Consider the following 106,035-nt stretch of genomic DNA (forward strand, 5'->3'; position numbering starts at 1 on the left):
CGGTGGAGACCGGGCGCACCCGCGCCGGCGTCAGATCGCGTCCAGGGGCGCCCATCCCGTGACGGCGAACGAGCCGCCGGACCGCTCGACCGTGAAACCCCCGTGCCCGCCGAAGTGCGCGGGGAAGAGCAGCAGGCGCCTGTCGGCGGCCTCGGCGAAGAGCCGGTCCCGGGTGAGGTGCGCCGTGACGACGTCCTCGTCGAAGCAGCTCGACGTGTGCACGTCGCGTACTTGTGCGGGGCTGTGCAGGGTGTCGCCGACGAAGAGGACCTCCTCGCCACCGGACACGAGCCGCAGGACCGACGCGCCGGGGGTGTGCCCCGGGGCTGCCTCGAGGGTCAGCGCATCGTCGATGCGGTGGCTGCCCGTCCACGCCGTGACCTGTCCGGCGGCGAGCACGGGCGCGATGCTGTCGGCCCACACGGCGTGCGCCCCCGGGCCCATGATCGTGGCGTTGCCGTTCGCGGGGTCCCAGAAGGCCAGGTCCAGCGCCGGCATCAGGTACTCGGCGTTCGGGAAGGTCGGCACCCACGCGCCGTCGACCAGGCACGTGTTCCAGCCGACGTGGTCGGCGTGCAGGTGCGTGTTGACGACGACGTCGACGTCCTCGGGGGTGACCCCGACGGCGGCGAGGCGGTCCAGGAAGTCCGTCTGCAGGTGCGACCAGCCGGGCACGTCGGGCCGGTCCTTGTCGTTGCCGATCGCGGCGTCGACCAGGATCGTCCGGCTGCCGCTGCGCAGGACCCAGGTCTGCATGGCGACCCGTGCCGTGCTGGTCAGTGCGGTGTCGCCGTCGGGCTCCAGGAAGTGCGGGCGCAGGGTCTCGTCGGTCCACGCGGACGCGTCGGTGCCGGGGAAGAACTGGTCCGGGGTCATGCCGATGCTGCCGACGCTCTCGACGGCCCGCGTGACGGTCACGCTGCCGAAGGTCAGGGAGTGGGTGGTCGCGATGGTGGTGGTCATGGGACGAGCGTCGACGCCGCGCGGGCAGGCAGGGAGCCCCGGTCCTGCGTACCCCTGGCAGGGGTAGGCGTGACGGCGTCGTCGCGCGCGAGGATGGCCGGATGACGCCACCGGAGAGCGGACCGCTCGGCGAGTTCCTGCAGGCCAGCCGTGCCCGGATCTCGCCCGCGGAGGCGGGGGTGACCCTGTACGGCGACCGCCGACGCGTGCCCGGCCTCCGCCGCGAGGAGCTGGCGATGCTCGCCGGCGTCAGCTCGTCGTACTACACGCGCCTGGAGCAGGGGCAGTCGCGGCACGCGTCCCCGCAGGTCCTCGACGCGCTCGCGACCGCGCTGCGCCTGGACGACGCCGAACGGGCGCACCTGCACCGGCTGGCGGCCTCCGGTGGTCGCCGGCGCCCTGCACGCAAGCCGCCCGTCGAGCGGGCGGACCCCGCGCTGCTGGAGCTCCTCGCGGCGCTCGGCGACGTCCCCGCGCTCGTGCTGGGGCGCCGCAGCGACGTGCTGGCCTGGAACCCCGTCGGCCACGCGCTCCTCGCCTCGCACCTGCCCGCTGTCGGGAGCCGCCCGAACATGGCGACGCTGGTGTTCCTCGACCCGGAGACCCGCGACCTCTACGCCGACTGGCGCGCGAAGGCCGGCGCCGTCGTCGGGAACCTGCGGCTGGTCGCGGGAGCCCACCCCGACGACGCCGCGCTCGCCCTGCTGGTCGGGTCCCTCACGGTCGCGAGCCCCGAGTTCGCGTCGCTGTGGGCCGACCACCGGGTCCGGCCCTGCGCGACGGCGCAGTACGAGCTGCGGCACCCGCTGGTGGGGCGGCTCGTCGTGACCCAGCAGACGCTCCGGTCGGTGGAGCACCCGGACCAGACGCTGGTCACGCACACGACGCCCGCAGGGTCGACGTCGGCGGAGGGACTGACGCTGCTGACGCAGCTGGTGCTGGGAGCGGGTGACGAGAATCGAACTCGCGCTATCAGCTTGGGAAGCTGAAGTTCTGCCACTGAACTACACCCGCGTGGACCGACGGACCGGTCCGGAGAGAGAGCATACCCGGATGGCTCGGACGAGCGAAGTCAGGTCCGCACGGTCAGCGTGAACGCCCCGCAGCGCTCCTCGCCGGGCTCGAGGACGAACACGCCCGTGCCCGGCACTCCGGCGTCGTGGAGCGCGAAGCCGTCGTTGACGTTGGTCACGGGCTCGACCGCGAAGTAGGGCCGCTTGCGGGGCGCGTACAGGACGAGGTGGGCGTACACGGGGTCGACGTGGAGGTCGACGTTCACGCCGAGGTCCTGGTAGCTGATCCGCACCGGTGCGCCGGGCTCCCACGCGGTGAGCACGTCGTCGATGAAGGACGAGGTCAGCGGACGGGCCACGCGGAAGTCGGCGCGCTGCGGGACGGTGCCTGCCGGGCCCGACGGCAGGGCGTTGACCAGCGCGTAGCCCTTCTGCGCAGGGACCTCGAGCACCGGCTGGCCCGGGGTCGGGGGCGCCGACGTGCCGATCGGCGACAGCGTGCGCTGCAGGTACGGGTGGTGCCCGAAGCCGGCCGGGAAGGGTTCGAGGTCGACGTTGCGCACCGACGTGCCGACGGTGAGCTTGTGGCCGCTGAGCGCATAGGTGATCTGCGCGCGGAACCGCCAGGGGAAGTTCACGCCGACGAGCCCGGTGGTGTCGAGCTCGAGGACCACGCGGGTCTCGGTCTGGTCCGTGACCGTCCAGGCGGAGTGCCGCGCGGCGCCGTGGATGGCCGTGCCGTCCGCGCCGTTGCGCTGCAGCTGCCAGGTGCGGCCACGGAACGGCAGCACCCCGTCCCGGATCCGGTTGGACCACGGGACCATCGGGAAGCTGGAGCACTTCTCCGCCTCGCCCGTCGCCGTCGGCCGGGTCGGGCGCAGCAGGTCGCGCCAGACCCCGTCCGACGTGCGGATGCGACCCCCCGCGAGCGCCGCACCCGTCGCGGGCAGCACGTCGAGCTCCCACCGGTCGTTGCGGAGCGTGACGATGCGCGTGTCGACGTCGAGCGGCGTAAGCGCTTCGACTTCCTGGAGTGCGGTCATCAGAGCATCCCGTCAGTACCCCTGCGGGGTCAGACGGTGACCTCGACGCGGACGACCGAGCCCTCGGCGGCGTACGGGACGAGGTTGCCCTCGACCGGGGTGCCGTCGACGACCAGGCGCCCACGGGCGCCCTCGGTGCCGGAGTTGGTCACGTGGATCTCGTACGTGGCACCGCGGGCGACGCGCGTGACGGTGAACGACGGGACGTCCGGGCCGATCTGCGGGTCGACGACGAGGCCGTCGTAGTCGGGCCGCACACCGAGCAGGTACTGGGAGACCGCGACGAAGTTCCACGCGGCGGTCCCGGTGAGCCAGGAGTTCTTGGCCTCGCCCGCGCGCGACGCCTCCTTGCCCGCGATCATCTGCGCGTACACGTACGGCTCGAGCTTGTGCACGTCGGAGATGTCCTCGCGGTACGCCGGCGTGATCCGCTTGTAGTAGTCGAACGCCTTGGCGCCGCGGCCGACCACGGTCTCGCCGATGATCACCCACGGGTTGTTGTGGCAGAAGATGCCACCGTTCTCCTTGTACCCGGGCGGGTACGTCGAGACCTCGCCGAGCTCGATCTGGTACGTCGTGTACGCGGGGTACTGCAGCACCAGGCCGTGCGGGGTGCCCAGCATCTCGCCGACCGAGTCGAGCGCCTTGATGGCCGGGCTCTCGGCGGACGTGCCGTCGACACCGATGCCCGCCATGACCGCGAAGCCCTGCGGCTCGATCCAGATCTTGCCCTCGGGCTTGGCGTCCGTGCCGATCGGGTTGCCGTAGTAGTCGTACGCGCGCAGGAACCAGTCGCCGTCCCAGCCGTGGTCGAGCACCGCGGCGCGGACCTCGTCGACGACCTTGCGGGCCTGCGACGCGACCTCGGTCAGCCCGCGACGCGACGCCAGCTCGGCGAACTCGGCGCCGTAGAGGACGAACTGCGCGGCGATGAACACCGACTCCGCGACCCCGCCGGCCTGGTTCTCGGTGGTCTGGAACGACTCGCCGGGGGTGGTGGAGAAGCAGTTGAGGTTCAGGCAGTCGTTCCAGTCGGCGCGGCCGATGAGCGGCAGGCCGTGCGGGCCACGGTTGTCCACCGTGAACTGGAACGAGCGGACCAGGTGCTCGAACAGCGGGACCTCGGAGCCGGGCTCGTTGTCGAACGGCACCGGCTCGTCGAGGATCGCGACGTCGCCGGTCTCCTTGATGTACGCGGCCACGCCGGCGATGAGCCACAGCGGGTCGTCGTTGAAGCCGGAGCCGATGTCGTTGTTCCCCCGCTTCGTCAGCGGCTGGTACTGGTGGTACGCCGAGCCGTCCTCGAACTGCGTGGACGCGATGTCGATGATGCGCTCGCGGGCACGCTCGGGGATGAGGTGCACGAAGCCCAGCAGGTCCTGGTTGGAGTCGCGGAAGCCCATCCCGCGGCCGATGCCGGTCTCGAAGAACGACGCCGAGCGCGACATGTTGAACGTGACCATGCACTGGTACTGGTTCCAGATGTTGACCATCCGGTCGAGCTTCTCGTCGTCGGACTTCACCGAGTACGTCGACAGCAGGCCCGTCCAGTGCGCACGGAGCGTCTCGAACGCGGCGTCCGTCTGCTCCGTGGTCGCGAACCGGCCCAGCAGCGCGTGCGCGCGCTCCTTGTTGATCACCTGGTGGGCGTCGTCGGCCCACTTCTCCTCGTCGGGGTTCTCGACGTAGCCGAGCACGTAGGTCAGCGCGCGGGACTCGCCCGGTGCCAGCGTGAGGTTCACCGAGTGCGAGCCGATGGGGTACCACCCGGACGCCACCGAGCCCGCGGACTCACCGCTGCGGGGGACCGTCGCCTCGCCCAGGCCGTTGTAGGCGCCGACGAACGTGTCGCGGTCGGTGTCGAAGCCGTCGGCGCGCGTGTTCACGCCGTAGACGGCGTAGTGGTCGCGGCGCTCGCGGTACTCGGTCTTGTGGAACACGGCCGACCCGTAGGGGCCGTCCTGCTCGACCTCGACCTCGCCGATCGACAGGTTGCGCTGGTAGTTGGTCTGGTCGTCCTGCGCGTTCCACAGGCAGAACTCGACGAACGAGAAGAGCGTGATCGTCTTCTGCGCGTCCGAGGTGTTGGTGACCGTGACCTTCTGGATCTCGGCGGTCTCGCCGATGGGCACGAAGAACAGGGTCTCGACGGAGATCCCGCGGCGCTCACCCGTGATGCGCGTGTAGCCGAGGCCGTGCCGCGTCTCGAAGTGGTCCAGGTCCGCCTTGACCGGCAGCCACGACGGGGTCCACACGTCGCCGCCGTCGTTGACGTAGAAGTACCGGCCGCCGGCGTCCGCGGGGATGTTGTTGTACCGGTAACGCGTGAGGCGGCGCATCTTGGCGTCGCGGTAGAACGAGTAGCCGCCGGACTGGTGCGAGATGAGCGAGAAGAACTGCTCGGACCCCAGGTAGTTGATCCACGGATAGGGCGTGTGAGGCGTCTCGATGACGTACTCGCGTGCCTCGTCGTCAAACTGGCCGTACCGCATGGACTTGCCCCTCGAGTGCTCGGCAGTGGCGCCCGCGGCTCGTCGACACCCGCTGCAGTGCGGGACGCGTCGTCGCCGGCGCTGTTCGGTGTGCGATGTGCATGTGCGAGAGCGCTCCCACGCAACTCTCGGACGAGAGCATAGCCGCCCGCGTCCCATGGCGGAACGGACGAAGCGATTCCTGCCGCGGGACGGTTCGTGCCCGCCCGAAGGTGCAGGTCCGGCATCGCCGAAACTTTTCGCACGCCGGGCAGCCCCTACGGTGCTCACCATCTGACACGTGGGGAGCTCGACGATGAGACGCACCCGGCTCGGCCTGACCCTGGCGACGGCCCTCGCCGCCGTCCTCCTGCTCGCGGCCCCGGCCTCGGCGGGCGACGTCCAGCGCGAGGAGTTCACCCGGACGCTCGGCCCCGGGTGGGAGGTCCTCGGGTTCAGCGGCGACCCCGTCGCGACGACGCGCGGCGGCACGATCACCATCGGCGAGGAGACCCTCGTCATGCTGCGCGAGTACGCCGCACCGTCGGAGTGGACCGGCTCCGCCGGTCGGCTGACCGGCTGGGACGTCGACTTCCGCATGCGGCTCGGCGCCGACTCCACCCGGGCGTGCCTCGACGAGCAGACCGGCAGCCCGCCCGCGACGCTGCTCTGGGTGGGCGACACCATGGACCTCGTCCACATCGGGTTCGGCCCCGGCGAGCTGTGCCTGGTCTACCCGTACGAGGACCGCGAGGTCGTCCCGCTCGACACCCACCGGTGGCACCGGTACCACCTCGAAGCCCGCGGGCAGCACCTGCTGCTCACCGTGGACGGCCGCACCGTCCTCGACCGGACGCTCACCGGACGGGGCGCCGGCACGGTCGCGCTGGGCTTCGAGACCCACCAGGGCAGCTCGAGCTGGGACTACGTCCGCTACGACACGTCGCCCGGGCACCGGTGCACGATCCGCGGCACCGACGGTCCGGACGTCCTGCGGGGCACCGCGGGCGCCGACGTGATCTGCGCCGGCGCGGGTGACGACCGGGTCTCGGGACTCGGTGGCGACGACCTGCTCGTCGGCGGCGAGGGCGACGACACGCTGCTCGGGGGCAGCGGGCACGACCTGCTCCAGGGCGGCTGGGGCGCGGACGTGCTCGACGGCGGCGCGGACAGCGGCAGGTCCGAGGGCGGTCAGGGGAACGACCGGTTCGTCATGGGGGCGGCGCCCGACGGGGCGCACCAGCTCGTCGGCGGGCCCGGGCGCGACGTCGTGGACTACGGCGCGCGCACCGGGCCGGTCGCGGTGACGCTCGACGGGATCGGAGGCGACGGGGAGCCCGGCGAGGGCGACGCCGTGGGGGTGCCGGCGCCGTGGAGCAGCTCGCCCGACATCGAGGACGTGCTCGGCGGGCACGGCGACGACGTGCTGACCGGCGCCTGGTGGGCCGAGACGCTCGTGGGGGGACCGGGCGCCGACCTGCTGCGGGGCGGCGGGGGTCGCGACGACCTGCGCGGGACCGACGGTGTCCAGGGCAACGACCGCCTCGACGGCGGCGACGGCCAGGACGCGTGCAGCGCCGACCCGCTGGACGCCCTGACCTCGTGCAACGAGACGAGCACGTGGCCGCCGATGCCGACCCCGTCGCCGACCCCGTCAGGGGCGTCGCTACGGCTCCCGACGGTGGCGCCCGCGGTCCCCGGCGAGCGGTAGCCCGTCGCGTCAGCGGGTGGCGACGGGGCGCGCGCGGCGGGGGTCCAGACCCGTCGCGACGGTCAGGCCGACGACGAGGTGCAGGGCGACCAGGGTGCCGACGGCAGCCGGTGACGTCCCGCCGAGCGGGCCGAGCAGCGAGACCGCCAGCACGACCCCGCAGGTCAGCCACCAGGCGACCGGCGTGCGGCGGCGGAGCAGGGTGCGCACGCCCCAGGCGACCAGGGTCACCGCGAGGGTCGCGACGACCACCGACGCGGCTCCGACCGTCTGCGCGGGGGTGCCGGCCTCGAGGGCGACACCGGCGACCGGGACGGCGAGCACCCAGACCGCGAGCGCGAGGGCGGTGGCGGTGACGGCGACGAGCCAGACGGGGACGGGACGAGACATGAGCTTCTCCTGACGTTCGAGGTGGACGTCCCGACCCTGGTCGCGGTCGGGGGCCGCCGTCGTCGGCCGGAGGTTCGTCGCACCCCCTGCTTTGGTCGGTGGTGGCCTCGGGAGCGCGTTCCTACGCTCGCGGCATGAGCCGACCCCGTGACGTCCCGTCGCTGCCCGTCCTGCTCGGGCTGCTGGTCGGGATGGTCGTGCTCACCACGCTCGCCGCCTGGGCCGCGCGGGTGGACGGCGTGCCGCTGGGTGTCGACCTCGCACTCGGTGCCCTGGCCGTCTCGGTCCTCCCGTTCCTGCGCAGCCGTCCCCTGCTCGGGGGCCTGGTCCTCGGCGTGCTCGCCGCGCTCAGCCCGGCGGCGACACCCGCGGCGACCGCCGGGACCTACGTCGTGGCGCGTCGGGAGCAGCTGGGTGTCGCGATCCCCGTGGCGTGCGCGAGCGTGGTCGGGCACGCGCTCCAGGCGCTGTGGCGGTCGGTCGGGCTGCCGCTCGGGTGGTGGCTGCTGTGCGACGTCGCGGTGCACGCGGCCCTGCTGGGCTGGGGCGCGTACGGCCGGACCCGGGACGCCCTGGTCGCGCAGTGGCGGGAGCGGGCGCACGCCGCGGAACGGGACCAGGGGCGCAAGGTCGCGGAGGCGCGGTCGGCGGAGCGGACCCGGATCGCCCGCGAGATGCACGACACGCTCGCGCACCGGCTGACCCTGCTGGCCACCACGGCGGGCGCGCTGGAGTACCGGACGGACCTGACGCCGGAGCAGGTCGCGGCGGCGGCGGGCGTGGTGCGGACCAGCGCGGGCGAGGCGCTCGAGGAGCTGCGGACCGTGATCGGGGTGCTGCGTGAGCGTCCCGACGAGCTGCGCCCGCCACCGGGCCTCGCCGACCTCCCGGCGCTGGTCGAGCAGGAGCGCGCGGCCGGAGCCACCGTCCGGCTGGACGCGCCGGAGCGGGACCTGCCGACGGCTCTCTCGCTCGCGGTCTACCGGACCTGCCAGGAGGGACTGACCAACGCGCGACGGCACGCACCGGGGGCGCCCGTCGACGTGCGGGTACGGGTCGAGGACGGGCTGCGGGTGCAGGTGGTGAACGGGACCGGCGCGCAGGGGCTCGGGCCGGGGACGGGGACCGGGCTGGTCGGGCTGACGGAACGGGTCGAGCTGCTGGGCGGGACGCTGCGCGCGGGGCCCGACCCCTCCGGCGGCTTCACGCTCGACGCCTGGATACCGTGGCAGCCGTGAGCGTCCGGGTGGTCATCGTCGACGACGACGCCCTCGTGCGCTCCGGGCTGTCCCTCCTGCTGGACGGCGCGCACGGGATCCGCGTCGTCGCGCTGGTGTCCGACGGCTCCGGGGTTCCCGCCGCCCTCGACGCGCACCCCGCGGACGTCGTCCTGATGGACCTGCGCATGCCGGGCACCGACGGCATCGCGGCGACCCGTGCGGTCCGCGCACGACGCGACCCGCCGGCCGTGGTCGTGCTCACCACGTTCGACACGGCCGACGAGGTCGAGGCCGCCCTGCACGCCGGCGCGAGCGGGTACCTCCTGAAGGACACCGAGCCGCAGCGGATCGTCGAGGCCGTCCTGGCCGCGGCGGCGGGGGAGCCGGTGCTGTCGCCGCGCGTGGCTCGTCGGCTCATGGACGCGACGGCCCGCGCGGGCGGGTCCCGTGCTGCGGCGCGGGCGACGCTGGACCTGCTCACCGACCGGGAGCGGGACGTCGTCGCCGCGATCGGCCGCGGCGCCAGCAATGCCGACATCGGCCGGGACCTGTACCTGTCCCTGGCCACGGTGAAGGCCCACGTGTCCAGCATCCTGCTCAAGCTGGGCCTGGAGAACCGGACCCAGGTGGCGCTCCTCTTCCGGGACCTGCAGTGAACACCTGCCCTGGGCTGACCGACATCCGGACTACCGTGGCCCCGTGCTGCTCTCCGACCGTGACATCAGGGCCGAGCTCGAGTCGGGCCGCGTGGCCCTCGACCCCTACGAGCCCGCCATGCTCCAGCCGTCGAGCATCGACGTGCGGCTCGACCGGTACTTCCGGCTGTTCGACAACCACAAGTACCCGTTCATCGACCCGGCCGCGGACCAGCCCGACCTGACGCGGCTCGTCGAGGTCGCCCCAGGGGAGTCGTTCGTCCTGCACCCCGGCGAGTTCGTCCTCGGGTCCACGTACGAGGCCGTCACGCTGCCCGACGACATCGCCGCGCGGCTGGAGGGCAAGTCGTCGCTGGGGCGGCTCGGGCTGCTCACGCACTCGACGGCCGGCTTCATCGACCCCGGGTTCTCCGGGCACGTGACCCTGGAGCTGTCCAACGTCGCGACGCTGCCCATCCTGCTGTGGCCCGGCATGAAGATCGGCCAGATGTGCTTCTTCCGGCTGTCGTCGGCGTCCGAGCACCCCTACGGCTCCTCCGAGTACGGCTCGCGGTACCAGGGGCAGCGCGGGCCGACGGCGTCGCGCTCCTTCCAGAACTTCCACCGGACGGACGTCTGAGGCGATGGCGAAGCTCACCCGCCTCCCCGCCGACGACCCCGGTCTGCGTGACCGCCACATCCTCGCGCTCCCCGCGGACGTCGCGGCCGACGAGGTCGAGGTGCTCGCCGTCAGCCGGTTCGCCAACGCCCGCTGGGAGGAGGCGCCGCAGGACACGCTGCAGCCGCGCGGGATCATCGGGCCGATGACCGCCGCGCTCGGTATCCGCTCCGTCGGCTCCGCGACCATCCCGACCCGCACGCTCCGGCTCGCGCGCCTCTCGACGCTGAACGGGCCGTTCCGCATGGAGACGGTCGACGCCGTCAGCCTCGGGCTGCCGACGACGTCCACCCTCGCGTACGTGCTGGTCTGCCCACGGGAACGCGGCGAGAAGCCGTACCCGGGCGGTGACCGCGACGGGCTCAAGCGCGCGTTCCCCGACGGCATGCCGATCCGCGAGGAGGAGCGCGTCCTGCAGTGGATGGTCGCCGCCGCGCGCCGCCTCGGCGGCTCCGTGCGCACCGGCGAGAACGGCACGGTCCTCACCCCCGACGTCGACAGCGCCATCGACCTCACCGTCCTGTCCGACTCCTGGCTCGAACCGGCCGAGGCGCTCGCCGTGGTCCAGCAGGTGCTGCCCCGCGCCCGGCTCAGCGAGGCGACCAGCACGTGGACCGGTCCCGCGCCGGGCGTCGGCCGGGACGCCACCGGGCGGCCGGGCTGGGTGGCCGAGGCCGGCGGCCGGGGGCTGTCCGCCGCGCTGGAGCGCCACGGGGTCGCCGACGAGGCCGAGCGCCGCCGGCTGATGGACGAGGCGTCCGCGTTCGACGAGCTCATGCTCGCGGTGCCCCCGGTCCCCGAGGCGTACGGCGTGCTCGTCGACCTCGGGCACGACGGGATGCTGTCCGTCGAGGCGGGCGTCGAGACCACCCTGCCGCCCCTGATGCGCGACCTGCCGTGGACCCAGGGCGGCGTCGTCGCCTACCGCGTGCACTGGGAGCCGCCGTTCATCGAGGAGCTCGAGGCCGAGCGGCCGTCGTTCGAGCACCGCGTCGCCCGGTCCCGCGCCGCGCCGCTGGTGCAGGCCGTCGCGCGCGTGGTGCACGCCGCGATCGGAGGCGAGATCGCCGACGAGGCGGACTTTCTGGTGGACCCCGAGGACGTCTGATCGCACTAGGCCAGACAGGTGATCCCCCCGCGCGCGGTTGCCGCGGCGAACAGGCCTTCCTACGTTCGAGGGACGCGCAGGGCCTTGGGGGCTTGACGATGACGTCGCTGAAGCAGGAGACCGCCGGAGCGGGGACGTGGCTCCTCCGCGGCCTGCTCGCGCTCGCGGCCCTCGTGCTCGTCGTCCTCGTCCAAGCCGTTCTCGCGGCTCCGCCCGCGCGTGCCGATGACTCGCCGCCGCCCGCGGACGCGGTCACCGGACTGCTGACGCCCGTGGTGTCCAGCGCGGTCGCGCCGGTGGAGCCCGTGGTGTCCGGGGTGCTCGCGCCCGCGGAGCCGATCGTGTCCGGGGTGCTCGCGCCGGTGGTGTCCGCGGTGCTCGCGCCCGTGACGCCGGTGGTCTCCGGAGTCGTGGAGCCCGTCGTGCCGGTGGTCTCGGCGGTGGTGGCGCCCGTGACGCCGGTCGTGTCCGCGGCCGCTGCGCCCGTCGCGTCCGTCGTGTCGGCGGTGGCTGCACCCGTCGCGCCGGTCGTCGACACCGTGGTCGCGCCCGTCGCTCCCGTGGTCGAGGGGGTCGTCGCGCCCGTGGCTCCCGTGGTCGCGCCCGTCGTGGACCTGGCGTCCCCGGTGCTCGACAGTGCGGCCCCGGTCGTCTCGGCCGTCGCGCCGGTGGCCTCCGCGGTCGCGCCCGTCGTCGACGCGCTGGAGCCCGTCGTCGACGCGCTGGAGCCCGTCGTCGCGCCGCTCGGCGGCGTGCTCGCCCCGGTGACGGGCGCGCTGGGGCCGGTCGTCGGCGTGCTGCGGCGGGTCGTCGGGGTGCTCTCGCCGGTCGTCGGCGAGCCTGTCCCGGGAATCCTCCTGCCCGTCTCTCGCACGGTCGCCCCGGTCCGGGACGTCACGGACACGGTCGCGCCCCCGTCCACCAGCGGCCTCGAGCCTGACCTCGTCACTGCCGTCGTGCGCCGTGCTCCGCAGGCGAGCGTGCCCGCAGCCGACGACGCTCCCGCGGTCCCCTCGCCGACCCACCCCGCACCGACCGATCCGGCGCCGCGTGTTCCCGCCGTCCCGGTCCCCGCAGGGTCCGCCGCGAACGGTGGCCGCACGGTCGTGGATGCAGCCGTCGTCGGCGTCCCCGCCCACGCCACGGCCCCCGTCGGTCGCTGCCTGCTCGGCGGGGTCCTCGTGACGTCCTGCGCCCCGCCCGCCGCGGAGGTCCCCAGCTCGCCTGCCTGACCGGAGACCGGTCGCACCCGTGCGACACGCGTCCACGGCCCGTCCGGGCCACCCGATCAGCAGGAGGAGCTTCGCCATGCACACCTACGTCCGGCGAGCGCTGCAGACAGCACTCGTGACAGGCGGCCTCGTCGCCGCCGGGGCCTCGATGGCCCACGCAGAAGAACCCGCTCACGACCAAGCCCTGGTGACCGTCGACCTCCTGGTCGGCGGCACTGACGGCATCCTCGACCTGGCTCCGGACCGGGTCGTGCACGCACCCGTCCACGTCCCGGTCGACGTGTCGGGGGTTGCGCTCGCGGTCGGCGGGGACAGCCTCGTCCGGTCTGCGCCCGCAACCGGTCCGGCACCGGCGCCTTCGGAGGGCGGCGCGCTCGTCGAGGCGCCGATCACCGTCCCGGTCACCGTGTCCGGGGTGGCCGTCGGCATCCTCGGTGATGCAGCCGTGGTCGGGGGCGATGGTGCCTCCGGCGGGACGTCGGCTCCCACGACCTCCGACGACACGATCGTGGCGGCTCCGGTGACGGTGCCGGTGGACGTGTCCGGTGTGGCTGTGGGGGTGCTTGGCGACGCGATCGTCACCGGCTCGTCCGGTCCGGCGAGTGGCTCGCCGGGGGGTGCGGTGCCGGGTGGTCCCGACGGTGCGCTCGTCGCGGTGCCGGTGACCGCTCCGATCACCGTCGCGGACGTTGCCGTCGGCGGCGTCGGTGAGGCGGCCGTGACACCGGCGAGGTCGGTGCCGGGCACGGCGCCCGGGACCACGCCGGGCACGACGCCTGGCACCTCGCCGGGTGCACCGGTGGGTCGGGGATCGGGAACGTCGGCGGGGATCAGCGCCGTCGGTGCAGGTGCCGCGGGGGCCTCGATGGTCGCGGCCGGCGGGGCCGTGCTGGGCGCCGGTGCGACGACGGCGGCGGGCGGTGCGGTGCTCGCGGACACGGGCTGGACGCCGTGGATCGCGTTCGCCGGGCTGTTCCTGGTCGCGCTGGGCGTGACGCTGCGGCGGACGGCGACGACCCGTCGCTCGACGAGGAGCCCGTTCACGCACCCGGCGCTCCTGGACCGGGTGCCGACGCAGCGAGGGGAGACACCGGCCCGGTGAGGACGCCGCCGCCGGGTCCGTGGGGAGGTCGCGGGGGATCGCTCCGCGGGCCCGGGCGGCGGTGACCGGACTAGGGTCGCCTGCGTGACAGCGGCAACCCGGACGAGCGCCGGCCTTCTGGTCTTCCGCCGGACCGCCGGGCTCGAGGTGCTGCTCGGGCACATGGGCGGCCCGTTCTGGGCGCGCAAGGACGCGGGTGCGTGGACGATCCCGAAGGGCGAGCCGTCGCCCGGCGAGGACCCGTACGCCACCGCGCTGCGGGAGTTCGCGGAGGAGATCGGGATGCCGGCGCCGTCGTCGGACCCGATCCCGCTCGGCGCCGTGCGGCAGAGCGGCGGCAAGGTCGTCACCGCGTGGGCGCTGGAGGGGGACCTCGACGCGTCCGCGATCGCGAGCAACCTGGTCGAGATCGCCTGGCCGCCGCGGTCGGGGCGGACGTTGCTGGTGCCGGAGCTCGACCGGGCGGGGTGGTTCGCGCCCGACGAGGCGCGCAGGCTCGTCGTGACCGCGCAGGCGGCCTTCGTGGACCGACTTGAGGAAGCGCTCGCCTGATCGGTCGGGGACCCCTCAGGTCAGATGGTCGAAGTCGCCGTTCACCCAGCCGATGTGACGCTCGGCGGAGCGGCGGACGATCTCCTTCGCGTCGGTCGCGATGACGTTGGCGAAGTTGCCGTAGAGCCGGTCGAACTCCAGGCGGTCGACGTGGTCGGCGACGCGGCGGGCGACCGCGCCGGACAGCGGCAGATGGTTCGGGTAGCTGCGCATGAACGCGACCGACCGTCGGTCCGGGTTGGCGAAGATCGTGTCGCCGCTCAGCAGCACGCCCTGGCCCGCCGCGCCCGCCGTCCAGTGCGCGATCGCGCTCCCGGGGAAGTGGCCGCCCGGCTGGGACAGGGTCACGCCCGGGAGGACCTCCAGCTCGCCGGACCACGTCTGGACCACCGGGTCGGGGCGGTTGAGCCAGTGCGCGTCGGCCTCCGCGACGAGGACCGGCGGGTCACCCAGCGCGCGGCTCCACTCCACCTGGACGCCGAACATGTGCGGGTGGCTCGCGGCGATGGCCCGGACCGGTCCGAGCGCGAGGACCCGCTCGACCACCGCGTCGTCGAAGAACCCGATCGGGTCCCACAGCAGGCTGCCCTCCGACGTGACCAGGAGCTTCGACTGCTGGCCGATCCCCGCGCCCGGGGAGCTGGTGATCGCGAACAGGTCGAGCTCCAGCTCCTCGATCTGCGCGCGGTAGCCCTCGGCGCGGAGCTCCTCCAGGGTGGTCCAGCGCTGGCCCGACGCGGGCACCCACTGGCGCTCATCGGCGCAGATCGCGCAGACGTCGGACGGCTCGGCACTCTCCACGGCGCACGTGGCGCAGATCCAGAAGGTCATGCCCGTCACGCTAGCCGGAGGTGCAGGTCCCGGAGGAGGGCGATCTCGGCACCGTGGTGCACGACCTCCTGGTTGACCCACCAGACGATGTCGAGGAACACGTCCTCCGCGTCGGAGCCGTCGGGGTAGGTGCTGTACCCGACGGTGTCGAGGGCGGCGTCGTCGGCACGCAGGAGCGTCGCGCGCCAGGCGGCGGTCGCGGCCGCCAGCCCCGCGATCGCGCCCGTCGCGGTGGGCTGCGGCTCGTCGGAGTCGTCGGTCAGGGAGTGGGTCCCGTCCGTGTGGTCCGCGCGACCGGCCAGGATCGTCGTCAGGTGGTTGATGCGCCACGCGATCGTCGTGACGGGCGGCGGCCACGGGTGCGGGCGGCCGCCGTCGCGACCCCACTCGCCCGCGCCGACGAGGACCGTCGCACCGACCCCCGGTCCGTCTGCGTGGCGACGGACCGACCAGCTCCCCGGCACCGGCTCCCACAGCAGCTCAGCGTCGGTCAGCGGCGGGACCTCGACCTGTTCCCCGTCGCCGCTGTCCATCGTCGGACCGGTGAGGCGGTGCAGGAGGCGCTCGCACGCGAAGTCGTACTCGGCGAGCAGCGGGGCGAGGCGGGCGGGGACGGGCATCCCCCGACAGTCGTCCTGGGCGGCGCCGCCCGCAACAGGATTCAGGACAGGCCGAGCGCCGCCAGCGTCTCCGGGGCGAGGGAGACCGGGTTGTCCGGGTGGGCGACCGCGCGGCCGTCGACGACCGTGTAGAAGCCCTGGTCGATGTTGACCGGGGTCGGCGGCCAGTCGCCCTCCAGGTCCGCGAGGTCGTCGAGCAGGATCACGTACTCACCGCCGACCTCCACGTCGGCCCGGTCCTCGGCGCCGCCGCTCGTGTACGCGATCTCGATCGTGGTCCCCGGCTCGACCGGCCCCTTCGCCGACGCCGTGACGTCGACCGTCGCGACCGTGCGCGGGTACCCCTCCGAGTCGTCGCGCGCGGTCGATGTGAACGTGCCACGGACGATGAGGTCGGCGACGCCCTCCAGCTCCGCCGTAGTGGCGTAGTAGGGGTAGTCGGCGCTGCCTCCGGACTGCGGCTCGGACAGGAGCGGGGCGACGAGCACCACGGCCACGACGGCCGCCGCGACGGCCCCGGCGATGGCGACGACCCGCCGCACCGTGCGGGAGCGGGTGGCGAGCGGCACGGCGCGCGCCGCGCTCGGCACCACTGCGTCCAGCTCGGCGCGGCCCCGCAACCTCACGCCGGCTTCACCACGCACCACTCGTTGCCCTCGGGGTCGAGGAGCACCTGGAACGAGCCGGCGGTGTCGACATGGATCTCGCCGACCCGCGTCGCGCCCAGCGCCTCCGCCTGGACGGTGGCCTGCGCGATGTCGTCGACCTCGACGTCGAGGTGCACGCGGTTCTTCGCCACCTTGCCCTCGGGCACCCGCTGGAACGCCACGCGCGTCCAGCCGGGCGGGTCGACGTAGTGCCAGCCGTCGTTGCGGCCCACCGGGGTACCGCCGAGGACGTCGGCCCAGAAGCGCACGAGGACCGCCGGTTCGGCACAGTCGAAGACGACCTCGTCGATGCGTCCGATCATGCGGCGACGGTAGCGCTGCTGCTCTCGAACTGCGTCCGGTACAGCTCCGCGTACACGCCGCCGCGGTCCAGCAGCTGGGCGTGCGTGCCCTGGTCGACGACGCGGCCGTGGTCGAGGACGACGATCGAGTCGGCCTGGCGCACGGTCGACAGACGGTGGGCGATGACGATGCTCGTGCGCCCGGTCAGGGCCTCGTCGAGCGCCGCCTGGACAGCGGCCTCGGACCCGGAGTCGAGGTGCGCGGTGGCCTCGTCGAGGATCACGACGTCAGGCGCCTTGAGCAGCATCCGGGCGATCGCGAGGCGCTGCCGCTCGCCGCCGGACAGCCGGTAGCCGCGGTCGCCGACCACGGTGTGGATCCCGTCGGGCAGGGTCGCGACGAGGTCGGCGATGTGCGCCTGCACCAGCGCGCGCTCGATGTCGGCGTCCGTGGCTTCCGGGCGGGCGTAGCGCAGGTTCTCCGCGATCGTGTCGTGGAAGAGGTGGGCCTCCTGGCTGACCACGCCGACGGTCGCGCGCAGCGAGGCGTGCGTGACGTCCCGCAGGTCGGTGCCGGCGATCCGGACGGAACCCTGCGTCGGGTCGTACATGCGCGTGACCAGCTGCGAGATCGTCGTCTTGCCGGCGCCCGAGTGGCCGACGAGCGCGACCATGTGGCCCGCGGGGACGGTGAACGACACCTCGCGCAGCGTGTCGTCGACGGGCTCGGTGCTCAGCGTGGCGACGGACTCCAGGGACGCCAGCGAGACCTCGTCGGCCCCCGGGTACCGGAAGCTCACGGCGTCGAGCTGGACCGTCGCGCCGTGCTTCGCCTTCTCCTGGCCGAGGTCGATCGCGTCCGGCTTCTCCGCGACCGTCGGCTCCAGGTCCAGCACCTCGAGCACGCGCTCGAAGCTGACCAGCGCGGTCATCACGTCGACCTGCACGTTGGACATCGCGGTGAGCGGACCGTACAGGCGGCCGAGGTAGGCCGTGAGCGCGACAACGACACCGACGGTGAGCTGGCCGCGGATCGCCATGACGCCGCCGAGGCCGTAGACGATGGCGACGGCGACGCTGGCCAACGTCGTCAGACCGACGCGAAACCACGTGGAGTACAGGGCGCGCTTGACGCCGATGTCCCGGACGCGGTCCACCTGCTCGGCATAGCCCGTCGACTCGCGCTGCGGGTCGCCGAAGATCTTGACCAGGTGCGCGCCCGCGACGTTGAACCGCTCGTTCATGATCTGCGCGGCGTCGGCGTTCAGGGCGTAGCTCTCGCGGGTGATCGCGGCGATCTTCTTGCCGAACCAGCGGGCCGGGAAGATGAACGCCGGCAGCAGGACCAGGCTCAGCAGGGTCAGCTGCCACGACATGCTGAGCATCGCCGCGAGCACGAACACGATGGTCAGCGAGTTGCTCACCACGTTCTGCAGGGTCGACGTGAACGCCTGCTGCGCGCCGAGCACGTCACCGTTCAGCCGCTGCACCAGCGCGCCGGTCTTGGCCCGGCTGAAGAACGCGAGCGGCATGCGCTGCACGTGGTCGAAGACCTCCGTGCGCAGGTCCCTGATCAGGCCCTCGCCCACCTGGGAGGACACCCAGCGGTCGGCGACGGACAGGCCTGCGGAGACGATCGCGAGGACAGCGACGATCGCCGCGACCGTCACGACGACGCGGGTGTCGCCCGCGGTGATGCCGTCGTCGATGAGCGTCTTGAACAGCAGGGGGGTGACCGCGCCGGCCGCGGCCTCGACGGCGATGAGCGCGACGAAGACCGCGAGCCTGCCTCGGTAGGGGCGCGCGAACCGCAGGATCCGCTTCAGGGTGTCGCGCGTGAGCTTGTGGTCCGCCACCGTGCGGTCCTTGGCGAAGCTGCGCATGTTGGGGCTGCCGGAAGTCATCGACACGGGCGCCACCTCCTTGGTCCTGGTGCGTCCCGGCTCCCGGGGCGCTCGGCCTCGTGAGCCGATGCTGAGGTTAACTCACTATGTGCCTAGATCACAAGTTGCGGTAGTCTCGCGGCCGTGACCTCCTCCGACGGCTCCGGAGAGCTGCTCGAGCTCCTGTACGGCGTGCTCCGCGGCGTCCGTCGCGACGCCGCCGCCCGGCTCGAGCTGCAAGGCACCACGCCCGGGCAGCTCCGACTGCTGCGGACGCTCGAGCGGTGCGACGGGCCGCGTCGGCTCGGCGAGCTGGCTGCGGCGCTCGACGTCGCGCCGCGGTCCGTCACCTCCAAGGTGGACCTCGCCGAGGAGGACGGGCTGGTCCGGCGGCTGCCCGACCCGAGCGACCGGCGCGCGACGCTGCTCGAGCTCACGCCCGCCGGGCACGCGCTGCTCGCGGCCATCTCCGCGCAGCGGCACGAGGGGGCGGCCGAGCGGCTGGGGCGGCTGTCCGCCGACGAGCAGGCGGAGCTGCTGCGGTTGCTGCGGATCGTGGGGGACGGGCCGGCGACAGCCGACGGCTGACGGGCGACGCGTCGGCCGGGTTGCTGCGCGGATGGCTCGTGAGCGGGTCGTTCGTTCGACCTGATCTGCGGTCCTCTCTGTCCACAGATTGCGGCCTGTGGGCGGCTCGACGATCTCTCCTGTGGATATGTTTGTGCAGGTCAGAGGTTGTTTTCCGACGTGGGACCTGGCAGAATCGTACGTATGTTCGATACTCCGACCATGACGCGTGACGCCGTGTCCCGCCTCGCGCGGCTGCGGCAGTCCGCCGCGCAGCTGGCTGACCAGGTCGCGGCGTGCGGAGAGTGGTCCGGTCGGGAACGGGCGGAGGCGCTGTCGTCGCTCGACCTCCTCGTCGCGGCCCTCACTCGCGTCCGCGCGGACCTGCTCGTGGCGGAACGGAACGCAGGGACGTCACAGCGGCCTGGTGATCGGTCGTTCGAGGCGGCGCGTGCGCGGATCTCCCGGACCGGTGCCGCCGAAGCCACGCGCGAGGTCCGGCAGGCTGACGCGCTCGTGTCGATGCCGACCGTCGCGGCCGCGGTCGGCGACGGCCGTGTGCCGCTCGGCCACCTCGACACGCTCGCTCGGGTCGCCGCAACAGCCGCCCCGGAGGTCGCACAGCTGTTCCGGTCGGCCGAGATGCAGGCGACGGTCGTGCAGCTGGCGGTGGCGCAGTCCGCGCCTGACTTCGCCCGGTCGCTCGCGCAGCTCGCCGCGTCGCGTGACCCGCAGGCGCTCGAAGACACGCACGAGGCCGTCCGGCGTGAGCGGTCGCTCGTGCTCTCGCACCGGGCGCGTGGGACGTACCTCAAGGGGTTCCTCGACCGGGTGGCCGGCGAGGCGCTGCAGGTCGCGCTGGACTCCACCGGGCAGGTACCGGACGGGACGAGGTCGCCCGAGCAGGCGCGGGCCGATGCGCTCGTCGCGCTGGCCCGGCGCGCGTGCGCGGGTATGGCCGGAGGGGAAGGGTCAGCGCGCAGACGTGTGGCGGCGGGGTCTGACGTGCCGGCAGCCGGAGCCGAGCGCGAGGTCAGGGGTCGGGCCGAGGGTGTGGACGGGGCCAAGGGCGAGACCGGGAAGGGTCTTGGCGCGAGCAGCAGGCCTCACGTGTCGCTGATCGTGCCGGTCGAGACGTTCGCTGCTCTGCGGAACCACCACCGGGACCGGGAGGCTGCGCGCTCGGGCGACGACTGGGTCGTGGAGGACGCGGGTCAGCCGGTGCCCGATGCGGCAGACCAGTGGTCGACGATGGCCCCCGTCCCGCCCGCGACGTTGGAGGACGGCACTCCTGTCGCCATGTCTGAGCTGGCCCAGGCCCTGTGCGACTGCGAGATCACGCGCATCGTCATGAGCGCCGAGGGGGTTCCGGTGGATCTCGGCCGCACCCGGCGGACGTACAGCGGGGTGCATCGGCGGGCGGTCGTCGCGCGGGACCGGCAGTGCGCGTGGAACGGCTGCCACGCCTCGGCGCGGTGGTCCCAGGTGCACCACATCCGGTGGTGGGACCGGGACCGCGGGTCGACGTCGATAGAGAACGGCGTCCTGCTGTGCGACTACCACCATCACGAGGTCCACAGGCTGGACCTGACGATCGAGCGTCACGCCAAGCCGCCTGGGCACCTGCAGCGACGGCGTGCATCCGATCGACTGCCCGAGGAGGAGCCTCCGTTCGCACCGATGCGCTACACGTTCCGTCGACGGCGTGACGGTCGGACCGTCAGCGCTCCGGAGCGGAACCCGTCGGCCGCCAGCCCGTAGCGGGACTTCCGTCACGGCCGTCGGCCGTAGCGGGACTTCTGGCACGGCCGTCGCCGGCGGGTTCAGGCCATCATGGGGTGGTGCCCACCGTGCCGGATGACGACGAGCTCGAGCTGATCCGTCGATCCGGTGTCGTGCTGCGGGTCGGGCGGCTGAGCCTGTCGGCGGGGACCGGCTCGTACCGGGTCAAGGCGTCGATGGCCCGGATCGCGCATGCGCTGGGCATCGACCGGCACGAAGCGCACGTCACGCTCACCGAGATCACCACGACGTCGCACAGCGGGCCCAGCTTCCGCACCGAGGTGACCGAGGTCCGCACGATCGGGGTGAACGTCGACCGGCTCACCGAGCTGGAGCGCCTGGCCGGACGGGTGGATGCTGCGGGCCGGCTGACGCCCGAGGAGGTCACCGCGGAGCTGGACCGCATCGCGGACAAGCCACCGCTGTACCCGGTGCTCCTCAACGCGTTGTGGGCGGCGATCGCGTGCGCGGCATTCTCGTTCCTGAACAGCGGCGGAATCATCGAGATCGTCGGTGTCGTCGTCGGCGCGTTCCTCGGCCAGGCGCTGCGCCGCACCCTCCTCCACCGCGGGTTCAACCAGTTCGGCGTCACGATGCTGAGCGCCACGGTGGCGTGCCTGGGCTACCTCGGCTTCGTGTGGCTGCTCCAGGCCGCCGGTGTCGGAGGGGTCGGTCACGAGGCCGGGTACGTGTCTGCCGTGCTGTTCCTGGTGCCCGGGTTCCCGCTGGTCACCGGGTTCCTCGACCTGGCCAAGCTGGACTTCTCGGCGGGGATCGCCCGCCTGGTGCACGCGCTGATGATCCTGACGTCGGCGGCGCTCGCGCTGTGGGCCGTGTCTCTGGTCGTCGGGCTCACTCCCGACCCGCCCGTCGCCCCGGCCCTCGACCCGGGCGTCCTGCTCGCCCTGCGCTTCGTCGCCAGCTTCGTCGGCGTGCTCGGCTTCGCGCTGATGTTCAACAGCCCGTGGCGCATCGCGCTCGCGGCGGCGAGCGTCGGCATGGTGGCGAACGTGCTGCGCATCCAGCTGGTCGAGGGAACCGTGCCGCCGCAGGCGGCCGCGGCGGTCGCGGCCCTGGTCGTGGGGCTGCTCGCCGCCGTCATCACCCCGCGCCTCGACGTGCCGCGGATCACGGTCTACGTCCCGGCGGTGACGATCATGGTGCCGGGCGTGCTGGCGTACCGGGCGGTGTTCCAGATGTCCAACGGCAACACGGTGGAGGCGCTCGCGTTCGGGGTCGAGGCCGCCCTCGTCGTCGCCGCGCTCGCCATCGGGCTGGCGATCGCCCGGATGCTCACCGACCGCACGTGGGCGTACGAACGCTGAGCCGGCGTCAGACCTGCTGGGCGCGCTGGAGCCGGGCGTACCGGCCGTCGGCGGCGAGCAGGTCGTCGTGGGTGCCGACCTCGACCACGCGGGCGTCGTCGAGGACGACGATCCGGTCGGCGGAACGGATGGTCGACAGTCGGTGCGCGACGACGAGCGTGGTCCGGCCCTTCATGAGCCGGGCCAGCGCTTCCTTGACCGCCGCCTCGGACTCGGGGTCGAGGGCCGAGGTCGCCTCGTCGAGCAGCAGGATGCGCGGGTCGCGGACGAGGGCGCGGGCGATGGCGATGCGCTGCCGCTGGCCGCCGGACAGGCGCGCGCCGCGCTCGCCGACGACGGTGTCCCAGCCGTCGGGGAGGGCGTCGACGATCTCGGCGGCGTTCGCGTCGACGAGGGCCTGGCGGACGCGTTCGTCGGACACCTTCGGCAGGCCGTAGGCGACGTTGTCGCGGATAGACCCCTCGAACAGGACGGACTCCTGGGGGACGACGGACACGTGCGTGCGGACGGAGCGCAGGTCGAGCAGGGCGGTGTCGACGCCGTCGAGCAGGAGCCGGCCGCCGGTGGGTCGCAGGAAGCCGAGCGCCAAATTGAGCACGGTCGACTTGCCGGAGCCGGACGGGCCGACGAACGCGACGGTCTGGCCGGCCTCGATGGTCAGGTCGATGCCGTCGAGGGCGTCGCTGTCGGCGTCGGGGTACCGGAAGTGCACGTTCTCGAGGGTCAGCCGGCCGTCGACGTGGTCGACGCGGCGCTTGCCGGCGTTCTCCTCGAGGTCGGGCTCCTGCATGACCTCGGCGATGGACCGGACCGACTCGAGACCCTTCGCGCCGATGGGCAGGAGCATGAGCAGGCCGGTGACCGACCCGGTGATGAGGGCGAAGTAGGAGCTGAGCAGGACGACCTGACCGGCGGTGATCGCGATGAGACCCGTGATCGACACCCAGGCGGCCAGTACCAGGCAGAGGACGCCGAGCAGCTGCAGGCTCACCCAGCTGAGCGACGCGAACCGGCCGTTGAGGACGTCGAGCCGGTACCCGGCGGACCGGACGCCCTCCGCGCCGGCGGCGACGCGTTCCTCCGCGGTGGCCTCCAGCCCGTGCGCGCGGGTGATCGGCATGAGCGTCGCCATCTCGCCGACGCGCGCGGAGAAGTGCTCGACCTCGCGACGGAACGACTCGTTGCGCTCGCGTGAGCGGCGGGCCAGGACGAACCGCAGCAGGACGGCGAGCGGGATGGTCAGCGCGTAGACGGGCAGGAACTCGGGGACGGCCAGCGCGGTCATGACGATCGCGCCGAGCATCACCATGGTCGCGGACAGGAGGGGGTGGGCGATCTGCTGGAGCATCACCTCGACGTTCTCGACGTCGCGCACCACCTTGGTCTGCACGATCGACGCGCTGACGCGGGAGTGGAAGCCGATGGACAGGCTCTGCAGCCGGGAGGTGAGCCCGTTGCGCAGGTCGGCGCCGATCTCGCGGACGGCGCCCATGAAGAGCTTGGTCCACTGGACGTGGTTCGGGTAGTTCTGCACGAGCGCGGCGACGGCGATCGCGGCCCAGAGCCACAGCTCGCTGGTCGGGCCGCCGGCGACGACGACGTCGATGACCTTGCCGGTGATCACGGGCATGAGCCAGAGGGGGACGTCCTTCAGCGTGAAGAACGCGACGGCCGTGAGCACGCGCCTGCGGTGGGCTCCGAGGAGGCGCACCACCGACCGGACCGGGTGGGCGCCGTCGATGTCGATCACGGCGAGGTAGGGCTGCTGGCCAGAAGTCACGCGCTCCATCGTGACATCCGAGCCCGCCTCGGGGACAGCGCCTTCCCGGTCGAGAACGTATCGATTCGATGAAGGGCGGCGGGAAGCGGTGCGCGGACGACCAGCGCGTCCACCGGGCGCGGCGGGACGGATCGCAGGCGACGACGCTCCGGCTCCCACCCGGACGAACGCACGAGCGCGGTCGTCGCCCGCGCGAGACGCGCTCGATCGTCACGGCTGTCGCCGTACGCGGACCGTCGGTTGACGGATGTCCGGATTCCGCTACGTTAGGCGATGCTTACTTAGGATCACCTAAGCCACCCGCCGATAAGGGGCTCTCCGCGTGCACCAGCTGCTCTCCGCCACGTCCGCCGACCGCTACGTGGAGGCGATGCGCGAGACCGTCGACCGGCTCGCCGGCCGGTTGCGCGACACCGCGCAACCGTTCTCGGGCGCCAGCGTGGGCCAGCTCCAGGAGGTGGTCGACGCGGTCGACCTCGACGGCGAGGGTGTGGGCACCCGGTCGGCGCTGCGGGAGGCCGACGACCTCGTCGGCGAGCACGCGGTCTGGTTCCACCACCCGGCCTACGCGGCCCACCTCAACTGCCCGGTCGCGGTGCCCGCCGTCGTCGCCGAGGCGATCGTCGCGGCGGTCAACCCGTCCCTCGACACGTACGACCAGTCGACGATCGGCACGCTCATGGAGCGCAAGCTGGTCGACTGGACGTGCGGACGGATCGGGTTCGCCGCCGGTGACGGGGTGTTCACGTCGGGTGGCACGCAGTCGAACCTGCAGGCGCTGCTGCTGGCCCGGGAGGCGGCGATCGCGACCCGGGTGGCCGCGGGGGACAGCCGCGCCGACGTCGTGCGCCGGCTCGTCGTCGTCGCGACCGCCTCCAGCCACTTCAGCGTGCAGAAGTCCGCCCGGCTGCTCGGGCTCGGCGACGACGCCGTCCTGCTCGTGCGCACCGACGCCCGCGGCCGGATGGACCCGGCCGCGCTCGCGGGGGCGCTGGACACGCTCGCGGCGATCGACCGGGTGGCCATGTGCGTCGTCGCGACCGCCGGCACCACCGACCGCGGTTGCCTCGACCCGTTGGCCCTGGTCGCGGACGAGTGCGACCGCGCGGGCGTGTGGCTGCACGTCGACGCGGCCTACGGCTGCGGGCTGCTGGTCTCGCCGACCCGGCGGCACCTGCTCGACGGCATCGAGCGCGCCCGGTCGGTCACGGTCGACTTCCACAAGAGCTTCTTCCAGCCGGTGTCGTCCAGCGCGGTGCTCGTGTCGCGGCCGGAGGACCTGGGGCACGTCACGTGGCACGCGGACTACCTCAACCCCGCGGACGCCGAGGAGCCCAACCAGGTGGACAAGTCGCTGCAGACGACCCGCCGGTTCGACGCGCTCAAGCTGTGGACCACGTTGCGCGCGCTGGGCGCCGACGGCATCGGGGAGATGTTCGACGCGGTCCTCGACCTGGCCGCGCAGGTGCACGACGAGATCGACCGCGACGTGGACCTCGAGCTGGTCGGCCGCACGGAGCTCAGCACCGTCCTGTTCCGGTACCAGCCGGTCGACGTCACCGACGCCCAGGCCGACCGCCTGGTCCCGCTGGTGCGGCGCGTGCTGTTCGAGTCGGGGCGTGCCGCCGTCGCCAAGACCGTGGTGGACGGGCGGCCGTGCCTCAAGCTCACGCTCCTCAACCCGGAGACGACGCTCGACGACGTGCGCGCGGTGCTCGACCTGGTCCGCGGCGCGGGTGCCGCGCTGATCGAGGGCGACGACCTGGTGGCGTCGGCTGAGGTGGCTGCCCGATGAGGGTCCACGACGTCGTCGGCATCGGCATCGGCCCGTTCAACCTCGGGCTCGCCGCCCTGAGCGCCCCGCTGGACGACCTCGACACGGTGTTCCTCGACGCCGCCGACGAGTTCCGCTGGCACCCCGGCATGATGATCGAGGGCGCCACGATCCAGGTCCCGTTCCTCGCGGACCTCGTCTCGATGGCCGACCCGACCTCGCCGTACTCGTTCCTCAACCACCTCAAGGCGACGGGGCGGCTCTACCCGTTCTACATCCGCGAGAGCTTCTACCCGCTGCGCGCGGAGTACGACGCGTACTGCCGGTGGGTCGCCGCGCAGCTGCCGTCGCTGCGGTGGGGGCGTCGGGTGGTCGGGCTGGAGCAGGAGGGCGACCACTACGTCGTCACGACCGACCGGGGGGAGACGTACCGCGGCCGGCACGTGGTGCTCGGCGTTGGGACGCAGCCCGTGCAGCCGGAGACGGTCCGCGGACCCGTGGTGCACAGCGCGGACTACCTGACGCACCGGGACGCCCTCCGCGCCGCCGGGTCGGTGACGGTCGTCGGCAGCGGGCAGTCGGCGGCCGAGATCTACCGCGACCTGCTGGGCACCACCGACCGGCTGGACTGGGTCACGCGGTCGCCGCGGTTCTTCCCGATGGAGTACACGAAGCTGACCCTGGAGCTGACCTCGCCGGAGTACACGGACCACTTCCACGCGCTCCCGGCGGACGTGCGCAGACGGCTCGGGCGCGAGCAGAGGTCGCTGTACAAGGGCATCAGCGGGGACCTGGTCGACGACATCTACGACACGCTCTACCGCCTGAGCGTCGACGGCCCCGTGCCGACGACGCTGCTCACGGACACCGAGGTGCTGGGCGCGGCCTGGGACGGGGCCGAGTTCACGCTGACCCTGCGGCACGCCCAGCTGGACGAGGTCTACGAGCGCCGGACGGACGCGCTGGTGCTGGCCACCGGCTATGCCGCCCAGGTGCCGGACTTCGTGCTCGGCGTCCGGCACCTGCTCGACTGGGACGACACCGGGCGGTTCGCCGTCGCGCGGGACTACTCGGTCGACGGAGGTCGCGGCCGCGTGTTCGTGCAGAACGCCGAGGAGCACACCCACGGGCTGACGGCTCCCGACCTCGGCTTCGGGGCGTGGCGGAACTCGTCGATCCTCGCGTCGATCACCGGCCGAGAGGTCTATCCGGTCGAGCGCCGGATCGCGTTCCAGGAATTCGGCGTCCCGGCGGGGGTGCCCGTCCGATGACGATCACGATCCTCCCGCTCGACCGGCACCGGTACGCACCCCTCGTGCACGCCTGGTTCATCCATCCCGCGTCCGCGTTCTGGCAGCTGGGCGGCCTGTCGCTCGACGACGTCCGCGCGTACCTCGCCGCCGTCGCAGCCGACCCCCGGCAGGACGGGTGGCTCGGGTTGGTCGACGACGAGCCGACGTTCCTCGTCGAGACCTACGACCCGACCGCCGTGCTGCTCGACGGGGTCCCCGAGGTGCGGACCGGTGACCTGGGCATGCACCTGCTGGTGTCCCCGCCGGCTGGGCGCCCGGTGCACGGCCTGACGTCCGCCGTCATGGCCGCGACCGTCGCCTTCTGCTTCGACGAGCTGGGCGCCGCGCGGGTGGTCGTCGAGCCCGACGTGCGCAACGTGCGGGTCGCGGCGAAGAACGCCGAGGTGGGGTTCCAGGTGCTGCGGGAGCTCGACCTGCCCGGCAAGCGGGCCTCGCTCGCCGTGTGTACCCGGGAGGCCTTCGAGGTCAGCGGCGCACGAGCGCGAGCACAGGTCGCGTCGCGCCCGTCGACACCTGTCCCGACGACGACGGGGAGCCGACGATGACCGAGCTGCTGACCCGACCGGCCCTCGCGCCGCACCTCAACCCGACCGCGATGGCCGTCGCGCACCGCCACCTCGTCACCAAGGCGCTCGCGGAGTTCGCGCACGAGCGCCTGCTCGCGCCGGTCGCCGACGACGCGGGGTTCCGCGTGACGCTCGGCGACGTCGACTACCGGTTCGGGGCCCGCCGGCTGGCGCTCGAGCACTGGGCGATCGACGCGGCCTCGCTCACGCGGACGGTCGACGGCGTGCCGGCCGACCTCGACGCCCTCGCGCTGGTCCTCGAGCTGCAGCCGTTGCTGCAGATCCCCGACGCGCTGCTCGCGGTGTACCTGGAGGAGCTGTCGTCCACGCTGGCGAGCGCGGCGTTCAAGGTCCACCACGGCGGCCCGTCGGCGGCCGACCTCCTGCACGCCGACCTGCCGACGGTCGAGCGCGCGATGACGGAGGGCCACCCGTCGTTCGTCGCGAACAACGGCCGGATCGGCTTCGGCGTCGACGAGCATGCCGCGTACGCGCCCGAGGCCGGTGCCCCGATCCGTCCGCTGTGGCTCGGCGTGCGCAAGGCGTCGAGCCACCTGGCGCTCGGGTCGGGTCTCGACGAGGACGCGTTCTACCTGGACGAGCTGGGTCCGCGGACGCTGGACCGGTTCGAGGCGGTGCTGCTCTCCGAGGGCGAGGACCCCGCCGACTACCGCTACCTGCCCGTGCACCCGTGGCAGTGGGAGCACCGGGTGGCCGTGACGTTCGCGCCCGACGTCGCCCGTCGTGACCTGGTGCCGCTGGGCACCGCGGACGACGACTACGTCGCGCAGCAGTCGATCCGGACGCTGTTCAACACCTCGCGGCCCGACCGGCACTACGTCAAGGTGGCGCTGGCCATCCAGAACATGGGGTTCCTGCGCGGCCTGTCGCCGGCCTACATGCGGGCGGCCCCGGCCATCAACGACTGGGTGTTCGACCTGGTCAGCGAGGACCCGACACTGGCCGCGTGCGGCTTCCAGGTGCTCCGAGAGCGGGTGTCCGTCGGCTACACCGGGGACGTCTACCACCGGACGCCGGCACCCAGCGCGCACCGCAAGATGCTCGCGGCCCTGTGGCGGGAGAGCCCGGTCCCGCTGGTCGGGCCGACCGAGCGCCTGGCGACGATGGCCGCCCTGCTGCACCGGGACGCCGACGGCGACGCGTTCGTCACGGCCTGCGTGCGGGCGTCGGGACTCACCGCCGAGGACTGGGTGCGCCGGTACCTGCGCGCCTACCTGCGCCCGCTGGTGCACTGCCTGCTCGTGCACGAGCTCGCGTTCATGCCGCACGGCGAGAACCTCATCCTCGTGCTCGACGGGCACGCGGTGTCGCGGGTGCTCATGAAGGACATCGGTGAGGAGGTCGCGGTGCTCGGTGACCGCCCGCTGCCGGACAGCGTCGCGCGCATCCGCCAGGTGGTCGCCCCCGACGAGCAGGCGCTGGCCGTCTTCACCGACATGTTCGACGGGGTGTTCCGGCACCTCGCGGCGATCCTCGACACGGACGGCGTGCTGCCGGAGGCGTCGTTCTGGGCGCTCGTGCGCGAGTGCGTCGACGAGCACGCGGCCGACCACCCGGACCTCCAGACCGCCGTCGACCTCCGCGCCGCGCGGTTCGCGCACTCCTGCCCCAACCGCCTGCAGCTGCGCAACACCCTGCAGATGGTGGACCTGACCGACCAGTCGTCCTCGCTGATCTACGCGGGCACGCTCGCCAACCCGATCGCATGACCGTCTTCCGCGACGCCCTCGGCGTGCCACACGTCCGGGCGAGGGACGCCCTCGCGCTGGCCCGCGAGCAGGGCCGGGTCACGGCACGGGACCGCGGCCTGCAGATCGAGGTCGACCGGTGGCGGGCCGAGGGGCACCTGGCCGAGCGGGTCGGGGCGGACGGGGTCGAGTGGGACCGGTTCGCGCGGCGCGCCCGGCTGGCGGACACCGCGCAGCGTGCGTACGACAGGCTCGGCGACGAGGACCGCGCCTTCGTCGACGCCTACGTCGCGGGGGTGAACGCGGGGCTGGACCGGGACGTGCTCGACCCGTCGGCACCCCACGAGCCGTGGCGCGCCTGGGTGCCGCTCGGGATCATGCTCGTCAACCACGCGCTGTTCTCGATGTTCCCCCGGCTGCTGTGGAACGAGCACGTCCGGTTGACGCTCGGCGATGACGGGATCGACCTGTTCGACTCGGCCGAGACCGCGTCGTCGGGCTCGAACGCGTGGGCGCTGCACGGGTCGCGCACCACGTCCGGCCTGCCGCTGCTCGCGGGTGACCCGCACCGGGTGATCGAGCTGCCCGGGGTGTACCAGCAGGTCAGGCTCGCGTGCGACGAGTTCGACGTGCTCGGGCTCGCGTTCCCCGGGGTGCCGGGCGTGCAGCACTTCGGGCACACCGGGTCGGCGGCGTGGGGCATCACCAACGCCATCGCGCACCACGTCGAGGTGTTCCGGGAGCGGCTCTCGCCGGACGGGCGCTCGGCGCTCGGACCCGACGGGTGGGCACCCGTGACCCGGCACGTCGAGACGATCCGGGTGCGCGGCGGCGGCGACGTCGACGTCGAGGTGGTCGAGACCGAGCGCGGACCGCTGGTCCTCGACGGGTTCAGCGTCCGGTTCCCCGCGCGCGTCGCGTCCGACGTCGGGTTCTCCTGCCTGCTGCCGCTGCTGCGGTCACGGTCGGCCGCGGACGTGGTCGACGCCCTGCGGGGGTGGGTCGACCCGGTGAACCGGGTGCTCACCGCCGACGCGGACGGGACCGTGCTGAGCCTCGACGCGGGCCTCGTCGTGACCCGCCCTGCCCAGGACCGCCGGCTGCCGCACGACGCCTGGTCGGAGGCCGCTCGGCCGGCACCGTGGCACCGCCTGGCGGACCCGACGCGCGTCACGGACGTGGCGGTCGACGCCAACGAGCGGCCCGCGGACGCCGGCCGGGACCTCGGCCGCGCCTACGTGGCGCCGTACCGGGCACGACGGATCCGGGAGCTGCTCGACACCGGCGGCACGTTCGGGCCGGCGGACCAGGCGGCGATCCACGGCGACACCGTGCTCGGCACCGCTGAGGAGCTCCTGGGCTGGGTGCGTCGGGCCGACGCGCTGTCCCCCGGAGCCGCGGCGCTGCGCGACCGGCTGCTCGCGTGGGACCGGCACATGGCCGCCGACAGCACCGATGCGGGGGCGTTCGCCGCGTGGCGGACCGAGGTCGCGACGCTGCTCACCGCGCACCCGGCCCTCGCACCCCTGCACGCCCCGCACGGCCGCGGCGTCCTGCTCGACCCGTGGCTGGGGGTGGGACCGCGGGTGGCCGACGCGCTGCCGCGGCTTCTCGGCGCCGCGGGGTTCGGGATCGAGGGCATCGCCGTCACGCGCGAGGCGCTCGAGCGGGTCGCGTCGGCCGGTGGCTCGACGGGCGGCGCTGACCCGTCGGGCTACGAACGCGCAGCACCCGCGGACCAGACCTGGGGCGACCGCCACCGTCTCCAGCCCGTCCCCACCCTGCTCGGCTTCCCCGGACCGGCCGTCGACGCCGTCCCGCTGTCCGGCGACACCGACTGCGTCCGCTGCACCGCGAGCGTCCCCGGCGTGAGCGACCGGTCGTGGCGCGGGTCCGTCGCGCGGTGGGTCTGGGACCTCGGCGACCGCCGCCGCAGTCGCTGGGGCGTGCCGTTCGGGGCGTCCGGCGACCCGACGAGCGTGCACGCGATCGACCAGCTGCCGACGTGGGTGGCTGCCGAGACCGTCGAGGTCGTCACCGACTGGGACCTGCTCGTGGAGGAGACGCCGTGACGGTGGGCCTGGCCGCCGGCGCACGCGGCGCGGTGGTGCACGAGCGGGTGGTCGACGGCCTCGGCCGGGCGACGGTCTCCGTCCTCGACCCCGAGGGTGACCTCGACACGATCCACGCCTGGGTGACCGCCCCCGGCACGGAGTTCTGGGGTCTCGGGGGGCTGAGCCGCGAGGAGCTGCGCGACACGTACGCGTTCGTCGACAGCCTGCCGACGCACCACGCCTACCTGGTCCGCGTCGACGGCGGGCCTGTCGCGCTCCTGCAGGTGTACGACCCGGCGGACGACCCGCTGGGCGAGTGCTACGACGTGGAGCCGGGCGACGTCGGCATCCACCTGCTCGTCGGCGCGCGCGTCCGTCCGGGGACCTCGGGCCGGCTGTTCGGCGCGATCGTCGCGTTCGTGCGCGACCTGCCGGGCGCCCGGCGGGTCGTCGCCGAGCCCGACGTCCGCAACGATCGCGCCCTGGCCCGCATGGTCCGTACCGGCTTCGTCGCCGGCCCCGTCATCGAGCTGCCGCACAAGCGCGCGCAGCTCGCGTTCCTCCCCCTCTCGCCCACCCTGGAGACCTCATGAGCAGCATCACCGTGACCCACGCCCCCAGCGGACTCGTGCACGCGAACGTCGCCCGCTCGGAGCGCGTCACCCCGCACATGGTTCGCGTGACCCTCACCGGCGAGGACCTGCGGCGGTTCGACCACCGCGGGTTCGACCAGTGGTTCCGGCTCGCCGTCCCGGTCGACGACCACGCGCGCTTCGACAACCTCCCCGACAAGTTCGACACCCGCTCCTACCTGCGCTACCTCGTGCTGCCCAAGTCGACCCGGCCGGTGATCCGCAACTACACGGTGCGGGCGTTCCGGCCCGACGAGCTCGAGCTCGACATCGACTTCGTCTGCCACGGGTCCGTCGGCGTCGCCGGCCCGTGGGCGGAGTCCGTCGAGCCCGGCACCGAGGTCGCGTTCATCGACCAGGGCTGCGGCTGGGCGCCCGTCCCGGCGGACTGGTCGCTGCTGGTCGCCGACGAGTCGGGTCTGCCCGCGGTCCTGGGGATCCTGCGGGACATGCCGCGCGACGCCGTCGGGCACGCGATCGTCGAGCTCATCGACGCCGCGGACGCACAGGACGTCGACGCCCCCGCGGGCATGACGCTGCACTGGGTCTCCCGTGCCGAGGGCGGCACCGCCCTGGACCGGCTCCGGTCGCTGGACTGGCCGACGGGCACCCCGTACGCGTTCGCGGTCGGCGAGTCGAAGATCGCCACGGGCGCCCGCCGGTACCTGGTCGGCGAGCGCGGCGTCCCCAAGGGCAACGTCACGTTCTGCGGCTACTGGAAGGCCGGCAAGTAGGACGCTCGCGTGAGGACTTGGTTGCGTTGAGCGGAACGAAGTCTGCACGCGGGTGCGGATGCGTCACGACGCCGGTGTGAGCCACCTGCCGTCGCGCATCACCCAGCGACCGGACAGCTCGTCCTCCTCGCGCCAGACCTGGATCGTGCGCGGTGCGAGCCGGAAGTACGGGTAGGCGGTCGACAGGGTCCGCGGGTCGAAGCCGGCCTTGGCGGCGAACGCGTCGCCGAGGCCGTCGGATATCACCGGGAGCGTCTGGACCGTCCCCTGGACGAGCACGACGTCCCGGGTCAGGCCGATCCCGACCTGCACCGACGGGTTGGTGGCCAGGTTGCGGGCGGTCGGGCTGGTGGCCGACGTCGAGAACAGCAGCGCGTCGTCGTGCCACAGGAACGACAGCGGCGTCAGCCGAGGTGCGCCGGTGTCGGTGTCGGTCGTCGCGACCCACGCGTCGACGTCGTGCCCGAGCCGGTACAGCGCGTCCTGGCGGCGCTGCTCGGTGCTGCGCGGGCCGATCACTCGCGGACCCGGTCGAGCAGGAGCAGGGCGATGTCGGTGACCTCGGGCACCCCGACGGTCTGCGACGCGGCGACCCCGTCGGACAGCATCACGGTGCAGAACGGGCAGGCGGTCGCGACGACACCGGCACCCGTCGCGATGGCCTCCTCGGCGCGTGCGGTGCCGATGCGGGTGCCGATCGACTCCTCCATCCACACCCGCGCACCGCCGCCGCCGCAGCAGAACGACTGCTCGCGGTTGCGGGGCATCTCGGTGACCTCGACGCCGGTGATGGCGCCGAGCAGGTCCCGCGGCGGGGAGTAGACCTGGTTGTGCCGACCCAGGTAGCAGGGGTCGTGGTAGGTCACGGTGCGTTCGTCGGTCGACGGCAGCAGCGTCAGCCGGCCGTCCCCGACGAGGGTGTTGAGCAGCTCGGTGTGGTGCACGACCTCGTACCGGCCGCCCAGCTGCGGGTACTCGCGGGAGATGGTGTTGAAGCAGTGCGCGCAGGTCACGACGATCCGCTGCGCGCCGACCTCGTTGAGCACCTCGACGTTGGCGGCGGCGAGCATCTGGAACAGCAGCTCGTTGCCGGCCCGCCGGGCGGGGTCGCCGGTGCAGGTCTCGCCGTCGCCCAGCACCGCGAAGCTGACGCCGGCGGTGTGCAGCAGCTCCGCCACGGCCTTCGTCGTGCGGATCGCGCGGTCCTCGTAGGCGCCCGCGCAGCCGACCCAGAACAGGTACTCGACCTCGGCCGCCGACTCCACGTCGACGCCCACCACGGGCACCTCGAAGTCCAGGCCCTTCGCCCAGGCCAGCCGGTTGCGCGCCGGCAGCCCCCACGGGTTGCCCTGCCGCTCCAGCTTGGTGAACGTGCCGCCGAGCTCCTTGGGGAACGCCGACTCCATCAGCACCTGGTACCGGCGCATGTCGACGATCGCGTCGACGTGCTCGATGTCCACCGGGCACTGCTGCACGCACGCACCGCAGCTGGTGCAGGCCCACAGGGCGTCGGGGTCGATGATGCCGCCGCCGAGCAGGTCGATCCCTTCGTGCGACCCGGCCTGCAGGTACGGGGCGGTCGCCGCGGCGTGGTCGCGCAGCGCCAGCGTGACCAGCTTCGGGGACAGCGGCTTGCCCGTCGCCCACGCGGGGCACTGGTCCTGGCAGCGGCCGCACTCGGTGCACGTGGAGAAGTCGAGCAGGCCCTTCCACGTGAAGTCCTCGATGGCGCCGACCCCGAGACGGGCGTCGTCGGGAAGGTCCTCCAGCGCCGCGAGGTCGACGGGCTGCCCTCCCAGGGTCATCGGCTGCAACGGGCCGAGCGCCACCCCGCCGCGCGGGTCCCGGCGCGCGTACACGTTGACGACCGCGAGGAACCGGTGCCACGCGACGCCCATCGTGGGCTGCAGCCCGACGACGACGAACCAGGACATCGACACGACGATCTTCACGGTCGCGACGACGACGACCGCGTTCTCCAGCGTCGCCGGCGCCACCCCCACCCATGACGCCCCGAACCAGGCGGTCAGCGGGAAGTGCCACGCGTCGCCGGCGTACAGGGCGTACTCCAGGCCGCGCAGCAGGAGGACGCACAGCACGACCGCGAGCACCGTGGCCTCGACGAAGAACGCCTGTCCATGGTTCGACCCGAAGAACCGCGAGCCGCGGTCGCGGGAGCCGAGCCGGATCCGCAGGGTGATCAGCGCCAGGATGCCGACCAGCGACAGCCACGCGATCGCCTCGATCGCCCACTCCAGCGGCGCCAGGTGCCCGATCAGCGGGAGCGCGAACGCCGGGTCGACCACCTGCCCGTACCCCGTGACCAGGGTGAGGAACAGGAGCGCGAACGAGACCATCACGACCCAGTGCGCGACCTTGACCACCGGCCGGTGCTGGAACCGCCCGTGCCCGAGCACCTCGCGGGTCAGCGTCGCCAGCCGGGGCCCCACGGGCGTCCACCGCCCACCGGTCGCCCGTCCCACCCGCACGGTCCGCACGATCTCGCGCGCACCGCGGGCGAAGACCGCGACCCCGACCACGGTCGCGACGACGACGATCACCAGGCACACCACCTGCAGCGCATCCACGCCGCCACGGTAGTGGTGCCGGGGCGCTCCACCCGCCGAACTCGCGGCGCATTCCCGCTGCCGACGTGATGTGCCCGACGCCCCTCGCCCGGCTCCGTGGGAAGAGGTGTGGGAATTCGGTTGGTACAGTCTTGACCAATTCTTCAGTGCATCGCGGGGGCGCTCCTGGTCGCTCCCGACGCGTGCCTGCACCTGTGCCTGACATCCAGAACCTGACGACCCCGACCGACCGACCACCCGCCCTACAGGACGGAGCCGGACGTGCTTCTGCTGCTCGCCGTTCACCTGGCTGCAGCCGTCGTCGCGCCCGTGCTGGTCCGCTGGATGGGCCGCAAGGCGTTCTGGGTCCTGGCCCTCGCACCGGCCGCCGCGGCTGCCTGGGCCCTGAGCTGGACGTCACGGGTACAGGCCGGGGACGGGCCGGTCGAGAGCGTCGAGTGGATCCCCGTGCTCGGGCTCGACCTCACGTTCCGCCTGGACACGCTGTCGTGGCTGATGACGCTGATCGTCGGCGGTGTCGGTGCGCTCGTGCTCATCTACTGCTCGGCGTACTTCAAGACGAGCGCGGCGGGGCTGGGCCGGTTCGGTGGCGTGTTCGTCGCGTTCAGCGGCGCGATGCTCGGCCTGGTCACCGCCGACGACCTGCTGCTGCTGTTCACGTTCTGGGAGCTGACGACGGTCACGTCGTACCTGCTCATCGGTCACTACGCCGAGCGCAAGGCGAGCCGTCGGGCGGCCATGCAGGCCATCGTCATCACGACGGCGGGCGGGCTGGCGATGCTCGTGGGGCTGGTGCTGCTGGGCGAGGCGGCGGGCACCTACCTGCTGTCCGAGGTGATCGCGAACCCGCCCCAGGGCAGCACCGCGGTCACCGTGGCGATCGTCTGCCTGCTCGCCGGTGCGGTGACGAAGTCGGCCCTCATCCCGTTCCACTTCTGGCTGCCGGCGGCGATGGCCGCGCCGACGCCCGTGAGCGCCTACCTGCACGCCGCGGCGATGGTGAAGGCCGGTGTCTACCTGGTCGCCCGGTTCGCGCCGGCGTACTCGACGGACCCGACGTGGGTCTGGATCATCGTGGTGCTCGGCTGCGGCACGATGCTGCTGGGCGGCTACCGGGCCCTGCGGCAGCACGACCTCAAGCTCATCCTCGCGTTCGGCACGGTCAGCCAGCTCGGCCTGATCGTGCTGCTGGTGGGACTGGGCACCCGGGCCACCGCGCTCGCCGGGCTCGCGATGCTGGGTGCGCACGCGATGTTCAAGGCGGCCCTGTTCCTCGTCGTCGGCGTCGTCGACGCGGCCACCGGGACGCGTGACCTGCGGCGACTGTCGGGCGTCGGGCGGGAGCTCAAGCTGACCGCGCTGGCGGGCGCGCTCGCGACGGCGTCGATGATCGGCCTGCCCCCGTTCGCGGGGTACGTGGCCAAGGAGGCGGGGCTCGAGGCGCTCGGGCACCTGGACGACACGACGGCCGGGCTGATCGTGCTGGTCGCGGTGTCGGTCGGCTCGGTGCTCACCGTCGCCTACGGCCTGCGGCTGTGGTGGGGGGCGTTCTCGACGAAGCCCGCCGTCGTCCCCGAGGCCGTGAGCGACTCGACGGAACCGGGGACGTCGATCCACGAGGCCGCGCACGAGAAGGCCGAGCCGGCCCCGATCACGCACCCGTCGCTGCTGCTGGTCTGGCCGGCGATGATCCTCGCCGTCCTCGGCCTGGCCGTCGCGCTCCTGCCGCAGCTCGGCGAGCACCTGCTGGCGCCGTACGCGGACACCTACCCCGAGGGCGAGCCCGGGCACCTGGTCCTGTGGGCCGGGTTCACGCCGACGTTCGTCCTGACGCTCGCGATCCTCCTGGCCGGGGCGCTGCTGTTCGTGATCCGCGACCGCGTCGAGCGGTGGCAGACGGCGGCGTACCACGGGCCCGAGGCGGACCGCGTGTACCGGCGGTTCATGCGGCGGCTCGACGACGTGGCAGCCGACGTCACCGCGGTCACCCAGCGCGGTTCGCTGCCGCTGTACCTCGGCCTGATCCTCGTCGTGTTCGTCGTGTCGGTCGGGGGGACGGCGCTGGCCAGCACGGTGTTCCCGTCGGAGGTCCGGTGGTGGGACACCCCCGCGCAGCTCGTGTTCGCGGCGGGCACGATCGCCTCCGCGCTGCTGGTCACGCGAGCCCGTCGCCGGCTCAAGGCCGTCATCCTGCTGGGCATCGGCGGCTACTCGGTGGCCGGGCTGTTCCTGCTGCACGGCGCCCCGGACCTGGCCCTCACGCAGGTGCTGGTGGAGACCGTGACGCTCGTCGTCTTCGTGCTGGTCCTGCGCCGGCTGCCCCCGTACTTCTCCGACCGTCCCCTCGCCGCGAGCCGCTGGGTGCGCCTCGCGCTCGGGCTCGCGGTCGGGCTGACCGTGGCCGGGATCGCGCTCGTCGCGCCGGGGGCGCGCATCCACCTGCCGGTCTCGAAGGACTTCGCCGAGGAGGCGTACAGCTTCGGCGGCGGCAAGAACATCGTGAACGTGACCCTCGTCGACATCCGCGCGTGGGACACCATGGGCGAGATCTCCGTGCTGCTGGTGGCGGCGACGGGCGTCGCGTCGCTCGTCTTCCTCTCGCGCCGTGGCGGTGCGATCTACCGTGCCGACGAGGCCCGCACGGAGCGCTCGGTCTGGGGCGGGACGGCGGACCCGATGGCCGCGCTCCGGCGTCCGGGCGGCGACCGCGCGCAGGTCGACGCGGGCGGGATGGTGGCCGACCGTGACGAGTCCGCCGTGCCGTCCAGCGCGTCGCGTGGCCGCGAGTGGCTGCAGGCCGGCCGGACCCTGGCACCGCAGCGGCGGTCGGTGATCTTCGAGGTCGTCGTCCGCCTGCTGTTCCACACGATGATCGTCTACTCGGTCTACCTGCTGTTCAGCGGGCACAACGCCCCCGGCGGCGGGTTCGCCGCGGGCCTCGTGACGGGCATCGCGCTCATCGTGCGGTACCTCGCGGGCGGTCGATACGAGCTCGGTGAGGCGGCTCCCGTGCAGCCCGGTCTGCTGCTCGGTCTCGGGCTGTTCCTGTCCGCCGGCGTCGGCCTGCTCGCGCTGCTGGCCGGGGGCGAGGTGCTGCAGTCCTGGATCATCGACATCCACGTGCCCGTCATCGGGGACATCCACCTCGTGACGTCGCTCTTCTTCGACCTCGGGGTCTACCTCGTGGTCGTCGGCCTGGTGCTCGACATCCTGCGCAGCCTCGGCGCGGAGATCGACCGTCGCGCCGAGACGGGCGAGGACCCCGTCGGGGGCGACGCGGTGGGCGGCGACGCCGAGGGTGACGTGCCCGCGCAGGTCGGCGTCAACGCCAAGCCGGCCGGCTGGGACGGGAGCGTGCCGTGATCGACATGAGCCCGAACATCGTCCTCGTCGTCACCATCGGCGTGCTCTTCGCCGCGGGCGTCTACCTGCTGCTCGAGCGCAGCCTGTCGCGCGTGCTCATCGGCGTCATCCTCATCGGCAACGGCGCGAACCTGCTGTTCCTGGTGGCGGGCGGCGCGGCCGGGCGGCCCCCGATCGTCGGGAACGAGCCGGAGGGGCGCATGAGCGACCCCCTGCCGCAGGCGATGGTGCTGACCGCGATCGTCATCACGCTCGGCATGACCGCGTTCCTGCTGGCCATGGCCTACCGGTCGTGGCAGCTCCACCGGCACGACGAGGTGCAGGACGACGTCGAGGACCGCCGCATCGCGCGCCTCGCGGCGGTCGACGAGCGCGCGTTCGCCGACCTGGACACGGAGGTCGCCGCCGAGACGCTCGACGAGGAAGCGGCGGAAGCACGCGACGAGACCGACGAGGGTGCGCCCGCGACGGTCCGGGAGGTGCACCCGTGAACGACTACACCTGGCTCGTCCCGCTCCCGGTCGTCATCCCGCTCTCCGCCGCGGGCCTGGCGCTGGCGCTGTACCGCCGGCCGAACGTGCAGCGGTTCGTCACGGTGGTGGCGCTCGCGCTCGTGCTCGTCGCCAGCGTGGCCCTGCTCGTGCTCGCCGACGAGGGGCCGCTCGTCGTCGACGTCGGGGGCTGGGCGGCGCCGGTCGGCATCGACCTGGTGGCGGACCGGCTGTCCGCGCTCATGCTCACGATCTCCAGCGCCGTCACCCTCTGCGTCCTGCTGTACTCGCTGGCGCAGGGCAACGAGGACGACGAGGAGTCCGCGCCGGTCTCGATCTACCACCCGACGTACCTGGTGCTGACGGCGGGCGTCGCCAACGCGTTCCTGTCCGGCGACCTGTTCAACCTGTACGTCGGCTTCGAGATCCTGCTCGCCGCCAGCTACGTGCTCATCACGCTCGGCGGCACCGGAGAGCGGATCCGCGCGGGGACCATCTACATCGTCGTCGCGCTGCTGTCGTCGGTGCTGTTCCTCGTGGCGATCGCGATGATCTACGCCGCCACGGGCACGGTGAACCTGGCGCAGCTCGCGATCCGGCTGCCCGAGATCGACCCCGGCGTGAGCCTCGTCCTGCAGGTGCTGCTCCTGCTCGCGTTCTCCATCAAGGCGGCCGTCTTCCCGCTGTCCGCGTGGCTCCCGGACTCCTACCCGACGGCCCCCGCACCCGTGACCGCGGTCTTCGCGGGCCTGCTCACCAAGGTCGGCGTGTACGCGATCATCCGCACGCAGACGCTGCTGTTCCCGGACGGCCGGCTGGACGACGCCCTCATGTGGGCGGCGCTGGCGACGATGGTGATCGGGATCCTCGGCGCGGTCGCGCAGGACGACATCAAACGACTGCTCTCGTTCACGCTGGTCAGCCACATCGGCTTCATGGTGTTCGGGATCGCGATGGCCACCGACCTGGGCTACACCGCCGCCATCTACTACGTCGCCCACCACATCACCGTGCAGACGGCGCTGTTCCTGGTGGTGGGCCTGGTCGAGCGCGCGGGCGGTTCCACGTCCCTGACCAAGCTCGGCGGCCTGGCCAAGCTGACCCCGGTGCTCGCGGTCCTCTTCTTCATCCCCGCGATGAACCTGGGCGGCATCCCTCCGCTGTCCGGGTTCCTGGGCAAGATCGGGCTCATCGAGGCCGGTGTCCAGCTGGGCACCCCGCTCGCGTACGTCCTGGTCGTCGGCAGCGTCGTGACCTCCCTCCTCACGCTCTACGCGCTGGTCAAGGCGTGGAACAAGGCGTTCTGGCAGACGCCCGAGGAGCCGCGTCCGCCGGTGCGCCTGCCGTTCGGGATGGTCGCGCCGACCGCGGCGCTCATCGTCGTCGGCCTGCTGCTCACGGTCGCGGCCGGCCCCCTGTACGCCTACACCGAGCGCGCTGCCGTCTCCCTGACCGAGCGCACCCCGTACGTCGAGGCCGTGCTGCCCGACGGCGAGCGCGGGCAGGGCGTGTCCGACGACGTCGCGGAGGACCAGCCATGAGCCTGCACCCGCGCCGGCACCGGTGGCGCACCCAGTGGGCGACGGTCGTCTGGCTCACCGTCGTGTGGGTGTTCCTCTGGGGGGACCTGTCCGTCGGCAACGTGCTGGCGGGGCTGCTGATCGCGCTCGCCGTGACCACCGGGCTGCGGATGGCCCCCATCGACTTCCACGGGCGGTTCCGTCCGCTCGGCTTCCTGCGCCTGGTCGGCCGGTTCGCGGTCGACCTGGTGAAGGCGTCGTTCGAGGTCAGCCTCATCGCGCTCCGGCCGCGGTACGTGCCGCGCGGCGCGGTGATCGGCGTGCAGCTGCGCAGCCACTCCGACCTGTACCTGACCCTGACCGCGGAGCTCTCGTCCCTGGTCCCGGGCTCGCTCGTCGTCGAGGCGCACCGGCTCACCGGGATGCTCTACCTGCACGTGCTCGACGTGCGGCAGACCGGCGGGATCGAGGCCGCGCGGCAGGCGGTGCTGGACCAGGAGGAGCGCGTGCTGCGGGCGTTCGCGTCCGACGAGGAGCTGGCCGCGGCCGGCCTGGGGGTGCGCGCATGATCGCCGTCGTCTGGGTCTGCGGGATCCTCGTCACGGTCGGGGCGGTCCTCGCCGTCGTCCGGGCGGAGAAGGGTCCGTCGATGCTCGACCGGACCGTCGCCCTCGACATCGTCGTGACGGCGATGATCGTGGCGGTCGCCCTGTACGGCGCGGTCGAGCGCCGCACGGACGTCGTCCCGGTCCTCGTGGTGCTGTCGTTGGTCGGGTTCGTCGGCTCGGTGACCGTCGCGCGGTTCGCGGCGGTGGAGCCCGAGGGCGAGGGCCGCGTGCGCACCCGCGAGGAGATCGCCGCGGCGGAGGCCGAACGCATGGCCGCCGAGGACGAGGCCGAGGGCTCACGCCGGACCGGTCGACGCGAGGGCGAGGACGAGCACCACGGCGGCGGCGCGGAGGGGGAGGTCCGAGGATGACCCAGGACCAGTGGACGACCGTCGCCGACGTGGCGTCGGCGGTGTGCCTGCTCGGCGGGGCGTTCCTCGCGTTCGCGGCCGGCGTCGGCGCGCTGCGGTTCCCCGACCTGCTGGCGCGCATGCACGCGGGCACCAAGCCGCAGGTCCTCGGCCTCGCGCTGGTGCTCATCGGCCTGGCGCTGCGACTGCGGTCCGGCGGTGCCGTGTGGGCGCTGGTGCTCGTGGCCGTGTTCCAGATGCTCACCGCGCCCGTCGCCGCGCACATGGTCGGCCGCGCGGGCTACCGCACGGGCAAGGTCCGCAGCGACCTGCTGGTGGTCGACGAGCTGACCAGCGACCAGGCGCGCGCGCAGGTGCGGGACCAGGGTCGCCCCGACGACGACGACCCCCGAGACTGAGCCCCAGGAGGAGTGCGATGACGCGACCGGACGTGGTGGTCGTCGGCTCGGGCCCGAACGGGCTCGCCGCCGCCGTCACCCTCGCGCGCGCGGGCCTGCGGGTGACGGTCCTGGAGTCGCAGTCGACCGTCGGCGGCGGTGCGCGGACCCTGGAGCTCGGCCTCGCCGACGGGGTCACGCACGACATCTGCTCCGCGGTGCACCCGATGGCCTGGGCGTCGCCCTTCTTCCAGCAGTTCGACCTGGCGGCGCGCGGGGTCGAGCTCCTGGTGCCCGAGGTGTCCTACGCGCACCCGCTCCCCGACGGCAGGGCCGGGATCGCCTACCGGGACCTGGACCGGACGGTCGAGAGGCTCGGCGTCGACGGTGCGGTGTGGCGGTCGCTCGTCGGCGGCGACCCGGCCTCCGTGGTCCGCCTGGGGCTGTTCGACAAGCGGTCGGTCCCGCTGGTCGACCCCCGCGAGGCCGTCCGGTTCGGGCTCGGGGTCCTCGAGCAGGGGACGCGCGCGTGGGACCGCCGGTTCGTCGACGTCGTCGCCCCCGCGCTGCTGACCGGCATCGCGGCGCACGCGATCTCGCCGCTGCCGTCGATCGCCGCGGCGGGCACGTCGCTCCTCCTGGGCACCCTCGCGCACGCCGACGGGGGCTGGCCCATCCCGCGCGGCGGGTCCGGGGCGATCACCGCCGCGCTCGTCGCCGACCTCGAGGCGCACGGCGGAACGGTCCGCACCGACCACCGCGTCCGCCGGCAGGCCGACCTGCCGATCGCGCACTGCTACGTGTTCGACACGACCCCCCGCACCCTGGTCGAGGTGCTGGGCCACCGCCTGCCCCCGCGGTCGCGCGACGCGCTCGCGGCGTTCGAGTACGGGGACGCGGCCGCCAAGGTCGACTTCGTGCTCGACGGTCCGGTGCCGTGGGCGGTGCCCGAGGTGGGGCTGGCCGGCACGGTCCATGTCGGGGGGACGCGCACCGAGATGGCCCGGGCCGAGAACGCGGTCGCGCGGGGCGAGCACGCCGAGCGGCCGGTCGTCCTGGTCAGCGACCCGACCGTCGTCGACGGGACCCGTGAGGTGCAGGGCCGACGGCCCCTGTGGACGTACACGCACGTCCCGGCCGGGTCCGACGTGGACGTGACCGAGACCGTGACCCGGCACATCGAGCGGTACGCCCCGGGGTTCCGGGACGTCGTCGTCGCGTCCCGGTGCACGCCGGCGGCGCACCTGAGCGACCACAACGAGAACTACGTGGACGGGGACATCTCCGCGGGCCGCGCCAGCATCCGCCAGCTGTTCGCGCGGCCGACCGCCCGGTTCGACCCGTACTTCTCGGGCCGGGCCGGGATCTACCTGTGCTCGGCGTCGACGCCCCCCGGCCCGGGCGTGCACGGGCTCGGCGGCTGGTACGCGGCGAGGCGGGTGCTGCGCGAGTTCGGGATCATGGCGCCACCGAGCCTGGCACCGTAGGGCGGCGCCGCACCGTCGCGGGTGCGGCACGCTCGACGCGACCCGCGTCGGTCAGAGCTTCGCGGTGAACCGCGCCGTCCCTCGGGTGGCCAGGACGCGCGAGATCGCGACGAGCGCGCCGGTCAGGGCTGCGGCGGCGACGATCTCCGCGAGGGGCGCGTCGCCCTGGTCGTCGGCGGCGGGCGGCGCGTGCCCGGTCTTCGCCTCCCAGGCCCGGGACAGGATCTTCTGCACGATGACGGCGGCGCCGAGCGCGACGCCCGCGCCGATGAGCTTGGCGACGACCGACTGGGTCTGCTTCTCGTCCACGAGCTGAGCCTCCGAGGTGGGGTGACGGGTCTGGTGACGACCGTAGCCCGGCGCACGCGAGTGCGCCGCTCAGCAGCGGCGTAAGATCACCGGCGAACGACAGGGGAGCGTCGGACCGCAGGGTCTGGACGCTGAGAGTGCGGACCACCGCAGACCCTCGAACCTGATCCGGTTGATACCGGCGTAGGGAGTCGGGCTTCTCAGTCCCTCCCACGTGGTCGCTGCGACCGCGTGTGAGGATCCCCTCCTTTCCGACCAAGGAGGAGCATCACCCATGGCGAGGATCCACTCGCTTCTCGCAGTCGCCGGCGTCGTCGTCCTGGCAGGCTGCTCGGCCATCGGCTCCGGCGACCCCGCGCCCAGCGCGTCGGCCGGCACCGTCACGCTCGTCACGCACGACTCGTTCGCGCTGTCGGACGGCCTCCTCGACGCGTTCGAGGAGGAGTCCGGTCTCACGGTCGAGCTCGTCCAGCCGGGCGACGGCGGCGCGCTGGTGAACCAGCTCGTGCTCACCAAGGACGCCCCGCTGGGCGACCTGGTGTTCGGCATCGACAACGCGTTCGCCTCCCGGGCGGTCGACGAGGGGGTCGTCGCGCCGACCGAGGCGCAGGACGCCTTCGAGGGCGCGCTGGTCCCGGTCGACTACGGCGACGTCTGCATCAACGTCGACCACGCCTGGTTCACCGCGCAGGGCCTCGCGGAGCCGGTCACGCTCGAGGACCTCACCGAGCCGGAGTACAAGGACCTGCTCGTCGTCCCCAACGCGGTGACGTCGTCGCCGGGCCTGTCGTTCCTGCTGGCGACCGTCGGCGCGTTCGGCGAGGACGGCTGGGTCGACTACTGGACCGCCCTCAAGGCGAACGGCGTGAAGGTGGCCGACGGCTGGTCCGACGCGTACTTCACGGACTTCTCCGGCGGCGGCGGTGGCGGACCGCGCCCGATCGTCCTGTCCTACGCCTCGTCGCCCCCGTCCACGGTGCCCGAGGGTGGCACCGAGCCGACGACCGGTGCCCTGCTGGACACCTGCTTCCGGCAGACGGAGTACGCGGGCGTGCTGGAGGGCGCGGCCAACCCCGACGGTGCACGGCAGCTGCTCGACTTCCTGCTGTCCGACACGGTCCAGGACGACATCCCGGTGTCCATGTACATGTACCCGGTGAGCGAGACGGCCACCCTCCCGGAGGAGTGGACCGCCTTCGCACCCCTGGCCGACGAGCCGTTCGAGGTGGCGCCGGACGACATCAGCAAGAACCGTGAGGCGTGGCTGGCCCTGTGGTCGGAGACGGTGATCGGCTGACCATGGCCGTCGACGCGCCGACCCGACCCGACCCGGTGCTCGCCACCGCGTCGGGTCGGGGCCGTGTCGTCGCGTTCTGGTCCGTCGCGGTCGCCGTGCCGCTGCTGTTCCTCGGGATCTTCTTCGCGTGGCCCGTGACGGTGATGATCGCCCAGGGGTTCGTCGTCGACGGGCAGCTGGACCTCGGCGGGTTCGCCGACGTGTTCTCCCGGCCCCGCACGTGGCGGATCATCGGGCTCACGCTGGCGCAGGCGACGCTGGGGACCGCGCTGAGCGTGCTGCTCGGGGTGCCCGGGGCGTACGTGCTGTACCGGCACACGTTCCGCGGACGGTCCTTCCTGCGCGCGTTCGTCACGGTGCCGTTCGTCCTGCCGACCGTCGTGGTCGGCGTCGCGTTCCGCTCGCTGCTCGTCGACGGCGGACCGCTCGGCTTCCTGCACCTGGACGGCACCTTCGCGGCGATCGTCGCGGCGCTCGTCTTCTTCAACTACGCGGTCGTCGTGCGCGCCGTCGGGGGTCTGTGGGAGCGGCTCGACCCGCGGGCCGAGCAGGCGGCGCGCGCGCTCGGGGCGTCGCCATGGACGGCCTTCCGGACCGTGACGCTCCCCGCGCTGACGCCCGCGATCGCGTCGGCCGCGTCGCTCGCGTTCCTGTTCTGCGCCACCGCCTTCGGGACGGTCCTCGTGCTCGGCGGCCTGCAGTTCGGCACGATCGAGACCGAGATCTGGATCCAGACGACCCAGTTCCTCGACCTGCGGGCGGCCGCCGTCCTGTCGGTCGTGCAGCTGGTGGTCGTCGCGGGGACGCTCGTCGTCGCGGGCCGTGCCCGGTCGCGCCGGGAGCGGGCGCTCGGGCTCACCCTGCCGTCCGCGTCCGTCCGCCCGCTGCGGCTGCGCCGGCCCGCGGGCATGCCGCCCGGCGACGGGCACGGGCTCACCCTCGTCGCGACGGCGGTGACCGCTCTCGTCGTCCTCCTGCTGGCCCTGCCCCTGGTCAACCTGGTCGTCCGGTCGCTGCGCACCGGCGACGGCTGGGGTCTCGACCACTACAGCGCGCTCGGCACCACCGGCGGGTCGCTCACCGTCACGGTCTGGCAGGCCACCCTGAACTCGCTGCGGGTCGCCCTGGACGCCACGGTGATCGCGCTCGTCGTCGGCGGGCTCGTCGCGCTCGTCGTGTCCCGACGACCGCGGCGCGCCGTCGGCCGCCGAGCCGTCGCGGGTCTCGACGCCCTCTTCATGCTCCCGCTCGGGGTGTCCGCCGTGACCGTCGGGTTCGGGTTCCTGCTGTCCATGCACCACCCGTTCGGGCTGCCCGTCGACCTGCGGACCAACCCGCTGCTCCTGCCGGTGGCGCAGGCGGTCGTCGCCGTGCCGCTCGTCGTCCGGGTGGTGCTGCCGGTGCTGCGCGCGATCGACCCGCGGCTGCGGGAGGCCGCCGCGACGCTCGGCGCCACGCCCGGTCGCGTGCTGCGGACCGTGGACCTGTCGATCGCCGCCCGGTCCCTGGGCCTGGCGGTCGGGTTCGCCTTCGCGGCGTCGCTGGGGGAGTTCGGCGCCACGTCGTTCCTCGCCCGCCCCGACCGGCCGACGCTGCCCGTCGTGATCTTCCGGCTCATCGGCCGCCCCGGTCCCGAGTCCTACGGCATGGCGCTCGCCGCGTCGGTCGTCCTCGCGGTGCTCACCGCGGGGATCGTCGCGGCCTGCGAACGACTGCGCGCCCCCGGCGCCGGAGGTGAGTGGTGAACGAGCGTCAGGATGTCGCCGGGTCGCGACGCGGCGGGCTGACCGTCGCCGACCTCGTCGTCCGCTATCCCGGGGCCACCGCGCCCGCGGTCGACGGCGTCTCCCTCGACGTCGCGCCGGGTTCGGTCGTGGCGCTGCTCGGCCCGTCCGGGTGCGGCAAGTCGTCACTGCTGCGCGCCGTCGCGGGCCTCGAACCGCTCGCCGCCGGCTCGGTCTGCTGGGACGGGACCTCCGTGGCCGACGTGCCCGTGCACCGGCGCGGGTTCGGGCTGATGTTCCAGGACGGGCAGCTCTTCGCGCACCGCACCGTCGGCGGGAACGTCGCCTACGGCCTCCCGGCCCGCTCCGGGACACGCGGGCGCGTCGCGGAGCTGCTCGAGCTCGTCGGGCTGGCCGGCTACGAGGACCGCGGCATCGCCACCCTGTCCGGCGGCGAGCGCCAGCGCGTGGCCCTCGCCCGCGCGCTCGCCCCCGCCCCCCGGCTCCTGCTGCTCGACGAGCCCCTGTCGGCCCTCGACCGCGCCCTGCGGGAACGGCTCGCCGTCGACCTGCGCGCCGCGCTCGTCGCCACCGGCACCACCGCCGTCTTCGTCACCCACGACCAGGACGAGGCGTTCGCCGTCGCCGACCGGGTCGCCGTCATGTCCGCCGGCCGGCTCCTCCAGGTCGACGCGCCCGCCGAGCTCTGGGTCCGGCCCGCCACCCGCGAGGTCGCGTCGTTCCTCGGCTACGAGGCCTTCGTGCCGCTGGACAGCCCCGCCGCGGCACCCCTGCGCGACGCCCTCGGCGTCCCGCCGTCCGGGGCGACCCTCGCGCTCGCGGAGGGCGCGTTCGTCGTCGGGCGCAGCGGCGTCGCCAAGGGCGTGGTGCGCGGGGTCTCGTCGCGACGCGGACGGTCCGAGGTCCGCGTCGACGTCGACGGGATCGGCGTGGTCACCGCGCTCGGGCCCGTCGGCGGCCGGTGGTCGGCGGGGGACGTCGTGGAGCTCGGCGTGGAGCCGGACGCGCTCGCGGTCCTCGACGCCTGACGTGCCCGACGAGACGCCTGACGCCTGATCGCGGTCGGGGCCGGAGCGGACTACGGTCGGAAGCATCCGGTCGAGTGGGCGAGCAGGTTTCGAGCACCGAGGTGATGGCGATGACGCTGGAGCTCCGTGAGGTCGTGTCGGTCGACATCCCCGTGCCGCTGTCGAAGGTGTGGGCCTACCTGCGCGACCCGGCGCTGGTGCGCCGCTGGTACGGGTGGGACCACGACAGCCTCGACGCCCAGGTCCGCGCCTTCGTCGACACGGCCGTCGAGAAGCAGGACGTCGTCGGCGACGCGAGCATCCACACGCTGAGCTGGCCCCACCACGACCGGCTGACGCTACGGTCCGCCGCGCACGAGCCCCACCGCACGCGGCTCACGGTCACCCGGCGCAGCCACGAGGGCATGGCCACGTTCGACGGTGTGCGCGACGAGGCCGACGAGGCCTGGATCGCCAACGCCCACCAGCTGCAGTTCGCGCTCACGGTGCACCCCGACCAGGAGCGGCGGACCCTGACGATGTTCGGGCTGCCGTCCGGCGACCGCTCCGACCGCCTGCTCGACCGCGCCGGTCTCGTCGGCATCCGCGGGGTACCGATCGGCGGGCACGTGCAGGCGCGCCGGCCCGACGGCACGCTGCTCGGCGGCACGCTCGTCTACGAGACGCCCCTGCAGCTCGGCCTGCGCCTGCACGGCATCTCCGAGATGTTCCTCGTCCTCGAGGAGACCCCCGCCGCGCACACGCCCCCGCACGGCACCGTCGACGCGATCCTGTCCACCTACGGGCTCGACGACGAGACGTTCGAGCAGATCCGCGAGCGGTGGTCGCGCTGGTGGGCGATGGCGGTCCCGCGCGGGTCGTCGCGCGTCAGCTCAGCTTGAGCTGCCACTCCCCGGAGCCGCCCGCCGGGCGGAACCCCAGCGCCACGTTGATGGAGAGCATGTAGGAGTTCTCCTCGGCGTTCCACGTGCCGACGCGCCGCACCTTCGGTCGCTCCGCCGCGAGGCGCTGCAGGTTCGCCGTCTTGACCAGCATCCCCAGGCGCTTGCCGCGGTGCTCCTTGATCACGAGGGTGTCGTCCTGGTGCACGAACTCGTCCGAGTTGGGGATCGTCATGAACCCCGTGAACGCGGCGAGCGTGTGCGTGGGGATGTGCTCCGCGGCGAGCATCAGGAGCTCGAGCCCGCGCTCCGCGTACTGCTTCTCCGTGATGCGGATCCGCTCGGCGTCCCAGACGTCCTCCTCGAGGTCGAGACCACCGAGGGGCGCGTCCGTGCTCATGCGCGTGTTGAGCACCGCGTACTCGTCGACCCACTCCTCCGGCACGTGGCTCTGCCAGGTCACGATGCGGTACTCGGGACCGGCGTGCGCCTCGGCGTCCGCGCGCTGGCGTGCGACGGCGTCGGCGTCGAACGGCAGGTGGAACACCGAGTAGCGCTCGACCTGCTCCAGCGCGAAGCCCCGCTTCAGCAGGAAGCGCGAGCCCTCGGCATCGGCCTCCACACGGCCGACACCGGTCGTCGCCGCGAGCGTGCCGGGACCTTCCGGGGGCTCGGCCCGCTGGTCGGTGGCGGCCGTGACGGTGGTCCGGCCGTCGTCGCGGACCAGGGCGAGGCACGCGTCGTAGAGCGACGCCCCGACGCCCCGCCGGCGGTGCCCCGGCCGCACGCCGACCTCGACCTGCGCCGTGTGGGTGTTGTCCTGCAACGGCAGGTTCACCATCGCGTAGCCGAGCACGCGGTCCGGGTCGGGGGTGTCGTGCGCGTCGTCGGCGAGCGCGACCAGGCGCGGCTTGCGGATGTAGTGCTGGTCGCGCATCGACCCCAGGATCTCGGTGGCGGTCCGCTCGAAGTCGCGGTTGCCCCACGCGTCGAGCAGCACGTCGTTCATCGCCGCCGTGTAGCCGTGCAGGAGCCACGCCCCGTCGGGCGTGTCCGTCACCGGCACCTCACGGATCGACCACGTCGTCATGACGTCCACGATCCGCCTGTCCCTGCGCGGTGGCGAGCCCTTTTTGCCGAACCTCTCCAGCGGGCCGGTCCCCGTGCGTCGCTACTCTCGCGGGATGGTGTGGTTGGAGATCGTCGGTTGGGCCGGCTCGCTGCTGGTCATCGTCTCGCTCACGCAGGCGCGGGTGCTGCGCTTCCGCTGGCTGAACCTCGTCGGGGCCGTGATCGCCACGGCGTACAACGCGATCGTCGGGATCTGGCCGTTCGCCGTGATGAACGGGGTCATCGCGGTCATCGACGTCTACTGGCTGTTCCGCCTGCACCGCGAGCGGCACGACGCGGAGGCCTACGGCGTCCTCGAGGTCCCCGCCGACGACTCCGTGCTGCGTCACCTGCTCGACACCCACGCCCCCGACATCGCCCGGTTCCACCCCGCGTTCGTCGCTGCCGATCCCGCCCCGTCCGCCGCGTTCGTCGTCGTGCGTGGCGACGAGCTCGTCGGCGCGGTCGTCGTGCGGTCCGCCGGGGACGGGGTCGGCCGGGTCGACCTGGACTACGTGACGCCGCGGTACCGGGACTTCACGCCCGGCGAGTTCGTGTACCGGGACAGCGGGGTGTTCGCCGCGCACGGGTTCCGTCGGCTCGTCGTCGGTGGGTCGTCCGCCCCCGAGTCCAGCGCGTACCTGGAGCGGGTGGGGTTCCACCCGACCTCCGACGGCTGGGAGCGCGAGGTCCCCGCGGCGGCGTGACGACCCGTCGGCGAGGCGGGTCGCAGGTCGCATCTGACCGCGGTTCGTCTCGACACGTTCCACGGCTCCGCTAGCATGAGTTCGGACAGCCGAACTTTCTCCTGAGGGTAGCCATGACAAGCAGCGCCACGGACGACACCGTCCAGGTCACCACCCCGCGCCGTCCTCGTCGCGCCCCCCTGCTGCTCGGTCCCGCGTTCGTCGCGGCCATCGCCTACGTCGACCCGGGCAACGTCGCCGCGAACCTCACCGCGGGCGCCCGGTACGGCTACCTGCTGCTGTGGGTGCTCGTCGCGGCGAACGCGATGGCCGTCCTCGTCCAGTACCAGTCCGCGAAGCTCGGCCTCGTCACCGGCGACTCGCTGCCCGGCGTGCTCGGCCAGCGGATGCGGCGCGCCCCGCGGCTGGCGTTCTGGATGCAGGCCGAGGTGGTCGCGGCGGCGACGGACATCGCGGAGGTCGTCGGCGGCGCCATCGCCCTCTACCTGCTCTTCGGTGTCCCGCTGCCGCTCGGCGGGCTGATCGTCGGCGTCGTGTCCCTGCTCCTGCTGGCCACCCAGAACCGGTACGGGCAGCGCCGGTTCGAGCACGTCATCATCGCCCTGCTCGCCGTCATCACCGTCGGGTTCCTCGCCGGGCTGGTCGTGTCGCCGCCCGACGCCCGCGGTGTCCTGTCCGGCCTCGTCCCGCGCTTCGACGGCACCGACTCGGTCCTGCTCGCCGCGTCGATGCTGGGCGCGACCGTCATGCCCCACGCGATCTACGTGCACTCGGCCCTCGCCCGGGACCGGCACGGCCGGCCGACCGGTGCGACGCTGCGGGAGATCCTGCGGTCGACCCGCTGGGACGTCGGGATCGCGCTGGCCGTCGCGGGCGCCGTGAACATCGGCCTCCTGCTGCTCGCCGCGTCGGGCCTGCGCGGCGTCCCCGGCACCGACTCGATCCCCGGCGCCTACGACGCCATCGCCGACGCGCTCGGCCTCGGCATCGCGATCGCGTTCGCCATCGGCCTGCTCGCGTCGGGCCTGGCGTCCACCTCCGTCGGTGCCTACGCGGGCGCGACGATCATGGAGGGGCTGATCCACAAGCGGATCCCCCTGCTGGTCCGCCGCGTCGTCACCCTGATCCCGGCGATCGTCCTGCTGGCGGTCGGCGCCGACGCGACCTGGACGCTCGTCCTCTCGCAGGTGGTGCTCAGCTTCGGTATCCCGTTCGCGGTGATCCCGCTGGTCGCCCTGACCCGCAACCGCGCGGTCATGGGCACCCACCGCAACGGCCCCTGGCTGCACGCGACCCTGCTCCTGGTGGTGAGCCTGGTGGTGGCGCTGAACGTGACCCTCCTGGTCCTCCTGCTCCTGGGCTGACCCGCCGCGGCGCCCACGAGGACGGAGAAGTGCCGCGCTCGTCGGGCGATGGGCTCAGGCTTCCAGGTCCGCCAGGCGCGACTCCAGGTGGGTGCGTTCCGTCGGGTTGGTCACCAAGGACAGGGCCGCGCGGTACGCCGCCGCCGCCGCGGTCGGGTGGCCGGCGCGTCGGAGGAGCTCGGCGCGGACGGCGGGGACCCGGTGGTGGCGGGGGAGGGCGTCGTCGAGGCCGTCGAGCAGCTGCAGGCCGGCGTCCGGACCGTCCGCCTCGGCCACCGCGACCGAGCGGGCCAGCCGGACGACGGGTGAGCCCGTGAGCGCCTCGAGCTGCGCGTAGAGGTCGGCGATGACGGACCAGCGCGTGTCCGCCGCCGTCGGAGCCGTGGCGTGCTCGGCCGCGATGAGCGCCTGCAACCGGTACTCCGTCGCGAGGCGCGACTGGTGGCCGGCCGGGTCGGCGGTCGACCGCGAAGCGTCCGCGAGCGAGCTCAGCAGCGCCACGCCCTCCGTGATCTCGTCGCGGTGCCAGCGGGTGCGGTCCTGGTCCGGGAGCAGGACCAGCGCACCTGACTCGTCCAGCCGGGTGTCGCGGCGAGAGTGCTGCAGGAGCAGGAGGGCGAGCAAGGATCGGACGACGGCGCGGTCCGGGAGGAGCGAGTCGAGCACGCGCAGCAGGCGGATGGCCTCGTCGCCGAGGTCCACGCGCAGCGGCTCGGCGCCGACCCCCGGGTGGTAGCCGGAGGTGAAGGCGAGGTAGACGACGGTCGCGACGACGTCGAGGCGCTCGTCCAACCGTTCCGCGGCGGGCGTCGCGAAGGGAATGCCGGAGGAGGCGAGCCGCTTCTTGGCGCGGGTCAGGCGGGCGGCCATCGTCGACTCCTGCACGAGCAGGAGCCGGCCGATCTCGGTCGTGGTGAGCCCGACGACGAACCGCAGGGTCAGGGCGACCCGGTCGTCGGGTGCGATCGCGGGGTGGCAGCAGGCGAAGATCAGGCGGAGGCGCTCGTCGGCCACGTGGGCGCCGGGGTCGACGACGGCCGCGGCGGCGGCGCGCATCTCGTCGTCGACCACCATCAACGGTTCCTTCCGTCGGGCGACCGCCTCGGAGCGGAGACGGTCGAGGACTCGGCGGCGCGCGGCCGTGAGGAGCCAGGCGCCGGTGTTCGTCGGGACGCCGTCGACGGGCCAGTGCCGCGCGGCCGACTCGAAGGCGTCGGAGACGGCGTCCTCGGCGAGGTCGGGGCGCGCGAACTGGCCGATCAGCAGGCCGATCAGGCGTGACCAGTGGGCGCGCCAGGCGTCGGCGAGGGCGTCGTCGGAGGGGGTCACCGTGCGGGCCGCTCCCCGGACGTGGCGGCCCCCCGGGCGCGGTGCTGTGCCGACGTCGCCATGTCCACGAACGTAACGGAAGCACGCGTGCCGCAGGCGTGCGTCGGCAGGTCGGAGGTCGTCACGCCAGGGGTCGCACCTCGAACGTGCCGACCGCGGGCAGCCCGTCGAGCACGGCGTCGAGGTCCGGCTCGTCGAGCAGCTGGATGCCGGTCAGCGCCGACGCGGGACCGTCGAACGGGCCGTCCCGCAGGGCACGGTCCTGCACCGACGTCGCGGTGTCCACGGAGCCCAGGGTCAGACCGCCGGGCAGGTTGGCGGACCCGAACGCCAGGACGAGGAACCTCACGACGCGGTCAGCGCGTCGTCGCCGTCCACGGGGAGACCGTCGACGAACCGCACGGTGCGGCGGATCTCGACGGACTCACCGTTGAGCACGAGCGCGGACGCCGCCTCTGTCAGCGCCTCCAGCGAGGTGCGGGCGACCAGGTAGAACCCGGCCACCTGCTCCGCGGTCTCGGCGTAGGGGCCATCGGTGACGACGACGCCGGCGCGGCCGTCGGACCGCAGCGACCGCGCCCGCGCGGCGACGCCGAGCGCGCGGGTGGTGACGATCTCCCACCCCTGGTCGGCACAGTGCTGCTGGAACCCGCTGTGGGCGGCGTAGGCGCGCTCGCGCTCCTCGGCGGTCAGCGCGGCGTCACGGGCGTCGTCGCGGTAGAGCACGACGGTGAACTCGGCCATCTCAGCTCCTGCTGGTCGGAGGACGCCTGGTGCGTCCCGCTGCCCCGATGACGCGCGAGTGCGGCGGTGATCGACAGTCAGCCCGCGTACGCGTGGAGCACCCGGGCGAAGATGCCCGGGTCGGGCTCCTGCGCGAGGTGCTCCGCCGCGGAGTGGACGTGCCCGGCGCGCCAGATGCCGTTGTCGTCGCGCCGCTTGACGAAGGGTCGTCCGACGAAGGGGTCGGTCCCGGGCTCGCCCGGTCGCAGGATCCATCGACCGGGTGCCTGCTGCAGGAGGACGGCACCGAGGTAGCTGGCGTACCGGGCCACCACCTCGGCTCCCTCGGGTGAGCGGACATCGAGGTCCGCCGCCGTCAGGTCGACCTGCGCGAGCTGCTCGAGGGCGGTCAGCGACTCCGGGCTCAGGTCCAGGTGGGTGCCGTCCGCGCCGGCGTGCGCCCGCAGGGCCGCGATGCGGTCGTCCACCTGCGCGGCCCACGCGTCGCGCTCGGGGGTGTCGCCCGGGTCGTCGTCGGGTGCGGTGTAGCCGGGGATGGGGAGGCGCTTCGGTGCCCAGTCGGGCCCTTCGACGTCCCGGCGTCGCTGCACCTCGCGGAGCTGACCGTCGTACAGCTTGCCCAGCTCCTGTCCGGTGCGGCGCTTGAGCAGCAGGCCCATCTGGTTGTACGGCGAGATCGGGAAGCCGTGGAGCGTGTCGGGACGGACCACGGGCTGACCGCGGAAGACGACGTCGGGCGTGTTGTCGAGGTGCCACCCGCCGCCGGCGACCCGCAGGATCGCCTCGCCGATGTACCGCATGGCGCCGTCGATCCAGTCCGAGTCGCCCTCGTTCTGGAACGACTCCCGGTCGGGCCACCGCGTCAGCATGTAGTCCTCGAGCTCCTCCAGCGACTCGCGGGTGAAGCCCTTCGTCCAGGAGTTCGGCATGAGGAAGTCCTCGAACCGCGCCAGGCGAGGATCCATGGCCTCCAGCCAGTCCTCGAACTGCTCGTCCTTCACTACGACCTCCCGTCGACCGGCACCCGCGCGCCGTAGGGCAACTATCTGACCACGGCTTCGCTGTGGACGACCCTCCACTCGATGCCCGCCTCGTCGAGCTTGCGGATGGTCGCGGCGGACGGCTGGCTGCCGAAGACGTACCGGATCGTCCAGTTGGCGTTGACGAGGGTCTGGTCCTTCGCCAGCTGCGCCGGGTCGATGGTGTTCCCCGACTTGATCTCGACGCCGATCTGGTCCTCGATGTTGACGACGTCGTAGTTGCGGTCGACGCCGCTGGCGTCCTTGACCGACGTGTTGCGCGTCCACTCGTCGGGCGAGTACTCGTCGAGCTCGTAGACCGCGTTCTCGAACGCGTCGCCGCGCGGCTTGTTGCCCTGGTTGCGGATGTACTGGTCCCGCCACTGCTCCCACGTCAGCCGGTTGGAGCCGTTCGTCTGGTACAGCTGCCAGCGCGCGAGCATGTGCTCCTCGCTGCCGGCCGGGTAGTCCGTGTGCGGTCCCAGACCGTCCAGGTCCGCCCTGGTCGGCTCGGCCCTGGTGCGGAAGGCCTCGGCGGGGTTGCTGTACTCGAACACCACGGGGTCGTCGGCGGTCCCGCTGCCGCGCCAGGTGCGGTTGTCCTGCGGCTTCTTCTTGAGCAGGTCCTCGAGCCACGAACGCCAGGACGCGGGGAGGTGCTTGAAGGTCTTCTGCAGGATCTTGCCGACGATGCCGACGCCGATCAGGGAGGTGATGGCCAGGGCGAGCTCGAGGGTGCCTTGCTTGACCAGGTCCTGGCCGTCGATCTTGCCCTCGCCCCAGTCGGCGACCACGTCCAGGAAGTCCCCGACCGAGACCAGGGTGAACCCGACGCCGAGGATCTTCAGCCCGAACGCGGCCCCCGCCGCCGCACCGGCCGCGCCGCCGGGTACGGCCCCGACGCCGAACCCGAACACGGCCCCGATCGCGGCCCCGCCCATCGCGCCGATGATGGCCAGGGCGACGGTCAGGATCAGGCCGACCACGACCAGGATCCAGCCGATGACCCGGCACGCGGAGGCCAGGAACCGGAACAGCCCGACGTGCTCACCGATCCAGTCGCGCAGCCCGGCGAGGTTCTGATCGATCCAGCCGCCCAGGTCGGCGGTGGTCGACTCCCACCAGTCGGAGATCGCCGCGCCGGCGTCGGTGACCGACTCCCACGCGTCCGACGCGGTGGACGCGACCCAGTCGGTGCCCTCGTCGACGGCGTCGGTGACGTCGTCCCACCGGTCGGAGAACCAGCCGCCGATGCCCTGGGACTTCTCGGTGTCGGCCTGGTCGGCCTCCTGGTCCTCGGCCGGTTCGGGTCCCCAGGTCAGGACCGTGCCCCCGGTGGCCAACGCCGTCTGGGTGTAGGCGGGGACCTGGGTGAGCGGGTCGGGGTCGTCGTCGACCACCGGGATCACCGGGCCGAGGGTGCCGCCGTAGCGCAGGTCGGCCAGGGTGCGGGCGCGGGTCAGGTGGGTGTCGACCACCGGCAGGACCGTCGTGTTGAGCCGGTCGGCGATGCCCAGGGCCTCGTCGAACCCGGTCGTGGAGACCCCGAGTGCCGAGGCCCGGGACCGCAACGGACCCAGCCCCTCCAACGCGTCCCGGGTCGCGACCAGGTCCGCCCGCACCCCCGCCACACCCTCAGCGCTGATCTCCACGATCCGCGTCACGCAGCCCCCTCACGCGTCGACGGACGAGGCCACGTCCGCGGCGACGAACGTAGCGGACGCGCCGGGACCGTGAACAGCACCGACAGCCGTGGGGGGCGGCTCACATCTGCGCGATCTCCCGGACCTCGATCGTGTACTCCGGCAGCAGCATCGCGTGCTGCAGCACGGCCTCGCGGCTGGGAGCGGTGACCAGGTAGAAGCCCCCGAGCTGTTCGACCGTCTCCGCGAACGGCCCCTCGGTGATCTCCGCGTCGTCGCCCGAGCGCCGCAGCGTCACGGCCGTGGCCACGGGCTGGAGCGCCTCGCTGGCCAGGAACGTCACGCCGAAGTCGGCCGCCCGGTCGTCGTAGTCGCCGTGCTGCCGGTAGTACTCGGCCTTGGTCGCCTCGTCGGCGTTGTCCCAGTCGCCCTCCGTGGCGTACATGAGGACGACGAACGTCTGCGCGCTCATGCGTCGTGCACGATGACCGGGCGCAGCTCGATGCCGCCGCCGTCGGTCAACAGGTGCTCCCCGGCGAGCCGGGCGAGGCCCTGGACGTCGTCGGTCTCGATCACGTAGTAGCCGCCGACGTGCTCGGCCAGCTCGACGTACGGACCCTCGGTGATCGTGAGGTCCCCTCCGTCGGGGCGCTGGACCGTGACGGCGTTCTTGGAGAATCCCAGCTCCTCGCCGCCGACGATGCGGTAGCCGCGAGCCTCGCACGCCTCCGAGAACGCCCCGTGCTCGCCCATCGCGCGCTCCTGGACCTCCGGGGTCGCGTTCTCCCAGACGGACTCGTCGCCCCAGAGCAAGAGTGTCCACCGGTCTGTCATGACGTCATCTCCCTCATGTGCTCACTGTGCCTGTCGGGGTGATGACGCGCGAGGGTTCCCCGAATCGACAGCCCTTGACAGGCAAGTACTGGCTTGCCTATACAGGTCGGGTGGCAGCCGACGTCTACAAGGCACTCGCCGACGCCACGCGTCGCGCGATCCTCGACGAGCTCCAGGACCGTGACGGGCAGTCGCTGTTCGAGCTGTGCACCCGGTTGACCATGAGGCACGGGCTCGGCTCGACCCGGCAGGCCGTCTCGCAGCACCTCGAGGTGCTCGAGGAGGCCGGGCTCGTGACCGTCCGCCGCGAGGGCCGCTACAAGTTCCACCACCTCGACACCGGGCCGCTGCGGCAGATCGCCACGCGCTGGCCCGTCCCCGACGAAGGAGAGTCCCCATGATCCGCATCACCGTGACCAGCGTGTTCGTCGACGACCAGAGCGCGGCGCTCGACTTCTACACCCGCCTCCTGGGGTTCGAGGTGAAGAACGACATCCCGCTCGGCGGCGACGACCGCTGGCTCACGGTCGTCTCGCCGGCCGCCCCGGACGGCGTCGAGCTGCTCCTGGAGCCCAGCGGGCACCCGGCGGTCGGTCCGTACAAGGCCGCGCTGGTCGAGGACGGCATCCCGGCCGCGTCCTTCGGGGTCGACGACCTCCAGGCGGAGTTCGACCGGCTGACCGCCGCTGGCGTGCGGTTCGTGCAGCCGCCGACGGACATGGGGCCGGTCGTCGTCGCGACCCTGGACGACACCTGCGGGAACCTCATCCAGCTCGCGCAGACGACCTCCGCCTAGAGGCCGTCCGGGGGTGCGATCGACTCGCGGATCTCGGCCACCTCGCCGGTCCCGCGGATGAGCTCGCCGACGAGCACGGCCAGCCCGTCGACGTCGTCGGTCGCGATCCGGTAGAAGCCGGCGAGGACCTCGGTCGGCTCTGCGAACGGCCCGTCGGTCACCGACGTGCGACCGTCCCGCAGACGCACCACCCGGGAGACGGAGTGGTGGAGCTCGGCGCTGTCGCGGATGACGTGCCCGCCGTCGGAGCACGCGCGGGCGAACGCCTCGTGCACCCGGTGACCGGGGATGCGGTCCGGAACGTCGTCGCCGTGCCAGACGGTCTGGTCGCCGTACAGCGCGACGATGTACTCGGTGGTCATGGTCGTCCTCTCGTCGTCGTCGGTCGTGCCCATGACGCACGCCGCGCGCACCGATCGACAGAGTCGCACGACAGTGTTTGGTTGGTCCGATGACAACTGCGGTGGTGACGGGCGGCGGGACGGGGATCGGAGCCGCGGTGGCGCGCAGGCTGCTGGCCGACGGGCACGACGTGGTGATCGTCGGGCGGCGTCGGGAGGTGCTCGAGGAGGCCGCCGCCGGGGTGATGCGGGTCGAGGTCGCGGACCTGCGCGAGCCGGCCGAGGTGGCCGCTCTGGCGGAGCGGCTCGGTGCCGTGGACGTCCTCGTGCTCAACGCGGGCGGGTCGCTCGAACCGCGCGACGGGAGCCTCGCGGCGAAGGCGGACCTGTGGGTCGACGAGTTCCGGCTGAACGTGCTGACCACGGTGCTGCTCGGCGAGGCGCTGCTGCCCGCGATGCCGCGACCGGGCGGTCGGATCATCGCGATGAGCTCCGTGGCCGCCCTGCGCGGTGCGGGCTCGTACGGCGCAGCGAAGGCGGCGATCAACTCGTGGGTCACGGGCCTCGCGGCGCAGGTGGCGGCCGACGGGATCGCGGTCAACGCGGTCGCGCCCGGGTTCGTGCCTGACACGGAGTTCTGGGCGGGCCGGCTCGCCGACGCCGAGTACGCACGCCGGCTGGCACGCGTGCCCATGGGCCGGCCGGGGACGCCTGAGGAGGTCGCCGCGGCCGTCTCCTACCTGGCCTCGCCCGAGGGTGGCTGGACCACGGGACAGGTGCTCGGGGTGCACGGCGGTGCGGTGCTCGCGCGGCTCTGAGGACGATGTATCGCTAGGGGTTGTCAAAGATAGATCAGCGATATATCTTTACGTCATCCGGTCGAGATCGCACGACCTCCCGGACGCCGCGACCCACATCGTCAGGAGACACCTCATGCGACACCCCCACCACCCCTTCCGCAGCACCACCCCCGACCCGACCGCCGAGCGCGGCCGCACCCGCCGCCGTCGCGGCGACTTCCCCGAGGCCCCCTACGAGGAGGGCTTCGACCCGCGCCGCGGCGGACCGCGCGGCGCGTTCCCGCACGAGCACCACGAGCACCGCGGACGCGGCCCCGGCTTCGGCCCGGGCTTCGGTCCCGGCTTCGGCGGACCTGGCTTCGGCGGCCCGGGCTTCGGCCCCGGCGGCCGCGGTCGCGGTCCCGGCCGGCGCGCCGGGCGCGGCGACATCCGCGCCGCGATCCTGCTGCTCCTCGCCGAGGAGCCCATGCACGGCTACCAGCTGATCCAGCAGATCGGCGAGCGGTCGGGCGGCACGTGGCGGCCCAGCCCCGGCGCCATCTACCCGGCGCTCAACCTCCTCGAGGACGAGGGCCTCATCGCCATCACCTCCGAGTCCGGCCGCAAGATGGCCACGCTCACCGAGGCGGGCGGCACCTACGTCACCCAGAACGCCGAGCAGCTCGGCAGCCCGTGGGAGGACGCCGCGAGCCGGCCCGCTTCCCCGGGTCGCGCGCTGCGCGGAGCCCTGGAGGCGCTCGGCGCGGCGGCTCACCAGGTCGCCCGCACGGGGACCGACGAGCAGGCGACCAAAGCCCTGGAGGTCCTCGACCGTGCACGCCGGGACCTGTACCTGATCCTCGCGGGCGACGCGACGCCGCAGGACTGACGCACCACCGACGAGGCGCCCCGCAGCACCCGCTGCGGGGCGCCTCGGCGCGTGCGCGCTCCAGGACGGCCGCGATGCCGGTGGGAGAATCTCGACCCATGGTCGACCCGACGCCACCACCCACCCCGCTGCCGCGCGGCATCGGACGGGCCGCCACGGCGGCGCTCGCGCTGGAGGGGATCACGACGCTCGACGACGTCCGGGAGGTGGACCTCGACGGGCTCCTCCGGCTGCACGGCGTCGGACCGAAGGCGATCCAGGTCCTGCGCGAGGCGCTGGCCTCGACCCCGGGCTAGAGCGGCATCGCGAACCGCGCGTGCACGCCCGGGGAGTACAGGACCGAGTCCGGCGGGCGGGAGGCGACCCCGGGCAGCCCCCCGGCGGCGACGAGCTCGTCGTCGAGCGACACGAGGGTCGCCCGCCGCAGCGGCCACGGCTCGTGCTCGTTGGGCACGAACCGGGTCCGCCCTCGCAGGACGGTGTGCATGCCCCAGCGAGCGGTGAGGAAGTCGGCGAGCGGGTCTCCCTCGACGGCAGACCGTGACGGCCGGACGACGATCCGCGACGACGGCCGGTCACCGGTGAGCCGCGTCGAGCGGTAGTCGATCGCGTCGTCGGTGCGGCGGATCGACATCCGCGCCCACTGGTACGGCACGTTCATGACGGTCCGTGCGCCGAGCACGGTGACCGCCCGCGACGCCTCGAGCGACCGGAACAGCACGCCGCGCCGGCCCTCGTCGTCGACCGTGTAGAGCCGGACGTTGATCTCGGGGAAGTTGCCGATGTACGGCAGCGCCGGTCCGGGGACCAGCGTGAACCGCTCCATCCGGAACGCGATGAGCCCGACCCACGAGGACCCGTCGAACTCGTCGGGCCGCGTCCCCGCGGGCAGCAGCGGCGCGACGGCGTCGGGCGCCACCCGCCAGTGCAGGAAGCTGGCCCGCACCCAGTCCTGCGACAGGATCACGCGCCCACGCAGCGGCGGCGCAACGCTCTGGATGGGATCCACAGGCTCACCGTAGGCGGGACGGCGACGAGCGCGGCAGTTCGCGACGAGCGCGGCAGTCGGAAGTGCCGCGCTCGTCGCGAAGTATCGCGCTCGGGGGCGAGGGTCAGGCGGCGGCGAGGGATCGGTCTCGGGAGGGTGCGCGCAGCAGCACGACGCCCAGGACCAGCAGGGCCAGGTACCAGATCGAGTAGATGGAGGAGCCGATCGTGGTGAGCGGGTCGGACGCGAGCCAGCCGGCGGGGACCAGGGTGACGGCCCAGGCGATCGCGACGACGGCGAGCGTGCGGCGCAGCCAGGCCGGAGCGACGTCGGCGGCGCGCCACGCGAGGACCCCGAGGCCGACGGCCCAGACGCCCTGCAGCAGCCAGCCCAGGTTCTCGCCGAGCGCGCCGCCGGCGTAGGCGTTGACCAGCTCGTAGGTGGCGGCGGTGGCGGCGACGGTCTCCGGGGAGGCGGACGGGTCGAGGTAGCGGTCGGCCAGGCCCGGGACGACCAGCGGCCAGCGGATCCAGCCGAGGCTCTGGACCACGGGCGCGAGCACGCCGAACGCGGTGACGGTGAGGAGGGCGGCGTCGGTGCCGCGGCTGCGGGCGAGCAGCAGGTGCAGCGCGATGACCCCGGGGATGAGCACGAGGCTGCCGCCCAGTTGCATCAGGAACAGCGCCTGCACGGTCGAGGCGATCTCCGCGAAGGCGGGCAGCACCTCGGCGGCGGGTGCGTCGAGGACGTCGGGCCAGCCGAACGTGACGGACAGGCCGATGCTCGCGACGAGGGCGAGGGTGCCGGAGGCGATGAGGGAGAAGGCGGCGGTGCGGCGGTCGCTGACCATGGCGGGCTCCTGGACGACGGAAACGAGAACACTGTTCTCTCTTGTGTGAACAGTGTTCTCGCGACGCGGCGAGAAGTCAAGAACAGTGTTCTCGTTTATGCTGCGCGGATGGCTGCCACCGTCCGCGAGCGTCGTCGTCAGGAGACGACCGACGCGATCCTGCGCTCCGCTCGCACGCACCTGGAGCAGGCCGGCGTCGAGGGGGTCACGCTGCGCGCCGTGGCCCGTGACCTCGACCTCGCGGTGTCCGCGCTCTACCGCTACGTGGACAGCCGCGACGACCTGCTCACCGAGCTGCTGGTCGAGGCGTTCACGGAGCACGCCGACGCGGTGGACGCGGCCGTCGACGAGGTGGGTCCCGACGACCTCCCCGGGGCCATCACCGCCGGGCTGCGCGCGTACCGGGCGTGGTCGCTCGCGCACCCCGCGCAGTTCGGTCTGGCGTTCGGCGCGCCCGTGCCCGGCTACCACGCGCCCGCGGAACGCACGGTCGCGGTCGCCGTCCGGCCCGGCAGCCGGATCATGGGCCTCTTCGCGACGGCGTACGAGCGCGGCCTGGTCGACGCGGACGTGCTGGCCGCCCGCGCGGCGACCCTCGACGACGGCACCGCCGCCGGGTTCGACGCCCTGGCCGCCCGGCAGTCCTACCCGCTGCCCGCACCCGCGATCGCGCTGGCCGTCGACGCGTTCGTGCGCGTCCACGGCTTCACGGTGATGGAGGTCTTCGGCCAGCTCCGCCCGCTGGTCAGTCCCGCGGACGCGTACTACGAGCAGCTGCTCCGGGAGGTCGTCACGACCCTCGGCCTGCCTCGCTGACCGCGCGCGAGAACGGCAGTCTGCGACGCGGACGGCAGTTCAGACTGCCGCGCTCGTCGGAAGCTGCCGCTCTCGCGCGGTCCGCGTCGGGCCGCGTCGGTCAGCTCGCCGGGATCGTGGACGTGTCGATGACGAAGCGGTAGCGGACGTCGCTGTTCACCACGCGGTCGTAGGCCTTGTCGACGTCGTCGGCCGTGATCGTCTCGACCACCGAGCCGATCCCGTGCTCCGCGCAGAAGTCGAGCATCTCCTGGGTCTCGCGGATGCCGCCGATGTTGGACCCCGACAGGTTCCGACGGGCCCCGGTGAGCGAGAACACGCGGAACGACTGCTTGTTCTCGGGCAGCCCGACGAACACCAGCGACCCCTCGAACCGCAGCAGCGACAGGTACGCGTCGACGTCGATGTCCGCGCCGACGGTGCTGATGATGAGGTCGAACGACCGGCGCAGGTCCCGGAACGTCTGGCGGTCGCTCGTCGCGTAGTAGTGGTCGGCGCCCAGCGCGAGCCCGTCGGCCTGCTTGGACAGCGACTGGCTCAGCACGGTGACCTCGGCGCCGAGCGCGTGCGCGAGCTGGACGCCCATGTGCCCGAGCCCACCCATGCCGACGATGGCGACCTTCGTGCCCGGACCCGCACCCCAGTGCTTCAGGGGCGAGTAGAGCGTGATCCCGGCGCACAGCAGCGGTGCAGCGACGTCGAGCGAGATGCCCTCGGGGATGCGCAGCGCGTAGTTCTCGTCGACCACGATCTGCGTCGAGTAGCCGCCGTAGGTGGGCGACCCGTCGTACGACTTGCTGTTGTACGTGCCGACGTTCCCGCGCAGGCAGAACTGCTCCTCGCCGGCCAGGCACATCTCGCACTCGCGGCAGGAGTCGACGAAGCACCCGACGCCGGCACGGTCGCCGACGGCGTGCTTGGTGACGGCCGACCCGACGGCGGAGATGACACCGGCGATCTCGTGCCCGGGGACCATCGGGAAGATCGCCCTGCCCCACTCCTCGCGGGCCTGGTGGATGTCGGAGTGGCAGATGCCGGCGTACGCGATGTCGATGAGGACGTCGTGCGCGCCGAGCTCGCGGCGCTCGACGGTGCCGCGCTCGAACGGGGCGCCGGCGGAGGGGGTGAGCAGGGCGGGGACGGTCAGGGACACGGAGGACTCCTCGAGGACGTGCGGGTGACTGGTTCCATCATGCGCCAGGGCGGGCCCGTCGGCGTGGGGGAGCCGCGACCGGAGGCGGACATCGGTCTCCGACGCGCGGCTGAGGTGGTCACGCGGGCCGAGGGTCCACGATGACGCCATGACGACCGCAGTGCTCACCGGCAGCCGCCCCGTCACGACGTTCCGCTGGCGCGAGTGGGTGCCGTCGATCGCGGTGGCGACCGTGGTGGGGGTCCTGCTGCTGATGACGCCTGGCATCCGCGACTTCACCGTGCTGGACGGCGGGTACTCGTACGTCTCGTCGCCGACGCCGTCCGGGTACGGCGTCATCGGTGGTCTCAGCGTCCTGGCGGGGGTCGTCCTCGCCCGCCGGTGGACCGTCTGGGCGACTGCGCTCGCCTTCCTGCCTTTCCTGTTCGTGCCGTGGATGGGCGGGTTCGTCTGGGGCTGGTGGCTCGGCCTGCTGGGCATCGCCGCCCTCGCGGCGCTGGACGGGGTGTCGCGCGCGGTTGTCCCGGCAGGTGTCGCCCTCCTGATCGCGGTGCAGTACTGCAGCACCGAGATCCCCGCCTACCTGCCGATCGGAGCGGTCACGTCGGGCATCGATGACGACTTCGAGACGTACGCGTTCGTCGCGTACTTCCTGGCGATCGCCATCACGGTCGGCATCGCGGCGCTGATCGGCTCGGTCCAGCGGTCCCGGTCGCGGGAGGAGGGCGTCGCCGCTGCGCAGCGGCACGCCTTGCAGGTCGAGTCCCTCGCCGGCGAGCGTGCCCGGCTCGCCCGGGACCTGCACGACGTCGTCGCCCACCACGTCTCGCTGGTCGCGGTCCGCGCGGAGTCGGCGCCCTTCCTGCACCCGGGCCTGGACGACGACGCGCGCGCGGTGCTGGCGGACATCGCCCAGGACGCCCGCGAGGCGCTGACCGAGCTGCGTCAGGTCCTCATCGTCCTGCAGCGCACGTCCGACGAGACCGAGCGCACCCCGCAGCCGACGGCGTGCGACGTCGACGACCTGGTGTCGGGCGCGGTCGCGGCAGGGCAGGCGATCGAGCTCGGGGGTGCGTGGCGCGAGGTCCCGCCGGCCGCGGGCTACGTGCTCTACCGCGCCGTCCAGGAGGGGCTGACCAACGCCCGCCGGCACGCCCCGGGGAGCCGGACCACCATCACCCGGAGGCAGTCCGACACCGTCGTCGGCTTCCGGATGACCAACGCGGCCGACGGTGCTGCCGACGCGGGTCGCGGCCTGATCGGGATGCGCGAACGGGTGGAGGCGCTGGGTGGCACGATGACGGCCGTGGTCGCCGACGGGGAGTTCGTGCTGGACATCCAGGTGCCTGCATGACCCGCGTCGTCGTCGCCGACGACCAGCCGGTCGTGCTGCAGGGGTTCGCGGCGATCATCGGGGCTGCGCCGGACCTCGAGGTGGTGGGGGCCGCGAAGGACGGACGAGAGCTCCTGCGTCTGGTCGCCGCCGAGAAGCCCGACGTCGCGGTGGTCGACGTGCGGATGCCGGTCCTCGACGGGATCGCCGCCACGGCCCGGATCAGCGCGGAGCACCCGTCGACCCGCGTGCTGATCCTCACGACGTTCGACCTGGACGAGTACGTCTACGACGCCCTGCGCGCCGGGGCCAGCGGCTTCCTGCTCAAGGACGTCACGGCGGACCGGCTGGTCGAGGCCGTGCGGATGGTCGCGGAGGGCTCGATGCTGCTGGGGCCGACCGTCACCCGGCGGCTGGTCGAGGACTTCACCGCCCGGTCGTCGCCGGTCGCGGTGACCGGGATCGCGGACCTGACACCTCGGGAGCTCGAGATCATGCGGGCGGTGGCGCGCGGTCTGTCGAACGCGGAGATCGGCGCGGAGCTCTGGATCGCCGAGCCGACCGTGAAGTCCCACGTCTCGGAGGCGCTGCGCAAGCTGGGCTGCCGCGACCGGGTGCAGCTGGTGATCGCGGCCTACGAGTCGGGGCTCGTCGGGACCTGACGCCGGCGCCCGACGTAGAGGAGGTGGCCGGCGGTAGCGAGTACGCCGGGGTCGGACGCCGTCGCGACGAGCCGGTCGAGCAGCCGGCTGTACGCGGAGGGGTGCTCGGTCCGCAGCGCCTCGAACCCGTCCTCGACGCCGGTGAGGAAGCCGTGCGTGGAGGCCAGCGACACCGTCGCGAAGCCGTGCGACTCGAAGAACGGCGCGACCTGCGCCGGCTCGACGCCGTAGACGTGCGTGAACCGTTCGGGCACGGCGTTCTCGAGCACGCCGTCGTCGAGCAGCCGGTCTTGGAACGCCGGGTCGGCCAGCTGCCACCGCTCGTCGGCCAGCGACACCAGCCGGCGGACGGACACGTACCGCGGCATGAGCGCCACGGCGACCAGACCCCCCGGTCGCGTGACGCGGGCGAGCTCCTGCGCGGCGCGGGCGCGGTCGGGTGCCGTCGTCAGGTGGTACATCGGGCCGAGGCTCAGGACCGCGTCGAAGGTGGCGTCGCCCCAGCGGGACAGGTCCCGGGCGTCGATCTGGACGACCTCGCGGACCGTCCCGGCGGGCAGCGAGGACTCGGCGATGGCGAGCAGCTCAGGGGAGAGGTCCGCCAGCGTCACGTCCCAGCCGAGCTCGGCGAGCCACACCGAGTACGGGCCGGTGCCGCCGCCCAGGTCGAGCGCCCGGCCGGGGGCGTCGAGGTGGGGTTCCAGGAGCCGGGTGGTGAGCACGCGTTCGAGGAGGCCCTCCGCGGAGAGCAGGCGGTCGCGCTCGTGGTGGCTCTTCGCGGCGTAGTAGGCCTGCACGGCCGACGGGTCCATCAGGCGCGCCGCACCAGCGCGACGACGCTGCTCGCGCGGATCGGGTGGTGACGGGGGAGGTCCATGAGCCGGACGCTACGTCCGCCCCGACGCACCCGGCGAGGGAAATGACGTATCAGGGGCGCTCGCTGCGCCTCTTGCGAGGTGACGGGACGGACGGCCTGCGCCCGGAGGGGAGCGCAGGCCGTCCGTCTCACATGTCGCGGTAGCGCACCGCCCGGGCCAGCGCGGCGCGCAGCCCGTCGGCGTCGAACCGCTGCACGTACGCCGCGGTGTCGCGCTGGTAGCGCCAGCCCTCCGCGAGCGGGCCCACGTCGACCGTGTCGAAGCCCAGCTCGTCGATGAGCTCCGCCACCGCGGCGCGAGCGTCGTCGGAGTCGCCGGCCACCGCGAGCGCGCGACGGTCCGGCGTACCGGCGGGGGCGCCCTGCGTGGCGAGGTCAGCGGACGTGATGTGGTTGAACGCCTTGACGACGTGCGACGTCGGCAGGTGGGTCTGCAGGAGCTCCGAGACGGTCGTCGACTCGTCGTCGAGGGCCGGGATCTGACCGTCCCGCTGCGGGTAGTAGTTGTTGGTGTCGATGACGACCTTGCCGGCCAGGGGCTCGACAGGGACGTCCTTGACGTTCTTGGTCGGGATGGTCACGACGACCACGTCGCCGGCCTCGGCGGCCTCCGCGGACGTGCCGGCCCGCGCCCGGTCGCCGAGCTGGTCCACCAGGTCGGTCAGGGTCTCCGGGCCGCGGGAGTTGCTGACGACGACGTCGTAGCCCTGGGTGATCGCGAGCTGCGCGAGGGTGCCGCCGATGTGGCCGGCGCCGATGAATCCGATAGTGGTCATGGTGGTGGGCAACCTCCGCTGGCGTTCCTGTGTTCCCGCGTAGCCTCGGCGGGTGACGCGTTCCGCCCCGCACCCGTGGCACGGCACCCCGGTGCCCGGCACGCCGACGGTGGTCGTCGGGGTGCTGCCGAGGCAGTCGCCCACTGTCGTCCTCGGTGCGGCTGCGCTGGCCCGCGCGATGGGCGCCTCGCTCGTGTGCGTCTGGGCCGACCCCGCGCGGACCCTCGTCGCCGAGGAGCCGGACGGCACCCTCGTCACCACCCCGCTGGACCCGGACCACGCCGACAGACTCGACGGCGACGGAGTCGCGGAGACCGCGATGGCGGAGCAGCTCGCGGCTCATCTCGAGGGCTCGGGCGTCACCTGGCGCTTCGTCTACACGGTGGGCGAGGCGTCCCGGGCCCTGGCCCGGGTCGCGCGGGAGACCGGTGCGGCGCAGATCGTGATCGGCAGCCGGCGTCCCGGCGTCGGTGGCTGGATGAACCACCTGATCGGCGGTTCGACGGCAGGTCGCCTCGCGCACACCCAGCCGTTCCCGGTCACGATCGTCCCGGTGTCGCCGGAGGGGGCCCCGTGACCCGACCGCCGCACCTCGACCCGCGTCTGGTCGCGGTCGTCGCGGTCGGCGGTGCCGTGGGGACGGCCGTGAGGTGGGTCCTGACGCAGACGATCGGGACCTCGCCGTCGGGGTGGCCGACGGCGACGTTCGTCGAGAACCTGCTGGGTTCCCTGCTCCTCGGTGCGCTGCTCGAGGCGCTGCTCCGCCGAGGGGAGGAGTCGCGGCGGGGGCGCCTGGTCCGGCTCGCCGCGGGGACCGGGGTGCTCGGCGGGTTCACGACGTTCAGCAGCCTCGCCATCGAGATCGAGCGGCTGCTCGCCGCGGGCCAGGTGACCATGGGGCTGCTCTACGGCGTGCTGAGCGTGGTGCTCGGGCTGGTCGCGTGCGTCGCCGGGATCGTCCTCGCCTCCCGGCACCACCGGTGGCGGCACCAGCGGCTGCCGGGCCCGGACGAGGCGTCGTGATCCTGCTGCTGGTGGCCGCCCTCGGCGGTGTGGGTGCGGCGGCACGGTTCGTCGTCGACGGTGCGGTGCGCACCCGTTGGACGCGCACGTTCCCGCTGGCGACCCTGGTGGTCAACGTGAGCGGCTCGCTCCTGATCGGCCTGCTCACGGGCGCCCATCTCTTCCACGACCTCGGACCGACCTGGCTCGCCGTCGCGGCGACCGGCTTCTGCGGCGGGTACACCACGTTCTCGACCGCGATGGTGGAGACCGTCCGGCTGGTGGAGGCGGGGGAGGTGCGCCGTGCGACCGCGAACGCGCTCGGTTCCCTGCTGCTGTGTGTCGCGGCCGCGTCGCTGGGTGTCGGAGTCATGGCCCTCTAGCGCACGACCGTGCTCTTTGTGGTAGTCATGTGCCATGAGCAAGGGCGACGCCACGCGGCAGGCGGTGATCGACCAGGCGGTCGAGATCGCCGGGCGCCTCGGCGTGGCCGGTCTGACCATCGGCACCCTGGCCAGCGCGAGCGGGCTGTCGAAGAGCGGGCTCTACGCGCACTTCCGGTCCAAGGAGGCGCTCCAGCTCGCGGTCCTGGGCAGCGCTCGCGAGCACTTCGTCGACCAGGTGATCCGGCCGGCGCTCGCGGCCCCGCGCGGCGAGCCGCGGGTCCGCACCCTGTTCGAGCGGTGGCTGGTCACGTCGTCGTCCGGCGCGTCGGGCTGCCTGTTCGTCTCGGCGGCCGCGGAGTTCGACGACCAGCCGGGGCCCGTCCGTGACCTGGTGGTCAAGGACCACTGGGACCTGCTCGACTCGCTCGCGCAGATGTACCGCTCGGGAGCCAAGGACGGGGCGTTCCGCGACGACCTGGCGCCCGAGCAGTTCGCGCACGACCTGCACGGGCTGATGCTCGCGCACTTCCACGCGTGCAGGCTCCTGCACGACCCGGCCGCCGAGGCCCACACCCGGTACACCTTCGAGCGGCTGCTCCAGTCGCTCCTGCGCTGACCCCATCCCTGGAGGACCTCTCATGGCCGCATCGTCGCCCGAAAAAAGCACGACCGTTCGTACGCAGCTCCCGCCGATCCCGCCCGCCGTCCGCTCCGTCGTCGGCGCGCTCGACCGCGTCGCGCCCGAGCTCGTGGCCCGCGCCGCGCTCCGCCTGTGGTGCACGCCCACCCGCACCAAGGACCGCACGACGATCCCCGGCGGCACCGCCTTCCGCAGCGGCCCGATCGCCGGGCAGATCTTCGGCGACGGCCCGACCGTCTACCTGGTGCACGGCTGGGGCGGCCACCGTGGGCAGCTGCGCCCGCTCGTCGGGCCGCTGGTGGACGCCGGCCTGCGCGTCGTCGCCTACGACGCGCCCGCGCACGGCGAGTCCGGCCCGGGCGAGCTCGGCGGACGGCGCACGACGCTGCCCGAGATGATGTCCGCGCTCGACACCGTGATCGCCGCGCACGGACCGGCCCGTGCGGTCGTCGCCCACTCGATGGGGGCCGCCGCGAGCGCGCTCGCCGTCCTCGACGGCACCCCCACCGAACGCCTCGTCCTGGTCACCCCGCTGGCCGACCCCACCACCTACATCGAGGGCTTCGCACACACGCTCGGCTTCAGCGAGCGGACCCGGCACCGGTTCGAGGTCCGCATGCAGGTCCTCGCGTCACGCCGCCTGGCGGACCTCGACGTCCCGCTGCGGGCCGCCAACACGGGTCGACCGCTGCCCGTCACGCTCGTGCTCAGCGACCGGGACGACAAAGAGGCCGACCACGCCGACGGCGCTCGCATCGCCCGCGCCTGGCCGGGCGCCGAGCTGGTGATGAGCGAGGGGTTGGGGCACCGGCGGATCCTGCGCGACGACGAGACGATCAAGCGGATCGTCGCGCACGTGGCGAGCTGACGGACGGTCAGAACTCGCCGATCGTGCCCTCGGCCGCTCGCAGGAACGCGTCCACGCCGACGGGCTCGAGCCGATCCAGGACGGTGGTCGCGTCGGCGTCGTCGAGCCGGAACGACTCCACGCGCCACTCGACCTCGCCGACCCGGACGAACACGTACCCGCGCTCGCTGCGCGTGACGTCCCCGTGGGCTCCCCGGCCGATCACCGTGCACGTCGGCTCGGTGCCCAGCGGGGTGCAGTCGGTCGGAGTGGTGTCGACCGTGACGGAGTAGTTGTCCTCGTCCGGCGTTCCAGCGTCGCGCCGCCACTGCATCCCGAGCGGCAGACCGGACCCGCGGGAGTGCACGGACGTGGTCAGGTACACCCACCCCCCGGGCAGGGGGCTGTCGAGCGAGCGTCCGTCGGTCAAAGGGAGCGCACCCTCGAACCGCTCGAGCTCGGCACGCCGGTCCTGGTCGTGGCTCCACCGCTGCGTCCCGGTGTGGACGAGCCCGAGCACCACCGCCGCGACGACGACGACGGCGGCCCACCTCCGTCGCAGGTGGCCGGTCACCACGAGCGGGAGCAGCACCGTCAGGCTCAGCAGGCACAGCTTCGTGGCCGGTCCGCCCCATGCGAGCGGTCCGACGGTCACGGCCAGCGCCGCGAGCGGACCGACGACGGCGGCGAGGACCGCCCGCCCCCGCTGCCCCCGGGGCAACGCCCGCCCGAAGGCGACCGACGCCGTGACGACGAGGGCGACCACGCCCAGCACCCCCGCGACGGCCATGCCCAGCAGGAGGATCCCGAGCCCGTCGAAGCCCTCCGCCCGCCGCGCGAGCGACGACGCGGGGAACGCCACGGCGACGGCGACGACGGTGGGCACGACGAGGGTGAGCACGGACGCGCGCAGCACGTCCCGACGAGTCCCCACAGGCATCCGCGGAACATAGCAGCGCCCTGGTGGCCGACCGGCTACCGCGCGGGTCGCCGGCGCCGAGCTCCAGGCGCCGGTCACCCGCGGTCAGCTGTCGCAGGAGCAGACGAGGTTGCGCTCGAGCACCTGGTCGCCGAGCTCCGGCCGCGCCCAGGCCTCGGCCGCGGCGCGGTCGGCGAACGTCCGCGGCGCGAGGCGCCCGTCGGCCATCATCACGACGGCCTCGATCTGCTCGCGCGGGTCGGTCCAGGTGGGGTTGCTGGTCATGGGGGCTCCTCTCGTCAGGGTCAACCACCGCTGCCGGTCAGTTGTTTCTCGGCGGGAGGCGGTCCGTGCTCCGGCGGTGGACCGCCCAGACGGTCGCGCCGGCGAGGGCGACAGCCAGGCCGCCCAGGATCGACGGCAGCGGCAGCGTCACGGCCAGGACCACGCAGCCGACCAGCCCCAGCACGGACACCCACCGGGGCGGGCGCCCCTCGTCCGGCCCGAGCCGCAGCGCGGAGGCGTTCGTCAGGGCGTAGTAGGTGAGCACGCCGAACGACGAGAACCCGATCGCGCCCCGCACGTCCAGGGTGGCGACGAGCACGATCACGACGGCCGCGACGGCGAGCTCTGCGCGGTACGGCACCCCGTGCCGCGCGTCGACGGCGGCGAGGAACGGGGGCAGCTCGCGCCGTCGCGCCATCGCCAGGGTCGTCCGTGACACCCCGAGCACCAGTGCGAGCAGTGCGCCCAGCGACGCGACGGCCGCGCCGACCTGGACGACAGGGCTCAGGTCGGCGAATGACCCGGCCTCCACCACCGCGCGCAGCGGAGCGGCGGTCGCGGCGAGCGCGTCGGGGCCGACGGCGAGGAGGGCGCTCACCCCGACGACGAGGTACACGACGAGGACGATCCCGAGCGCGAGCGGGATCGCGCGCGGGATCGTCCGGCGCGGGTCGACGACCTCCTCGCCCAACGTGGCGATCCGGGCGTAGCCCGCGAACGCGAAGAACAGCAGGCCCGCGGACTGCAGCACCCCGCCGGGGTCCACACCGGTGAGGTTCGCGGTCGACGCCGTGCCCCCCGTCAGCGCCGCCACGACGACCACGGCGAGCGTGACGAGCGTGAGCACCACGATCAGGAGGCTCACGCGGGTGGACCGCTGGACGCCGCGGTAGCTCAGGGCGGTGACGGCGACCACCGCGAGCACCCCGACGAGCCGGGTCTGCCCGGGTGCGGCGTAGCTGGCGAAGGTGAGCGCCATGGCCGCACAGCTCGCGGTCTTGCCGACGACGAACGACCAGCCCGCCTGGAACCCCCAGAACCGGCCGAGGCGTTCCCGGGCGTACACGTAGGTGCCGCCCGACTCGGGGTGCACCGCCGCCAGGCGTGCCGACGAGGTCGCGTTGCAGAACGCGACGACCGCGGCGATGCCGAGCCCGATCAGCAGCCCCGTGCCTGCTGCCTGCGCGGCGGGCGCGAACGCCGCGAACACCCCCGCGCCGAGCATGGCGCCGAGCCCGACCACGACCGCGTCGGTGACCCCCAGCCGTCGGACGAGGGCGGTCACGCGCCGACGGGCTCCACGCCCAGCTCGTCCAGCAGCGTGAGGACCCGGCCGCGGATCTCGTCGCGGATCGGCCGGACGGAGTCGATGCCCTGCCCTGCCGGGTCCTCGAGCACCCAGTCCTCGTACCGCTTGCCGGGGAAGTACGGGCACGCGTCGCCGCAGCCCATGGTGACCACCACGTCGGAGGCCTGCACGGCCTCGGTGGTCAGCACCTTCGGCTGCTCGGCGCGGATGTCGACGCCGACCTCCGCCATGGCGTCGACCGCGACGGGATTGACCTGGTCGGCGGGCATCGAGCCGGCCGAGCGCACCTCGACGGCGCCACCGGACAGCGCGGTGAGGAACCCTGCCGCCATCTGGGAGCGGCCGGCGTTGTGGACGCAGACGAACAGGACGCTGGGCTTGGTCATGACACTCCTGGGGTTGCGAGGGAGGTGAGCAGGGTGCGGACGCGGGCGTCGATGTCGGCGCGGATCGCCGTGACGCCCTCGGGGGAGGCCAGCGCGGGGTCGCCCACCGCCCAGTCCTCGTAGCGCGTGCCGGGGTAGACGGGGCAGACGTCGCCGCAGCCCATCGTCACGACGACGTCGGCGGCGCGGACGGCGTCGTCGGTGAGCGGCTTGGGGAACCCGTCGGCGCCGAGCGCCTCGAGCTCGGGGCGGACGTGCGTGTGGACCGCGGGGGCCGGCGCCGACCCGGCCGACCGGGCCAGGACCGTGCCGCCCGCGTGGTGCTGGAGCAGGGCGGCGGCGAGCTGCGAGCGGCCGGCGTTGGCGACGCAGACGAACAGGACCCGGGGGACGGTGGTGCCGCCCTCGATCCGCACGAGGTCGTCGAGGCGCTGACGGGCGAACCGCTCCGTCAGGAGGACCAGCCGCTCGCCCAGGCCGGAGGTCCGGGCGAGCGCCGTCGAGGAGTCGCGCACGACGTCCCGGACGCGGGCGGCAACGATCGTGGGGTACCGCGGTGCGAGGTCGGCGGCGACGCGGTCGAGGTGGTGGTCGAGGTCCGGCACCGGTCCCGTCGGGTGCGGGTCCACGTCGTCGAAGGCCTCCAGGACCGCGCGGACCGCACCGCGGTGCTCGGGGGCGAGCCGGTACCAGACCCACGTCCCGCGACGCTCGGCCGTGACGAGGCCGCCGTCCTTGAGGACCTTGAGGTGGTGGGAGACCGTCGGCTGCGACACCGCCGTGAGCGTGCTGACGTCCTCCACGCACACCTCGCCCCGCGGGCTGGCGGCGATGAGGGAGAGCGCCCGGACGCGCAGCGGGTCCGCCAGCGCCTTGAGCGTCCGCGCGACCTGGTCGGCGGCGGGGGCGCCCATCGCGGTCGACGCAGCGGGGGAGGGCACGGGCCTATATTGAAGAACTTCGATACAGACGTCAAGCCGCTGCGGGGGCGTCCTGCTCGTCCGCGTGCGCGACGTGCCGCAGCTGGTGCCAGATGAGCACGACGAAGATCGCCGACCCGACGAACGCGAACCAGAACGGCGCCGTCACGCCGTAGCGCTGCGCGAGCACCCCGCCGATCGCGGCGCCGACCACCAGCCCGCCGAACACTCCCACCAGGTTCACGCTGCCGACCCGACCCTGCAGCTGCGTCGGCACGGCCCGCTGCCGGATCGTCACCGACGTCGTCCCCCACACGAACGCGTGCGCGCCGAACACGAAGAACACGACCACCGCGAACCACGCGCTCGTCGTCAGGGCGAGGGCCAGGTGCGTGAGGGTCTCGATGACCAGGCCGATCCGCATGAGGTTCGCCAGGCTGACCCGCCGCGTGATCCAGCCGTAGGACACGGTCCCGACGAGCCCGCCCAGAGCCATGACGGTCGTGATGAGCCCGAACCCGATCGCCCCCAGCCCGAGCCGCTCCCGCGCGTAGAGGACGAGCACCGACCACGCGGCCCCGAACGTCACGTTGAAGATCAGGATCGTCAGCACGAGCGTCCGCACGGCCGCGTGGTGCCGCACCCAGCGGACCCCCTCGGCGATGTCGTGCCGGATGTGCGTCGCGCGCTTCTCGGCCCGGTGCGGCGGCAGGACCACGCGGGAGACCAGGACGGCGCCCGCGGCGACGAGCACCGCCTCCGCCGCGAACGGCCACGCGTGCCCGACGGCGAACAGGAACGCCCCCAGCGGAGGGCCGACGAGCTGGTTCACGGTGACGAACCCCGCCATGATCCGGCTGTTCGCCAGGGCCAGGTCGTCGCGCTGGACCAGCATCGGGACCAGCGTGCTCGACGCGTTGTCGGCGAAGGTCTCCGCGGTGCCCAGCAGGAACATGGCCACCAGGACGAGCCAGATCGTCGCGACGTCCACCGCCACCGCCGTCGCGAGCAGCACCAGGACCAGGGTGCGCAACGAGTCGACGACGATCACCAGCCGCCGCCGGTCCAGCCGGTCCGTCACCGCCCCGGCCCACAGCCCGAACAGCAGGGGCGGCAACCACTGCAGCAGCGCCGCCAGCGCGACCAGGAACGCGTCGTCCGTCCGCGACGCCACCAGCAGCGGGCCGGCCGCCAGGACGAGCCCGTCGCCCAGGTTCGTGCTCCACGACGAGGCCAGCAGCCACCGGAACCCGGTGCCCAGCCTGCGAGGGACGACGGTGTCCAGGATCCGGCTCACGAGGGCCAGACGGTAGTGCGTCGGCTGGTGCGGATCACACCTGATTGTCTGCCGCGTCGCGGTACCAGCCGACGAACGCCTCGCCCGGGTCCCCGGTGCGGGGGGGTTCGTCGGGCGACGCGGTCGCCCGACCCGCGACGTCCCCGTCCAGACCGTCGGGCTCAGAGCGACGAGAAGCCGCCGTCCGACGCGATCGTCTGCCCGGTCACCCAGTCGGCCTCGTCGCTCAGCAGCCAGGCGATCAGCCGCGCGGTGTCGGCGGGGGTGCTCCACCGGCCGCCGGGGCTGTGGGCGCTGACGGCAGCGCGTGCGGCGTCGTCGGCGTACCCGGTGTCGTTCGGGCCGGGGTTCACGCAGTTGACCGTGATGCCGCGGGGCATCAGGTGCACCGCGAGGCTCGCGGTGAGCTCGTGCAGGGCCGCCTTCGACGCGATGTAGGGCAGCTCGTCGGGCATCGCGCCCCGGTACTGGCCGGACGTGAAGAGGACGACGCGCCCGCCCGGTGCGTCGTCGTACCGCCCCGCGAACGCCTGCACGAGCAGGAGCGTGGCGCGGGTGTTCACCGCGTAGGACAGGTCGATCTCCGTGGCGGTCAGCTGCTCCAGGTTCTGGCCGGAGCTGCGCGCGTGGTTGGCGACGACCGCGTCGAGCCGGCCGAACGTGTCGTGGGCGGCGTCGACGAGCGCGTGCGGTGCGGCCGGGTCGGCGAGGTCCGTCGACACGTGCTCGACGGTCCCGCCGGCCGCGCGCAGCTCGTCGACGAGCGCGTCGACCCCGCCCTCGTCCGCGCCCCACGGCTGCTCCGCGTCGTGCGGTGACCAGGAGTGCAGCAGCACCGTGGCACCGTCGGCGACCAGTCGGCGGGCGACGCCGGCGCCGATCGCGATGCGGCGGCTGGCGCCGGTGACCAGGACGACGCGTCCGTCGAGAGCGGGCATGGTGGACCTCCAGGGGATCGGGCGGCGCCACTCTGTCAGGACGCGGACGAGCAGGCCATCGGTATTCGTCGGGCCCCCGGCGGGCGGCGTCACGCGACGAGCCTCGGCCCACCGGTGCGTGCCGCGCAGTGCCGAGGAGGCGGGCGTCGGAACCCGTCGAGCGTCGGCCGCGTTGGACCAGAGACCGACACGAGAGGTGAGACGCGTGGGATTCCTCGACCGGTTCCTGGGTCGCGACGAGCAGCCCACCGACCAGCAGCCGAGCGCGCGGTACGGCAACCGGCCGACCTTCGACGAGGCGGCCATCGAGCGCTACCGCTACCTCCTGCGCACCGCGCCGCCGGACGCGATCGAGCAGGCGCACGCCGAGGCGTTCGCGCAGCTCACGCCCGAGCAGCGCCGGCAGGTCCTCGACGGGCTCTCGCAGGACGTGCCCGAGGCCGAGCGGGCGCAGTCCGACGACCCGCGCGCGCTCGCCCGGATGGCGACCCGCGCCGAGATGCGCGCACCCGGGACCCTGGAGAACCGCTTCGGCGGCGGCGGTCTCGGCATGGGCGGGATGCTCGCCGGCAGCCTGCTGGCCAGCGTCGCCGGTGCGTTCATCGGCACCGCGATCGCGGACAGCTTCTTCGACCTGTCCGACGGCGGCGGCGCCGACCCCGCGGCCGACAGCGGCGGGGACGTCGCCGCCGACCCGGGTGCGGACGCGGGCTTCGACGGAGGGTTCGGCGACTTCGGGGGCGACTTCGGAGGCGGCGACTTCTGACCGCGCACGCGGTCGACGCCCGGACGGTGGCCGGCGCCGGCCGCGTGCAGGGTCGCGCCCGCTCCCGCTGACGGGCGCCCGTGCGGTCACCGGCCGGCGCGCACCGCCGCCCCGACGATCGGCACCAGCTCGACGGGCGGTCTCGGGTCCGTCGACAGCCGGGCGTGCGTCTCCACGTCGTACCGGTCGCTGCCGTACCGCAGCTTCGCCCGTTCGATGCCCTCGGCGGCGAACCCGGCCGCGGTGGCCACCCGGCAGGACGCGGGGTTGTTCACGCGGTGCCCGAGCTCGATCCGGAACAGGCCGACGGTGTCGAACGCGTGGGCGGCGATCGTGGCCAGCGCACGCGTGGCGAGCCCGTGCCCGCGCCGGCTGGCGGTGACCCAGTACGACGCCCACGCGGAGTCGTTCCGACGCTCGATGTGGCTGAGCGCGACGTGGCCGACCGCGACACCGTCGACCCGGATCGCGAACGCGACCGTCCCGTCGTCGTCGGTGAGGTACTGCGCGATGTAGGTGCGGGCTGCGGCACGTGACTCGACCTCCTGCCCGAGCTGGACAGCGAGCTCGGGGCTCTCCTCGACGGCGACGGTGAGCGAGTCGGCGTCGGAGGTCGACCAGGGGCTGAGCGAGACGTTCACCGGGCAGGGGGTCCGAACGAACCCGACACCGCGCGCCAGCCGGGTGGAGGGTCCTCGCCGACGCGCCCGTCGACCGCCTCCCGCAGCAGGTCCGCGTGCCCGGTGTGCCGTCCGTACTCCTCGACGAGGTCGAACAGGAGCCGCCGCAGGTTCGCGGGCCTGCCGTCGGAGTCGGCCAGGTCGACCGCGTGGTCGAGCCCACCGGCCGTCAGAGCCGCACCGAGCCGGTCCCGGGACCGGCGGACGGCGCCGTCCCAGTACGCGTAGAGCTCGTCGGGGCTGTCGTCTGCCGCCGTGCTGAACAGCCAGTCGTTGCCGCCTCGCCACCCGGTGGACTCCCACGGCTCACCGATCCGCCCGCCCGTCAGCCGGACCGTGAACTGGAGGTCCTCCACGGCCGCGAGGTGCTTGAGCAGGCCTCCGAGGGTGAGGTCCGACGACGGGATCCGGGCGCCGAGCCCTGCCGCGTCCAGGTCGTCGACCTTCCACCGGAACGTCGTGCGCAGCCGGTCGAGGGCGCCCACGAGGTGCTCCAGCTCGGTGCCCGCCATCGGGGGCTCCCACCAGTAGTCCTCCATGCCTGCACCCTAGGACCGGGGGTCGAGGAGGGCGTCGAACGGTGCCGTCGGCACGACGCCCTGCACGGCCCGCGCGAGCTCGTCGTCGAGCGTCACCAGGTAGTCCGCCTGCAGCCGCGTCAGTGCGACGTACTCGGCGGCGTACGTCGACGCCCAGCCGAGCTCGTCGGCGACCGTCCAGGCCACCTTGCGCAGCACGCCGTCGCCGAGCAGCCGGATCTTCGTGCGGTTCAGCCGGGCCAGCCGCTCGCGCGCGTCCGCAGCGGAGAGCTCTCCGCGGTGCACGGCCTCGTGCATCGCGGACAGCGCCTGCGACCGCAGGAGCGTCGGCGCGAGGAGCTCGTGGGCGTCGGGCAGCGGGGTGCCGGCCGCGGCGAACCGCAGAGCGGCACCCGCGTCGACGACGAACCTGGTCATCGCGGCATCGTCCCACCAGCCTCCGACAGGAGCCTCCGGTCGTCCGTACGCTCGCCCCGGCGGACGTCCCGTGCTCTCATCGAGGCATGACCAGCACCGTCGTGATGAGGACGCTCAGCTGGCTCCACCGCGCCGGGGTGAGGGCCAGCGGGGGTCGGTTCGGCGGGACGCTGGTCGGCCTGCCGTCGCTGGAGCTGGTGACCGTCGGCCGGCGGTCGGGGAAGCCACGGTCGTCGATGCTGACCGCTCCCGTCACGCTCGGGCGGACGCTCGTCGTCGTGGCGTCCGCGGGGGGCAACGACGAGCACCCCTCCTGGTTCCTCAACCTGCGCGACCACCCGCAGGTGACCGTGTCGCTCACGGGCGGACCGCCCGTCCCGATGGTCGCGCGCGTGGCGACGCCCGACGAACGGCGGGCGCTCTGGCCGCGGATCATCGAGGCGCTGCCCAACTATGCGCGGTACCAGGAGCGGACGTCGCGGGTCATCCCCGTGGTGCTTCTCGAGCCGGTCTGAGCTCCGTCGCTGGAGTGCTTCCCGGAGCCCGTCAGAGCGTCGGTGACCCCCGCTAGGGTCGCGCCATGATCCGGACTCTTGCCGTCGAGGGCTACCGCAGCCTGCGTTCGCTGACCCTCGGCCTCGGCAACCTGACGGTCGTCACCGGTGCCAACGGGAGCGGCAAGACGAGCGTCTACCGGGCGCTGCGCCTGCTCGCCGAGGTGGCCCGCGACGGTGCCGTCTCCTCCCTGGCGCGTGAGGGCGGGATGCGCTCCGCGATGCACGCCGGTCGCCGGTCGGACGGGCCTCTCGCCGTCCGCCTGGGGGTCGCGACGGAGGACCTCTCCTACGCGATCGACCTCGGGCTGCCGCAGCTGGGACCGTTCAAGCTCGACCCGGAGATCAAGTCCGAGGTCGTGTGGGCCGGCCCGGTGCTGCGCCCGTCGACCGTCCTGACGGAGCGCACCGGGTCGCGCGTCCGCACCCGCGACGACGCCGGTGGGTGGACGACCGTGCCGCTGACGGTGAACGCGCACGAGTCGGTGATGGCGCTGCTCGCGGACCCGGCGGCGACCCCCGACCTGTTCGCGCTGCGGGAGCAGGCCCGGCGCTGGCGCTTCTACGACCACCTGCGCACCGACGCCGACAGCCCAGCCCGGCGCCCGGGCGTCGCCACGTTCACGCCCGTCCTGTCCGCGACCGGCGACGACCTGGCGGCGGCGCTGCTCACCATCGAGCGCACGGGCGACACCGATGCGCTCCAGGCGTCGGTCGACGTGGCGTTCCCGGGCTCGCGGCTGGTGGTCACCGAGGACGACGACGGTGTCTGCCGGGTCGCGATGACGCAGCCCGGCCTGCGGCGGCCGCTCTCGGCGGCGGAGCTGTCCGACGGCACCCTGACGTTCCTGCTCCTCGTCGCCGCGGCCCACGCGACCCGCCCGTCGGACCTCCTGGTCCTCAACGAGCCCGAGTCGAGCCTGCACCCGAGCCTGATGCCCGCCGTCGGCGCCCTCGTCGCGTCCGCTGCCGAGCGGTCGCAGGTGCTCGTCGTCACGCATGCCGGCGATCTGGTCCGGGCGTTGCGCTCCGCCGACGCCACGACGATCGAGCTCACCAAGGGCGCCGGCGCGACCACGGTGGAGGGTGCGGGCGTGCTCGACGGCCCGGCGTGGACGTGGCCGAAGCGGTGATCCTCCCGAGCACGGTCTGCGGGGTGTGCCGGACGACGGAGCGGTGGCAGCCTGGGGCACCATGAGCGTGACGCGGGCCGAGTACTGGGACGGGCAGGCTGCCGGCTACGACAGGACCACGGCGTTCCTGGAGCCCCGGCTGTTCGCCCCCGCGCGCCGCTGGATCGCCGAGCGGGTGTCCGGCAGGACGCTGGAGGTCGGGGTCGGCACGGGCGCGAACCTGCCGTACTACGGCGACCGGGCCACCGACGTGACGATCGCCGACGTGAGCCCCGCGATGCTCCGGGCGGCCGCGGCACGGGCGAAGGAGGTCGGCGTGCCGGTCCGGCTGGTCGAGGCCGACAGTGCCCACCTGGACCTTCCGGACGGTTCCTTCGACACCGTGGTCTCCACGTTCTCGATGTGCTGCGTCGTCGACGAGCTCGCGGTGCTGCGCGAGCTGGCGCGCGTGCTGCGACCGGGCGGCCGGCTGCTGATGGCGGACCACGTCGAGTCGTCGGCGCGGCTCGGCCGCGGGGTGCAGCGGGTGCTGGACCGGGTGACGCCCGAGCGTGCGGGGGAGCACCACCGCCGCCGCCCGCTGCTGCTGCTGGACGCCGCCGGTCTGGTGCTCGTCGAGACGACGGCGTCGCGCTGGCGCCTGGTCGAGCAGCTCGCCGCTACCCGGTAGCGGTTGTGCCGGGCTGTGAGTGACTGTACAGTCACTCACATGTCCTCCCTCAGCACCGCCGAGCTGCGCGTCCCGGTCGTCACGGCCAGTGCGGTCCAGGAGTTCGCCCAGGGCGGCTACCACGGCACGACGATCGCGGACGTGGCTCGCGCCGCCCGCATCTCGCCCGCCTACGTGTTCAAGCTGTTCCCCAGCAAGGAGCGCCTGTTCGTCGCCGCGCTCGAGGAGTGCTTCCGGCAGATCGTCGAGAGCCTGTCCATCGGGGCCGACGAGTCCGGTTCGACGGACCCGGACGAGATCCTCGACGCCATGGGTGGCGCCTACGCCCAGCTCATCAGCGACCGGTCGCTGCTCATGCTCCAGGTCCACGCCCAGTCGGTCGCGGAGATCCCGGAGATCGGTCAGGCCCTGCGCACCGGGCTCGCCTCCGTGGTCCGGCTCGCCAAGACGCGGTCGGGCGCGAGCGACGCCGCGGTCCAGAGGTTCATCGCCTACGGGCAGCTGTGCCACCTGATCGTCACGACCGGCATCGACGACGTCCCCGACGAGTGGGCGTCGATCGTCTCCGCCGGCATCCGCCACCCAGCCTGACCCGACGACAGTCCGATCCTGCTCGACCCCACACAGTGAGTGACTAGTCACTCAACCATCGATAGGAGAGAACCATGCCCACGCTCACCACGACCCGCCGCACCCCACGGTCCGTCCTCGTCTCCGCCTGGGCCGTCCCGGTCCTCGTGCTCGGCCAGTTCTCGATGCTCGCCATCGTGCCCGTCGCACTGGTCCTCGTCGGCACCTGGCGCCGCCCGGCCCTTCGCTCCCTGCGGCCGTACAGCGCCGCGCTCGCCGTGATCTACGCGACACCGCTCGCCATCTGGATCCTGCGCCCCGACGGGGCGCCGAGCCTGTCGAAGGACATGCACCCGGTCTTCCTCGTCCTCATCGTGGCGGCCGCCGTCGCACTGCTCGTGAAGCTCCACACCCGCCCGACCACCTCCGAGGAGCTCCGATGACCACGCCGGCCGCCACCACCGAGATCGTCATGCCCGGCCTCATCGAGCCCGACGGCCTGCTCGTCCGGGACCGCGACCGGCCCGCACCCGCGGCCGGGCAGGCGCTGGTCCGGGTCGAGGCGACGGGCGTGTCCTTCGCGGAGCAGCAGATGCGCCGCGGCAAGTACTACGACCAGCCGCCGTTCCCGTTCGTCCCCGGCTACGACCTCGTCGGTGTCGTCGACGCGGTCGGCGAGGGCGTCGACCCGCGGCTCGTGGGCGAGCGCGTCGCCGCTGTCGTCAAGACCGGTGCGTGGGCCACGCACGTCCTTCTCGACGCGGGCCACCTGGTCCCCGTGCCCGAGGGGATCGACCCCGCCGACGCCGAGACGGTCGTCGTCAACGGCATCACGGCCTGGCAGATGCTGCACCGCGTCGCCCGGGTGCAGCGCGGGCAGACGATCGTGGTGCTCGGCGCGAACGGCGGCGTCGGCTCGACGCTCGTGCAGCTCGCGACCGACGCCGGCATCACGGTCATCGGCACCGCCTCGGAGCGCCACCACGACCACGTCCGAACGCTCGGCGCGACGCCCGTCGACTACCGCGCGCCCGACCTCGCCGACCGGTTGCGCGCCCTGGCGCCCGACGGCGTCGACGCGGTGTTCGACCACGTCGGCGGCGCGGGGATCGCGGACTCCTGGCGGCTGCTGCGGCGCGGCGGCACCCTCGTCTCCTACGGCACGGCGGCGACCAAGGACGACGCCGGGAGGTCCCAGCTCCCCGTGCTGGCGCTCGTCGGCCGGCTGATGGTCTGGAACCTCCTGCCCAACGGTCGGCGCGCGCACTTCTACAACTTCTGGGCCGGTCGCCGCCGCCCGACGCGCTTCCACCGCCGCCTGCGCGAGGACCTGACGCAGGTCTTCCAGCGGCTGGCCGCGGGCACCCTCGCGCCCCAGGTCGCCGCGCGACTCCCGCTCACCGAGGCCGGTCGCGCGCTGGCGCTCGCCGAGTCCCACACGGTGGCGGGCAAGGTCGTGCTCCTGCCATGAGCCGCGACCCCGGCGAGCTCGGCCGACCGTCGTGCAGTCGCTCGCCGGGGAGAGGGTCGGGACGCAGGACACGGGCGGAACGGGCCCCCGGCCGGTGCGTCAGCAGGTACGGTGCACGCGATCGGGCGCTCGGCTCGTTCCTCGTGCCCGGTCGTCGAAGGGACACACCGCCGTGTCGACGGAGCTCGCCATCTCGACCCGAGGCCTGCGCAAGACGTACCGCAGCCGGACCGGGCAGAGGTCCGTCGCCGTCGGCGGGCTGGACCTCGACGTCCCCGTCGGCGGTGTGCACGGGTTCCTCGGCCCGAACGGGGCGGGCAAGACGACCACGATCCGGATGCTGCTCGGCCTGATCCGCGCGGACTCCGGGACCATGACGGTGTTCGGCCAGACGGTGCCCGAGCGGCTGCCGGAGGTCATCGGCCGCGTCGGAGCGATCGTCGAGCAGCCGAAGTTCTTCCCGAGCTTCTCCGGCCGCAAGAACCTCACGATGCTCGCGCGGGCGATCGACGCCCCGACGACGCTGGTCGACGTGGTGCTCTCGGACGTCGGGCTGCTCGACCGGGCCGACGACCGCTACAAGGGCTACTCCCTCGGCATGAAGCAGCGGCTCGCCATCGCCGCGACGCTGCTGAAGGACCCGGACCTGCTCATCTTCGACGAGCCGACGAACGGTCTGGACCCCGCGGGCATCCGTGAGATCCGCGGCACCATGCGCGGGCTCGCGGACCGCGGCAAGACCGTCCTGGTGTCCAGCCACATCCTCGCCGAGGTCGAGCAGGTGGCCGACACCGTGTCGATCATCGCCCGGGGTGAGCTCATCGCGAGCGGCACCGTCGCGGACCTCATCGGTGCGGGCGCGGCGGGCACGGTCCGGGTCGGGATCGCCGACGTGCCGCGCGCCCAGCAGGTGCTCGCCGCGCAGGGCTGGACCGTCCGCGCCGAGGGCCGGTACCTCCTGGTCGACGGCGGGGTGGCCCCGGCGAGCATCACCGAGGCGCTCGCGGCGCAGCGGCTGTTCGTCGACGAGCTGGTCCCCGTCCGTGTCGACCTGGAGTCCGTCTTCCTCGAGCTCACTGCCGGTCGCGGACCCGGGACGCACGCGCCACCACCCGCCGGCCAGCACAGACCCGCGCACCACGCCGGGGACGCCTCATGAGCCGGCTGCTGCGGGTCGAGCTCGACCGGTTCGCGTCGCGCACGCTGATCCGGCTCGGGGTCGTCGGCGTCCTGGTCATCTGCTGCCTGGCCGTCGTGAACGCCTGGCAGTCGGCGTCCCCGCCGACCGAGGCCGAGCGCGCCCAGGCGCAGGTCTACTACGAGCAGGCCCTCGAGGACTGGGAGGAGAACGGCGAGCAGTGGGTCGCCGACTGCGAGGAGGGCGAGGCCGCCGAGAAGGAGGCGGCCACCGACCCGGACGCCATCGACTGGGGCTGCGACCAGATGGAGCCGAAGGCCGAGAACTGGCTGGGCTCCCCGCCGTCCTTCGACACGGACACGACCGCCCTGCTCATGTCGATGTCGGCCCTCTTCGTACTGGCACCCCTGCTCCTCGCCGGCAGCTTCGTCTCGGCCGAGTTCTCGACCGGGTCCATCGGCAACTGGCTGACCTTCGCCCCGCGGCGGACCCGGGTGTACCTGAGCAAGGTGCTCGCCGCCGGCCTCGCGACCATCCCCGTGGCCGCGGTCGGCGTCGCGATCGTGCTCGGCGGGTCGTGGGCGTTCTACCGCTACTTCGACACGCTCGACGGCGGGCCCGCCAGCGAGCTGAGCTCGCCCGTGCACGTGGCTCTGCGGATCGTCGCCCTGGCGCCGGTGATCGCGGTGATCGGTGCGGCCCTGGGCTTCCTGGTGCGGCACACTGCCGCGGTGCTGGGGGTCATGCTGGGGTGGCTCGTGCTGGTCGAGGTGATCCTGGTCGGCCGCGTGCAGCAGCTGCAGCCGTGGGCGCTCATCACGAACGTGACGGCCTGGGTCGAGGGGTCGACCGAGTACTACGTGACGCAGTGCACGGTGAACGCGGCGGGGCAGTCCTGCCAGAGCGTCGAGCACGTGGTCTCGCAGACGCAGGGGGCGATCTACCTGGGCGTCCTCGCGGTCGTCGTCGCCGGCATCGCCCTGCTCGTCTTCCGCCGCCGCGACGTCGGCTGACCGGGTGCCCGCCCGGCTGACCGGGTGCCCGCCCAGCTGACCCGGGGGGCCCGCCGGCCGGCCCGCCCGGGTGGCGGGCCGGCCTCGGCCTACCGGGCGATCCCGTGCCGGCGGGCCAGGTGCTCGCCGGTGAGGGAGTCGGCGACGGACACCAGGTGGGCCGGCGGGCCGGCGAAGACGACGCGGCCGCCGTCGGCACCGGCGCCCGGACCGAGGTCGAGCACGTGGTCGGCGCGGGAGATCACGTCGAGGTTGTGCTCGATGACGATGACGGTGGAGCCCGCGTCGACGAACCGGTCGATGAGCCCGATGAGCCGGTCGACGTCGGACATGTGCAGACCCGTGGTCGGCTCGTCGAGGACGTAGACGTCGGCGGGGGAGGCCAGCTCGATGGCGAGCTTGAGCCGCTGGCGCTCGCCGCCGGACAGGGTGGACAGCGGCTGGCCGAGGGTCAGGTAGCCGATGCCGACGTCGTCCATCGCGGCGAGCGTTCCCGCGACGGCCTTCTCCGTGAAGAACTCTCAAGCCTCCACCACCGACATCTCCAGCACGTCCGCGATGGACTTCCCGCGCAGCGTGTAGCCGAGCACCTCCTCGGTGTACCGGCGCCCGCCGCACAGCTCGCACGTGGACTTCATCGGCTCGAAGTTGCCGAGGTCCGTGTAGATGATCCCGAGCCCGCCGCACTCCGGGCAGGCGCCCTCGGAGTTGGCGCTGAACAGGGCGGGCTTGACGCCGTTGGCCTTGGCGAACAGCTTGCGGATCGTGTCGAGCATGCCCGTGTACGTGGCCGAGTTGGACCGGCGGGAGCCGCGGGTGGTCGCCTGGTCGACCACGACGATCTCCGGGAAACGCTTGGGCAGGACGCCGCGGACGAGCGAGCTCTTGCCGGAGCCCGCCACCCCGGTGACGACGGTGAGGACGCCGCGCGGGATGTCGACCGAGACGTTCTGCAGGTTGTGCAGCGTGGCGCCCGTCAGGGAGAGCGCACCGTCGGCGGACCGCACGTCCGTCTTGAGCGGCTGGTGGCTGGTGAGGTGGTTCCCGGTCAGCGTTCCCGACGTCCGCAGCCCGTCGAGGTCGCCGGCGTACACGACCTCACCGCCCGCGCCGCCGGCGCCCGGACCCATGTCGATGATGTGGTCGGCGATCTCGATGACCTCGGGCTTGTGCTCGACCACGAGCACGGTGTTGCCCTTGGCCCGCAGCGCGACCAGCAGCTCGTTCATCCGGTGCACGTCGTGCGGGTGGAGCCCGACGGACGGCTCGTCGAACACGTACGTGACGTCCGTCAGCGCAGAGCCCAGGTGCCGGACCATCTTGACGCGCTGCGACTCCCCGCCGGACAGGCTGGTGGACTCGCGGCTGAGCGACAGGTATCCGAGCCCGATGTGCACGAGCGCGTCGAGCCGGTCCGCGAGGTCGTCGAGCATCGGCTTGTGCTCGGGGGAGTCGAGGCCGCGGATGAACGGCGCCAGGTCGCTGACCTGCATGTCCGCGCACTCGGCGATCGACCGGCCACCCACCAGCGACCCGCGGGCGGCCTCGTTCAGCCGGGAGCCGCCGCACGCGGGGCACGGACCGCGGGTCGAGATGCGCTCGACCGCGGCGCGCGCGTGCGGCTGCAGCTGCTCCGGGTTCTTGGTCAGGACGAGCCGCTTGAGCTTGGGGATCAGCGCCTCGTAGGTGAGCGACATCCCGGAGACGGCGACCTTGGTGCCCTTCTTCGGCGCGTCGTCGGGACCGTAGAGCAGCATGCGCCGCTGCTCGGGCGTGAACGACCCCACCGGCTGGTCGGGCGGGTAGAACCCGCACTCGGCGTAGACCTTCCAGTACCAGGAGTCCACCTGGAAGTTCGGGAAGTCGATCGCGCCCTCGAGGAGCGACTTCGTGGGGTCGACCAGGGCGTCCTCGTCGATGGCCGCGACGTTCCCGATGCCCTCGCAGTCGGGACACATGCCGCGCGGGTCGTTGAACGAGAACGCGATGGGCGTCCCAAGTTCGGGGTACCCATCCGCGACCACACCCGGCGCATCCCGGCGTAGGTGTCGGTCGCGGTGCCGACGGTCGAGCGCGACGACCCGCCCATCGGCTGCTGGTCCACCACGATCGACGCGGTCAGCCCGGTGAGCTCGTCGGCCTCGGGCTGCGGCGACTGCGGCAGGAAGTTCTGGATGAACGCCGAGTGCGTCTCGTTCAGCAGGCGCTGGCTCTCGGCGGCGATGGTGTCGAACGCCAACGACGACTTGCCCGAGCCGGACACCCCCGTGAACACGGTGATCTGGCGCTTGGGCACGTCGACGTCGACGCCCTTGAGGTTGTTCTCCCGACCACCGCGGATCCGGATCGCGTCGTGCACAGAGTTCTCCTTCGAGATCGTCATCGGCCCAGCCGCGTCCAGCGCCGCACAGCCAGTGTGGCAAAGACCACCGACAGCACGACCGGCCACACGACGGCGAGCAGCACCACGTTGTCCGACGCCCACCCGCTCGCGGGCACCGTCGGGTTGCCGAACAGCTCCCGCGTCGCGGCGACGGTCGCGGTGACCGGGTTCCACGCCGACAGCGTCTGGAGCCAGCCGGGCATCGTCGAGATCGGCACGAAGGCATTGGACAGGAAGACGAACGGCCACACCAGGATCTGGACCGCCATCACGCCACCCTGCCCGCGGAACAGCAGCCCGAGGTAGATGCCCACCCACAGGAACGCGAACCGCAGGAGCAGCAGCAGCGCGACACCGGCCAGCGCGTCGCCGATCCCCTCGTGGATCCGCCACCCGATCACCAGCCCGGCCACGAGCAGCACCGCGAGGCTGACGACGCTCGCGAGCATGTCCGCGGTCGCCCGACCCAGCAGCACGGCGATGCGGGACATCGGCAGCGACCGGAACCGGTCGGTCACCCCGCGCTGCACGTCCTCCGAGACGGTCGTCATGGTCGTCTCGAGGCCGAACGCCATGGTCACGGCGAGCATGCCGGGGAACAGGAACTCGATGTACCCGCCGGGCACGTCGATCGCGCCGCCGAGCAGGAAGCCGAACATCAGCAGCAGGAGGATCGGGAACGCGAGCCCGATGACCAGCCCCCACGGCTGGCGCCGCCAGTGCCCGAGGTCGCGCAGGGTCGCGGTCCAGGAGTCACGCAGGGCCCAGGTCATGAGGCCTCCTTCATCGAGCCGGTCAGGTGCAGGAAGACCTCGTCGAGGGTCGGTCGACGCAGGATCACGTCGTCGACGACGATCCCGGCGTCGTCGAGCGTGCGGACCACGTGCGTGAGCGCCGCGACGCGGTCGGTGACGGTGGCCGTCGCTCGGCGACCGTCGAGGTCGATCTCCGCGTCCCCGGCGACGGCCCGCAGCGCGGTCTGCGCGGCGGCGAGGTCGGCCTCGTCGCGGACGACGACGTCGAGCCGGTCCTGCCCGATCGACGCCTTGAGCGCGTCGGGTGTGCCCTCGGCGGCGACCCGCCCGTGGTCCAGGACGGTGACCTGCGAGGCGAGCTGGTCGACCTCCTCCAGGTACTGCGTGGTGAGCAGGACCGCGGTGCCGCCGGCGACGAGCGCCCGGACCGCCCGCCAGACCTCCCGCCGACCGCCGGGGTCGAGGCCGGTCGTCGGCTCGTCGAGCAGCAGCACCGCCGGGTCCAGCACCAGGCCCGCCGCCAGGTCGAGCCGGCGCCGCATGCCGCCCGAGTAGGTGGACACCGGGCGCTCGGCGGCGTCGACGAGGTCGAAGCGTTCCAGCAGCTCGTCGGCCCGACGCCGGGCGGCGCGGGTGCCCAGGTGCGAGAGCCGGCCGAACATCACGAGGTTGTCCCGGCCGCCGAGGATCTCGTCGACCGCCGCGTGCTGGCCGACCAGCCCGAGGTGGCGGCGGACCTGCGCGGGCTCCGTGACCACGTCGAACCCGGCGACGCGCGCCGTGCCGCCGTGCGGGTCCAGCAGGGTGGACAGGATCCGGACGGTGGTCGTCTTGCCGGCGCCGTTGGGACCGAGCAGCCCGTGGATGGTGCCGGGTTCCACGGTCAGGTCGAGGCCGTCGAGAACCGTCGTCTCGCCGTACCTGCGGGTGAGTCCTGTCGTACTGATCGCCATGAGTCCTCCCGAGGGCTAGTCGTACAGTGTACGACAAGAAACGCAGAGGGTCACCCGGGTGTTCCCGACGGGGGAGGATGAGCGTCATGACGGAGATCACGGGCACCGGCGACCCGGCCCGCAGCCTGTCCCTGCTGTGGCGGCTGGTGGAGCCGGCGCCCCGCGGCCGCGGCGCCGCTGCGGGACTCTCGGTCGACCGCGTGGTCGACGCCGCGGTCGCGCTCGCCGACGCGGAGGGCCTCGGCGCAGTCTCGATGCGGCGCCTCGCGACCGACCTCGACGTCGGCGCGATGACCCTCTACACCTACGTCCCGGCCAAGGCGGAGCTGCTCGACCTGATGGTCGACAGCGCCCTCGGCGAGTTCGCCGCCCTGTACACGCCCGGGACCGGCGGGTGGCGTGCTCGGCTCGAGGCCGTGGCACGGGCGAGCTGGGCCCTCTACGAGCGCCACCCGTGGCTGCTGCTGGTCGCGGCGTCGGGTCGGCCACCGCTCGGTCCGGGCGTCCTCACCAAGTACGAGCTCGGGCTCCAGGCGGTCGACGGCACGGGTCTCGACGAGGTCGCGATGGACGCCGTGTTCACCCTGGTCGAGGGGTTCGTCGCCGGGACCGCGCGCGGCGTGGTCGACCAGGTCGCCGCGGAGGAGGCCACGGGGATCACCGAGACCGAGTGGTGGGAGGCGACAGCGCCCATCCTCGACCGCGTCTTCGACCCTGAGCGGTTCCCCACGGTCACCCGCGTCGGGCCCGTCGCCGGCGAGGCGCAGCAGGCGGCCTACGACCCCCGGCGCGCGTTCGAGTTCGGCCTCGCCCGGCTGCTCGACGGCATCGCGGTGCTGGTCGACGGGGCGGCCTAGGTCGACGGAGTCGCTGGTCGGGCGTCCCGTCGGAACGCGTGAGGCGCCCCTGCGCTCGCGCCTGGCGTCACCTCGCGGCGCGCCCACCCACCGGGGCTGCCCGAAAAGTCCCCGTGGCCCTAGTCTCGGCGCATGCTCATCCTCGGGTTGATCCTGTTCGGCATGCTCATCGGTGCGCTCGCCCAGCTGATCCTCGGCCGGAAGCGCGGCCGGATCGACTGGACGATGGCGATCGTCGCGGGCCTCGTCGGCTCCTTCGTCGGCGGCCTGCTGGCCAGCCTCCTGTCGGGTGACGGCCTCGAGCTGCGCCCGAGCGGCATCATCGGCTCGATCGTCGGCGCGATCATCGTGACCGCGATCTGGCGCTTCGCTGGCGACCGCTCCAAGGCCTGACACGCCACGAGGACGGCAGTCCCCGACGAGGTCGGCAGTCTGAGCTGCCGTTCTCGTCGGAAACTGCCGTCCTCGACGGCCGCGGCCGGGTCAGGCGGTCGAGCAGCTCGCGCTGGGCGTGCTGGTGCTGCCGTTCTTCATGATCGTGACGCCGAAGCTGTTGCCGGCGCCGTTCGGTCGGGCCTGTCGGGTGGACCCGCTGCCGCTGAGCGTCGCGTTCCAGCTGTTCTGGACGCTCTGGCTGCCGTTGAGGTTGAGCGTGACCACCCAGCTGCTGGTGCCGCTGACGGAGTAGGTCACGTTGAACCGGTCGGACCACTCCTCACCACGCGAGACGCTGACCGTGCACGAGCCGCCGGAGGGAGGCGGGTTCGTCGTCCCTCCGCCGCCTCCGGACGTCCCGCAGGTGGCCGACGGCGTCGTGTTGTTGCCGTTCTTCATGACGGTGACGCCGAAGGTGTTCGACCCGGTCGAGGTCACGGTCCGTCCGGAGACGTTCGCGTTCCAGCTGTTCTGGATGCTCTGGCTGCCGTTGAGGTTGAGGGTGGCGGTCCAGGTGCTGGCGCCGGAGACGGTGTAGCTGACGTTGAACCGGTCGGACCACTCCTCGCCCCGGGTGGCGCTGATGGAGCAGCCGCCGGTGTTGCCGCCGCCGCCGGTGGGCGGGGGTGTGGTCTGGCCGCCGCCGCCACCGCCGCCGGAGCCCTCGCTGACGGTGATGTTGGAGTTGCCGGAGCTCTGGTAGCCCTCGGTGGCCATGATCATGTAGTTGTGCGTGCCGAGGTTCATGCCCTTGGACGCCCAGGCGTCGAAGTGGTTGCCGGAGGTGATGGTGCCGCCGGTCTTCTTCGACTGGCGCACGGACCAGTACTGGTAGAACGTCGCGGTGCCCTGGATGGAGGGCTGGTTGACGCGCTGGGTGCGGTAGATGTCGTAGGTGCCGCCGTCGCTGGTGACGGTGCCCATGAAGGTGCCGGTGGGCCGGTAGGTGCCCCAGTTGTCGACGATGTAGTACTCGATCAGCGGGCTGGTGGTCCAGCCGTACAGGGTCAGGTAGGCGTTGCCGGAGGGGTTGAAGCTGCCGGAGTAGTTGACGGTCTTGCGACCGCCGGTCTGCCAGCCCTTGCCGGCCACGAAGTTGCCGGTGTTGCTCCACTGGGTGGAGTACTGCCCGCCGGAGCCCATGTCCATGGACACCGTGCCCTGGCTGTCGGTCCAGAACGAGTAGAAGTACCCGTTGTGGGTGCCGGTCCCGTTCGTGGAGATGGCGTTGGCGGTGGTGGCCACCGCCAGACCGACAGCGACCATCGCGGCTGCCGAGAGGAAGGCCACCAGGGCGCGGAACGGGCGCCGCTTCCGTGGCGCACCGCGCGTGAGAGCGATACTTTCGAACATCGAGCACTCCTTTGTGCGTGGGGAGCTGCGTGGGAAAGCCCTCGGGGGGCACCGACGCCGTACCGACGCACACGCGGAAGCGCGGCGCCAATAACGTTATCGACGCCAGTGTGCAGCGCTGCTCGCAGGCCGGGAACACCTCGGTGCAGGAGCGAACCGTTTAGGGTTCAGATTCGAAAGTATCGGAGCATCAGGGCTCGACGACGACGTCCCGCGCTTGCGCCCGCTCTCCACGTACTGGTGCGCCGCCACGATGTCGGCCAGCGGGACGGTGCGGTCGATCACGACCTCCAGCGCGTCCTCGGCGAGCAGCCGGGCCACGAACGCCAGCGACGCGTTCTTCTCGACCGACATCCCCGACAGCACCCGGCGCCCCCGCCCGAAGCGGGTCACGAGCGCGAGGACCGTGCTCAGCGGGCCCGTCGACGTCGACATGTAGCAGCCGCGCTCGGTCAGCGACCCCCGCGCCCGCGCGTACGAGCTGCGGCCCACCGTGTCGAAGACGACGTCGTACCGCTCGCCGGTCGTCGTGAAGTCCGTCCGCGTGTGGTCGACGACGTGCGCGGCCCCGAGCGACCGGACCAGGTCGGCGTTGCGGCCGCTGCACACACCGGTGACCTCCGCGCCGAACCGGTGGGCGAGCTGCACGGCGTAGGTGCCGATGCTGCCGGAGGCGCCGATGACGAGCACCCGCTGGCCCGCCCGGACCCGCGCCTTGCCCTGCAGGAAGAACAGCGCGGTCGTGGAGCCGTCCACCGCGGCCGCCGCCCGGGCGAACGGGACGCCGGCCGGCTTCGGCGCGAACGACGCCGTCTGGGGCAGGCACAGGTACTCCGCCGCGGCGCCGAGCCGGAACCCCGTGAACCCGAAGATCTCGTCGCCCGGCGCGCAGCGCGTGACGTCCGCCCCGACCTCGACGACCTCGCCCGCGAACTCCAGCCCGAGCCGTCGCATCCGTCGGCGGGGCCGGACGACGCCGAGGATCACGCGGCCCCACAGCGGTCGCCCGCGGCGCATGTGGCACTCGACGGCGGTCACGGTCGTCGCGTGGACGCGGACGAGCACCTCTGCGGCACGCGGCGTCGGTCGCGGGCGCTCCACCACCTCGAGCACGTCGGGTGGTCCGAACCGGGTGTACTCGGCGGCCTGCACGGGGACCTCCTGCGGTCGGACGGGGGCGGGCCCGGACCGCGTGGGTTCGGCATCGCCGGAACGTAGCAGCCCGGTGCGGGGCGCGGGACCCCGCACCGGGCCGCCAGGTCGTCAGCCGACGGTGCCGGTCACGCTCGAGCCGCTGCGCACCACCGTGTACCGCACGGTGTCACCGCTCCAGAAGTGGAACGTCAGGACCACGGGGGAGCCGTCGGTGACCTCCGCGAAGAACGCCGGTCGCAGGAGGATCGTGCCCGCTGCTGCGTCGGGCGCGAACGTCACGTCGAACTCCTTGAACGACGTCCAGCCGTGCGGTCCGGCGTTCGAGCCGTCGAGGTAGCGGGCCTCCATCGTGGCCAGCCGGTCGCCGCGGAAGTCGGTCGGGACGGCGAACGCGTCGGTCGTGCCGGCCGCGCCGCTGAGCACCGGGGTGTCAGCGTCGACGATCTCGATCGACCACGGGACCCCCTGTGAGAACCGGGCCACCAGCTCCGCGCTCGTCCCGTAGCCACCCGTGCCGGAGAGGCGCTGCAGCAGCGCGGCCGGGAGGGTCAGCGTGCTGCCGGAGAGCTGGTAGTCCCTGCCCTTCTTCAGCTTCTGCCTCCCGAGCGACAGGTCCCGGAACGTGGTGCCGTTGAGGTTCAGGGTGACGGTCTGGTCGGTGACCGCGCCGGGCCGGACGAAGACCTGGTCGGTCGACGCCGTGCCGGAGCGCTTCTTCCAGCTCGACGAGATCTGCGCGAACAGCTCCGGGTCCCGCCAGGTGAACGCGGTGCGGTCGAGGTGCTGGCCGTTGTCCCAGAGCATCGTCGTGACACCCGTGGTGCGCGCCTGGTGGCCCAGGTGCTCGAAGAACTTCAGCTTCTCGCCCTGCTCGATGGTCCCGGTGTGCCGGTCGAAGCCGAGCAGCCCGTACTCGCCGAGGATGACCGGGATGCCCTGGCCGACCAGGGTGGTGCGCACGCGCGCGAAGGCGTCGGTGGCGTCCTGCTGGGCGGTCGCGTCGAACCGGGTGCCGCCCGCGACGTTCACGCTGAACGGCCAGTAGCCGTAGTAGTGGAACGTCGCCGCGAGGTTCGGGTCGTCGAGCGCGGTGACCGTCGAGACGAGGGAGTCGAGCCGGGCCTGGCCCGAGTCGGTGTGCAGGGTCGGCAGCACGAGGACGCGGTCCGCGTTCCTGCCGCCCGACGACCGCACCACCTCGTGGAACGCCACGTTCAGCTCGTCGAGCAGCGCGTACTCCTGGGCCTCCCCGGTCGACCCGGCGAACTGCGGCTCGTTGATGCTCTCGAACAGCAGCGTGCGGGGGTGGTCGCGGAACCGCTCGGCCAGCTGCTCCCACGTCGCCGTGAACTGGGCGAGCACCTCGTCGTGGCGGCTGGGCATCGCGTTGGTCCACATCCACGAGTCGTGGTGCAGGTCGAGCAGGACGGCCAGGTCCTCGGCGAGCGCCCAGTCGACGACCTCCTCGACGCGGTCCAGGACTGCCGGGGCGATCGTGTAGTCCGGGGCCGGTCCTTCGTGCTGGCCGAGCGTGACGGGGAGGCGGATGCTGCGGAAGCCGTTGTCGTGGACCTCGTCCAGCAGCTCCCGGGTGACGCCCGGGTTGCCCCAGGCGGTCTCGTCGGCGCCCACGGCGTCGAACGTGTTGCCGAGGTTCCAGCCCGGCTGCATCGCGGCCACGACCCGGTCCGCCGACCTCGGTGCGCGGTCGCCGGCCGTGGCGGGGCCGGCGAGGCCGAGCGAGAGCGCGGCGGCCGCCGCGACTGCGGTGAGCGTGGTCCAGCGGGGTCTTCTCACGGGCATGCCCTTCGTCGCATGGTCACGCCCGACGGGGCGGCCGGCTCTCCGTCGAGCGTCGCGCTCGTCATCGAAGCGCTTCGACCGGAGTGTAGGGATCCGACGCCTCCGGAGGAAGGGCGCGAAACGGATAGGCCTAGGGGAGGACCTTCGGCCCGCGACGGCATCGGGTCCGACGCGACACCGTGGTCACATGACCGCTCTCGTCGTCTTCGAGTCGATGTACGGAAGCACGGCCGCGATCGCCGAGGCCGTCGCCGCGGGGCTCGCCGACCTGCGTGTCCCGGTCACGGTGTGCGAGGTGGGTCTGGCAGGGCCGCCGTCGCCGGCGACCCGACCGAGCCTGCTCGTGGTGGGCGCTCCGACGCACCAGCGCGGCCTGTCCACGGGCCGCACCCGGGACCTGGCGCGGGGCGACGGCGCGGGGACGGTGTCCCGTGGGGACGGAGTGCGCGAGTGGCTGGACCAGGTCGTCGCGCTCGCGTCCGGGCAGGCCGCCGCGGTCTTCGACACGGCCGTCGCGGGTCGGTTCGCGGGGTCGGCCGCGCACGCGATCGGCAAGCGGTTGACGCGGGCCGGCGCCGAGCTCGTGGTGCCGCCCGAGACGTTCACCGTCGCCGGCCGCTCCAGCGGGCTCCTGCCCGACGAGCTCGAGAAGGCCCGGTCGTGGGGCCGGAGCCTCGCGCTCTTCGCCGTCGCGGCCGGCGCGCGCTGACCCGGCCGGCGGATCAGACCTCGCGGCGCAGGAGGTCGCCCGGCTGGCACTCCAGCACCTCGCACAGCGCCTCGAGGGTCGTGAACCGGACCGCCTTGGCACGCCCGTTCTTCAGGACCGCGAGGTTGGCGGGCGTGATCCCGACGCGCTCGGCGAGCTCGCCGACGGACATCTTGCGGCGGGCGAGCATGACGTCGACGTCCACGACGATCGGCATCAGATCACCTCGTCGAGCTCGGCGCGCAGGGTGGTGGCCGTGCTGTCCAGGACCATCGCCTTGGCCAGCAGGATCCGCAGGACCAGCACCAGCAGCGCGATCCCGGCGGTGCCCATGCCACCGATCACGACGAGCAGGACGATCCCGGGGGCGACCGCCTCGCCGGGTGCGAGCACGAACGACAGGACGATCGCGAGCAGGGTCGCCGCCACCGCCGAGCCGATCACGACGTCGACCCACCGGAACGCGGCGGTGCTGAACACGGTGTCCCGCCGCACCATCGTGAGCAGCTGCCAGATGCAGACCAGGGCCACCTGCACGGCCAGCACGCCGAGGAACAGGATGATGACGAGCGGCCACCTCAGGTGGGCCACCTCGGCGCCGGCGTCGTCGAGGTCGCGGCCGATGGCGGGGACGACCATGGCCTGCACGGTCACCAGGGCGGCGAACATCAGCACGATCACCCCCCGGAGGGCAAGGATGGCCAGTCGGCCCATGGGAAAGCTCCTTCAGTGCGATCTATTGATTAACGATAGAAAAGTATCGTTTCTCGTGTGGTGAGGCAAGCGGTCAGAGCACGCGGGCTGCCCCACTTTTGTTAGGAGCCCTTCCATTCACCCGCTCCGGGGCAATACGGTCAGCACGGTCGGACGCCGCCCTCCCGGTGCTCCGGCCCGCGCCACCGCGCCGACGTCGTCGCGGTGAGCGCGCACCGCACCCGTCCTCGTGACGGCCGGGTGCGGTACGTCCGTCCGCTCGCTCTCGGAGGGTTCCCCCATGGTTCGTCCCACCCGTCCCCGCCGGATGGCCGTCGCCGCGCTCGCGGCCGCGGTCGCCACCGGCCTCGTCGCCACCGTCGGCCTGACCGTCACCGCCTCGGCGGCCGTCGCCGCCGACACCTGTGCGCAGAAGTCCCGTCCCACCGGCAAGGTCCTGCAGGGCTACTGGGAGAGCTGGGACAACTCCAGCGTCCACCCCGGCCTCGGCCACATCCCGATCGACGACCCCCGCCAGGCGCAGCACGGCTACAACGTGCTGATGGCCGCGTTCCCGGTGATCCTGCCCGACGGCACCGTGAAGTGGCAGGACGGCATGGACGCGGGGGTCGACGTCCCGACGCCCGCGCAGATGTGCGCCGCGAAGGCCCAGGGGCACACGATCCTCATGTCCATCGGCGGCGCCAACGCCAGCATCGACCTGTCGTCGGCAGCCGTCGCGGACCGCTTCGTCGCGACCATCGTGCCCATCCTCCAGGCCAACAACTTCGACGGCATCGACATCGACATCGAGGCCGGGCTCACCGGCTCGGGCAGCATCGGCACGCTGTCGCCGTCGCAGGCCAACCTCATCCGGATCATCGACGGGGTGCTCGCCGCGATGCCCGCCGGGTTCGGCCTGACGATGGCACCCGAGACCGCCTACGTGACGGGCGGCGCGGTGGTGTACGGCTCGATCTGGGGCTCCTACCTGCCCATCATCAAGAAGTACGCCGACAACGGCCGCCTCTGGTGGCTCAACATGCAGTACTACAACGGCTCGATGTACGACTGCGCGGGCAACTCCTACGCCGCCGGGACCGTGGCGGGCTTCGTCGCGCAGACCCGCTGCCTCGACGCCGGGCTGACCGTCCAGGGCACGACGATCCGGGTGCCGTTCGACAAGCAGGTCCCCGGTCTGCCGGCGCAGGTCGGTGCCGGTGGCGGGTACATGTCGCCCGCGCTCGTCACGCAGGCCTGGCAGCAGCTCGGCGGGGCGCCCAAGGGGCTCATGACCTGGTCGATCAACTGGGACGGGTCGAAGGGCTGGACGTTCGGCGACAACGTGCGCTCGCTCGTCGGCGGCACGACCCCGACACCGACCCCGACGCCCACCTCGACACCCACGCCGACCCCGACGGCCACCCCGACCCCGACCCCGACCCCCACCCCGACCCCCACGACCCCCAGCGGGAGCTGGGCGGCGTACAAGGCGTACAAGGTCGGCGACGTCGTGACCTACTCCGGCACGAGGTACACCTGCCGGCAGGCGCACACGTCCCTGCCGGGCTGGGAGCCGCCGAACGTCCTCGCGCTCTGGCTGCCGGCCTGACCCGGGCGGCCCCGCCGCAGTACGGTCGGCCCATCCGAACGGCAGGGGGCGCCGGCGATGAAGGTGGCAGGCACGACCGTCGTCGTGACGGGCGCGGGCGACGGCATCGGCCGTGAGCTGGTGCTCGGGCTCCTCGCCCGGGGTGCCCGCGTCGCGGCGGTCAGCCGGACCGAGGCGCACCTGGAGGAGACGGTCGGCCGCGCGGGCAGCGCGGTCGACCGTCTCTCCACGCACGTCGTCGACGTCACCGACCGGGCGGCCGTCGAGGCGCTCCCCGACGCGGTCCTCGGCTCCCACGGGCAGGTCGACGGCGTGGTCAACTGCGCGGGGATCATCCAGCCGTTCGTCCCGCTGCTCGACCTGGCCTATCCGGAGATCGAGCGCGTGATGGACGTGAACTTCTGGGGTCCGGTGCACACCGTCAAGGCGTTCCTGCCCCACCTGCTCGCTCGACCGGTGGCGCACCTGGTCAACGTCTCCAGCATGGGCGGGTTCCTGCCGGTCCCCGGCCAGACGGCGTACGGGGCGTCGAAGGCGGCGGTGCGGCTCCTCACGGAAGGTCTGCACGCCGAGCTCGCCGGGACGAGCGTGTCCGTGACCGTCGTGTTCCCCGGAGCCACCCGCACGGGCATCGTCGCGAACTCCGGGGTGCGGACCCCGGAGATCTCCGACGCGACGGCCCGCCGGCTGGAGAAGAGGATGACGTCGGCGGCCACGGCTGCGCGACGCATCCTCGACGCCGTCGAGCGCGACGCCTACCGGGTCACGGTCGGCACCGACGCCACGGTGATGGACCTGCTCGCGCGCCTCGCACCCGAGCGCGCCGCGCGGCTGGTCCGCACGAGGATGCGGGAGCTGCTCGGCTGACCGGTCGGGGTGCTCTACGGTCGTTCCCGGACAGGCCGAGGACGGGGGGCGGATCGTGCGGGTGCTCTACGACGACCTGGTCGACGTCGACTACGGCTTCCTGGAGCTGGGACCTGACTACGCCCGGCACGAGTACTTCCTCGAGTCGCGTGGGGGACAGCGCAACGGCCTGTGCGGCGCGCAGGTACCGGGGCACCTGACCATGGCCATCGGCCTGAACGACGGCGAGGTGCCGGTGCGTGTCGAGGTCCACGAGGTGGTCCCGTCGACGGACCCGGTGTGGGAGGACGTGGTCGAGGTCTCCTTCGCGCCCATCGATGCCCCGTACACCCTGACCGCGTTCCAGTTCGGTGTCGTCCTCGACCTGCCCGTCCCCGGCACCTATCGCGCCCGGTGGAGCGCGTCCGGGATGGATGCGGCGCACGCGAACGGCATCCCCGAGGGTGGATCGGCGCCCGACCGGTACCTGCTCCAGCTCTGGCCGGCCCCGTGGGGGCCGGACGAGGTCGTCCGACAGTCGAGCAAGTTGGCCGCCTACTGGCACTCCGTGGCGGCCGAGACCCCTCCTCCACCGCCCCCGCCGACGCCGGAGGAGGTCGCGGTCGCACTGGCCCGGCAGGAGGAGGAGGACTGCCGAGCCGCGCTCGCGCACGCGGCGCGGCTCGAGGCGCTCCATTGGGGCGGCCGGCCCCCGACCGACGATCTGCGCGCCTGGGGGTCGCCCGCCGCGCAGCTGGCCCACCAGGACCGGGCGCTCCTCGACGACCTGGCGACCCTGACCCCGGAGCAGCAGCGGGAGGTCGCGCTGTGGACGGCTCGGCGCGCGTGTGACCACGCGGGTGTGGCTGACCGGCCCGAGGTGGTCGAGGCCTTGCGGCGCGTCGCGCGCGGGGAGCCGTCGGCTCCGTTCTGGCAGGAGTGGTCGAGCGCCTGGGACGCGGTCTTCCCGCCCGAGCCCGGCGAGGTCGTCGAGACGGTGGTCACCCTCGTCGAGGGTGTCGGCCACGTCTCTGCGGCGGCACCGGAGATGGCCGCGGTCGGTGCCCTGATGGCCGTGACCGACCCGCACGCCGGCCGCGCGGTGGCCGGCGCGGTGGACTACCTGGGCCACAGCCTCGGCGACCCGCGCACGAGCTTCGACGAGGTGCGGGATCTGGTGGCCCGGCTGAGGGCGACGGGCGGCCCCCCGACGTGACGGCGCCGCACCTCACCTCGGCGGCACCGCGCCCGGTCAGGTCGCGAACGGAGACCCGCGGTCGGTCTGCCCCCGGTCGAGGAACGTCGTGACCCAGACCAGCGGCGCGTTCCATCGGATGCACACGTCGTTGGTGACCTCGGACGTCGGCTCGTCCAGGTAGCAGCACTGCGGCGGCAGGCCCCGCAGGCGGTCGTCGTAGGGGAAGTCGGGCGCGGGGACCGAGTTGGCTCCGCCCGCGAGCGCGCCCGGCGGGGGCGGGGGCATCGACGGGTCGAGGTCGTGGCCGAACTGGCGGGTGCGCTGGTGGTGGGTGTGGTCGGTGCCGTGGCCGGTGACGTAGCTCTGGCCCAGCGCGTTGCGGCCCAGCAGGTAGTCGACGCCCTCCGCGACGGCGTCGCGGTACGCGGTGTCGCCGGTGACCAGGTGCGCCGTCCCGAGCACGACGAGGTTGTTCAGGATCCGCCCGTTCGACCCCCAGCTCCACCCGGCGGCCGGGGCGTACGGCTGGCCCCACGGCTGCTGGGCCTGCAGGGCGAGGAACCGGTCGGCGCCGGTGCGCACGGTCTCCACCACCCGCTCGTGGTCGGCCAGGCCGGCACCGTGCAGCGCCAGGTCGAGCCGGGCCGGAGCGCCGACGGCGTCGAAGTCGAAGCCCGCGTCGTCGAACGGGTCGGTCGCGTCCTCGGGGGCGCGGAGGACCTCGAGCTCGTAGGCGTGGTCGCCGGTGGCGAGCCACAGCTCGGCCGCCGCCCAGTACAGGTCGTCGCCGGTCTGGCTGTCGTCGTAGGGTCCGCCTCCGTGGCGCGCGTGGTCGTCCGGGGCGAGCAGGTCGGGATGCTCGCGGGCGGCGTCGTAGGCGGACCGTGCGGCCGACTCCAGCCGTGCCGCGTAACCGGGATCAGCCGTCCGGAACCGGCGCGCGCCCGCCGCGGCGGCGGCAGCCAGGTGGAGCGTGGCGGTGGTCGACGGGCGGTGCAGCACACGCTCGGTCGGGTCGAGGTGCGGCCAGCCGGGCAGCGGTGACCAGGTGGTGCCGTGGACGCGGTGGAACGCCGTGCCGGCGAGCGGGTGACCGGCCGGCACCTGCATCCGCAGCAACCAGTCGAGCTGCCACCGGCACTCGTCGAGGATCCCCGGGTCGCCCGGCGCGAGGTCGAGAGTGCCCAGGAGCTGCCACACCGCGATCGCGCCGCTGGTGACGTACTTGCCGTAGTCGCCCGCGTCGTACCAGCCGCCCGACACGTCGTAGGTGCCGCCGTCGTGCCAGCCGGGGTAGAGCTCGACCGCCGCCCGGACGGCGGTGTCCGGGTGGCCGGCGGGGCGTTCGTAGCCGGGGACGACGATCGCGGTGCCCGAGCGCATCAGGGAGAAGAAGCGCAGGGCGTCGTCGCGCAGGCCGGCATGGAGCCGGGCGCCGACCCGGAACCGATGGCTGTGCGCCGAGGGCGTCTGCACCGTGTACGCACCCTCGGGCAGGTCGCCCAGGTCCAGGACGTGGACCGGCAGACCGGAGGTGGGCTCGGGCCGGACGGGCCAGGGATCCGAGACGCCCTCGTGGACGACGCGACCGTCGTCGTCGACCACCGTGACGGTGACCGGGTCGACGTCGGCCGAGACGAGCGTGGCTCGCATCGGCCGGCCAGGGGCGTACCCGACCTGGTTCACCCGCACGGCGGGACGCCGCGCGAGGACCTCGTCGAGGGACCACACCGGTCGGCTCACGCGCGGCAGCCTACGACCCGAGCCGCGCGACCTGCGCGTCGAGGTAGCGGCGCTCCGCGAGGTTCGTCGCGCGGGCAGCGGCGCGGCGGTAGTGGGCGAGCGCGCGGTCGTGGTCGCCCGCCTGCTCGTGCAGGTGCGCGCGGAGCTGGTCGAGGCGGGGGAGCGACTCGTCGAGACCGTCGAGCAGCGCGAGCCCGGCGGACGGCCCGCCGACCATGGACGCGGCGACCGCGCGGTTGAGCGTCACGACGGGGCTGCCGGTCATCCGTTCCAGCAGCTCGTACAGCGCGAGGATCTGCGGCCAGTCCGTCGCGTCCGCGGTGGGTGCGCGGTCGTGGATCGCCGCGATCGCCGCCTGCAGCTGGTACTCCCCGACGGCTCCGCGTCCGATCGCCCCGTCGAGCAGCGCCGTCCCTTCGGTGACCAGGGCGGGGTCCCACCGGCTCCGGTCCTGGTCGGCGAGCGTCACCGGGGTGCCGGACGCGTCGGTCCGGGCGGGACGTCGCGCCTCCGTCAGGAGCATCAGGGCGAGCAGAGCGGCGACCTCGGGGTCGTCGTCGGCCGCGTGCACGAGCCGCGTCAGGCGGATCGCCTCGTCGGACAGGTCGTCCCGCGTGAGGTCGGTGTAGCCCTCGTTGAACATCAGGTAGAGCACGCGCAGGACGCTGCGCAGCCGTACCGGGTGCTCGTCGGGCGACGGCATCGAGAAGCGTTCGCCCGCGACCTTCTGCTTGGCCCGGCTGATCCGTTGGGCCATCGTCGCCTCGGGCACGAGGAACGCCCGGGCGATCTCCGCGGTGGTCAGCCCGCCGACCGCCCGCAGGGTCAGGGCGATCGCGGACGTGGGGGACAGCACCGGGTGGCAGCACAGGAACAGCACCGTGAGGGTGTCGTCGTCCTGGGCGGTCGCACCCGCCACCGGCTCGGACGCCACCTTCGCCTCGCGCTCGCGGCGTGCCGTGTCGCTGCGCCACTGGTCGACCATCCGTCGCGACGCCGTCTGCAGGAGCCACCCGCGCGGCTGCGCCGGGACGCCGTCGACGGGCCAGTGCCGCGCCGCGGCGATCAGCGCCTCCTGCACGGCGTCCTCCGCGGCGTCGAAGTCGCCCCACCGGCGCGCGAGCGTGCCGAGGACCTGCGGCGCGAGCTCGCGCAGCAGGTCCTCGACGTCGCGGGGGACGTTCAGCGCGGGGTGCTCGCCGTCTCGAGGTACGCGTTCATCTCCTCGACGCCCGACGGGCCGTCGTCCATGATCCGGCGCACCTGGATGGGCTGCTGCGTCGGGACCCCACCGCGCCCCGGCACCGCGGAGACGAGCCCGGCGATCTCCAGGGCGCGCTCCTCGGACTCCACGTCGACGATCTGGTAGCCCGCGACCCACTCCTTGAACTCCTGGAACGGCCCGTCCGTGATCACCGGCGTGACGCCGTCGGACCGGACGATCTTCGCCAGGTCAGGACCCGTGAGGACCTCCCCGCCGACGAGCTCACCGTTGGCGGCCAGCTCCGCGTTCAGCCGGCCGTAGTAGTCCAGGTGCGCGGCGACCTCGTCGTCGGTCCACTCCGACATCGGGGACTCGTCGGGACCGCTCTGGAAGTCCACGATCAGCAGGTACCTCGCCATGACTGCTCCTCCTTCGTCGTGCCCAGACTGGCACTGTCACTCGAAGGACGGAGCCGGCGCGAGTTTCTCTACGTCCCGAGCGGGAGTAGTTTCCGCGCATGGACCCGACGACCCGGACGACCGGCCGGCTGGTGCCCGCCGGCGGCGGTCACGTGCCCGTGCGGGTGCGCGGGTTCCACGAGGACCACGCCCCGCCCCGGACCCTGCCGCCGGGCCGCAGGTTCGCCGTGGGGCTGGCCCGCAGCGAGCACGACGTCGTCAAGGTCCTCGACGGTGACACCGTCCTCGGGTACCTGCCCGAGGCGTGGTCGCAGACCATGGACTTCGAGCTGTGGTCCTGCGAGCAGGCCGGCGAGCCTGCCCTCGCGCGGGCGGTCCTCGAGGGTGCCCGCGGCGAGCGGGACCTGTTCGTCATGCTCAGCTGGCGGCGGGGCCGGGCCTGAGCCTGCCGGACGACGGGCCCGTCGACGAGCACCTCCCCCCTGGCCGGCTCGCGGCCCTGATCGGCCGCCCGCGTGAAGGGTTCGTCACAGCCGGCCGCGACGAACCCTTCACACGACGACGGCCGTCGGTCGGCCCGGGTCCGCCCAGACGGTGGTTCCGCCGTCCGGCGCGAGCTCAGGTCGCTGCAGTGCCGCCGGGCCGTCCAGGAAGTGCGACCACCCCTCGTGGTGCACAGGCAGGACGGTGCGCGGCCGCACCGCCCGGCACAGCTCGCGCCCCTCCACGACCGTCATCGTGTAGCGGACGGGGCCCGTCGTCGGGAACCGGACGCCGCCGAGGTGCACGACCACCGTCCCAACGTCCAGCCGCTCCGGGACCCGCCGCACGTCCGACGTCAGCACGGTGTCGCCGGTCACCCACACCGCCCCGTGCTCCTGCCCCTCCCACGTGAGGCCGAAGCCCGTGACCGCCCCGACGAGCACCTGCGCGCCGACGGGTCCGTGCCGGCCCGGGGTGGCCGTGACCGTCAGGGTCGGCCGGTCGGGGTGCGTCAGCGTCGTCGCCTCCCACGGGTGCAGCCCCTGGGCGGGAGCGCCGAGCCTCCGTGCACCGGGGACGGTGGTCAGCACCGTCGGGACCCCGGCGAGCATCGCGCGGCCGGCGTCGTCGAGGTTGTCGGCGTGGTGGTCGTGGCTGAGCAGGACCGCGTCGACCGCCCCGACCTCCTCGACCGAGAGCGCCGGACCGGCCGTCTTGCGCGACGACGTCCCCCAGCCGAACGAGTAGGTCCGGCCGGGGGCGTCGAACGTCGGGTCGGTCAGGAGCCGCCACCCCTCCACCTCGAGCAGAGCCGTCGGCCCGCCGATGTGCGTGAACGTGAGCGTCGACACCCTCAGGACGCGTTCACGGTCGAGGCCGGCGACCACGAGGCGTGCGCGAGCGCCCACTCCAGGGCGCGGTCGGCGATCTCCTCCCAGCCCTGCCCGGCGACCATGAGGTGCGGGCGGCCCTCGTAGGTCTCGTGCTCGGTGACCGTGCCCTCGCCCTTGTAGTGCTTGGCGTTCGACGCCTGCACCGACGGCGGCATGATGTGGTCCTCGGAGCCGGACAGGAACAGCAGCGGCACCCGGTTCGGGTTGTGGAAGTCCACCCACGCGTCCTGGTGGCCGGGCTGGACGTTCGCCAGCACCGAGTCGATGAGCACGCGGCCCGACGCGGGGATGTGGTACCGCTCGTAGAAGTACTGGGACTCCTCCGGCGTGTACGTGTTGGTGAACGCGTACGTCCACTCCTCGAACGACAGCCCTACCGCGCGGTGGTGGTTGGCGGGGTTCTTCACGACGGGGAACACCGACTTCAGCTGCGACCACGGCGTGACGCGGACGCCCTCCACCGGGGCCGAGTTCAGCGCGACCGCCGCGCTGCCGTGCCCGCGGTCGAGCATGAGCTGCAGGAACGTCCCGCCCGCCGAGTGGCCCATGAGGATCGGCTTGGTGGGAGTGTCCAGCGCGCTGATGTACGCGTCCAGGTGGGACGCGATGGCGTCCACCGTGAGGTTCGCGATCGGGGTCGGGTCGGCCCGCAGCGCCTCGACCTCCACCTCGAAGCCCGGGTAGCCGGGCGTGTGGACCGTGAAGCCCTTGGCCTCGTAGTACGCCTTCCAGCCCTCCCAGGAGCGGGGCGTGACCCAGAAACCATGGATGAGCACGATCGTGTCCGGAGCCGTCATTGCGCCACCTCGTCCCTCGTCGCGTGTCCGGTTCGTCCGACCGGTTGAGGAGCACTGTGGCACTCGGCGCGCCCGCGCGGTGGTCTGTGGGTGCACAGATCTGGTGCTGGTGTGCAGGTCAGCGGCCCGTCGACCGGGGTTCGACCCGGTC

At 73.1% G+C, this 106,035-nt stretch carries 110 protein-coding genes, 1 tRNA gene, 1 pseudogene and 1 riboswitch; of the genes and pseudogenes, 61 read left to right on the forward strand and 51 right to left on the reverse strand.

Features of this window, described 5'->3' with window-relative positions; translation table 11 throughout:
• Positions 1-30 precede the first annotated feature (30 nt).
• Positions 31-963, reverse strand: coding sequence for an MBL fold metallo-hydrolase (locus CTE05_RS13595; RefSeq protein ID WP_146846859.1), 933 nt, complete (start codon positions 961-963; stop codon positions 31-33).
• A gap of 101 nt (positions 964-1,064) precedes the next feature.
• Between CTE05_RS13595 and CTE05_RS13600 the strand changes: the two genes are divergently transcribed.
• The gene (locus CTE05_RS13600) at positions 1,065-1,952 is read left to right on the forward strand and encodes a helix-turn-helix transcriptional regulator (RefSeq protein ID WP_146846954.1); all 888 of its coding nucleotides are present in this window, start codon (positions 1,065-1,067) and stop codon (positions 1,950-1,952) included.
• Here the strand turns inward: CTE05_RS13600 and CTE05_RS13605 are convergent.
• The 3 genes from CTE05_RS13605 to CTE05_RS13615 form a co-directional block, all read right to left on the reverse strand.
• Positions 1,907-1,977: transfer RNA gene (locus CTE05_RS13605), tRNA-Gly, on the reverse strand. The two genes, CTE05_RS13600 and CTE05_RS13605, sit on opposite strands and share 46 nt — an antisense overlap.
• 58 nt (positions 1,978-2,035) lie before the next feature.
• On the reverse strand, positions 2,036-3,019 hold the full coding sequence (locus tag CTE05_RS13610; protein ID WP_146846860.1) for an aldose epimerase family protein: 984 nt from the start codon (positions 3,017-3,019) through the stop codon (positions 2,036-2,038).
• Positions 3,020-3,048: 29 nt separating this feature from the next.
• Positions 3,049-5,511 (reverse strand): glycoside hydrolase family 94 protein, encoded by a 2,463-nt coding sequence (locus CTE05_RS13615; RefSeq protein ID WP_146846861.1) that lies wholly within the window; start codon positions 5,509-5,511, stop codon positions 3,049-3,051.
• Positions 5,512-5,806: 295 nt separating this feature from the next.
• Here CTE05_RS13615 and CTE05_RS13620 point away from each other — a divergent pair, with 295 nt between their 5' ends.
• Positions 5,807-7,201 carry a calcium-binding protein gene (locus CTE05_RS13620; protein ID WP_146846862.1) on the forward strand — a complete coding sequence of 465 codons (1,395 nt, stop codon included), beginning with the start codon at positions 5,807-5,809 and terminating at the stop codon, positions 7,199-7,201.
• A 9-nt stretch (positions 7,202-7,210) separates the two neighbouring features.
• Here CTE05_RS13620 and CTE05_RS13625 read toward each other — a convergent pair whose 3' ends face one another.
• A complete protein-coding gene (locus CTE05_RS13625; RefSeq protein ID WP_146846863.1) occupies positions 7,211-7,591 on the reverse strand; it encodes a DUF6069 family protein in 381 nt (126 codons plus the stop codon).
• Positions 7,592-7,725: 134 nt separating this feature from the next.
• Here CTE05_RS13625 and CTE05_RS13630 point away from each other — a divergent pair, with 134 nt between their 5' ends.
• From CTE05_RS13630 to CTE05_RS13660, 7 genes are all read left to right on the forward strand, one after another.
• The gene (locus tag CTE05_RS13630; protein WP_146846864.1) at positions 7,726-8,829 is read left to right on the forward strand and encodes a sensor histidine kinase; all 1,104 of its coding nucleotides are present in this window, start codon (positions 7,726-7,728) and stop codon (positions 8,827-8,829) included.
• Positions 8,826-9,467 (forward strand): response regulator, encoded by a 642-nt coding sequence (locus tag CTE05_RS13635; protein ID WP_246123609.1) that lies wholly within the window; start codon positions 8,826-8,828, stop codon positions 9,465-9,467. Before CTE05_RS13630 ends, CTE05_RS13635 begins: the two co-directional genes overlap by 4 nt.
• A gap of 43 nt (positions 9,468-9,510) precedes the next feature.
• The gene (gene dcd, locus CTE05_RS13640) at positions 9,511-10,086 is read left to right on the forward strand and encodes a dCTP deaminase (RefSeq protein WP_055920610.1); all 576 of its coding nucleotides are present in this window, start codon (positions 9,511-9,513) and stop codon (positions 10,084-10,086) included.
• 4 nt (positions 10,087-10,090) lie between these two features.
• On the forward strand, positions 10,091-11,233 hold the full coding sequence (locus CTE05_RS13645; protein WP_146846866.1) for a hypothetical protein: 1,143 nt from the start codon (positions 10,091-10,093) through the stop codon (positions 11,231-11,233).
• A 98-nt stretch (positions 11,234-11,331) separates the two neighbouring features.
• Positions 11,332-12,465 carry a hypothetical protein gene (locus tag CTE05_RS13650; protein ID WP_146846867.1) on the forward strand — a complete coding sequence of 378 codons (1,134 nt, stop codon included), beginning with the start codon at positions 11,332-11,334 and terminating at the stop codon, positions 12,463-12,465.
• Positions 12,466-12,652: 187 nt separating this feature from the next.
• Positions 12,653-13,567 carry a hypothetical protein gene (locus CTE05_RS13655; RefSeq protein ID WP_146846868.1) on the forward strand — a complete coding sequence of 305 codons (915 nt, stop codon included), beginning with the start codon at positions 12,653-12,655 and terminating at the stop codon, positions 13,565-13,567.
• Positions 13,568-13,651: 84 nt separating this feature from the next.
• Entirely contained in the window at positions 13,652-14,119 is a 468-nt protein-coding gene (locus tag CTE05_RS13660) for an NUDIX hydrolase (protein ID WP_146846869.1), read from the forward strand.
• Positions 14,120-14,134: 15 nt separating this feature from the next.
• Here the strand turns inward: CTE05_RS13660 and CTE05_RS13665 are convergent, their stop codons facing one another.
• From CTE05_RS13665 to CTE05_RS13685, 5 genes are read right to left on the reverse strand one after another with little or no spacing between them, the layout of a single operon-like run.
• Positions 14,135-14,950: an MBL fold metallo-hydrolase gene (locus tag CTE05_RS13665; protein WP_146846870.1), complete on the reverse strand. Its 816-nt coding sequence runs from the start codon at positions 14,948-14,950 to the stop codon at positions 14,135-14,137.
• A gap of 5 nt (positions 14,951-14,955) precedes the next feature.
• Complete coding sequence (locus CTE05_RS13670; protein WP_146846871.1) at positions 14,956-15,570, reverse strand: DinB family protein; 615 nt, start codon at positions 15,568-15,570, stop codon at positions 14,956-14,958.
• Between the two features lie 41 nt (positions 15,571-15,611).
• The gene (locus CTE05_RS13675; protein WP_146846872.1) at positions 15,612-16,196 is read right to left on the reverse strand and encodes a hypothetical protein; all 585 of its coding nucleotides are present in this window, start codon (positions 16,194-16,196) and stop codon (positions 15,612-15,614) included.
• Complete coding sequence (locus CTE05_RS13680) at positions 16,193-16,540, reverse strand: VOC family protein (RefSeq protein ID WP_146846873.1); 348 nt, start codon at positions 16,538-16,540, stop codon at positions 16,193-16,195. Before CTE05_RS13680 ends, CTE05_RS13675 begins: the two co-directional genes overlap by 4 nt.
• Positions 16,537-18,423, reverse strand: coding sequence for an ABC transporter ATP-binding protein (locus CTE05_RS13685; protein WP_146846955.1), 1,887 nt, complete (start codon positions 18,421-18,423; stop codon positions 16,537-16,539). The genes CTE05_RS13680 and CTE05_RS13685 overlap by 4 nt, the downstream gene beginning before the upstream one ends.
• A gap of 123 nt (positions 18,424-18,546) precedes the next feature.
• Here CTE05_RS13685 and CTE05_RS13690 point away from each other — a divergent pair, with 123 nt between their 5' ends.
• The 3 genes from CTE05_RS13690 (at position 18,547) to CTE05_RS13700 (ending at position 22,076) form a co-directional block, all read left to right on the forward strand.
• Entirely contained in the window at positions 18,547-18,990 is a 444-nt protein-coding gene (locus tag CTE05_RS13690) for a MarR family winged helix-turn-helix transcriptional regulator (protein ID WP_246123611.1), read from the forward strand.
• 201 nt (positions 18,991-19,191) lie between these two features.
• The gene (locus CTE05_RS13695) at positions 19,192-20,730 is read left to right on the forward strand and encodes an HNH endonuclease signature motif containing protein (protein WP_186814864.1); all 1,539 of its coding nucleotides are present in this window, start codon (positions 19,192-19,194) and stop codon (positions 20,728-20,730) included.
• Between the two features lie 80 nt (positions 20,731-20,810).
• Positions 20,811-22,076: a threonine/serine exporter family protein gene (locus CTE05_RS13700; RefSeq protein ID WP_146846876.1), complete on the forward strand. Its 1,266-nt coding sequence runs from the start codon at positions 20,811-20,813 to the stop codon at positions 22,074-22,076.
• A 7-nt stretch (positions 22,077-22,083) separates the two neighbouring features.
• Here CTE05_RS13700 and CTE05_RS13705 read toward each other — a convergent pair whose 3' ends face one another.
• Positions 22,084-23,865 carry an ABC transporter ATP-binding protein gene (locus tag CTE05_RS13705; protein WP_146846877.1) on the reverse strand — a complete coding sequence of 594 codons (1,782 nt, stop codon included), beginning with the start codon at positions 23,863-23,865 and terminating at the stop codon, positions 22,084-22,086.
• Between the two features lie 313 nt (positions 23,866-24,178).
• Between CTE05_RS13705 and CTE05_RS13710 the strand changes: the two genes are divergently transcribed.
• From CTE05_RS13710 to CTE05_RS13740, 7 genes are read left to right on the forward strand one after another with little or no spacing between them, the layout of a single operon-like run.
• The gene (locus CTE05_RS13710) at positions 24,179-25,651 is read left to right on the forward strand and encodes a pyridoxal phosphate-dependent decarboxylase family protein (RefSeq protein ID WP_371863373.1); all 1,473 of its coding nucleotides are present in this window, start codon (positions 24,179-24,181) and stop codon (positions 25,649-25,651) included.
• Positions 25,648-26,901 carry a lysine N(6)-hydroxylase/L-ornithine N(5)-oxygenase family protein gene (locus CTE05_RS13715; RefSeq protein WP_146846878.1) on the forward strand — a complete coding sequence of 418 codons (1,254 nt, stop codon included), beginning with the start codon at positions 25,648-25,650 and terminating at the stop codon, positions 26,899-26,901. The genes CTE05_RS13710 and CTE05_RS13715 overlap by 4 nt, the downstream gene beginning before the upstream one ends.
• Positions 26,898-27,488, forward strand: a complete 591-nt coding sequence (locus tag CTE05_RS20795; RefSeq protein WP_186814865.1) for a GNAT family N-acetyltransferase — start codon at positions 26,898-26,900, stop codon at positions 27,486-27,488. The genes CTE05_RS13715 and CTE05_RS20795 overlap by 4 nt, the downstream gene beginning before the upstream one ends.
• Positions 27,485-29,239: an IucA/IucC family protein gene (locus tag CTE05_RS13725; protein WP_146846879.1), complete on the forward strand. Its 1,755-nt coding sequence runs from the start codon at positions 27,485-27,487 to the stop codon at positions 29,237-29,239. Before CTE05_RS20795 ends, CTE05_RS13725 begins: the two co-directional genes overlap by 4 nt.
• Positions 29,236-31,290, forward strand: a complete 2,055-nt coding sequence (locus CTE05_RS13730; RefSeq protein ID WP_146846880.1) for a penicillin acylase family protein — start codon at positions 29,236-29,238, stop codon at positions 31,288-31,290. The genes CTE05_RS13725 and CTE05_RS13730 overlap by 4 nt, the downstream gene beginning before the upstream one ends.
• Positions 31,287-31,865, forward strand: coding sequence for a GNAT family N-acetyltransferase (locus CTE05_RS13735; protein ID WP_146846881.1), 579 nt, complete (start codon positions 31,287-31,289; stop codon positions 31,863-31,865). The genes CTE05_RS13730 and CTE05_RS13735 overlap by 4 nt, the downstream gene beginning before the upstream one ends.
• Positions 31,862-32,638, forward strand: a complete 777-nt coding sequence (locus tag CTE05_RS13740; protein WP_146846882.1) for a siderophore-interacting protein — start codon at positions 31,862-31,864, stop codon at positions 32,636-32,638. The genes CTE05_RS13735 and CTE05_RS13740 overlap by 4 nt, the downstream gene beginning before the upstream one ends.
• Before the next feature lie 63 nt (positions 32,639-32,701).
• On the opposite strand, the gene CTE05_RS13745 is transcribed toward CTE05_RS13740, so the two are convergent.
• Both CTE05_RS13745 and CTE05_RS13750 read right to left on the reverse strand, forming a co-directional pair.
• Positions 32,702-33,157, reverse strand: coding sequence for a pyridoxamine 5'-phosphate oxidase family protein (locus CTE05_RS13745; RefSeq protein ID WP_146846883.1), 456 nt, complete (start codon positions 33,155-33,157; stop codon positions 32,702-32,704).
• Positions 33,154-35,226, reverse strand: a complete 2,073-nt coding sequence (locus CTE05_RS13750; RefSeq protein WP_146846884.1) for a (Fe-S)-binding protein — start codon at positions 35,224-35,226, stop codon at positions 33,154-33,156. The genes CTE05_RS13745 and CTE05_RS13750 overlap by 4 nt, the downstream gene beginning before the upstream one ends.
• 261 nt (positions 35,227-35,487) lie before the next feature.
• Here CTE05_RS13750 and CTE05_RS13755 point away from each other — a divergent pair, with 261 nt between their 5' ends.
• From CTE05_RS13755 to CTE05_RS13785, 7 genes are read left to right on the forward strand one after another with little or no spacing between them, the layout of a single operon-like run.
• Positions 35,488-38,589: a Na+/H+ antiporter subunit A gene (locus tag CTE05_RS13755; RefSeq protein ID WP_146846885.1), complete on the forward strand. Its 3,102-nt coding sequence runs from the start codon at positions 35,488-35,490 to the stop codon at positions 38,587-38,589.
• 5 nt (positions 38,590-38,594) lie between these two features.
• A complete protein-coding gene (locus CTE05_RS13760) occupies positions 38,595-39,080 on the forward strand; it encodes a Na(+)/H(+) antiporter subunit C (protein ID WP_146846886.1) in 486 nt (161 codons plus the stop codon).
• Positions 39,077-40,621 carry a Na+/H+ antiporter subunit D gene (locus CTE05_RS13765; RefSeq protein ID WP_146846887.1) on the forward strand — a complete coding sequence of 515 codons (1,545 nt, stop codon included), beginning with the start codon at positions 39,077-39,079 and terminating at the stop codon, positions 40,619-40,621. Before CTE05_RS13760 ends, CTE05_RS13765 begins: the two co-directional genes overlap by 4 nt.
• Positions 40,618-41,169, forward strand: coding sequence for a Na+/H+ antiporter subunit E (locus CTE05_RS13770; protein WP_146846888.1), 552 nt, complete (start codon positions 40,618-40,620; stop codon positions 41,167-41,169). Before CTE05_RS13765 ends, CTE05_RS13770 begins: the two co-directional genes overlap by 4 nt.
• Positions 41,166-41,579, forward strand: coding sequence for an MrpF/PhaF family protein (locus CTE05_RS13775; RefSeq protein WP_146846889.1), 414 nt, complete (start codon positions 41,166-41,168; stop codon positions 41,577-41,579). The genes CTE05_RS13770 and CTE05_RS13775 overlap by 4 nt, the downstream gene beginning before the upstream one ends.
• A complete protein-coding gene (mnhG, locus tag CTE05_RS13780) occupies positions 41,576-41,977 on the forward strand; it encodes a monovalent cation/H(+) antiporter subunit G (protein ID WP_146846890.1) in 402 nt (133 codons plus the stop codon). The genes CTE05_RS13775 and mnhG overlap by 4 nt, the downstream gene beginning before the upstream one ends.
• A gap of 17 nt (positions 41,978-41,994) precedes the next feature.
• Positions 41,995-43,443, forward strand: a complete 1,449-nt coding sequence (locus tag CTE05_RS13785) for a phytoene desaturase family protein (protein WP_146846891.1) — start codon at positions 41,995-41,997, stop codon at positions 43,441-43,443.
• Positions 43,444-43,494: 51 nt separating this feature from the next.
• Here CTE05_RS13785 and CTE05_RS13790 read toward each other — a convergent pair whose 3' ends face one another.
• The gene (locus CTE05_RS13790) at positions 43,495-43,752 is read right to left on the reverse strand and encodes a DUF4235 domain-containing protein (protein WP_146846892.1); all 258 of its coding nucleotides are present in this window, start codon (positions 43,750-43,752) and stop codon (positions 43,495-43,497) included.
• 91 nt (positions 43,753-43,843) lie between these two features.
• Positions 43,844-43,959: riboswitch (TPP riboswitch) on the forward strand.
• A gap of 67 nt (positions 43,960-44,026) precedes the next feature.
• On the opposite strand from CTE05_RS13790, the gene CTE05_RS13795 reads away from it, so the two are divergent.
• The 4 genes from CTE05_RS13795 to CTE05_RS13810 all read left to right on the forward strand — a co-directional run bounded on the left by CTE05_RS13795 (position 44,027) and on the right by CTE05_RS13810 (position 48,703).
• Positions 44,027-45,049, forward strand: a complete 1,023-nt coding sequence (locus CTE05_RS13795) for a thiamine ABC transporter substrate-binding protein (protein WP_146846893.1) — start codon at positions 44,027-44,029, stop codon at positions 45,047-45,049.
• 2 nt (positions 45,050-45,051) lie between these two features.
• The gene (locus tag CTE05_RS13800) at positions 45,052-46,794 is read left to right on the forward strand and encodes an ABC transporter permease (RefSeq protein ID WP_146846894.1); all 1,743 of its coding nucleotides are present in this window, start codon (positions 45,052-45,054) and stop codon (positions 46,792-46,794) included.
• Complete coding sequence (locus CTE05_RS13805) at positions 46,791-47,822, forward strand: ABC transporter ATP-binding protein (protein WP_146846895.1); 1,032 nt, start codon at positions 46,791-46,793, stop codon at positions 47,820-47,822. Before CTE05_RS13800 ends, CTE05_RS13805 begins: the two co-directional genes overlap by 4 nt.
• A gap of 110 nt (positions 47,823-47,932) precedes the next feature.
• A complete protein-coding gene (locus CTE05_RS13810) occupies positions 47,933-48,703 on the forward strand; it encodes a hypothetical protein (RefSeq protein ID WP_146846896.1) in 771 nt (256 codons plus the stop codon).
• Here CTE05_RS13810 and CTE05_RS13815 read toward each other — a convergent pair.
• The gene (locus CTE05_RS13815) at positions 48,690-49,793 is read right to left on the reverse strand and encodes a GNAT family N-acetyltransferase (RefSeq protein ID WP_146846897.1); all 1,104 of its coding nucleotides are present in this window, start codon (positions 49,791-49,793) and stop codon (positions 48,690-48,692) included. The genes CTE05_RS13810 and CTE05_RS13815 overlap by 14 nt on opposite strands.
• Here CTE05_RS13815 and CTE05_RS13820 point away from each other — a divergent pair.
• Positions 49,792-50,520, forward strand: a complete 729-nt coding sequence (locus CTE05_RS13820; protein WP_371863374.1) for a hypothetical protein — start codon at positions 49,792-49,794, stop codon at positions 50,518-50,520. The two genes, CTE05_RS13815 and CTE05_RS13820, sit on opposite strands and share 2 nt — an antisense overlap.
• A 113-nt stretch (positions 50,521-50,633) precedes the next feature.
• Positions 50,634-51,884 carry an Nramp family divalent metal transporter gene (locus CTE05_RS13825; RefSeq protein ID WP_146846898.1) on the forward strand — a complete coding sequence of 417 codons (1,251 nt, stop codon included), beginning with the start codon at positions 50,634-50,636 and terminating at the stop codon, positions 51,882-51,884.
• Between the two features lie 54 nt (positions 51,885-51,938).
• On the opposite strand, the gene CTE05_RS13830 is transcribed toward CTE05_RS13825, so the two are convergent.
• From CTE05_RS13830 to CTE05_RS13855, 7 genes are all read right to left on the reverse strand, one after another.
• Entirely contained in the window at positions 51,939-53,213 is a 1,275-nt protein-coding gene (locus CTE05_RS13830; protein ID WP_146846899.1) for an RNA polymerase sigma factor, read from the reverse strand.
• Between the two features lie 121 nt (positions 53,214-53,334).
• Positions 53,335-53,562 carry a hypothetical protein gene (locus CTE05_RS13835; RefSeq protein WP_146846900.1) on the reverse strand — a complete coding sequence of 76 codons (228 nt, stop codon included), beginning with the start codon at positions 53,560-53,562 and terminating at the stop codon, positions 53,335-53,337.
• Entirely contained in the window at positions 53,559-53,957 is a 399-nt protein-coding gene (locus tag CTE05_RS20320; protein WP_186814866.1) for a YciI family protein, read from the reverse strand. Before CTE05_RS20320 ends, CTE05_RS13835 begins: the two co-directional genes overlap by 4 nt.
• Before the next feature lie 77 nt (positions 53,958-54,034).
• Positions 54,035-54,958 (reverse strand): hypothetical protein, encoded by a 924-nt coding sequence (locus tag CTE05_RS20325; protein WP_186814867.1) that lies wholly within the window; start codon positions 54,956-54,958, stop codon positions 54,035-54,037.
• A 41-nt stretch (positions 54,959-54,999) separates the two neighbouring features.
• Positions 55,000-56,640: a hypothetical protein gene (locus CTE05_RS13845; protein ID WP_146846902.1), complete on the reverse strand. Its 1,641-nt coding sequence runs from the start codon at positions 56,638-56,640 to the stop codon at positions 55,000-55,002.
• Positions 56,641-56,740: 100 nt separating this feature from the next.
• Positions 56,741-57,091 carry a YciI family protein gene (locus tag CTE05_RS13850; protein ID WP_146846903.1) on the reverse strand — a complete coding sequence of 117 codons (351 nt, stop codon included), beginning with the start codon at positions 57,089-57,091 and terminating at the stop codon, positions 56,741-56,743.
• Positions 57,088-57,453 (reverse strand): YciI family protein, encoded by a 366-nt coding sequence (locus tag CTE05_RS13855; protein ID WP_146846904.1) that lies wholly within the window; start codon positions 57,451-57,453, stop codon positions 57,088-57,090. Before CTE05_RS13855 ends, CTE05_RS13850 begins: the two co-directional genes overlap by 4 nt.
• A gap of 110 nt (positions 57,454-57,563) precedes the next feature.
• Here CTE05_RS13855 and CTE05_RS13860 point away from each other — a divergent pair, with 110 nt between their 5' ends.
• Both CTE05_RS13860 and CTE05_RS13865 read left to right on the forward strand, forming a co-directional pair.
• Positions 57,564-57,854 carry an ArsR/SmtB family transcription factor gene (locus CTE05_RS13860; protein WP_246123615.1) on the forward strand — a complete coding sequence of 97 codons (291 nt, stop codon included), beginning with the start codon at positions 57,564-57,566 and terminating at the stop codon, positions 57,852-57,854.
• Positions 57,854-58,249 (forward strand): VOC family protein, encoded by a 396-nt coding sequence (locus tag CTE05_RS13865; RefSeq protein WP_146846959.1) that lies wholly within the window; start codon positions 57,854-57,856, stop codon positions 58,247-58,249. Before CTE05_RS13860 ends, CTE05_RS13865 begins: the two co-directional genes overlap by 1 nt.
• Here CTE05_RS13865 and CTE05_RS13870 read toward each other — a convergent pair.
• Complete coding sequence (locus CTE05_RS13870; RefSeq protein WP_186814868.1) at positions 58,246-58,611, reverse strand: YciI family protein; 366 nt, start codon at positions 58,609-58,611, stop codon at positions 58,246-58,248. The two genes, CTE05_RS13865 and CTE05_RS13870, sit on opposite strands and share 4 nt — an antisense overlap.
• An 89-nt stretch (positions 58,612-58,700) precedes the next feature.
• Here CTE05_RS13870 and CTE05_RS13875 point away from each other — a divergent pair, with 89 nt between their 5' ends.
• From CTE05_RS13875 to CTE05_RS13885, 3 genes are all read left to right on the forward strand, one after another.
• Complete coding sequence (locus tag CTE05_RS13875) at positions 58,701-59,408, forward strand: SDR family NAD(P)-dependent oxidoreductase (RefSeq protein ID WP_146846907.1); 708 nt, start codon at positions 58,701-58,703, stop codon at positions 59,406-59,408.
• 115 nt (positions 59,409-59,523) lie between these two features.
• Entirely contained in the window at positions 59,524-60,258 is a 735-nt protein-coding gene (locus tag CTE05_RS13880; RefSeq protein ID WP_146846908.1) for a PadR family transcriptional regulator, read from the forward strand.
• A gap of 98 nt (positions 60,259-60,356) precedes the next feature.
• Positions 60,357-60,554 carry a helix-hairpin-helix domain-containing protein gene (locus CTE05_RS13885; protein WP_222595486.1) on the forward strand — a complete coding sequence of 66 codons (198 nt, stop codon included), beginning with the start codon at positions 60,357-60,359 and terminating at the stop codon, positions 60,552-60,554.
• Here the strand turns inward: CTE05_RS13885 and CTE05_RS13890 are convergent.
• The gene (locus tag CTE05_RS13890; protein ID WP_146846910.1) at positions 60,551-61,267 is read right to left on the reverse strand and encodes a YqjF family protein; all 717 of its coding nucleotides are present in this window, start codon (positions 61,265-61,267) and stop codon (positions 60,551-60,553) included. The genes CTE05_RS13885 and CTE05_RS13890 overlap by 4 nt on opposite strands.
• A 103-nt stretch (positions 61,268-61,370) precedes the next feature.
• A complete protein-coding gene (locus tag CTE05_RS13895) occupies positions 61,371-62,096 on the reverse strand; it encodes a DUF4386 family protein (RefSeq protein ID WP_146846911.1) in 726 nt (241 codons plus the stop codon).
• 108 nt (positions 62,097-62,204) lie between these two features.
• Between CTE05_RS13895 and CTE05_RS13900 the strand changes: the two genes are divergently transcribed.
• On the forward strand, positions 62,205-62,912 hold the full coding sequence (locus tag CTE05_RS13900) for a TetR/AcrR family transcriptional regulator (protein ID WP_146846912.1): 708 nt from the start codon (positions 62,205-62,207) through the stop codon (positions 62,910-62,912).
• 100 nt (positions 62,913-63,012) lie between these two features.
• Here the strand turns inward: CTE05_RS13900 and CTE05_RS13905 are convergent, their stop codons facing one another.
• Entirely contained in the window at positions 63,013-64,065 is a 1,053-nt protein-coding gene (locus CTE05_RS13905; protein WP_246123617.1) for an NAD(P)-dependent alcohol dehydrogenase, read from the reverse strand.
• A 148-nt stretch (positions 64,066-64,213) separates the two neighbouring features.
• On the opposite strand from CTE05_RS13905, the gene CTE05_RS13910 reads away from it, so the two are divergent.
• Together CTE05_RS13910 and CTE05_RS13915 are read left to right on the forward strand one after the other, a co-directional pair.
• On the forward strand, positions 64,214-65,419 hold the full coding sequence (locus tag CTE05_RS13910) for a sensor histidine kinase (RefSeq protein WP_146846913.1): 1,206 nt from the start codon (positions 64,214-64,216) through the stop codon (positions 65,417-65,419).
• The gene (locus CTE05_RS13915) at positions 65,416-66,060 is read left to right on the forward strand and encodes a response regulator (RefSeq protein WP_146846914.1); all 645 of its coding nucleotides are present in this window, start codon (positions 65,416-65,418) and stop codon (positions 66,058-66,060) included. Before CTE05_RS13910 ends, CTE05_RS13915 begins: the two co-directional genes overlap by 4 nt.
• Here CTE05_RS13915 and CTE05_RS13920 read toward each other — a convergent pair.
• Positions 66,033-66,872 carry a class I SAM-dependent methyltransferase gene (locus CTE05_RS13920; protein ID WP_146846915.1) on the reverse strand — a complete coding sequence of 280 codons (840 nt, stop codon included), beginning with the start codon at positions 66,870-66,872 and terminating at the stop codon, positions 66,033-66,035. The genes CTE05_RS13915 and CTE05_RS13920 overlap by 28 nt on opposite strands.
• Before the next feature lie 193 nt (positions 66,873-67,065).
• On the reverse strand, positions 67,066-67,713 hold the full coding sequence (locus CTE05_RS13925) for an NADPH-dependent F420 reductase (RefSeq protein WP_146846916.1): 648 nt from the start codon (positions 67,711-67,713) through the stop codon (positions 67,066-67,068).
• Between the two features lie 52 nt (positions 67,714-67,765).
• Between CTE05_RS13925 and CTE05_RS13930 the strand changes: the two genes are divergently transcribed.
• The 5 genes from CTE05_RS13930 to CTE05_RS13950 are packed head-to-tail and all read left to right on the forward strand — an operon-like array spanning position 67,766 to position 70,609.
• Positions 67,766-68,290, forward strand: a complete 525-nt coding sequence (locus tag CTE05_RS13930; RefSeq protein WP_146846917.1) for a universal stress protein — start codon at positions 67,766-67,768, stop codon at positions 68,288-68,290.
• Positions 68,287-68,736 carry a FluC/FEX family fluoride channel gene (locus CTE05_RS13935; RefSeq protein ID WP_146846918.1) on the forward strand — a complete coding sequence of 150 codons (450 nt, stop codon included), beginning with the start codon at positions 68,287-68,289 and terminating at the stop codon, positions 68,734-68,736. Before CTE05_RS13930 ends, CTE05_RS13935 begins: the two co-directional genes overlap by 4 nt.
• Positions 68,733-69,098: a fluoride efflux transporter CrcB gene (gene crcB / locus CTE05_RS13940; RefSeq protein WP_146846919.1), complete on the forward strand. Its 366-nt coding sequence runs from the start codon at positions 68,733-68,735 to the stop codon at positions 69,096-69,098. The genes CTE05_RS13935 and crcB overlap by 4 nt, the downstream gene beginning before the upstream one ends.
• 34 nt (positions 69,099-69,132) lie before the next feature.
• Entirely contained in the window at positions 69,133-69,717 is a 585-nt protein-coding gene (locus CTE05_RS13945; protein ID WP_056594677.1) for a TetR/AcrR family transcriptional regulator, read from the forward strand.
• 22 nt (positions 69,718-69,739) lie between these two features.
• Positions 69,740-70,609 carry an alpha/beta fold hydrolase gene (locus tag CTE05_RS13950; RefSeq protein WP_146846920.1) on the forward strand — a complete coding sequence of 290 codons (870 nt, stop codon included), beginning with the start codon at positions 69,740-69,742 and terminating at the stop codon, positions 70,607-70,609.
• Between the two features lie 7 nt (positions 70,610-70,616).
• Here CTE05_RS13950 and CTE05_RS13955 read toward each other — a convergent pair whose 3' ends face one another.
• The 7 genes from CTE05_RS13955 to CTE05_RS13985 form a co-directional block, all read right to left on the reverse strand.
• A complete protein-coding gene (locus CTE05_RS13955) occupies positions 70,617-71,528 on the reverse strand; it encodes a hypothetical protein (protein WP_146846921.1) in 912 nt (303 codons plus the stop codon).
• 84 nt (positions 71,529-71,612) lie between these two features.
• On the reverse strand, positions 71,613-71,792 hold the full coding sequence (locus CTE05_RS13960; RefSeq protein WP_146846922.1) for a hypothetical protein: 180 nt from the start codon (positions 71,790-71,792) through the stop codon (positions 71,613-71,615).
• 37 nt (positions 71,793-71,829) lie between these two features.
• A complete protein-coding gene (locus CTE05_RS13965; RefSeq protein WP_281286185.1) occupies positions 71,830-73,077 on the reverse strand; it encodes an APC family permease in 1,248 nt (415 codons plus the stop codon).
• Positions 73,074-73,487, reverse strand: coding sequence for an arsenate reductase ArsC (locus CTE05_RS13970; RefSeq protein ID WP_146846923.1), 414 nt, complete (start codon positions 73,485-73,487; stop codon positions 73,074-73,076). The genes CTE05_RS13965 and CTE05_RS13970 overlap by 4 nt, the downstream gene beginning before the upstream one ends.
• Positions 73,484-74,401: a metalloregulator ArsR/SmtB family transcription factor gene (locus CTE05_RS13975; RefSeq protein ID WP_146846962.1), complete on the reverse strand. Its 918-nt coding sequence runs from the start codon at positions 74,399-74,401 to the stop codon at positions 73,484-73,486. Before CTE05_RS13975 ends, CTE05_RS13970 begins: the two co-directional genes overlap by 4 nt.
• A gap of 58 nt (positions 74,402-74,459) precedes the next feature.
• Positions 74,460-75,704 (reverse strand): MFS transporter, encoded by a 1,245-nt coding sequence (locus tag CTE05_RS13980; RefSeq protein ID WP_146846924.1) that lies wholly within the window; start codon positions 75,702-75,704, stop codon positions 74,460-74,462.
• A 161-nt stretch (positions 75,705-75,865) separates the two neighbouring features.
• Entirely contained in the window at positions 75,866-76,642 is a 777-nt protein-coding gene (locus tag CTE05_RS13985) for an SDR family oxidoreductase (RefSeq protein ID WP_146846925.1), read from the reverse strand.
• 205 nt (positions 76,643-76,847) lie between these two features.
• Here CTE05_RS13985 and CTE05_RS13990 point away from each other — a divergent pair, with 205 nt between their 5' ends.
• Positions 76,848-77,408: a hypothetical protein gene (locus CTE05_RS13990; protein ID WP_146846926.1), complete on the forward strand. Its 561-nt coding sequence runs from the start codon at positions 76,848-76,850 to the stop codon at positions 77,406-77,408.
• 86 nt (positions 77,409-77,494) lie between these two features.
• Here the strand turns inward: CTE05_RS13990 and CTE05_RS13995 are convergent, their stop codons facing one another.
• From CTE05_RS13995 to CTE05_RS14005, 3 genes are read right to left on the reverse strand one after another with little or no spacing between them, the layout of a single operon-like run.
• Entirely contained in the window at positions 77,495-78,049 is a 555-nt protein-coding gene (locus CTE05_RS13995; RefSeq protein ID WP_146846927.1) for a GNAT family N-acetyltransferase, read from the reverse strand.
• Positions 78,046-78,627 carry a mycothiol transferase gene (locus CTE05_RS14000; protein WP_146846928.1) on the reverse strand — a complete coding sequence of 194 codons (582 nt, stop codon included), beginning with the start codon at positions 78,625-78,627 and terminating at the stop codon, positions 78,046-78,048. Before CTE05_RS14000 ends, CTE05_RS13995 begins: the two co-directional genes overlap by 4 nt.
• A gap of 9 nt (positions 78,628-78,636) precedes the next feature.
• Complete coding sequence (locus tag CTE05_RS14005) at positions 78,637-79,044, reverse strand: type II toxin-antitoxin system VapC family toxin (RefSeq protein WP_146846929.1); 408 nt, start codon at positions 79,042-79,044, stop codon at positions 78,637-78,639.
• An 86-nt stretch (positions 79,045-79,130) separates the two neighbouring features.
• Between CTE05_RS14005 and CTE05_RS14010 the strand changes: the two genes are divergently transcribed.
• From CTE05_RS14010 to CTE05_RS14045, 8 genes are all read left to right on the forward strand, one after another.
• A complete protein-coding gene (locus tag CTE05_RS14010) occupies positions 79,131-79,559 on the forward strand; it encodes a nitroreductase/quinone reductase family protein (RefSeq protein ID WP_146846930.1) in 429 nt (142 codons plus the stop codon).
• Positions 79,560-79,624: 65 nt separating this feature from the next.
• Positions 79,625-80,731, forward strand: a complete 1,107-nt coding sequence (locus tag CTE05_RS14015; protein ID WP_146846931.1) for an AAA family ATPase — start codon at positions 79,625-79,627, stop codon at positions 80,729-80,731.
• A gap of 61 nt (positions 80,732-80,792) precedes the next feature.
• A complete protein-coding gene (locus CTE05_RS14020; protein ID WP_146846932.1) occupies positions 80,793-81,401 on the forward strand; it encodes a class I SAM-dependent methyltransferase in 609 nt (202 codons plus the stop codon).
• A gap of 39 nt (positions 81,402-81,440) precedes the next feature.
• Positions 81,441-81,992, forward strand: a complete 552-nt coding sequence (locus CTE05_RS14025; RefSeq protein WP_146846933.1) for a TetR/AcrR family transcriptional regulator — start codon at positions 81,441-81,443, stop codon at positions 81,990-81,992.
• Positions 81,993-82,066: 74 nt separating this feature from the next.
• The gene (locus CTE05_RS14030) at positions 82,067-82,414 is read left to right on the forward strand and encodes a hypothetical protein (protein WP_146846934.1); all 348 of its coding nucleotides are present in this window, start codon (positions 82,067-82,069) and stop codon (positions 82,412-82,414) included.
• Positions 82,411-83,442, forward strand: a complete 1,032-nt coding sequence (locus CTE05_RS14035; protein WP_146846935.1) for a medium chain dehydrogenase/reductase family protein — start codon at positions 82,411-82,413, stop codon at positions 83,440-83,442. The genes CTE05_RS14030 and CTE05_RS14035 overlap by 4 nt, the downstream gene beginning before the upstream one ends.
• A 172-nt stretch (positions 83,443-83,614) precedes the next feature.
• Positions 83,615-84,601 (forward strand): ABC transporter ATP-binding protein, encoded by a 987-nt coding sequence (locus tag CTE05_RS14040; protein ID WP_246123625.1) that lies wholly within the window; start codon positions 83,615-83,617, stop codon positions 84,599-84,601.
• Positions 84,598-85,593 carry an ABC transporter permease gene (locus tag CTE05_RS14045; protein ID WP_146846936.1) on the forward strand — a complete coding sequence of 332 codons (996 nt, stop codon included), beginning with the start codon at positions 84,598-84,600 and terminating at the stop codon, positions 85,591-85,593. Before CTE05_RS14040 ends, CTE05_RS14045 begins: the two co-directional genes overlap by 4 nt.
• Positions 85,594-85,682: 89 nt before the next feature.
• Here CTE05_RS14045 and CTE05_RS14050 read toward each other — a convergent pair.
• The 3 genes and pseudogenes from CTE05_RS14050 to CTE05_RS14060 all read right to left on the reverse strand — a co-directional run bounded on the left by CTE05_RS14050 (position 85,683) and on the right by CTE05_RS14060 (position 89,684).
• Positions 85,683-87,976 (reverse strand): annotated as a pseudogene (locus CTE05_RS14050) (ATP-binding cassette domain-containing protein).
• Positions 87,973-88,749 (reverse strand): ABC transporter permease, encoded by a 777-nt coding sequence (locus CTE05_RS14055; RefSeq protein WP_146846937.1) that lies wholly within the window; start codon positions 88,747-88,749, stop codon positions 87,973-87,975. The pseudogene CTE05_RS14050 and the gene CTE05_RS14055 overlap by 4 nt, the downstream one beginning before the upstream one ends.
• Complete coding sequence (locus tag CTE05_RS14060; protein ID WP_146846938.1) at positions 88,746-89,684, reverse strand: ATP-binding cassette domain-containing protein; 939 nt, start codon at positions 89,682-89,684, stop codon at positions 88,746-88,748. Before CTE05_RS14060 ends, CTE05_RS14055 begins: the two co-directional genes overlap by 4 nt.
• An 86-nt stretch (positions 89,685-89,770) precedes the next feature.
• Here CTE05_RS14060 and CTE05_RS14065 point away from each other — a divergent pair, with 86 nt between their 5' ends.
• Complete coding sequence (locus tag CTE05_RS14065; protein ID WP_146846939.1) at positions 89,771-90,541, forward strand: TetR/AcrR family transcriptional regulator; 771 nt, start codon at positions 89,771-89,773, stop codon at positions 90,539-90,541.
• Positions 90,542-90,673: 132 nt separating this feature from the next.
• Positions 90,674-90,934 carry a GlsB/YeaQ/YmgE family stress response membrane protein gene (locus CTE05_RS14070; protein ID WP_146846940.1) on the forward strand — a complete coding sequence of 87 codons (261 nt, stop codon included), beginning with the start codon at positions 90,674-90,676 and terminating at the stop codon, positions 90,932-90,934.
• 90 nt (positions 90,935-91,024) lie between these two features.
• Here the strand turns inward: CTE05_RS14070 and CTE05_RS20750 are convergent, their stop codons facing one another.
• From CTE05_RS20750 to CTE05_RS14085, 3 genes are all read right to left on the reverse strand, one after another.
• Positions 91,025-92,329, reverse strand: a complete 1,305-nt coding sequence (locus CTE05_RS20750; RefSeq protein WP_146846941.1) for a glycoside hydrolase family 11 protein — start codon at positions 92,327-92,329, stop codon at positions 91,025-91,027.
• Positions 92,330-92,425: 96 nt separating this feature from the next.
• Positions 92,426-93,481, reverse strand: coding sequence for an NAD(P)-dependent alcohol dehydrogenase (locus CTE05_RS14080; protein ID WP_146846942.1), 1,056 nt, complete (start codon positions 93,479-93,481; stop codon positions 92,426-92,428).
• A gap of 111 nt (positions 93,482-93,592) precedes the next feature.
• Entirely contained in the window at positions 93,593-95,281 is a 1,689-nt protein-coding gene (locus tag CTE05_RS14085) for a cellulase family glycosylhydrolase (protein ID WP_222595487.1), read from the reverse strand.
• A 193-nt stretch (positions 95,282-95,474) separates the two neighbouring features.
• Between CTE05_RS14085 and CTE05_RS14090 the strand changes: the two genes are divergently transcribed.
• The gene (locus tag CTE05_RS14090) at positions 95,475-95,996 is read left to right on the forward strand and encodes a flavodoxin family protein (RefSeq protein WP_146846944.1); all 522 of its coding nucleotides are present in this window, start codon (positions 95,475-95,477) and stop codon (positions 95,994-95,996) included.
• A 13-nt stretch (positions 95,997-96,009) separates the two neighbouring features.
• Here the strand turns inward: CTE05_RS14090 and CTE05_RS14095 are convergent, their stop codons facing one another.
• Together CTE05_RS14095 and CTE05_RS14100 are read right to left on the reverse strand one after the other, a co-directional pair.
• Entirely contained in the window at positions 96,010-96,213 is a 204-nt protein-coding gene (locus CTE05_RS14095; protein WP_146846945.1) for a helix-turn-helix domain-containing protein, read from the reverse strand.
• Entirely contained in the window at positions 96,213-96,710 is a 498-nt protein-coding gene (locus tag CTE05_RS14100) for a DUF2975 domain-containing protein (RefSeq protein WP_146846946.1), read from the reverse strand. Before CTE05_RS14100 ends, CTE05_RS14095 begins: the two co-directional genes overlap by 1 nt.
• 280 nt (positions 96,711-96,990) lie before the next feature.
• Here CTE05_RS14100 and CTE05_RS14105 point away from each other — a divergent pair, with 280 nt between their 5' ends.
• From CTE05_RS14105 to CTE05_RS14115, 3 genes are read left to right on the forward strand one after another with little or no spacing between them, the layout of a single operon-like run.
• The gene (locus tag CTE05_RS14105; protein ID WP_222595488.1) at positions 96,991-98,301 is read left to right on the forward strand and encodes a carbohydrate-binding protein; all 1,311 of its coding nucleotides are present in this window, start codon (positions 96,991-96,993) and stop codon (positions 98,299-98,301) included.
• Positions 98,302-98,358: 57 nt separating this feature from the next.
• Positions 98,359-99,168, forward strand: a complete 810-nt coding sequence (locus CTE05_RS14110) for an SDR family NAD(P)-dependent oxidoreductase (protein WP_146846947.1) — start codon at positions 98,359-98,361, stop codon at positions 99,166-99,168.
• 55 nt (positions 99,169-99,223) lie between these two features.
• The gene (locus CTE05_RS14115; protein ID WP_146846948.1) at positions 99,224-100,363 is read left to right on the forward strand and encodes a hypothetical protein; all 1,140 of its coding nucleotides are present in this window, start codon (positions 99,224-99,226) and stop codon (positions 100,361-100,363) included.
• Positions 100,364-100,399: 36 nt separating this feature from the next.
• On the opposite strand, the gene CTE05_RS14120 is transcribed toward CTE05_RS14115, so the two are convergent.
• Genes CTE05_RS14120 through CTE05_RS14130 form a run of 3 tightly spaced genes read right to left on the reverse strand, consistent with a single transcriptional unit; the run spans position 100,400 to position 103,711 of the window.
• Positions 100,400-102,088 carry a glycoside hydrolase family 9 protein gene (locus CTE05_RS14120; RefSeq protein WP_146846949.1) on the reverse strand — a complete coding sequence of 563 codons (1,689 nt, stop codon included), beginning with the start codon at positions 102,086-102,088 and terminating at the stop codon, positions 100,400-100,402.
• Positions 102,089-102,098: 10 nt separating this feature from the next.
• Positions 102,099-103,274, reverse strand: a complete 1,176-nt coding sequence (locus CTE05_RS14125) for an RNA polymerase sigma factor (RefSeq protein ID WP_146846964.1) — start codon at positions 103,272-103,274, stop codon at positions 102,099-102,101.
• Positions 103,271-103,711: a YciI family protein gene (locus CTE05_RS14130; protein ID WP_146846950.1), complete on the reverse strand. Its 441-nt coding sequence runs from the start codon at positions 103,709-103,711 to the stop codon at positions 103,271-103,273. The genes CTE05_RS14125 and CTE05_RS14130 overlap by 4 nt, the downstream gene beginning before the upstream one ends.
• A 98-nt stretch (positions 103,712-103,809) precedes the next feature.
• Between CTE05_RS14130 and CTE05_RS14135 the strand changes: the two genes are divergently transcribed.
• Complete coding sequence (locus CTE05_RS14135) at positions 103,810-104,154, forward strand: hypothetical protein (protein ID WP_146846951.1); 345 nt, start codon at positions 103,810-103,812, stop codon at positions 104,152-104,154.
• Positions 104,155-104,262: 108 nt separating this feature from the next.
• On the opposite strand, the gene CTE05_RS14140 is transcribed toward CTE05_RS14135, so the two are convergent.
• A complete protein-coding gene (locus CTE05_RS14140) occupies positions 104,263-105,045 on the reverse strand; it encodes an MBL fold metallo-hydrolase (protein WP_146846952.1) in 783 nt (260 codons plus the stop codon).
• 2 nt (positions 105,046-105,047) lie between these two features.
• Positions 105,048-105,884: an alpha/beta hydrolase gene (locus CTE05_RS14145; RefSeq protein WP_146846953.1), complete on the reverse strand. Its 837-nt coding sequence runs from the start codon at positions 105,882-105,884 to the stop codon at positions 105,048-105,050.
• Between the last annotated feature and the right edge of the window lie 151 nt (positions 105,885-106,035).

The organism is Cellulomonas terrae (genome assembly GCF_007990265.1).
Taxonomy (GTDB): domain Bacteria; phylum Actinomycetota; class Actinomycetes; order Actinomycetales; family Cellulomonadaceae; genus Cellulomonas; species Cellulomonas terrae.

What these genes read in the sequence shown, in the direction of transcription:
- CTE05_RS13595 (WP_146846859.1), bottom strand. Translation starts at nt 963, where the DNA reads ATGACCACCACCATCGCGACCACCCACTCCCTGACCTTCGGCAGCGTG.
- CTE05_RS13600 (WP_146846954.1), top strand. Translation starts at nt 1,065, where the DNA reads ATGACGCCACCGGAGAGCGGACCGCTCGGCGAGTTCCTGCAGGCCAGC.
- CTE05_RS13610 (WP_146846860.1), bottom strand. Translation starts at nt 3,019, where the DNA reads ATGACCGCACTCCAGGAAGTCGAAGCGCTTACGCCGCTCGACGTCGAC.
- CTE05_RS13615 (WP_146846861.1), bottom strand. Translation starts at nt 5,511, where the DNA reads ATGCGGTACGGCCAGTTTGACGACGAGGCACGCGAGTACGTCATCGAG.
- CTE05_RS13620 (WP_146846862.1), top strand. Translation starts at nt 5,807, where the DNA reads ATGAGACGCACCCGGCTCGGCCTGACCCTGGCGACGGCCCTCGCCGCC.
- CTE05_RS13625 (WP_146846863.1), bottom strand. Translation starts at nt 7,591, where the DNA reads ATGTCTCGTCCCGTCCCCGTCTGGCTCGTCGCCGTCACCGCCACCGCC.
- CTE05_RS13630 (WP_146846864.1), top strand. Translation starts at nt 7,726, where the DNA reads ATGAGCCGACCCCGTGACGTCCCGTCGCTGCCCGTCCTGCTCGGGCTG.
- CTE05_RS13645 (WP_146846866.1), top strand. Translation starts at nt 10,091, where the DNA reads ATGGCGAAGCTCACCCGCCTCCCCGCCGACGACCCCGGTCTGCGTGAC.
- CTE05_RS13650 (WP_146846867.1), top strand. Translation starts at nt 11,332, where the DNA reads ATGACGTCGCTGAAGCAGGAGACCGCCGGAGCGGGGACGTGGCTCCTC.
- CTE05_RS13665 (WP_146846870.1), bottom strand. Translation starts at nt 14,950, where the DNA reads ATGACCTTCTGGATCTGCGCCACGTGCGCCGTGGAGAGTGCCGAGCCG.
- CTE05_RS13670 (WP_146846871.1), bottom strand. Translation starts at nt 15,570, where the DNA reads ATGCCCGTCCCCGCCCGCCTCGCCCCGCTGCTCGCCGAGTACGACTTC.
- CTE05_RS13680 (WP_146846873.1), bottom strand. Translation starts at nt 16,540, where the DNA reads ATGATCGGACGCATCGACGAGGTCGTCTTCGACTGTGCCGAACCGGCG.
- CTE05_RS13685 (WP_146846955.1), bottom strand. Translation starts at nt 18,423, where the DNA reads ATGACTTCCGGCAGCCCCAACATGCGCAGCTTCGCCAAGGACCGCACG.
- CTE05_RS13695 (WP_186814864.1), top strand. Translation starts at nt 19,192, where the DNA reads ATGACGCGTGACGCCGTGTCCCGCCTCGCGCGGCTGCGGCAGTCCGCC.
- CTE05_RS13705 (WP_146846877.1), bottom strand. Translation starts at nt 23,865, where the DNA reads ATGGAGCGCGTGACTTCTGGCCAGCAGCCCTACCTCGCCGTGATCGAC.
- CTE05_RS13715 (WP_146846878.1), top strand. Translation starts at nt 25,648, where the DNA reads ATGAGGGTCCACGACGTCGTCGGCATCGGCATCGGCCCGTTCAACCTC.
- CTE05_RS20795 (WP_186814865.1), top strand. Translation starts at nt 26,898, where the DNA reads ATGACGATCACGATCCTCCCGCTCGACCGGCACCGGTACGCACCCCTC.
- CTE05_RS13725 (WP_146846879.1), top strand. Translation starts at nt 27,485, where the DNA reads ATGACCGAGCTGCTGACCCGACCGGCCCTCGCGCCGCACCTCAACCCG.
- CTE05_RS13730 (WP_146846880.1), top strand. Translation starts at nt 29,236, where the DNA reads ATGACCGTCTTCCGCGACGCCCTCGGCGTGCCACACGTCCGGGCGAGG.
- CTE05_RS13740 (WP_146846882.1), top strand. Translation starts at nt 31,862, where the DNA reads ATGAGCAGCATCACCGTGACCCACGCCCCCAGCGGACTCGTGCACGCG.
- CTE05_RS13760 (WP_146846886.1), top strand. Translation starts at nt 38,595, where the DNA reads ATGAGCCCGAACATCGTCCTCGTCGTCACCATCGGCGTGCTCTTCGCC.
- CTE05_RS13770 (WP_146846888.1), top strand. Translation starts at nt 40,618, where the DNA reads ATGAGCCTGCACCCGCGCCGGCACCGGTGGCGCACCCAGTGGGCGACG.
- CTE05_RS13775 (WP_146846889.1), top strand. Translation starts at nt 41,166, where the DNA reads ATGATCGCCGTCGTCTGGGTCTGCGGGATCCTCGTCACGGTCGGGGCG.
- mnhG (WP_146846890.1), top strand. Translation starts at nt 41,576, where the DNA reads ATGACCCAGGACCAGTGGACGACCGTCGCCGACGTGGCGTCGGCGGTG.
- CTE05_RS13785 (WP_146846891.1), top strand. Translation starts at nt 41,995, where the DNA reads ATGACGCGACCGGACGTGGTGGTCGTCGGCTCGGGCCCGAACGGGCTC.
- CTE05_RS13795 (WP_146846893.1), top strand. Translation starts at nt 44,027, where the DNA reads ATGGCGAGGATCCACTCGCTTCTCGCAGTCGCCGGCGTCGTCGTCCTG.
- CTE05_RS13800 (WP_146846894.1), top strand. Translation starts at nt 45,052, where the DNA reads ATGGCCGTCGACGCGCCGACCCGACCCGACCCGGTGCTCGCCACCGCG.
- CTE05_RS13810 (WP_146846896.1), top strand. Translation starts at nt 47,933, where the DNA reads ATGACGCTGGAGCTCCGTGAGGTCGTGTCGGTCGACATCCCCGTGCCG.
- CTE05_RS13820 (WP_371863374.1), top strand. Translation starts at nt 49,792, where the DNA reads ATGACGTCCACGATCCGCCTGTCCCTGCGCGGTGGCGAGCCCTTTTTG.
- CTE05_RS13815 (WP_146846897.1), bottom strand. Translation starts at nt 49,793, where the DNA reads ATGACGACGTGGTCGATCCGTGAGGTGCCGGTGACGGACACGCCCGAC.
- CTE05_RS13825 (WP_146846898.1), top strand. Translation starts at nt 50,634, where the DNA reads ATGACAAGCAGCGCCACGGACGACACCGTCCAGGTCACCACCCCGCGC.
- CTE05_RS20320 (WP_186814866.1), bottom strand. Translation starts at nt 53,957, where the DNA reads ATGGCCGAGTTCACCGTCGTGCTCTACCGCGACGACGCCCGTGACGCC.
- CTE05_RS13850 (WP_146846903.1), bottom strand. Translation starts at nt 57,091, where the DNA reads ATGAGCGCGCAGACGTTCGTCGTCCTCATGTACGCCACGGAGGGCGAC.
- CTE05_RS13855 (WP_146846904.1), bottom strand. Translation starts at nt 57,453, where the DNA reads ATGACAGACCGGTGGACACTCTTGCTCTGGGGCGACGAGTCCGTCTGG.
- CTE05_RS13870 (WP_186814868.1), bottom strand. Translation starts at nt 58,611, where the DNA reads ATGACCACCGAGTACATCGTCGCGCTGTACGGCGACCAGACCGTCTGG.
- CTE05_RS13875 (WP_146846907.1), top strand. Translation starts at nt 58,701, where the DNA reads ATGACAACTGCGGTGGTGACGGGCGGCGGGACGGGGATCGGAGCCGCG.
- CTE05_RS13880 (WP_146846908.1), top strand. Translation starts at nt 59,524, where the DNA reads ATGCGACACCCCCACCACCCCTTCCGCAGCACCACCCCCGACCCGACC.
- CTE05_RS13885 (WP_222595486.1), top strand. Translation starts at nt 60,357, where the DNA reads ATGGTCGACCCGACGCCACCACCCACCCCGCTGCCGCGCGGCATCGGA.
- CTE05_RS13895 (WP_146846911.1), bottom strand. Translation starts at nt 62,096, where the DNA reads ATGGTCAGCGACCGCCGCACCGCCGCCTTCTCCCTCATCGCCTCCGGC.
- CTE05_RS13900 (WP_146846912.1), top strand. Translation starts at nt 62,205, where the DNA reads ATGGCTGCCACCGTCCGCGAGCGTCGTCGTCAGGAGACGACCGACGCG.
- CTE05_RS13910 (WP_146846913.1), top strand. Translation starts at nt 64,214, where the DNA reads ATGACGACCGCAGTGCTCACCGGCAGCCGCCCCGTCACGACGTTCCGC.
- CTE05_RS13915 (WP_146846914.1), top strand. Translation starts at nt 65,416, where the DNA reads ATGACCCGCGTCGTCGTCGCCGACGACCAGCCGGTCGTGCTGCAGGGG.
- CTE05_RS13920 (WP_146846915.1), bottom strand. Translation starts at nt 66,872, where the DNA reads ATGGACCCGTCGGCCGTGCAGGCCTACTACGCCGCGAAGAGCCACCAC.
- CTE05_RS13925 (WP_146846916.1), bottom strand. Translation starts at nt 67,713, where the DNA reads ATGACCACTATCGGATTCATCGGCGCCGGCCACATCGGCGGCACCCTC.
- CTE05_RS13945 (WP_056594677.1), top strand. Translation starts at nt 69,133, where the DNA reads ATGAGCAAGGGCGACGCCACGCGGCAGGCGGTGATCGACCAGGCGGTC.
- CTE05_RS13950 (WP_146846920.1), top strand. Translation starts at nt 69,740, where the DNA reads ATGGCCGCATCGTCGCCCGAAAAAAGCACGACCGTTCGTACGCAGCTC.
- CTE05_RS13955 (WP_146846921.1), bottom strand. Translation starts at nt 71,528, where the DNA reads ATGCCTGTGGGGACTCGTCGGGACGTGCTGCGCGCGTCCGTGCTCACC.
- CTE05_RS13960 (WP_146846922.1), bottom strand. Translation starts at nt 71,792, where the DNA reads ATGACCAGCAACCCCACCTGGACCGACCCGCGCGAGCAGATCGAGGCC.
- CTE05_RS13970 (WP_146846923.1), bottom strand. Translation starts at nt 73,487, where the DNA reads ATGACCAAGCCCAGCGTCCTGTTCGTCTGCGTCCACAACGCCGGCCGC.
- CTE05_RS13975 (WP_146846962.1), bottom strand. Translation starts at nt 74,401, where the DNA reads ATGGGCGCCCCCGCCGCCGACCAGGTCGCGCGGACGCTCAAGGCGCTG.
- CTE05_RS13985 (WP_146846925.1), bottom strand. Translation starts at nt 76,642, where the DNA reads ATGCCCGCTCTCGACGGACGCGTCGTCCTGGTCACCGGCGCCAGCCGC.
- CTE05_RS14000 (WP_146846928.1), bottom strand. Translation starts at nt 78,627, where the DNA reads ATGGAGGACTACTGGTGGGAGCCCCCGATGGCGGGCACCGAGCTGGAG.
- CTE05_RS14005 (WP_146846929.1), bottom strand. Translation starts at nt 79,044, where the DNA reads ATGACCAGGTTCGTCGTCGACGCGGGTGCCGCTCTGCGGTTCGCCGCG.
- CTE05_RS14010 (WP_146846930.1), top strand. Translation starts at nt 79,131, where the DNA reads ATGACCAGCACCGTCGTGATGAGGACGCTCAGCTGGCTCCACCGCGCC.
- CTE05_RS14015 (WP_146846931.1), top strand. Translation starts at nt 79,625, where the DNA reads ATGATCCGGACTCTTGCCGTCGAGGGCTACCGCAGCCTGCGTTCGCTG.
- CTE05_RS14020 (WP_146846932.1), top strand. Translation starts at nt 80,793, where the DNA reads ATGAGCGTGACGCGGGCCGAGTACTGGGACGGGCAGGCTGCCGGCTAC.
- CTE05_RS14025 (WP_146846933.1), top strand. Translation starts at nt 81,441, where the DNA reads ATGTCCTCCCTCAGCACCGCCGAGCTGCGCGTCCCGGTCGTCACGGCC.
- CTE05_RS14030 (WP_146846934.1), top strand. Translation starts at nt 82,067, where the DNA reads ATGCCCACGCTCACCACGACCCGCCGCACCCCACGGTCCGTCCTCGTC.
- CTE05_RS14035 (WP_146846935.1), top strand. Translation starts at nt 82,411, where the DNA reads ATGACCACGCCGGCCGCCACCACCGAGATCGTCATGCCCGGCCTCATC.
- CTE05_RS14045 (WP_146846936.1), top strand. Translation starts at nt 84,598, where the DNA reads ATGAGCCGGCTGCTGCGGGTCGAGCTCGACCGGTTCGCGTCGCGCACG.
- CTE05_RS14055 (WP_146846937.1), bottom strand. Translation starts at nt 88,749, where the DNA reads ATGACCTGGGCCCTGCGTGACTCCTGGACCGCGACCCTGCGCGACCTC.
- CTE05_RS14060 (WP_146846938.1), bottom strand. Translation starts at nt 89,684, where the DNA reads ATGGCGATCAGTACGACAGGACTCACCCGCAGGTACGGCGAGACGACG.
- CTE05_RS14065 (WP_146846939.1), top strand. Translation starts at nt 89,771, where the DNA reads ATGACGGAGATCACGGGCACCGGCGACCCGGCCCGCAGCCTGTCCCTG.
- CTE05_RS14070 (WP_146846940.1), top strand. Translation starts at nt 90,674, where the DNA reads ATGCTCATCCTCGGGTTGATCCTGTTCGGCATGCTCATCGGTGCGCTC.
- CTE05_RS20750 (WP_146846941.1), bottom strand. Translation starts at nt 92,329, where the DNA reads ATGTTCGAAAGTATCGCTCTCACGCGCGGTGCGCCACGGAAGCGGCGC.
- CTE05_RS14090 (WP_146846944.1), top strand. Translation starts at nt 95,475, where the DNA reads ATGACCGCTCTCGTCGTCTTCGAGTCGATGTACGGAAGCACGGCCGCG.
- CTE05_RS14095 (WP_146846945.1), bottom strand. Translation starts at nt 96,213, where the DNA reads ATGCCGATCGTCGTGGACGTCGACGTCATGCTCGCCCGCCGCAAGATG.
- CTE05_RS14100 (WP_146846946.1), bottom strand. Translation starts at nt 96,710, where the DNA reads ATGGGCCGACTGGCCATCCTTGCCCTCCGGGGGGTGATCGTGCTGATG.
- CTE05_RS14105 (WP_222595488.1), top strand. Translation starts at nt 96,991, where the DNA reads ATGGTTCGTCCCACCCGTCCCCGCCGGATGGCCGTCGCCGCGCTCGCG.
- CTE05_RS14110 (WP_146846947.1), top strand. Translation starts at nt 98,359, where the DNA reads ATGAAGGTGGCAGGCACGACCGTCGTCGTGACGGGCGCGGGCGACGGC.
- CTE05_RS14130 (WP_146846950.1), bottom strand. Translation starts at nt 103,711, where the DNA reads ATGGCGAGGTACCTGCTGATCGTGGACTTCCAGAGCGGTCCCGACGAG.
- CTE05_RS14135 (WP_146846951.1), top strand. Translation starts at nt 103,810, where the DNA reads ATGGACCCGACGACCCGGACGACCGGCCGGCTGGTGCCCGCCGGCGGC.
- CTE05_RS14145 (WP_146846953.1), bottom strand. Translation starts at nt 105,884, where the DNA reads ATGACGGCTCCGGACACGATCGTGCTCATCCATGGTTTCTGGGTCACG.